A 115,343-nucleotide genomic window follows, 5' to 3' on the forward strand; every position below is an offset into this window, starting at 1 on the left:
AGGACGGAACAACCAACAGCGCCTACGTGGAGCAGTCTGAAGGAACAGAGAACAGTTCAGATGTTTCTCAGGATGGAGACGCAAACATCGCCACTGTTTACCAGACGCTTGGCATGTATAACGACGCTGACATCGACCAGGACGGAACCGCCAACGATGCTTACATCGATCAGCAGGGAGGCGAGAGCAACGACGCTGACATCGACCAGGACGGCGACCTGAACATTGCCACCATTTTCCAGGCCGGAGGCATTGACAACGACGCTGACATCGACCAGGACGGAACTGAGAACGATGCTTACGTTGAGCAGACCGGCGGCGAAGACAATGACGCCGACATTGACCAGGACGGCGACCTGAACGTTGCCACTGCCATTCAGACTGGCGGCATGGACAATGACGCCGACATCGATCAGGACGGCAGCTCAAACGACGCTGTTACTTATCAGTTTGAAGGCGAAGACAACGATGCTGATATTGATCAGGACGGCGTAGGCAACATGGGTTATGTAGACCAGTTGGCTGGCGAAGACAATGACGCTGACATAGAGCAGGATGGCGATGGCAACTATGCCTCAATTTTGCAGGATGGCGGCTGGGAGAACGATGCTGACGTGTACCAGCACGGCGACGGCAATGAGGCCCTAGTTGGCCAGATAGGCGGCGGCGACAACGATGCTTACGTGCACCAGGATGGCGACGCCCACTTCGCGTATGTAGATCAGGTTGGCGGCGAAGATAACACTGCTACTGTTAACCAGGATGGCGTTGCGAATGCTGCCGGTGTTTACCAGCAGGATGGCATGGACAATGTGGCCGATATTGCCCAAAACGGTGATTTGAACGGTGCCTATGTTGAGCAGATCGGTGGCCTTGCCAACAGCGCGGTCGTATCGCAGGTAGGTTTAGGAAACGGTGCTGCCGTTTACCAGTATGGTGGCGACAACAACACTGCTTCTGTATCTCAGGATGGTCTTGGTAACGGAGCCATGGTGGTACAGGACATGGCCTCAGCTAACGATGCGACTGTAACACAGACCGGCTGGTTTAACAGTGCTTCTGTAGCCCAGACAGGATTGCTGAACTCTGCTTCTGTAACGCAGAGCGGCGTGCTTAACGGTGCTTCTGTGATGCAGAGCGGCGACAACAACACTGCTACTGTAACCCAGACAGGCTTTGGTAACAGTGCGCCTGTAATGCAGAGTGGCTCTGGCAACGTTTCTGTGGTTAACCAGCACTAATAGCTGTATAATGCAGATAAAGCATGTAAGGCACCGGAGGAAATCCGGTGCCTTATTTTTTGCCTTGCAATAGCTAAAGGCCGCTTAAAGTACTTTAGGCGGTGATTCTTAACCTTAACCGACGATCATGAATACGCAATATTTTCAGGCTGCCACAGCCGCACTTATACTTGTGGCGGGTGCAGTCCAGGCCCAGAGCGACTCCAACTACGCCGGCACAACGCAGTTAGGCACAGATAACAGTGCCATTGTTACACAGGCCGGAGGCACAGGCAACAGCTTTGTAGGAAGCCAACAAGGAAGTATGAACAGTTTGGAAGCCCTGCAGACAGAGGGCTTCGAAAACCGTTCTGTGGTTGGGCAGGCAGGCCATGCCAACCAAGTATATGTAGAGCAGACAGGGGCGGGGTACGCTGGTGCCACCGTGCAACAGGCCGGCGAGGCCAACAAAGCAACAGTTATACAATACTATGCCTGGGACAACATAGCACAGGTAAACCAGCAGGGGATTGGAAACGAGGCCTATGTGTGGCAGGAGGTTGACATGAACTATGCGCAGGTGCAGCAGACCGAGAGTTCCTACAATACAGCGCATGCTTCCCAGAGAGGTTTTCTCAACATTACCAACATTACCCAGACAGGGGGAGTGGTGAACAGTGCAAGCATTAGCCAGCGAGGTGACTATAATATTGGCCTGATACAGCAAGCCGGCGGGCAGGACCATGAGGGGAAAATAGAGCAGGACGGCATCGATGGCTTTGCCAAGATTACGCAGGAAGGCGGCTGGCAGAACAAAGCTGTGGTCTATCAGCATGGCAGCTGGGACGAGTACGGCGACTGGAACAGCGCCTCGGTGACGCAACTTGGCGGCGGCGACAACGACGTAGAAGTGCACCAGGACGGCAGCTACCACACAGCCACCGTAATGCAAAATGGCGGCGCAGACAACACAGTTAACATCTACCAGCGCGGTACCATGCATACAGCGGATGTCTACCAGGAAGGCGGCATGGACAATTTGGCCGATTTAACGCAGTCGGGTGAGGGCAACAGTGCTTCGGTGCAACAATATGGCGGTGTGTTGAATATGGCCGTTGTAGGTCAGGATGGGGTAGGCAACCTCTCCGAAACGATGCAGCACGGCTCTGGGAACACTTCAGTTGTATCGCAGCACTAATGCGGCAAGCGTAACGCGAAAAGCAGCGTGCAGTTTGTTCGGGATAAAATTAATATTTAAATGGTTATAATTATTGCAACAATAGTGCTTTGTTGTAGTATATTTATACTATAAATAATTCTGATTATCCTCACGCGTTGTACCTGTGAAGCGTACATTTTCTTGAACTTAGGGTTTCGCGTGCTGTTGTGTTGGCCACATACTATAACCGCTAACAAACAGATGCAGGGAACGCAAGTGCATTAGCATTAAAGAATAAAGCTCATGCTGCGGTATGTTTAGCACTGCAGCATGAGCAATTACAGTATAAATTTATAAGTATGAAAAAGGTTGTACTTGTTCTATTTGTCAGCGCTTTTATGCTGATGCAGAAGGTGGTAGCGCAGTCGGCGCAGAGCGAAGCGGCGTTGTTGAAAGCCATGCAAACAGAGCGTGCCGCGGGCAAAGTAGGCAGCGCTAACGAGGCCGCAACGCAGCAGGAGGGAAGCGCCAACGTTTCTTTTGTGCAGCAGGTGCAAACCGGCGGGGCAGGCAACCAGGCAAGCGTGCTGCAGGTGGGCAGCTATAATCAGGCGGCGCTGCAGCAGAACGGCTCCGGCATACGCGCCACTATCAGCCAGCAAGGCCTCGAGAACCTGTACGAAGGCGATCTGTATGGCACGAACTTAAGCACCGAAGTGGTGCAGCAGGGAAACGGAAATGCCATAAAGCAGCAGCTAAGCGGCAGCAACCTTCACTACAGCTTATCGCAGTATGGCAACAACAACACCATCAACCAGATAGAGACAAGCCCTTCTTCCAGACCGTACCAGGTAGTGCAGGAGGGAAACGGCATGAACATCACCATTGAGCAAAGCAGCGGCTTTGTGCCTGTTACGGTTCAGAAACAGTAGCGCAGCCATGGCTTAGGCCTGCAAATAAGCCGAGGCATACCCGCTTGTTTATCCGTGGGGCAGCTTGTGCGGCTAGCCTTAAATAAACTTTGATTTTAAGCAGTCTGTTTAAAACATTTTTGCTATATAGAAGTATACAAGAATTAAAGATTTGTGCCTCGCGAAGTTTTCTTAAAAACACCAAACTAATCCCACACATGCTAAAAGCTTCTTTCACCCTTAAGCTTGCTTGTTTCTTTCTGCTTTCCATAAGTTTACTTTCCTGTAACGAAGACACCGTAGAGCCTGAAGGCGGCGGCAAGATTATGGGTGTGGTGATAGATGCAGAAACAGAAGCGCCGATACAGGCCGTGAGCATCACGACCAAACCCGCTACCGCTGCCGTCATTACCGACCAGGAAGGCAATTTTGCCATACCTGACGTAGATGCAGGAGAGTATAACGTTACAGCCCAGAAATTAGGGTATAAAGTGAAATCGGTTACCGTGGCGGTTAAAAGCTTTAAGAACAGCATGGTAACCATCGTGATGGAGGAGGCCGCCGGAGGCGGATTGGCCCCAGGCAAGGCCACAGAACCTTCGCCAGCCTCAGGCACGACCAACCAGCCGGTAAACCTTACCCTCAAATGGAAAGCACCCAAGGCCAACAGCAACGACACCATCACCTACGATGTATACCTGTACGAGTCGGGCAACACGGATAAAAAGCTGATTGCTGAGTCTGTGTCGGATACGAGTGTGGTGGCCCAAAACCTGATGTACAGCACCACCTACTTTTGGCAGGTGGTGGTGAAAGACCAGAGCGGCAGAACCGCCAACAGCGATGTATGGAGCTTTACCACACTTAGTATCCCCAATGCCCGCTACCTGTTCGCCCGCTCCGAGAACGGCGACTACAACATCTTTAGGTCCGACGGCACCGAGGCAAATACGTTCAGGCTTACATCGGATGTGAGCCGCGAGTGGTGGCCGCTCCTGAACCCGAAACGCGATATCATCGCCTACTCTTCAAACGCCGCTATTGAGCCGCAGATTTATACCATGAACCTGGATGGCAGTGACCAGAAACAGATCACGACGGTACCCGTGGCTGGCTACCACAACCAAGGCATCGGGTTTGTGTGGGCCCCGGACGGCGGGCAACTGATCTACCCGCACTACCAGGATCTTTACCGGGTGGAGCGCGATGGCTCAGGCCTGACGGTGCTGGCCAAGGCACCTGCAGACCGCCACTTCAGAATGTTGGACTGGACTGCCAGCGGCAACAAGATTGTGGCGCAGACCATCGGCAACGACATTAACGATTCCGAGTTATACCTTATGGATGCTGACGGGGCAAATATGACGCTGCTGGTAGAGAACGAGCCTGGCCGCACCGAAAGCCCAGCCTTCTCCATCGACGGAAAAAGTATACTTTTTACCCAGGATGCCTCTGGTTTTGAGATTACCGAGGGAAGGCAGCTGGACGCCCGCATCTACCGGATAAACATTGATGGCTCCGGAAAGGTAGACCTGTCGAAGAACAAGCCTGCCGGCACCAACGACCTGTATCCACGTTACTCACCTACAGGAGACAAGGTTATTTTTGTGAATACCCCGAACGATGGCTTGGGCCCTTATGATGTGTATGTGATGGATGCCGACGGTAAGAACCGAACCAAGCTTTTCTCCAACGCCACCATGCCCGACTGGAAATAAGAAATCATCTTAAACCAACTATAATGTAAGAGCCGTGGCTATGCCATGGCTTTTATCGTTTATTTGAAACAGGATGTATAGAATGCGCCAGAAAACTATAGCTTGCCCAAAGCTGTTAAATGGATGAAGCGCAAACCGATACGATGGCTAAAAACAACGGCGAACAAGTATGCGAACTGTGTGGCAGAGAAGTGCAGCACCTGTCGCGGCACCACCTGGTGCCCCGCGAGGAGGGAGGTCGCTACGGAGCCACCGCCGACCTGTGCCAGCCATGCCACAGCACGCTGCACTTAACGTTTAGCAACCGCGAACTGGCGCAACTTTACAACTCCATCCCTGCCCTGCAGGAGGCCGAGCCGCTGCAAAAGTACCTGAAATGGGTACGCAACAAGCGCGTCGAGAAAATATCGAACAGGCGCGGCAAGCGCAGGTAGAAGTTGTTTATGCCTCGCTGCCAGTGCCCTTCAAATGCATAATCAGGTTGAGCTTATAGTGGTGCAGGTTGCTTTCGAGGCCAGCCGGGTAGCTGTGCGGGTTTACATAGCGGCGTATACTTTCGTGCAACTGGCTTAGCTCATGCGCCGTGGTGGCTTTTATGCTTTTTAGCGTGGGCAAAGTATAAACCAGTTGCCCTTGCTGAAAAACAGGCACCAGCAACTCCTTGTGCAGCGCATCCTTGTCCATGGTTTTGCGCCGCGTCACGTCCACAGGGTCCACAATTTGCGGTTGCGCCGGCAGCGGTTCCAGCTCGTTGTAGATCATATCAGCCAGGTAACGTTCCTGGTTGTAGTAGCGCCGCACTTGCAAAGCGCCCGGGTTAGAGGTTTTGGCCAACTGCTCCGACAGCTTTATCTTATACTCCCACTCCCCGTTTTTAAGCGCCGCCAGCTTATAAACACCGCCCAGCGCTGGCTGGTCGTAAGCGGTGATCATTTTAGTGCCCACGCCCCAAACGTTTATCTTGGCTCCTTCCTGCTTCAGGTGCGTGATCAGGTGCTCGTCCAAGTCGTTGCTGGCCACAATGCTGGTGCCCGTAAAGCCGGCTTCATCCAGCAGTTTGCGGGCTTCTATGCTCAGGTAGGTCAGGTCGCCGGAGTCCAGGCGGATGCCGCCAAGTATAAAGCCCTGAGGCTGTAGTTCCCGGGCCACGGCAATGGCTTTTTTCACCCCCTCCACCGTGTTATAAGTATCTACCAGAAACACAGAGTCTTTCGGAAAGGCTTCGCCATACGCTTTAAAAGCCTCTTCTTCCGTGTCAAAAGCCTGCACCCAACTGTGGGCGTGGGTGCCTTTCACGGGGATGTCGTAAAGCTTGCCGGCCAACAGGTTAGAGGTGGCGTCGGCGCCGCCTACATAAGCCGCCCGTGCCGCAGCCAGCGCCCCGTCTATGCCCTGCGCCCGGCGCATGCCGAACTCTATCACGGTATCGCCTTTGGCGGCCTCTTTTATGCGGGCTGCCTTGGTGGCAATCAGCGTTTCAAAATTGATGATGGTGAGCAGCGGCGTCTCTATGAGCTGCGCCTGCAGCAGCGGCCCGCGTACCCGTACCAGCGGCTCGTTCGGGAAAACCACGGTGCCCTCCGGCACAGCGTCCACATCGCAGCTAAACTCCATTTGGCGCAGGTACTCCAAAAACTCCTGTTCAAAAAGCGGCTGCCCCTGCGCCCCTTTTAAACTGCCCAGGTAGGCCAGGTCATCTTCGGTAAACTTGAGCGCCTGCAGGTACTCTACCGCATGCTCCAGCCCGGCCGCTACCGTGTAGCCTCCCTCAAACGGGTTTTTCCGGAAGTATAGGTGAAACACCGCCTCCCGCTCGGCCATGCCCTGCTTCCAGTACCCGTACGCCATCGTTATCTGGTATAAATCGGTGAGGAGGGAGAGGGAGGTGCGGTAAATCTGTTGTAGCGCCATGGCTGTTGCGGTTGTTGTTTGAGCCGAAATTTAACAAGTATGGATGAGAAATACCCGAGTGGGTTTGTACCTTGTTTAGCATCAGGAAGTTAAAAATTATACTTGCAGGTTGAGGCGCGTATGTGCAACTTTAAGGCATGCAGAAACGACAGTTTATTTCTTTCTCGGAGGTTAAAGATAAAAAGGCCATTGTAGTGGACAGCACGCACGCCAACGGCTTCATGCTCTCGCACTGGAAAGGCGGCCCCACCCCGGAAACGGTGAAAGATGACACCAGCGCCGCCATTGTGCTGAACGCCATGCGCCAGCGCCTGCCTGAACTGGAGTTGCCCTATGTTACCGCCAACCATTTTGACATAGATGGGTTTGTGGGCGTGTGGGCGCTGTTGAATCCGGAGCTGGCGCTGGAGAACGAGGAGCTGCTGCGGCAAATGGCCCTGATCGGGGATTTCCGGGAGCTGGACCTGAACCACCCACTGGCGGGAGAGGCCCTGAAGCTGGTGTGCTGGATTAACGCCAAAGAGCGGGAGCTGTTCTACAAGCCTTTTGAGGCCGATGAGATGGAGGAGAAGGAGGCGGCGCAGTGCGTGCAGAAATTCAAGTATTTTCTGCGCGAGTTCGGCCGTGTGCTGCAGGACCCGGACTGGGAAAAAGGCGCCTGGGAAGACGAAGTGGGCAGTGTTTTGCTCGGCTACCGCGACATGTATAAGCCGGAGACAAAGATCACCCGCCACCCTGATATCAGTCTGATTATCATCGAAACGCCGCACCCGCTGCACTACTACGCCCTTTTCAGCCGCACGCAGGGCTTCGATATGGTGCTGGCCTGCTACGAGGGCAACAAGTATGAGCTGGAGTATAAGTATACCACTTGGGTGGACATTGCCTCGCGCCCTACGCTGCCGCGCCTAAGTATGGCCCCGCTGGCTGCACGCCTGAATGAGCTCGAAACTTCCGGCCGCCGCTGGACCTACGACACCGTGACCGAAACCGGCCCGCTCCTGCGCCTGGACGGCGACAAGCTCACCCGCTCCGAAACCTACGCCAACCCCACCGAACGCGAGATCTATACTTCGTCCATACCTGTAGATCAGCTGAAGCAGGAGGTGGTTTCTTATTACAAAAAAGCCTACCAAGACATCCACCCAAAGTATAACTGGACCTGGAAAGAAGTGAAGGAACTTAACCGGTGATTGATACAGATTATACTTGGTTAATATGATTTTTACTGATGTAGAGCCGCAATACTTTGCGGCTTTATACTTCGAAGATAAAGCTCGCGGCAGGTGAGTTACATAGGCTGCGGGTAATAGAAGACTCCCCTCCTTGGACAAGGAGGGGCAGGGGTGGTTGGACTCGGCATTGCGGCCAGACGCTCGCGGGACCTCCAGACACCGCGAGGTCTTTAGGTGAGGCGAGCAAGAGCGCCAGTGCGAAGCTTGTAAGTATAGCGCTGAGTAGTAGGAATGCTTGGATCAGTTCAAATTAGCTTAAAACAAACTACCGTTTGCAGCCTTGCCTTCCTGCGGTTTGGCAGGAGCAGGTGTTTCGCAGTTTTCCTCATTAAACACTTGGTCAATCGCTTTCTCAGCCTTGCGCAGTTTCTCCTTGCACAGCTTTATGAGCTGCGACGAGCGCTGCACCTTCTGCGTCAGTTCATCCACATCCACGGCGTCATTCTCGATGGCGCGTAAAATCTCCTCCAGCTCCTGCGTCGCTTCGCGGTAGGTCATGTCCTTTAAGTCCTTATTCATCTGTGTCAATATTTACAACCATGCTGTGGAGGGTGCCGTCCTGCATTCTTGTCTCTACCACATCGTTGGTTTTTACCTCTTTTATACTTTTAATGATCTTGCCATTGATGAGCGTGAGCGTGTAGCCGCGCAGCAGCAGCTTCTCCGGGTTATTCGCTTCGATGCTCATTTCCAGCAGCTTCAGGCGGTGATTTTCTGCCTGAAGCTTGCCTTTGGCTGTATACTCTAGCTTGTCATTATACTTTGAAAAAGCTAATTGGTCCTTTTTCAGCTTGTCTTTCGCCTCCGTCTCCACGCAGTGCACCAGGTGGTTGAGTTCGTGCTCCTTTAGGTGCAGGTAGCGCTGGCTCTTGCCCTCCACGCACACCGACAGCTCTTGCAGGTACCGCTGCCGCTCATGCAGCAGGTCCTTGGTACCGGCATTCACATCCTTCTCCAGGTCACTCACCAGATGCCGCTGCGCCTCCAGGTAAGCCTTCGGCTTTAGCAGCAGCCCCCGCGATAGCGTTTCCAGTTTATCTTTGCTGCCCTGCAACAGCTGCCTGGTGGTGTTCTGGAAACGCAGGCTAATGCGCTCCAGCTTATCGTCAGTCAGCTTGAGTTGCTGTGCTGCAAACATCCGGATGCTGTCGAACAGGTCCTCTGCGTGCTCTTCCGCCTCCCGGAACCTGTCTATCAGAAAACCGGCCACGGCCGTAGGTGTTTTCAGGCGTGTGTGTGCTACCAGGTCGGCTATACTTTCATCGCGCTCGTGGCCGATGCCCGTGAGCACAGGCAGCGGTGCATTACCAATGGCAGCGGCAATTTTATAATCATCAAAGCAGCTCAGGTCTGTCTGGGAGCCTCCGCCGCGAATCAGCACGATCGCATCAAATTGATCGCTGTACCTGGCTACTTGGGCAAAAGCCTGCGCCACCGAAGCCGGGGCTTCATTGCCCTGCACTGTTGCCGGGAAAAGCGTAGTTTTGAAAGTATAGCCGTAGCTGTTATTTTCCAACTGATGCATAAAATCCTGGAAACCGGCCGCCGTAGCTGATGATATCACCGCCAGCCGTTGTGGCACCAGCGGCAGTTCCAGCTCTTTGTTCGCCTCCAGCAGCCCTTCTGCTTCCAGCCGTTTCAGCGTTTCGAGGCGCTGGCGGGCCAGGTCGCCAATCGTATAGTTCGGATCAATGTTTGTGATGTCGAGGCTGAGGCCGTAGAGTTCGTGGAAGCGCACCGTTGCCTGCAGCAGCACCTTCAGCCCGGCCTTTAGCGGCTGCCCGGTTTTCTCCTCAAAGTAGCGGCCCAGCATTTGGTAGCGCGAGCCCCAAATCGTGGCCCGTGCCTGCGCCAGCATCTGCCGGGCGTCGTCGCCTTTGTCTACCAGCGTGAGGTAGCAGTGGCCTTTGCGCCGGTCCACGTTCACCTGCGCCACCTCTGCCACCACCCAATAGCTGTCCGGGAACGCCACTTCCAGTTCCTCGCGTATCTGCTGGTGCAGCTCATACAGCGAGAGCGGGGACTGCTCCTCGTACACAACCGTCTGGCGAATAAAGATCTGGGACATGGGCTACAACGTTTCTATCTCCTGCACAACCGGCAGAGCGCCGGCTCCTGTGCCCCGAAGATAGGATTTTTTGGCTAAAATTATTAGTACAGTGGCGGAGAAAATGTTTTAAATGCTGGAATCAGGCCTATTGACCGGTGATTAAGTGGATTGGGATTGATTTATAGGATTGTCAGCATTACCGAGTCTAATCACCTCTGCCCCTCAGAGCTACGCTTGCTACCTTCGAACTCGCGTTCTCGGTAGTCCAAGGAGGGGTGTCTGGAAAAACCACAGCCAAAGTATAAGTTTCATCGCAATAGGTGTAGCGCCGACAGGTCGCGACCTGTCCCTACAAGTATAAACCCACCCCTAACCCCTCCGAGGAGGGGAATTGAACCTCACCCCAGCCCTCTCCTAAAAACAGGAGAGGGAGTCCTATTCTTACTTCTCGTCCTGTAATCCCGACAAGAGGAGGGATCTATCTGGAATTCTAAAGAGATCTCTCACAGCTAAGCTGGCTTTCCTCGGCTGTCGCCTCAAGAGTGGTCGAGATGAAAAAAAGCGGATGCTATTGAATCTACCCCCAGGACGAGCCCTCGCGGGCTTGGAGCTATCCAAAGTATGAGATGCAACGATAGGTATGTAAGGCTGAGGATGAACAGTAGTAAATGAGGATAGCTTGCCACAGGTTGCAGGAAGCAGCGGCTAATAGCGGCACAAGCGGACGCCCCGTGATACTCCGGGATTTTCAACTTGCGCCAGTGTAGGGAAAGCTCAGGTAAAACAACTATTTTCAAAAAACATCAGAAATAGTTGGCTTTTTAAAATATCGCCCCGTATACTTGCAACATCAAGTCAATACGCCCTTAGCGCATTGATTTATAAAGAAGCGTGGAGAGACAGGCTCTGTGAAACGCTAGCAACCTAACCTTCGGTGTTAAGGTGCTAATTCCTGAGTTCGGCAGGGTGCCGGACGAATATAAATTGATACGGTCATGAACAAGGGAACCAAGCCAACACAGCACGTATTAGTAACCTCGCCGACAGAAACACTGTCGCGCACCTGCATTTTAGCTCTTGCTAAAGCCCCTGTCAGGCGCATGCCCATGTGCGTCATGCACAGCTGTTATTGCTGTTAATCAAGGTATAAAAATCCTGTTTTCATACATGGCTTAGTGGCAGATTCCGCATCTGCTGCTACAGCCAACTTATACCGCTACGGCATCCCAATCTTTGTTTAAATCAAAATTATCCTTCTTAAACATACTTAAATCATCATACCTATGTCTAAGCCTTTGCACTTCGAAACACTCCAGCTGCACGCTGGTCAGGAAATAGATCCCACCACACAGTCGCGCGCTGTGCCTATTTACCAAACAACTTCCTATGCTTTTAAGAACGCGGAGCACGGGGCTAACCTGTTTGCCCTGAAGGAGTTTGGTAACATCTATACCCGCATTATGAACCCAACTACCGATGTGTTTGAGAAGCGGGTGGCAGCTTTGGAAGGCGGTGTAGCGGCAGTGGCGGTAGCCTCTGGGCAGGCAGCGCAGTTCCTGGCACTCACCAACATCCTGCAGGCCGGCGAAAACTTTGTGACGTCCAGCTTCCTGTATGGCGGTACTTTTAACCAGTTCAAGGTGTCGTTTAAGCGCCTGGGTATTGAGGCACGCTTTGCCGACAGCGATGACGTCGCCAGCTTCGAGAAACTGATTGACGAGAAGACAAAGGCGATCTATACGGAATCCATCGGCAACCCGCGCTTCAATATTCCCGATTTCGAGGCCCTTTCTGCGCTTGCCCGCAAGTATGATATTCCGTTGGTGGTGGACAACACGTTTGCGGCCGGCGGTTACCTGTTCCGCCCGCTGGAGCATGGCGCCAATGTGGTGGTAGAGTCGGCTACGAAGTGGATCGGAGGCCACGGCACCAGCATTGGCGGCGTGATTGTGGATGGCGGCAACTTTAACTGGGGCAACGGCAAGTTCCCGCAGTTCTCGGAACCGTCGGAAGGCTACCATGGCCTGAACTTCTGGGAGGTTTTTGGAGAGGGCGGGCCGTTCGGTAACATCGCTTTCGCCATTCGCGCCCGTGTGGAAGGCCTTCGTGACTTCGGCCCGGCGCTGAGCCCGTTCAACTCGTTCCTGCTGCTGCAGGGGCTGGAAACGCTGTCGCTGCGGGTAGACAGGACGGTGCAGAACGCGCTGGCGCTGGCCGAGTGGCTGGAGCAGCACGAGCTGGTGGAGAGCGTGAACTACCCTGGCCTTGAGAGCAGCCCCTACCACGAGCGGGCCAAGAAATACCTCAAGCGTGGCTTCGGCGGCGTGTTCTCTTTCAAGCTGAAAGGCGACAAGCAGCAGGCGGAGGCGTTTGTTAACAGCCTGCAGCTGGTGAGCCACCTGGCCAACGTAGGCGACGCCAAAACCCTCATCATCCATCCGGCATCTACCACCCACCAGCAGCTAAGCGACGCTGAGCAGCTAAGCGCCGGCGTAGATCCTACCTTGTTGCGCGTATCTGCGGGTATCGAGCACCTGGACGATATAAAAGCAGATTTTGAACAGGCGTTCGCCAAAGTATTAGAGGCCGAGCCCGCCTTATCCTAAGTATAAAAATGTCAGAGCAGCACACTTTCCATTATCAACAAGAGTTTAAGCTGGAGCTAGGGGCAACTTTGCCGGGCTTCCAGCTGGCTTATACTACGTATGGCACGCTAAACGCGCAGCGCAGCAATGTGGTGTGGGTGTGCCATGCCCTTACCGGCAGCTCCGACTTTACTGATTGGTGGTGCGAGCTCTTCGGGGAGGGTAAGCTTTATGATCCGCGGGAGTGGTTTATTGTTTGCGCCAACACGCTGGGCGGTTGTTACGGCTCCACAGGGCCGCTATCGGTAAACCCTGCAACGCTGCAGCCATACTTCCATACATTTCCGCAGCTCACCAACCGTGATATTGTGCATGCTTTTGACCTGCTGCGGCAGGAGCTGGGCCTGGAGCGGGTGCATACGCTTATTGGGGGCTCGTTAGGCGGACAGCAGGCGCTGGAATGGGCCTTGCAAAAGCCGGATGTTTTTGAGCGGCTGGTGCACGTGGCCAGCAATGCCCGTCACTCGGCCTGGGGCATTGCCTTTAACGAGAGCCAGCGTATGGCCATCCGGCAGGACCCTAGCTGGTCCACCAGCACCGAAGGCGCCGGCAGGGAAGGGCTGAAGACGGCCCGCTCCATTGCCATGCTTTCCTACCGCCACTACAACACCTACCAGCAGGCGCAGCAGGAGCCGGGCCATAGCATTATCGACGAGTTCCGGGCGGCCAGTTACCAGGTGTACCAGGGAGAAAAACTGGCGCAGCGCTTCAATGCCTATACTTACTGGCTGCTTTCCAAAGCCATGGACTCGCATAACGTGGGCCGCGATAGAGGGGGAGTAGAGCGGGCGCTGGCGCATGTAAAAGCCCGAAGCCTGTTTGTGGGCGTGGACACTGACCTGCTTTTCCCGGTGGAGGAGCAGTATTTTCTGCACGCCCACGTACCCGACTCCACTTTCCACCTCATCCGCTCCAACTATGGCCACGATGGCTTTTTGGTGGAGGTAGACCAGCTGACAGATGCCATTCGGCAGTTTTATCAAAATGAAAAAGAAACAATAGAAGAACTTACCTATGAAAAGCAATAGCGGTAAACGCATTGGTATATTTGGCTTCGGCTGCGTGGGCCAGGGGCTGCACGATGTGCTGCAGGACAACCCGCACCTGCATGTGGCGAAGATTTGCGTACGCGACAAAGAGAAACTGCGCACTCTGCCTAAGCACAGCTTCACCTACGACCCGCAGGAGCTGCTGCAGGACGAAAGCATAGACCTGTTTGCTGAGCTGATCAGCGACCCGAAGGAGGCGCTGCAGATAGTACGGCAGGCGCTGGAGGCAGGCAAAACCATCGTGTCGGCTAACAAAAAGATGATCTCGGAGAACCTGACGGAGCTGGTGGCGCTGCAGCAGGAGTTTGGCGGCACGCTCTTGTATGAGGCGGCTGTTTGCGGCAGCATCCCGATTTTACGTACGCTGGAGGCATACTATGGCAATGAGCCGCTGCAGGAGGTAAGTGGCATCCTGAACGGTTCTTCTAACTATATCCTCACCAAGCTGGATGCCGAAGGCCTGTCTTATGATGAGGCGCTGGCGCAGGCGCAGGCACTGGGCTTTGCCGAGGCAGACCCGACGCTGGATGTGGGCGGCTATGATGCACTGCACAAGATCAGCCTGATTGCGGCTCATGCCTTCGGAGCAGTGGTAAAGCCGGAGCAGGTGCTGCGGTCTGGCATACAGCATATTTCTAAAGGAGACATACACCTGGCGCAGGCACTGGGCGCGCGCATCCGGCTGGTGGCTTCGGCCCGGCTCAACAAAAACAACAACCTGGAGCTGCAGGTGCTGCCAACGCTGGTGTTCCCCGACTCGGAGCTATACTATGTAGAGGCGGAGTTTAACGGCGTGCAGTTGCAGGCGCGCTATGCCGGCGATCAGTTTCTGAAAGGCCGCGGCGCCGGAAGCCACCCGACAGGCTCTGCGGTTTGGGCCGATGTGTCGGCGGCGCTGGCTGGCTACAAGTACAGCTACCCCAAGTTTAGGTATAACGACGAGGAGCAGCTGAAGCCGGTGCCGTTGGAAGAGGACGATGAGCTGAAAGTATACGTGCGCAGCACCATGCCCGAGCTGTTGCCGCAGCTGCCCTGGAAAGAACTGACCACGTTTGGCTATTCTGCCAAGTCTACACAGCTGGTCGGCACCATCAACCGCAAGGACCTGTTGCAGCACCTGCCAGCGCTGAAGCAGACGATTGCGTTTGTTGCACTGTTGCCAGCACAAGTGTCGGGGGAGCAGGTAGTGCAGGCATCCGGAGCAGTGCTGGAAGAGGCAGCCTAAGTATGGTGTAAATTGTACTTAATTTGCTGGCTCCAGCGCAGGTGCCTAGTTTAATAGGCATATCTAAATATTAATATGATTTAATGTATATTTTTAATTTAATTAAAACGTAGCTATAATCAAAATCTTACCGTACAAATAATCAACCTATTAGCGTTATAATTTGTACCAAGATGAGAAACATAGCTATACCCTTTTTTACCTTCCTGATGGCGGTTTTTGCCTTGTCATCCTGCAGGCAGGATGGTGCGGCGCCCATCCGAAACATTAAAGCAGGCCCTTCTCTGCTAAGGGCGCAAGCGGGCGGCGCTTGTCAAAATTGTACTTACCGCTTCGGCACCGAACAGAAGAACCTCGGCAATGTATACACCAAGCAGCTGGTGGTGGCATTTGCAGAGGGCCTCAGCGCTGCCGATGAAGATGCGGTAATGGCACAGTATAAATTTATTTCTGGCAAAAACGGCCAACTGAGTTCCAACTCAGCCATACTGCACAACATTGCACTGGTAGATGGCCTGAACTGCAAGCAGGTAGAACTGGCCATGGAGCTGTTAGCCGAAGACCCCGGCATTGCCTACGTAGCGCCATACTTCCTGAATGAGAGCGGCTTGCTCGGGATCAGCAATGAGGCCATTGTGACGATAGAGGAGGGGGCTGCAGAAGCGCTGGGCGCTTTGGCGGAAGGCTATGGAGCAGAGGTGCTGATGCCGCTGAGCGGGCAGACATACCTGGTGCGGGTGGACAAGAGTTCTGCAGGCAATGCGCTGGAACTGGCAAATTACCTCAACGGAGAAAAGGGTATTGTGCACGCGGAGCCGGATTTTCTGGTGTCGGTTGATATGCCGGCCGCCAGGGTGGCGGTAAAAAAGCTGATCCGATAAACATAAGATGCGGCAAATAAAAAGCCCTGCCTTCGTAAAAGAGGCAGGGCTTTTTATTTGGATTTATACTTTTAGCTATACATACACGGCGGCGGCTTTGTCGCGCAGATTGTAGGCCGAAGCCATCACCTCGCCGTAGGCTCCTGCCGTTCTGATGGCTATCAAGTCGCCGCGGTTGGTTTCGGGCAGCATCACTGCTTTGCCAAAGCAGTCGCTCGACTCACAAATTGGGCCCACCACATCATAGCGCACCTCTTTTTTTTTGCTCGTCAGGTTCTCGATCTTGTGGTAAGATTGGTACAGCGCCGGGCGGATCAGCTCGGTCATGCCGGCATCTAGTATGGCAAAGTTAGTGCTAACGCCGTTTTTGATGTACAGCACCCTGGAGATGAGCGTGCCGCACTGCGCCACCAGTGCGCGGCCCAGCTCAAAATGCACCTGCTGCCCCGGCTGTAGCGTCAGAAACTGGTCGAATAGCCCAAAGTATGCGGCAAAGTCAGGGATCAGGTTCTCATCCGGATGGTAATAATCCACGCCAAGGCCACCCCCCACATTAATGTGCTGCAGGGTTACGTTATGCGCTAGAAACCACTCCTGGAACTCGTTTACGCGCGTGCACAGGTTCTTAAACACTGTCAGGTCTGTTATTTGCGAGCCGATGTGGAAGTGAACGCCTATCAGCTCTATGTGCTTTAGCTCCTGTAGCAGCTCCAGCACACTCTCCAGTTCCCAGGCATTAATGCCGAACTTGTTCTCCTCCAGGCCTGTGGTTATGTATTTATGCGTGTTGGCATTCACGTTCGGGTTGATGCGCAGCGCCACGCGCGCAATTTTGTCCTTCTTTTCGGCCAGTTCGTTTATCACCTGCAGCTCGTGCTTCGACTCGCAGTTAAAGCAGAAGATTTCCTGATCCAGCGCAAAGTTAATCTCGGCATCGGATTTGCCCACGCCGGCAAACACCACCTCCTTCGGCGCAAAACCGTTCTCTATGGCGGCCTTCACCTCATTGCCGCTCACGCAGTCGGCCCCGAAACCGTGCTGGCGCACCAGGTTTAGCACCGGGGTATTGGCATTGGCCTTTAGGGCGTAGTGAACGTGAAAGTTATACTTTTGGGCTTCCTGCTGTGCCGTTTCCAGCGTTTGGTGCAGCAGGTTCAGGTCGTAGATATAAAACGGAGTGGTATGTTGCTGCAGCTGCTCTGTGTTAAAGTTAAGCATGGGCTTCGTTTCTGTTAAAGATGCCATCATTCAGTTTTGTAAGGGCTTCTACTTTGTCTGTTGTGCTGATCAGGAAGCTGATGTTGTTTTTGCTGCCCCCGTAGGAAATCATGCGCAAGGGAATGTGCTGCAGCGACTGGAAAACAGTGAGCACGGACCCGCTGCGCTCTGCTATAAAGTCGCCTACCACGCATACGATGGACTGTTCCGTGTCCACTTCCACCTGGCCAAACTCCTTCAGCTCGGTCAGTATCTCATTCAGGTGCTTGTCATTATCTATCGTCAGCGACACGGCCACTTCGGATGTGGTGATCATATCAATCGGCGTTTTATACCTTTCGAACACCTCAAACACGCTGCGCAGGAAGCCGTAGGCCAGCAGCATCCGCCCGGATTTGATCTTAATGGCCGTGATACCGTCTTTAGCTGCCACAGCCTTTATCTTGCCGCTTTCCGTATTGGCGCTGATGACGGTGCCTCTTGCCGCCGGCTCCAGGGTGTTGAGCAGCTTTACGGGTATGTTTTTCTGCTTGGCCGGCTGCACGCTGCTGGGGTGCAGGATTTTGGCGCCAAAGTATGCCAGCTCCGCCGCCTCATCAAACGACAGCTCCGCGATAGGGTAGGTGTTTTTTACAATACGCGGGTCGTTGTTGTGCATGCCGTCTATGTCGGTCCAGATCTGAATCTCCTCTGCGTCGGCGGCAGCGCCAATCAATGAGGCGGAGTAGTCGGAGCCACCGCGCTTCAGGTTGTCGATCTCCCCGAAGGCATTGCGGCAGATATAGCCTTGCGTTATAAACAGCTCTACGCCCGGGTACTTTTCCAGCTCAATTTTCAGTTGCTGGGCTATGTACTCGTTGTCCGGCTCCTCATTTTCATCGATCTTCATAAAGCTTAGGGCCGGCAGCAGTACCGACTTCTCGCCCTGCTCCTCCAGGTAAAACTGAAAAAGGGCAGTGCTCAGCAGCTCGCCCTGCGCCAGCACCGCGCGCTCCTCGTGTATGGTAAAAAGGTCGAGGGTGAAGGCGGTGATGTACTCGAAATGTTGCTTCAGCAGCTCGTTTGCCTGGTGCTTTTTATCTGCGGAGGTGTAGAGTTCCTCTACCACCTGTTTATACTTATCGTGCAGCGCCGTAATCAGCGCCTTAGCTTCGTTGTGTTTGTTCTGGTACAGCGTTTCTGCAATCTGCACCAATGCGTTGGTAGTGCCCGACATAGCCGAAAGCACTACAATTTTAGGCTCACCATTACGTATGAGCGAGGCTACTGCCTTCATTCTCTCAGCTGACCCCACCGAGGTGCCGCCGAACTTAAGTATCTTCATTCAGGTGAAAAAATGAGTGATGTTATGCCACAAAAGTAGCAAAAAATCAGCGGAATAAGTTCGTTTTGGCTGTAGGAAGAGTTTTAAATAACAACGGCCGCTTCAGGGAAGCGGCCGTTGTCAGAGTGTTATCTTGTGCTGTACTTATTAGCGTTTTATCACTTTCGTTGATTCCTGCACGTTTTTGCCATGTATGCGCAGGATGTACATGCCGTTTGGCAGTTCCTGAAGAGGCAGGGTGATTTTGTTAAAGCCCGGTTTCAACAGAATGTTTACCTTGTATACTTGCCGACCATTTATATCGAAAAGGGCTGCTTCTGCATCAGCGGAGGTTGGGGCAAACACTTCCAGCCTCAGTTCCCGCACAAATGGGTTTGGCCATACCTTAAGCTGCTTTTCATGGCTGGTGTAGTTTCTATGGTTTACGGCTGCTGTACTGCTGTACTCGAACCCTCCGTCGAAGTCTACCTGCTTCAGACGGTAGTAAACAGTCCCTTGTGTCCACTCAGCGTCTGTGAAAGTATAGAATTGTGGAACAACGGTTGTTCCTGCACCGGCTACAGTGCCGATGGCACTGAAGTGCTTTCCGTCAGCACTTCGCTCCACTACAAACTCTTTGTTATTCTCCTCGGATGCTGTTTTCCATTGAAGCTGTACCTGCCGCTGATCTATGAATGCTCTGAAGTACAGTAACTCTACGGGTAGGGGTACTATCACCGGTGCATCTCCATAGATCCGAAGCGTAACAGTTGTAAAGGTTACTCCTGACAGCTGATCTCTCAGGTTTACGATTAGCCTATACGTTCCTTCTTCCAGGTCTCCAGGGGTTGCGATCGTAAACGCACCGGTCGTTGTGTTGAAAGCTACGCCCGGTGGTAAAACCCCTTGTGTTACACTTGCCGACACAATAGGCGCATCTGGGTCTGAGGCTGAGGCTAAAATGTCTCCTTGCCTGTACTCGTTTCTGTACTTCGGAACCGCTAGAGTATAGACCGCATCGCAGTTTACATTTATAGTTACCTGGTCGGTTGAAGTTGCTAACCCGCCGCCACAGGTGCTTTCTACTCTCCACTCCAGCACGTAGGTACCAGAGGTTAGCCCCTGAACCGTTGCGTTCTGGTTGTTTGGAGAGCTGAAGGTGACGTCAGTAGGGCCGCTAATCTTTACCCAGGTGCCAATTCCCGGCGACACATCGTTTGCCCGCAGGGCGTAGGAGCTGCCACAGGTGGTGACGTCAGGCCCTGCGTCGGCTTTTATAGGGTTATTGGTTACCTCCACCGTGGCTTGGTTCACCAGCGTCAGGGTGCCGCAGGCGTTGTTCGTAACCCTCGTGACAGTAGCGTAAAATACTTCGGAGCCTGCGAAGTTCAGTGCTCCCGTCTGCACGGAGCGAATACCTCCGTTACCTCTGAAAGTGCCTAGTAAAAGATCCGCTGAAAGATTATTTGTGGTGGTTGCCCTGCGGTACACCTTGTATTCATAGTCATCGTTTGGTTCGGTTGAGACGTAGATGCTGGTTGCTCCGCCAACGCATACTTTGCCAGTTTCCGGGGTTACAGCGCGGGTGGTAGAGGGACTCGTTACTGTAACGGTTACCTGAGAAGGCAATGTGGTGCTGCAGGCATCTGCAGTTCTTACCGTTATGAGTAGGGCGAAGGTTGTGTTCGTTGTAACTGATCCGGTAGCTAACAGGATAGCGCCTGTTGCCCCTTGTACTGGCGAGCCCACTGCCTGGCCTGTTGCCTCATTTACCAACTGGTAGTTATAGTTGGTGTTTGTGCCGCTCAGGGAGAAGGTAAGGCTCTGGTTGGCACAAGTGGTCTGGCTGACACTGGCAAAGCTTAAGCCCGTCGTTACAGGTTGTGGGCGCACGGTTATACTTACACTGTTAGCAGAAGTGGCGTCGCAGGCGGTGCCACTGATTTTTCTGGCCCTGTACGTGAGGGCAGCGGTTGTGTTGGCGTTTGTCAGGTTCGTTAAAGGCCCGGAGGTTAAAGTGATGGCGCCTCCGGTTCCTAATACGGAACTGCCGGACTCCGTTCCGTTCACTAGGAGCATATAAGAAACCCCGTACTCTGAGCCAGACAGCGTAACGCTGGTGGTGCTGCCACCGCAAATGGTAGTGGGGACAGCTGTAAGTGTGTAAGTGGCAATGGGAGCCCGGCAACTAACAATCACCGGGCTTGCCTTAGGACTTTCGCAGCCATCGGCCGGGGTGTATGTTGCCGAAACTGTGGCACCGGCAAATAGCTCTTGCGAAGAGATTCCGGTAACCGACCAGGTTCCGTCACTGCCTATCAAAGTAGTAGTGGGGAATGGAGTGCCTTCTATGTAAAGGGTTATTTTAGCATTTGCAGCGCCGGAAGGCCCGGTGCCGGATACGCTTGTTGCCCCTTCAGTAATTGGGCTGTTTATGGTTAACGTTGCTGTAGGTCCAGCCGCAGAGCTGACTGCATTGGAGTTAACGCTTCTGACCTTCCCGGTTGCCTTGGCTCTTGCCGTAATGGCGGTACCCGGAGCAATGCCGCCACCTGCCGCCTTTGTAAGGTCTGCAGACCAGGCACCTAAGCTGGTAACTGTGGCCGTGATCGGGGTACTTGTACCATTCTGTGTTATCAGCGTGCCGTCTCTTTGGCCTGCCGTTCCGCCTGTGTAAAATTGCAGTACTGTTCCGATAGCCTCAGTGGAGGTACCTGACAGTGTCGTAACCAGCCCGCATTTTAGTGGGTTAATGGTCGGGGCCGCAGTGGTTTCCTGCACCGTCAAAAAATTAGACCGGCTCGAGGGAACACTGCAGGTAGTCTGCCCGCCACCTGTAAGTGTCCACACCGTTCTCACGTTCAGCATATCGCCTGCCTTAAGTGCGGGTGAGAGGTCAGCCGGTATGGCAATAGACCAGGTAGTAGAAGTAGTATTGATGGTGGCTCTGATGCTTTGCTCCACCGCATTAATGTAAAGGGTTACATACCCTGTTGTTCCGGATGCTATTCCAGAAGGAGCATTACCAAGGGTACCTGAAAGTGACGTAAGGGAGGTTGGCACCTCAGCCCAGGTAGAGGAAGTGGAGCTGTTCTATGTTATGCCATTGTAGGCCACGTTGGTGATGGTTACTTGTTGATTATTGAGATGAGGGGTACCATTTCTAAAGCATACATGGTTAGACTCTAAAGACTCGCAACCGATCACATTTCCGGAGGCATCCAGAGGGGTTACTGTGGCATAATGGTTAAATTCCCCTACACTATACAAGGGGCTCGTCCAGGTGCTGCCAGTTGAGGAAGTTACAGAATTATAGGTAAAAGCCCCTAATGGCTGGTTTGTAGCATTATAAACTGTTATTCTCTGGTTGCCGGAGTAAGATGTCGTGCCGATGAAACTTCTGTTCTGGTTTCCGCTCCCTCCCATACCGGTGATAACGGGTGGAGGCGTAGTAGTGCAAACACCACTCGTTACAGTAACCGTGTTGGATGATGGAGATACAGATTTTCCTGAGGCTGTTACCGTGGCTGTTATGGTATTACCGGCCGCCAGGAGAGTGCTTGATATTCCTGTTAGTTTCCAAGTGCCATTAGCGGCCACGGTAGGGCAGGCCGGTTGCCCTGCGTCGCCACAGATGGATATTCCGTTTCTATAGACAGCAACAACTGATCCCGCAGCCTCTGTGGAAGTACCGGAAATGGATGTGCTATTAGCAGGCACAGGTTCGTTCACAACAGGTGCGGTGGCTGCTATCATTGGGAATCCGGATGTCTGCAACGTGCTTAGGCTGGTAGCCGGAAAGGCACCGAGCAGGGCACGCCATGCTGCGGGGGCATCATAGTTGTAAGCCTGAAAATTGACGCCGCCCACATCTGAAACAGTTCCTGTAAGCCCACTCTGCGCGCTCGTAATGGTAATGCCACTCATGCGCAGGGGAGTTGCTGCCGTGATGCCGCCGTTGAATGCCGACAGCGGCACGTAAAAGTCATAGAAGTAGTCTGTGTTGCCCCCGCTGGTGGAGGCGGCCACCGCCCGTTGGGAATACTGGTCTGTGGAACCCGTAAAAATGGTGCTGCTTCCTGTGGGGCTGTGCTTCAATACCTGTACGGCAAAGTTAGCAGCCAGCAGTACTTCGTACTCGAATCCGGGATTATTGCCGGTCCCGTCAAACTTCTGATCAGAATCTATCAGCACGCTATACCCCTTTGGTGCTGTTGAGGAGCTTCCCAGCCTAATCCTGAACAGCAGGTTGGTGCCGTCGAAGTAAGAGGAGACAGGAGATCCGGTAGACGGAGAGGTAAGTGGAGTGGAAGGGGGAGCCAGGTCCGTATGCCCTCCGGCTGTCCCGGTGTTCAGGTCCCCCAGCGGTTCGGTGGTAAGTGCAGGAAAAGGCCGGTAGGGTACTTCACTACTTGAAGCCCCTTCATCGGCCTTTGTAGTGAACCCAGTGGCTTTTACGGATACATACCCATCCCCGTTAGGATCCAGTACTTTGGCTCCGCTTGTGCTGGCAGGCCTGTAAATTAATCCAGGTGTCTGGGCAGCGGATGGTAAGGAAAATGCCGTGATAAATTAAAGCAGAAGTGTTACACTAAGGTAAAAGTTTACTCTCATAAAGTTAATCGGTTGCCAGCCCCTGATCGTGTTTTTTTAGAGATGGTTGTTAGGACGCGAAGGTGCTGATGTTAGTATTATAATACAAATAGAAAAATTATGCGTTATCATAGTTAAAACCTATAATAGTAAGTAGGTATAAATGTGGTGACGGCGCGGCACCTTTTAGATGCTATTTGAACTGTGAAGAGTAAGCTTGTAGCACTGTAATAGAATGGTTCTATTAAGTACTGGTGTGTCTATAGTATAGCATAAAGAAGTTCTTAAAAGAGCATAAAATATTGTTTTCTACTCTTTTAAGAACGACTGGTTAAGCTTTTTTAGCTGGCTATATTGTACTGAAATGAAGGAATAAGAGTTACTAAAATTGCACCAATTTCCTGAGGCAAGCTGCATGGACAAATAACAGGGCAGCAGAAGAAAGAGGGAGCTTTACTTTCCGGTGATGCCCACCACCACACTTGCCGCATTGCCGCCAAAGCCCGCCGCATTCACCATGATCCTTTTTATACTTTGCGGCATCTGCTGCTCGAGCAGGTTAGGGTAGGGAGTGAAGGTATACTGCTGTTGCTGCAGCACATGCAGTGCGTACTCCAGGCTAAGTGCCCCGGAGGCTCCCAGTGTATGGCCGATGAGCCATTTATTGGTAGTGATTGCCGGAATACCATCTTTAAAAACAGCCTCAATGGCAGTCAGCTCCGCCTTGTCGCCGGCGCGGGTGCCGGGGGTGTGGGTGATGATTAGGTCTACCTGGCGGTCGTGCTCTGGCAACTGCGCCAGGGCCTGGCGCATGGACTTCTGGAAGTTGATACCTTCTGCCGAGATGCCTGTTTTGCTTACGAGTTTCTCAAAGCCCAGCCCAACGGCTTCTATAACCGGAGTGCCTTTTTTAGGATTTTGTACCTGCTCCAGGGCAAACACGGCGGCTCCCTCGCCTAAGGTAAAGGTGTTCTGCTTTTCAGCCGCGTACGGCTGGCAAGGGTAAGGGTGATCGGAAAGTTTAGAGTAAATGCCCACGGCTTTCATCTGGGCAATGGTGAAATCAGTTAAAGGCGCCTCGGTGCCTCCGGCCAGAAAACGCTTGGCCATACCTGCCTTGAGCCAGGCCACGCCGTTGGCAACCGCCATCAAAGCTGTGCTGCAGGTAATGGAGTGACTAATCTGTCCGCCTCCGGCATTTACAGCGTGTGCTACCCAACTCGAAAGATTACCCAGAGTGGTGGTAGGGGAGGCGCTGGAAGAGAGCGTCTCTTGCTGGAACGCCTCAAAATGCTGCTCAAAAAGCCCCGTGGCCCCGCGCGAGGAGCCAATGTTCACTGCCAGGGCATCATCCACAGAAACACCTTCTTTTAACCATCCCGCCTGCTCCGCTGCCTGCTTTGCTGCGTAAACGGCCATCAGGACAGAACGGTCTAGCTGCTTGTAGTTTGGGTTAGCTTGCAGAAGTTGCTGCAATTTTTGCTCGGCCTCTGCCGGTAAGGCAGCAACAGGAGTAGGTTGCCCCTGATGAAGTATGGATGCAAAGGCTGGCTTGCCTGCAGCGTAGGCGCGGGCTATACTTTCAGCATCAAATCCTAAAGGCGAAATAGTGCCGTAGCCACGGATAACAATATGTTTCTTCTCCTCTCTCAAACCGGCTGCAAAGGTAGGTACGAAGTATGAAATCTGGAACGGTGGCGGGACAATAGTTTGCCGCTGCCCTGTAGCCAGCAAGACGCTCACAGGTCTTCAAGACACTGTGAGGTCTGGTAAAGCTGGTTAATCGTGCAGCATATCCCGGTCGGGGCGCGGGTGGTGGCGCTTGCCCGACACGATTTCCTGCATGCCAATGATGGTTTGGTACACTTGGTCTAACTGCTTGTCTGTGATGCAGTAAGGCGGTATGACATAGATAATGTTGCCGAGCGGACGAAGTATAACACCGTTGTCTATCCCATAACTGTACAATGTATCCCGCAGATCGCTGAAGTAGGAGGTGCCACCGTCTTCGAACTCTACCGCAAGAATGGTTCCCTGCTGACGAACCTCCAGCACCTGCGGCAGGTCTTTTATACGTTGGGCAAATTCCGCGTGCCGCTGCGCGATGCGGTTTATACTTTCCTGTGTTTCCGTCTGCAGCAACAGGTCCATACTGGCCAGGCCGGCGGCGCAGGCAACAGGGTTGCCTGTGTAGCTATGGCCATGGAAAAGCGTCTTGCTCTTATCGTCGTGCAGGAAGGCCTCATAGATTTTCTCGTTACAGGAGGTGGCGCCCAAAGCCATCGTGCCGCCCGTAAGTCCTTTAGACAAACAAACCATGTCTGGCTTTTGCTGCAGGTAATCGGTGGCGAAGTGGCGGCCGGTGCGGCCAAAACCCGTCATCACCTCATCAGCAATGGTAAGGATGTCATGCTGCTGGCAAATCAGCATCAGCCTATCCAGCACTTCGGGAGTATACATCACCATGCCGGCAGTGCCCAGCACCAGCGGCTCATAGATAAAGGCAGCCACATCACCGGCAGCGGCAAAAGCCTCCAGTTGTTTTATACTTTCCTCCTTGTTGCCTGGCGTGGGCACATCTATAAAAGCCACCTCGAACAAGTATGACCAGAACGGCGCGGTAAAGGCACTGCGCGCGCTCACCGACATCGCCCCGAAGGTATCGCCGTGGTAGCTGTCGCGGAAGGCGATGATCTTCTTTTTAGTCGTGCCATGGTTGTTCCAGTACTGAATGGCCATTTTAAGGGCCACTTCCACGGCGGTAGAGCCGTTATCTGAATAGAAAATGCGGCTCTGGCCCTGCGGCAGGATCTGCAGGAGGCGCTCGGCAAAGGTAACGGCGGCCGGATGCGTGAAGCCGGCGAAAATGACGTGCTCCAGCGTCTGCAGCTGCTCCGCCACCTTTTGGGCGATGTAAGGGTGCGCGTGCCCGTGCAGGTTTACCCACCAGGAGGCCACAGCATCTATATAGGTCTGACCATCCTCCGAAAACAAAAGCGCCCCCTCGCCCCGAACAATCGGAATAGGAAGCGCCGCGGTTTTCATTTGGGTATAAGGATGCCAGATAACGTTTTGGTCACGTTCGGCTAAATTCATACTTAAATGTGTGCGTTGGAGCACGTTTAGTTTCGTAGAGTTTCTGCTATAGGCGACAACTATAAGTATCCTTCAAATGTTTTCGCGTACTCGGCCACCGTATCCTTGCAGAAATCGGCTTCCTGGCGGATGGACGGCAGGCGGCGCAGCCCGGTATACTTCACAATGAAATCTTCTGAGGTAGCATTCTCCTCCCCGTTAAAGATAATGCCAGCCACAGGGATTTTGCGGTAGCGCAGCACTTCGGCGGTAAGCAAGGTATGGTTTATACTTCCGAGGTAATTTCGGGACACAAGTATAACCTCCAGGCCCAGTTGCTGCACCAGGTCCAGCACCAGGTAACGCTTGTTCAGGGGCACCATCAAACCGCCGGCTCCCTCCACAATCAGGTTGTTTTGGGTATCGGGCAGCTTCATGCCTTTCACATCGATCTCCACGCCCTCGGCAGCGGCAGCCTTGTGCGGCGACGCAGCCATTTTGAGGCGGTAGGCCTCCGGGTGGAAAACCGAGCGCTCATTAGAAACCAGACTCTTTACAGTGTCTGTGTCGGTGAAGTCCAGGCCGCCTGCTTGCACAGGTTTCCAGTAGTCGGCCTGCAGGGCTTCGGTAAGTATGGCAGCGGCAACTGTCTTGCCCACGTCCGTACCGATTCCTGTTACAAAATATTGTTTCATGTACCTTTGGCTATGGCCTGCACGAGGCCCTCAATTTCTTCTTCTGTATTAAAAGCATGCACGATCACACGGAGCCGTTCCGTACCCTGGGGCACAGTGGGCGGCAGCACGGGGCGCACGTCAAAACCATCTTTTTGCAGCGCAACCGCCAGCGCCTTGAGCTGCTGTGGCTGTTGCAGGAAAACAGAAAGTATAACACTGCCTTCCGGGGTGCAGCTGATGCCGCTTATGTTGTTTAGTTTCCGGTACAATAGCTGCGCCAGCCGCTTTACTTTTTCCCGTTCCTGATTAAGCTCGGGCAGTAAAGTATAGGCGCACTTCAGGGCCACCAGCGCATGCGTCGGCAACCCGGTTGTATAGATAAAGGCGCGACTGTAGTTGATGAGGAACTCGCGGAGCACCTGCGGGCCCACCACGGCAGCCCCGTGCAAACCCATGGCCTTGCCATAGGTCAGTACGCGGGCAAACACCTCCTGCTCCAGCCCCAGGGCCGAGACAAGTCCTTCGCCTTTCTCACCATAGAGGCCCACGGCATGTGCCTCATCCACAATAAGCGCCGCTTGGTGCGCGTTACAAACGTGTGCCAGTTCCCGCAAGGGAGCCTGGTCACCATCCATCGAGTATACCGACTCCACCAGTACGTATACCTGGCCGGTAGTTTTTTCCAGCTTCTGCCGCAGATCCTCCACGCTGTTATGGCGGAAGGCGTAGCTTTTGGCAAAGCTCAGGCGCAGGCCGTCTTTCATGGAGGCATGGCTGGCCTCGTCGTACAACACGGTGTCGCCGCGCTGGGGCAGAGCCGACAATAAACCCATGTTGGCCGAGTAGCCGGAGTTGAAAAGCAACGCCGCCTCCGCGTGGTGGTAGCGCGTAATCATTCCCTCCAACTCCTCAAACAGCGGGTGGTTTCCTGATAAAAGTCGGGAGCCGGTCGCGCCCAATGGCAAATGCTTATACTTTTCCTCCTCCTTGTGGATAAGCGCCCGCAGTTTCTCTGAGCGAGCAAGGCCGAGGTAATCGTTGGAGCAAAAGTCTGTAAGGCCGGAGGTGGTTTTCAGTGCCCGCAAGTTGCCCTGCGCCGCCCGCTCCGCCAGCTTCTGCTGTAGTTTATTTAAGATATTAGACATTAGATTTTAGACTAAATCAATCAGGAGTACAGATGTTAAAGAAAAAGTCTAACATCTAATATCTAGCATCTAGTGTCGTCTAGCCAACCACTGGTTGTCCTTCTTCTTTAAATGATTTTCTAGGGTTCAGGCCCAGTAGCTCGAACATGGCTTTGTCCGCGTCGAAATCTGGGTTAGGCGTTGTGAGCAGTTTCTCACCTGTAAAGATGGAGTTGGCGCCGGCCAAAAAGCATAGTGCCTGCTCCGTCACGCTCATGCGCTCGCGGCCGGCCGACAAACGTACCATCGACTTCGGCATCAGGATTCGGGCCGTGGCGATCATGCGCACCATCTCCCACACCGACACCAGCGGCTGGTGCTCCAGCGGCGTGCCTTTTACCGGCACCAGCGCGTTTACCGGCACCGACTCCGGGTGCTGCACCATGGTAGACAAAGTATGCAGCATCTTGATGCGGTCCTCGTCTGTCTCCCCTAAACCGATGATGCCACCTGAACATACCGAAATACCTGCCTTGCGCACGTTGTCGATCGTGTCCAGACGGTCATCATAAGTACGAGTGGTGATGATGCTGGCGTAATTATCTTCTGAGGTATCCAGGTTGTGGTTGTAAGCATACAGTCCGGCCTCTTTCAGCTTCTCGGCCTGGTACTCGTTCACCATGCCCAGGGTGCAGCATACTTCCAGGCCCATCTCGTTCACGCCTTTCACCATGTCCAGCACCTTGTCGAAGTCGCGGTTGTCGCGCACCTCGCGCCATGCCGCGCCCATGCAGAAACGGGTAGAGCCGCCTTCTTTGGCACGCTGCGCCGCCGTCAGTACCTGCTCCTGGCTCAGCAGTTTGTGCACATCCACATCGGTGTGGTAACGTGCCGCCTGCGGGCAATACGAGCAATCCTCCGGACAACCGCCTGTTTTTACAGATAATAGCGTACACACCTGCACCTCGCCGGTGGCCTGGTACTGCTTGTGCACATTGGCCGCCTCTACAATCAGTTCCAGTACTGGCTTGTTGTAAATCGCCTCTATTTCCTCCAGACTCCAGTCGTTGCGGAGAGCTGTGTTTTGTCCGTTCTGCGTCATGGTCTTCGTGTTTAGGGTTACGAAGGTAATTTGAAGATTTAGGAATTAAAAATCAAAAGTATGGGCAGTTTTGGTGGATAAATAGTTAAGTTGTTCAGCTAGTGCGGGTTTTCTGTGGATAAATTACTTTGTTGATTTGTTGAGAAAATTTGTTTAGCGGGCCGGCTGTGGAAAACAAAAAGCCCCTGCCGGTGGGCAGGGGCGGAGGGAGGTATAAAACTGAGTTGGGAAAGTTGTCGCCTTAACTTTTCAGCCTCCTTCTTCTATAAACCCTGAATGCGATTAGAAGTGCAACGCCAATAAGTATAAACGGCCAGACATTGACAATCGCGACAAAGAACCAGACCAGGTTATTCCATCCGTTTCTAAAACCATTCGAGAAGTTGTAGTTGAATTCAGTCTGATAGGGTACACTCTTGTAAAAAGTTATGGTCAGGGTAGAGTATGAAACCTGGTTCTGAAGGTAATTCAGGCGCCCTTCCATAGATTCAATGTCTGAACGCAACTCTCCGAGCTGTTTTTCAATTTCAAGCATCTCGGTTACATTTTTGGCCTGTTTCAATAAGTCCAAGAATCTGTTTTCAAGTTCTTTTTTGGTTTTTAGCCGCGCCTGAACGTCTAGGAACTCGGTAGTGACGTCAATAACTTTGATCTCTTTGCTGTCGAACCGCTTTACTCCTTTAGTCGCGTCTTGCAGGAAACTATCAAAGCTGTCTGCCGGCACCCGGGCAATAACAGTATTACTCTCCCGCTCCGGAGAGTTGAATTCCTGGTCAGAGGAGATGTAGCCTTTATACTTCTCAACAGCCTTTATTATAGTTTGCCGTGTAGCGTTCAGGTCATCTGTTTCGAATTCAATACTGCCCTCCTTGATTAGCTTTCTTTCAGTTGTTTCGCCACCTCTTTCAGTACTTCTTTCGGGTGGGGGTGGAGCAAGCTGCATTTCCATCCTTTCTACACCTGCAGTATCTATTTGCTCTTTGCAGCCGCACGCTGTAATCAGAAGTATAAACCATGCATACTTTACCAGATCTTTCATTTTGTATAAGTTAGGGCTGCAGCGGGTGAGCCAAGTGTTACAACTATATTTTTACCTGATTCACAGTTTAGTTAATATATTATACTATAAATATAGAAAAACCTATCAAAACAAAAAGAGCACCCATGTCCAGGTGCTCTTCCAATGCGGATTCATACCTTATACTTTACTCCTCCTCAGCCTCCTCCAGGTGCACCAGGTAGCGGGTCAGCTTGTCCCACTGCAGCTCCTGAAAGATGGCCCAGCCGCCTTCGGCCACAAAGGTGTTCAGCACGGCACGGTCGCCGGCCTCTTCGCCCTGGTTGTTAATGCCCTCGTTTTTGCCGATCTCATACCCGTGGAGGGTGTTGCCCTCGCGCGTAACCCGAAACGTACTGCTGGCCTCTTTTATGAAGAAATGCTTGACCGCTGCCTCGCCCTCTCCTAACGCTTTCGGTTTCTCGCTGGGGTGCACCACAAACTCTGCCAGGTTCTCTTCCTCGCGCAGGTCGGTAATCTGCACCCAGTTCTCGATGGTAGAGGCTGGCAGCACTATTTTGAGGTAATACCCGATTTCGGGCCTAAGGGCCGTGGTGCGGTGGCCGCGGTTGTCGTAAAGCTCAAACGTGGAGTTAACGCCGGAAAGCTTCGTCCAGGCGTTCACGTTAAAAAGCTTTTCCTTAGAGCGGCCAAAGGCGGCAATGGCTTCCTGATCAGTGGGGTAGCTGTTTTCGTTCTGATAAACCTTATCCTTCAGTTCTTCCCCCTGCAGCACCTTGGCCTCTTTCTTTATCTCTTCCTTCGCCTTATTAAATATATCCTTTATCGACATAGCTTCTTCCTCCTTAGTTTAGTAACGTTGTCCTGAAGGCGTACGCTGCTAGCCTTCGGATGTTAGTGGTATACGTGCTATTCTGCCTGTTTTGTCATAATTTATCTTTTAAGGTACGTGCTATATGAAAAATTGCCAAAGGTGGCGCAACTAGCTGATGAATAAAGAAATGAACAGTCTGGTAACAACGGGTAAATGCATGTGTAGAGTCTAAGGCAAAAGTGAGAGGTAAGATAGAACTATCTTTATTTATACTTTGTGCCGATGCGTTGGTGGCACCTACAAACAAAAACTGCTGGATTTTTGAACAGATTTTAGCATATTGGAGCATCTTGACTGCAAAAGGATCCGCAATGGAGTTTTCAATACCGAGGCAAATGAGCCAGCGCTGGTGCTTGCTTTTGTTGCCGCTGCTTTGGGTTTTTGGGGCTCAGGCCGAAACTGCCCCAAAACTTGGCTTCCCTTACATCCAGAACTACACCAAACAACAGTACCAGGCCGGAAACCAGAACTGGTCTATAGCCCGTGGCGCAGACGGCGTGATGTACTACGGCAACTCCAGTGGCCTGCTGGCCTACGACGGCAGCAGCTGGCAGCTGCACCGTTTGCCGAATAAGCAGATCGTAAGGGCGGTGGCCACCGATGGCAAAGGGCGCGTGTATGTGGGCGGCTTCGAGGAAATGGGCTACTGGCGTTATGATGACGAAGGCCGTTTCCGGTATACCTCCCTGATAGGGCTGGTGCCGGAGGAGCAGCGGCCTAAAGAAGAAATATGGAAAATCTATACTGACAAGGACCAGGTATACTTTCAGTCGTTTGGCAGCATCTACCGCCTGCAAAATGGGAAAGTGGATGTGATAAAGGCCAAGCAGCCTTACCTGTTTCTGCACAAAGCCGGCAAGCGCTTTTTTGCAGAGGTGCTGTCAGAGGGGCTATATGAGCTGAAAGCCGACAGTTTATACTTTATAAAAGGCAGCAAAGCGCTGGGGAGCTCCGGCGTACTGGCCATGCTGCCGTTTGGGCAGGAGAGCTATCTGATTGGCACGGCTAAAGACGGGCTGTTCCTCTACGACGGCCATACTTTTAGCCCCTGGCAAAACGAAGCTAACGGCTTTCTTAGAAAATACCAGCTGAACAACGGGGTGAGTTTGCCTGGCGGTAACTATGCTTTTGGCACTATATTAAATGGAGTGGTGGTGCTGAACCGGCAGGGAGAGTTGGTGCACCAGTTAAACAAAAGCAGCGGCCTCCAGAACAACACCGTGCTAAACTTATACCCCGACGCGGCCCATAACCTGTGGGTGGGGCTGGATAACGGCATCGACCGGGTAGAGCTAAACTCTCCGCTATACTTCTACTTCGACAAAACTGGCAGCTTCGGCACGGTGTACAGCAGTATCATACATGGCGGCAAAATTTACCTGGGTACCAACCAGGGGTTATACTATAGTAATTGGGAGGCGGATAACACGAATGCCGCTCAGCGACTGGACTTCCGTATGATCCCAAACTCTCAGGGGCAGGTGTGGGAGCTGTCGCTGCAGGACGGCGAGCTGCTTTGCGGGCACAACGAGGGCACCTTTCGGGTAGAGGGGAGCGAGCTTGTGAAAATATCTGATGTGAAAGGCGGCTGGATGATCAAAAAGCTGTCCTCCCACCCGACAGCGCTGATGCAGGGCACCTACAACGGCCTGGTGATCTACCGCAAAGATAAGCAGGGGCATTGGGCCTACTCTCATACCGTGCAAGGCTTTGGGGAGGCTAGCAAAAACGTGGAGCAGGACCAGGCCGGCTATATTTGGGTAAGTCACCCGTACAAAGGGCTGTATCGCCTGCGCCTAAGCCCAGACCTGCAAAAAGTGGAGGCCATGAAAAGCTTTAACGCCAGCAACGGCCTCTCAAGTATGTATAAAGTAAGCATCTCCAGGCTGTTCAACCGCTTGCTTTTTTCCACGGGTACGGGGTTTTACAGGTACAGCGAGCTCAGCGACAGGTTTATGCCCTACAAGGAGCTGAACAGCAGAATTGGGTCACTGGCTACGGCCAATCGTATTCTGCCTGCCTCGGGCAGTACCTATTGGTTTGTTAACAGTGGCAAAATATCGCTGGTGGACCTGGAAAACCCGAAACAGCCGCAGGTGTATGCCAACCAGTTCAGCATATTGGATGGGCGCATGGTGCAGGGGTATGAGTGCATCAGCCGGATCAGCGACACAAACTACCTGATCAGCATAGACGATGGCTTTGTGATTTACAACACCGGCAACGTGCCCGAGCAGCGAACGCCGCTCCCGAAGGTGCTGGTCAGGAGAGTAGAGAATGCAGAAACGCCGCAGCAGCTGCAGGAGGTCGCCCACCGCAACAAACGTTTACAGGTACCATTTGCACAGAACAGTATGCGCTTCTCGTTTGCGTTGCCATATTTCAGGCATGCGCAGGTGGAGTATCAGTATAAATTAGAAGGATATACCGGAGATTGGTCGGCCTGGAGTGCCGCCACCCAAAAAGAGTTTACCAACCTGGGCCCCGGAACATACAGCTTTAAGGTGCGGGCGCGGCTAAACGGCAAAGACCAAACAGACGTGTCGGAATACATGTTTGAGGTGCTGCCGCCGTGGTATGCCACCTGGTGGGCTTATACTATGTATGCTTTGCTGGCGATGGCGTTGCTGTGGCTGGCCCGTAACCTATACTTCCGGAAACTGCAACGCGACCAGCTGCGCATCCAGCGGAAGCTGGAGCAGGAAAAGCAGGAGCATTTGCGGCAGGAGGCGCTGCAGCACGAGCAAAAGCTGGTGAAGCTGCGCAACGAGCAACTGAAGGCAGAGCTGTCGAGCAAGAGCAGAGAGCTGGCCAGCACAGCGCTCAACATCGTCAACAAAAACGAAATGCTCCAGAGCATCGGCCATGAGCTGAACAAGCTGCAGGATGCCGATGGTAACAGGCTGCCGGAGAAACAGCTTCGGAAAATACAAAACATTATCAGCGATGGCATGACCTCCCGAAACGACTGGGAGCTGTTTGAGAAGAGCTTTAACGAGACCAACGCCAACTACTTTAAGAAGCTGAAGGAGGGCTACCCGGAGCTAACACCAAACGACCTGAAGCTTTGCGCCTACCTGCGCATGAATATGTCGAGCAAAGAGATCGCCTCGCTGCTGAACATAACGGTACGCGGGGTGGAGTTGCGCCGTTACCGGCTGCGCAAAAAGCTGAACATGGACCCTGAAAAGAGCCTGGTGGAGTTCGTTATGGAGATGTAACACTACATCATTACCACATCATTACCACTCATGCCGCCTGAAATAAGCTTCAGGCGGCATTTTTTATGGCCTCAACCCATCGTTAACACATGCTCACCGTATACAAAGAGGTACATCCGTAGCTGGCTATATGTGTGCTTTTTACAAGGTAAGTACTCACTATGGCTTGCTTGGGTGAGGTTTTGTAGTAGTGCCGTTTTTGGTAAGCGATCATGTAATCCAGAATTTTATAATCACAACCTATCCTAAACATTTAACCTTACGACAGATCGTATGAATAAAATCTTTTTACTCTTCATCATGTGCCTGCTGACAGTACACGGTGCCCTGGCTCAGAATACAATTTCTGTGCAAGGCAAAGTGACGGACGCTTCCACCGGACAACCGCTGATTGGCGCGGGTGTGGTGGTGCAGGGAACCAGCACCGGCACCCAAACCGACGTGAATGGTAGTTATACTATCAACGCACCGGCAGATGGCACTCTGGTTGTTAGCTACCTGGGCTACACAGACAAGCAGGTGCCGGTAAACAATCAGACAACAGTAGATGTACAGCTGGAGTCGGATGCGGAAGCACTGCAGGAAGTGGTAGTAACCGGCTACGGCACCCAGGAAAAGCGTGACGTGACCGGCTCCATTGCTTCCGTTAAGAGCGAGGAACTGGTAAAACAGGCTTCCCAAAACCCGGTAAGCTCCCTGCAAGGCAAAGTGGCCGGCGTAACAATCACTAACTCGGGCGCACCCGGTGCCTCCCCGCAAATACGAATCCGTGGTGCAGGTTCTGCCGTTGGAGGCACTGACCCGCTTTATGTGGTAGATGGTACCTTTGTTGATGATCTCAGCTTCCTGAACCCGGCAGACATTGAGTCCATAGAGATTCTGAAAGACGCTTCGAGTGCGGCTATCTACGGTATTCGTGCGGCAAACGGCGTGGTGTTGGTAACAACCAAAAGAGGCCGTTCTGGAGAGGCAACAGTAAATTACAACGGCTTTGTGGGCGTGCAGCGGGTAACTAACCAGCTTGAAATGGCCAATGCACAGGAGTATACCACACTTGTAAATGAGAAGCTGCTGCTGGAGAACCCGGACGCAACCCTTATCCCAACTGGCTTGCCAAGCACTGATTGGTATGACCAGGTGCTGCGCACGGCCATGATCCACAACCACCAGATATCGGCCACCGGTGGCACAGATAACATTACCTACAGCCTAAGCGCAGGCTACCTGAACCAGGAAGGCATTGTGGAGGGCAACGAGTATGAGCGTATCACGGCACGTCTGCAAACGGATGTAAAGGTGAGTGAGCACGTAAAAGTGGGCTACAACGGTATTTTCTATAATTACAAGTCGGAAGATGTTCCGGGCGATATTTTTTACCAGGCTTATGTGGCACCGCCTATCATTCCGGTGTTCAAGGCCAATGGCAACTACGGCGACCCGGTAGACTACCCGGTAGGAAACTTCGCCAACCCACAAGCCTCGCTGGACTGGTTTAACCAAAAGTCTAACGGGCAGCGCCTGACAGGCAACGTGTTTGGCGAGGTGAATTTCCTCAATGACTTCACGTTCCGTACCAGCCTGGGCCTTGATTACGGCATCAACGAATACCGCAACTATGTATCGCAGGACTCGCTGACCACGGTGCAGCGATCGCCAGTAAGCCGACTGACCAAGCAGCGCTCTAAATCAACCCTGTGGCTTTGGGAGAACACCGTAACGTATGATAAAACCTTCGGCGACCATGACCTGACGGTGCTGTTGGGTACTTCTGCACAGGAGAAAAAAAGGAATTCCCTTGCCGGGTCCGTAAACGATGTGGATTATAACTCTGAAGCAGATTTATACTTAGATCTGGGTGACCTGGAGACATACAACATTTCCGAAGACGGTGATAGGGGTACTGTTGCTTCCTATTTCGGAAGAGTAAACTATGACTACCTGGACCGTTACCTGCTAACAGCCACCCTTCGTTACGATGCCTCTTCTAACTTCCCGCGCGGCGAAAGATGGGAATACTTCCCGTCCGTGGGTCTTGGCTGGCGTGTAACCGAGGAAAGCTTTATGCAGAACCAGAGCATCTTCGATAACCTGAAGCTGCGTGCCAGCTGGGGCAGGTTAGGCAACGATCAGATTCCAAGGAACATTTATAGATCGCAGGTGAACAGACCAGATAGGTTTGCTGCATTTTATGGTGGTGTGCCATATTCTGGAGCAAGCTATACTGCAACACCAGCTTATACCTTGTTTTGGGAAATAGTGGAAGAGGTTGACCTTGGAGCAGAAATGGGTTTCCTGAATAACAGGCTTACTGTAGAGGCCGACTGGTATAATAAGCAGACGAAAGACGCTATTTTTAGCCTTACACCACTAGGGTTTTTAGGTTTATCAGGTTCATTACAAGGTAACTATGCCTCTTTCCGCAACAGAGGCCTGGAATTTATCGCCAACTGGACTGATGACGTGTCGGACAATTTTAGCTACAATATTGGCTTTAACCTGTCCAGAAACACGAACGAAGTAACTGATATTGAATCCGAGAATGCAGCCTTGTATAACGGTAACCTGCCGTTAGGCGGTTATCAGATCAGTATTACTCGTGTGGGTGACCCGATCGGATCGTTCTATGGATACGAAGTGGCAGGGATTTTCCAGACCGAGCAGGAGATTGAGGGTTCTCCGCAGCCGGCTGCCAAGCCAGGCGACTTCCGCTACAGAGACCTGAACGGCGACGGTGTAATCACCGATCTTGACAAGACCATCATCGGCAATCCAAACCCGGGCTTTATCTATGGTATCAACACCGGCTTTACTTTCGGTAACTTCGACTTTAAGCTTGATATTCAGGGCGTGGCGGATGTGGACATCTATAATGGCAACCGCAACGTGCGCTACGGCAACGAGAACTACGACAAAGACTTCTTCGACAACCGCTGGAACGGGCCGGGCACATCCAACTCATACCCGTCCGCTAAGCTAACAGGCAGAAACCTGGACCCAAGCGACTATTACGTAGAGAGCGGCGCCTATGTCAGAATCAGAAACCTGCAGTTAGGCTACAACTTGCCTGAAAGCGTAGTAAACACGCTGAAGATGCGCAACCTGCGTGTGTATGTAAACGCACAGAACCCGGTTACCTGGTTCAATTATAACGGCTTCTCGCCAGAGGTAGGCGGTCCTCCAGTCAGCCAGGGCATCGATAGAAACGTGTACCCGCTGTCGGCTACCTATAACTTTGGTGTTAACGCTACTTTCTAAAAACAGGAACAGAACCCATGAAAAATATACTTTATAACGTTAAGCGAAACTCGTTTATACTTATCAGCGCGCTGGCCATAGGGGGCTTGGCTTCCTGCTCAGAAGACTTTTTGGATGTAGAGCCGGAAGGAGTGGGCGTTGGAGAGGATTTCTTTAGGACGCCGGCGCATGCCAGGCTGGCCATCAATGCCGTTTACGGCAACATGCGGGAGTGGAATGTCATTGCTTTTGCACACTTGGCTATTACTACCATCACTTCTGATAACGCCGCCAAAGGAAGCGTGCCTGGCGACGCGGGCTTTCTGGATGAGTATGACAACATTACCTATACGGCCACAGAAGGAACTCTGAATGGCTACTGGAACGGCCAGTATCAGGGCATTAACCTCACCAACCAAGTGCTGAGCAACGTGCCTGACATTGACATGGACGCGAACGAGAAAGCGCGCATACTGGCAGAGGCCAAGTTCTTCCGGGCCTATTACTACTTCAACCTGGTGCGCACGTTTGGTGGCGTTCCGATACGCTTGTCTGTGCCGGCTCCCGGAGAGCAAGAAGACCCGGCTACCCTGAACGTGCCGCGTGCCAGCAAAGAGGAAGTATACGCCCAGATTGTGGAGGACCTGTCAGAGTCGGCTGAAGTATTGCCTGCCACGTATGATGCTGCCAACCAAGGGCGGGTAACGAAAGGTGCCGCGCTAGGCATGCTGGCCAAAGTACAGCTGTACCAGAAAAACTGGCAGCAGGTAATAGACCTGGCAAACCAGGTGCAGGGCCTGGGCTATGACCTGGTAGAAGATTACCGTAGCAACTTCCGTATTGCCGGAGAGCATAACGTTGAGTCTATCTTTGAGATTGAAGCGTTGACCGTTCCGGGCACTTGTGGCGCCTCAAACATACAGTGGGCGGAAGTGCAGGGCGTTCGCGGCCAGTTTGGCTGGGGCTTTGTAGAGCCGACCCAGGACCTGGTAGATGCTTTTGAGGAAGGGGATGAGCGCTTGGAGGCTACTATCCTTTTCCGGGGAGAGACAACGCCGGAAGGCGATGTGATAAACGCAGATGCCCCTAACCCAAGGTATAACGAAAAAGCCTATGTACCGAGCTACGTTACCCAGGACTGTGGCTATGGCCGCGACCAGAACGTGCGCATACTGCGTTTTGCCGAGGTGCTGCTCATGCGCGCCGAGGCTGAGAACGAACTGGGCATGACCGACCAGGCGCTGGAAGACCTGAACCGCGTGCGCACCCGTGCCGGATTGGATCCGATTGAGTCGGCTACCCAGGAGGAACTGCGCCAGATTATCTGGCATGAGCGCCGCGTAGAGCTGGCCCTGGAGAACGGTGACCGTTTCTTCGACCTGGTGCGCCAGGGCAGAGCCGCCGAGGTGCTGCAGGCGCAGGGCAAGCAGTTTAAGGAAGGTGTGAATGAGGTATTCCCTATTCCGCAGCAGCAGATTATTCTGAGCGGCGGCACGCTTACCCAAAACCCCGGCTATTAATCATTAAACAGTAAGTATGGAGCCGCAATAACCTGCGGTTCCATACTTTTTTCTTTTCAATAAAACCCCACCCTTGCCACAAAGGATGATAAACAAACCACTTTGGCATGGTTGCCTGCTACTGCTTTGCCTGCTGCTCGCGTGCACCGACGACAAAGTGGAGCGGCCTGACCCGGCACCAGAACCTGAGGAAGAACCAGCCTACACGGCAGCCGATAACAAGGCCCTGCTCGACAAAGTGCAGCAGGAAACCTTTCGCTACTTCTGGGACTTTGCCCATCCGGCCAGCGCCATGGTCCGGGAGCGCAGCAGCTCCGGCGACGTGGTAACCACAGGCGGCACCGGCTTCGGTGTGCAGGCCATACTTGTAGGCGTGCACCGCGGCTGGATTACCCGCGACCAAGCTGTAGAACGACTAAACAAACTTACAGACTTTCTTGCCACGGCAGACCGCTATCATGGAGTGTGGCCGCACTGGCTAAACGGCAACACCGGCGCCACCATCCCCTTTAGCCCGAAAGACAACGGCGGCGACCTGGTAGAGACTTCTTTTCTGATGAACGGCCTGCTGACGGCACGGGCATACTTTAACGGCGCCGGCCCGGAAGCAGAACTGAGAGACAAAATAACGCAGCTTTGGGAAACCGTGGAGTGGGACTGGTATGCCTCGCGCGGCGACGGCAAACTGTACTGGCACTGGAGCCCCGATTACGGTTGGGAGATGAACATGCCTATCCGCGGCTGGAACGAAGCTTTGATCACCTACGTGATGGCAGCCGCCTCGCCAACGCACCCTATCGCATCGGAAGTATACCAGAACACCTGGGTGAGCGCCAACTTTGGGCAGGCGCAGAACTACGGCGGCTACACATTAAAGATGGGCCCCGCTTACGGTGGTCCGCTGTTCTTTGCGCATTACTCCTTCCTGAGCCTCGACCCACGGCAGCTGGAGGACAGCTACACCAACTATTGGCAGCAAAACCTGAACCACACGATGGTAAACCGCTCCTACAGCCTGAGTACCGCACCCCAAAACTATGGCTACTCCGAAAGCTACTGGGGCCTTACCGCCTCCGACGACCCGGATGGCTACGCAGCGCACTCTCCTGCCAACGACAACGGCACGGTAGCGCCCACGGCGGCGCTGGGCTCATTCCCCTACACGCCGTACTACAGCATGCAGGTGCTGCGCAACATGTACAAAGGCCTTGGCGGAAGTATGGTAGGGGAGTATGGCCTGAAGGATGCGCATAACAAAGCCCGTAACTGGACCGCTACAGATCACCTGGCCATTGATCAGGGACCGATTGTTGCCATGATCGAGAATTACCGCAGCGGCCTGTTGTGGGGACTGTTTACCAATTTGCCGGAGGTGCAGGCTGGGCTGGCAAAGCTGGGCTTCCGGGAGCCGGTGTATGAGACAGGTTTCCCGTTTGTGCTGCCCGACATCAGAACCAGCCAGGCAGACCTGCTGCGCCACCCGGACCAGGACAACTACTTGATAGAGGTAGCCACCAAAGAAGCAGGAACTTATACTTTAAAACTGCTGCAGGACGACGGTACGGAAGTAAAAACCATCTGGAACAACGAAAGCAAGAGTGCAGGTCTGGAGCAGGTGGCGCTGGGGCAGGAACTGGAGCCGGGCAAGTATAAACTCATGCTTGGTTCGGGCACTACAACCAAAGAGCTCATACTTTTCCTGCACTAGGCGCAAGTATAAATTACAAGATAAAGTATAAACAGAAAGTATAAACATGAAAAGAACCTTGCTTGCCATACCCTTACTGGCTGCCCAGCTTTTTTACGGCTGCCAGAGTGCCTCAGAAACCACTACAGCCACTGCCGAAACTGCCGCTACGGACTCCACGGCAACGGCAGAGCTGTCTGATGAGGAGCTGCTGACGCTGGTGCAGGAGCGTACTTTCCAGTATTTCTGGGATGGTGCCGAGCCTACCTCCGGCCTGGCCCGCGAGCGCATCCACATGGATGGCGTATATCCGCAGAACGACCAGAATGTAGTGACTACCGGTGCCACCGGCTTCGGGCTGATGGCGATTGTTGTGGGCATGGAGCGTGGCTTTATCACGAGGGAAGAAGGCGTGCAGCACCTGCAGAAGATGGTGAATTTCCTGGAGAAGGCTGACCGCTTCCATGGGGCGTGGCCGCATTGGATACAGGGCGAGACAGGCCGAGTAAAGCCTTTCGGCAAGAAGGATAACGGCGGAGATCTGGTAGAAACAGCTTTCCTGGTGCAGGGGCTGCTGACGGTGCGCCAGTACCTGCAGGATGGCAACGAACAGGAAAAGGCGCTGGCTACACAGATAGACAAGCTCTGGAAAGAAGTAGATTGGAACTGGTACCGCAAAGGAGGTCAAAATGTGCTGTATTGGCACTGGAGCCCGGAGTATAACTGGGAGATGAACTTCCCGGTGAGCGGCTACAACGAATGTCTGGTGATGTATGTACTGGCCGCTTCCTCGCCCACACATGGCGTGCCTGCCGAAGTGTACCACGAGGGCTGGGCGCAGAACGGGGACATCAAATCCGATGCAAAGGCTTACGGCCGTGAGGTGGTGCTGAACCACAACGGGCACAAAGGCAGCGTAGGGCCCATGTTCTGGGCGCATTATTCCTACTTAGGCTTAGATCCGCGCGGGCTCACAGACAAGTATGCCGACTACTGGAAGCTTAACCAGAACCACACCATGATCCAACACGACTACTGCGTGGACAACCCGAAAGGCTACAAAGGCTACGGAGAGGATGCCTGGGGCCTGACCTCCAGCTACTCCATGAACGGCTACGCCGGCCACAGCCCGGAAAACGACCTGGGCGTGATCTCTCCAACGGCTGCGCTTTCGTCTTACCCGTACGCCAAGGAAGAATCCCTGAAAGTGATGCGCCATTTGTATGAGGACCTGGGTGACAAGGTGTGGGGTAAGTATGGTTTCTACGATGCCTACTCCGAGGAGCATAACTGGTATACGCCGCGCTACCTGGGCATAGACCAGGGCCCGATTCCGGTGATGATAGAGAACGGCCGCACCGGCTTGCTGTGGGACCTGTTCATGAGCGCCCCGGAAGTGCAAACTGGTTTGAAGAAGCTGGGCTTCCAGAGTCCGCAGTTGAAGTAAGTATAAAGTATAAAATTTATAGCGCGAGCGTCCCCGCTCATAATTAACTATAGTTTGGGCGGTCCAGTCGAGTTGCAAAATCGACACTATTGAAAGTCACCCCGAAAGCTTTCGGGGCGCCAGCAAATAATAGTATGGAACGCCTCTACCTTTGAAGTCGCAGATCCCGGACTTGTTTCGGGAGGGGCAGGGGGATGGCAATCGCTCTGCAGAAATCAACACAGCAGTAAACTATACCGCAAATGAAAAAAGTCTCACAAGCTATACTTGCACTAGCCATACTTTTAGGCAGCAGTATTACGGCGCTGGCGCAGAGCACGCAGATGAGCACCTACTGCAACCCGATCAACATAGACTATACTTATGCCGTGTACGATGCCTACAAAGACATTTCGTACCGCTCCGGTGCCGACCCGGCCGTGGTGGAGTTCCGCAACGAGTACTACATGTTCGTGACCCGCTCCATGGGCTACTGGCACTCCACCGACCTGCAGAACTGGAATTTTATCAAACCGGAGAAGTGGTACTTTCAGGGCTCCAACGCGCCGGCAGCCTTCAACTACAAAGATTCGGTGCTGTACGTAACCGGCGACCCTTCCGGCTCTATGAGCATACTGTATACCGATGACCCTCAGCGCGGCGACTGGAAAGCCACCCCCGGCATCCTGACCAACCTGCAGGACCCGGCGCTGTTTATTGATGATGACGGCAAAGCCTATGTCTACTGGGGCTCCTCCAATACCTATCCCATTAAAGTGCAGGAACTGGACCGGGAAGATCGCTTTAAACCAGTAGGGGAAGTAAAAGAGCTGTTTACGCTGCACGGCGACAAGCATGGCTGGGAGCGCTTCGGCGAGAACCACTCCGACACCACCCTGGCCGGCTATATGGAAGGCGCCTGGATGACGAAGCACAACGGCAAATATTACCTGCAGTATGCCGCACCGGGCACTGAGTTCAACGTGTATGGCGATGGCGTGTACATCGGCGACAGCCCGCTTGGGCCGTTCACTTACGCTCCCAACAACCCGGTGTCGTATAAGCCGGGCGGCTACATGAACGGCGCGGGCCACGGCAGCACCTTGGTTGGCCCGGCAGGCGAGTACTGGCACTTTGGCTCGGCCTCGGTATCGGTAAACATGAACTGGGAGCGCCGCATCAACATGTTCCATACATCTTTTGATAAAGACGGGCTGATGCACGCGGACACTTACTTTGGCGATTACCCACACTATGGTCCGGCTGTGCCGGGCAAGGCCGGAGAGTTTGCCGGCTGGATGCTGCTATCTTACAAGAAACCGGCGAAAGCCTCGTCTGTGCTGGAAAACTTTAAGCCAGAGAACATGCTGGACGAAAGCACCAAAACATTTTGGGTGGCAGAGCAGAACAACGACCAGCAGTGGGTGCAGGTAGACCTGCAGAAGCCCGGCAAAGTATACGCCGTGCAGGTGAATTACCACGACTATAAATCCGACCTCTATGGCAAGGAACCGGGGCTGTACCACCGTTATGTGGTGGAAGGCTCTACGGACGGAAAGAGCTGGCAGACGCTGGTAGACAGAAGCGATAACTACAGAGATGTACCCAACGATTACGTGGAGCTGGGCACCCCGAAAACGGTTCGTTACGTCCGCTTTCGCAATATTCATGCGCCCACGCCTAACCTGGCTATTTCGGGCCTGCGCGTGTTTGGCGTAGGGCAGGGCAAAGCACCGGTCCGTGTCAAGAACTTCAAGGTAAACCGCCAGCAGGACCGCCGCGACGCCATGATCACCTGGGACAGACAAGCCAATGCCCAAGGCTACAACGTGCTGTGGGGCATCGCGCCGGATAAGCTCTACAATTCTTGGATGGTGTACGACGATAACAAGCTGAACCTGAAGAGCCTGGGTGTAGACCAAGGGTATTACTTCACCATCGAAGCCTTCAACGAGAACGGCGTGTCGCAGCGGACGAAGGTGATGAAGGTGGATTGAGAAGCACTAAAAGGTGTTATACTAAACTTAAATTATACTCTAACTGAAGAATAAAACTCTTTCCGGTTTTTCCAGGAGGCGCCTCGAGAGGTTCCGGTGACGAGCCAGAGGCGAGGCGGCCGCAGCGCAGCGAAGGCAGCGCCGAGTGGGAGTTAGTTTACCCCGAAGCATTTCGGGGAGCCCTCGCGGACTTGGAGCGCAGAAAGTATGCGATGAAAAAACCGCTCGTAAATCTTGAGGATGAACGGGAGCTAGCAAGGATAGCTGTGTTGAAGTTGCGGGTAGTAGAGGCTATAGAGAGGCACCCCGAAAGTCTTCGGGGCGCCAGGTGAAGTATAAAGTATGGCGCTGCGGGCCGGTCAGGTGCAAACCTAACATTATAGGCACGGGTTGCAAACTCGCGTGAGCGAGAAGATTTAGGTATCTTGCAAGTATAAAAGTATAGACAAAGTATAAACTAGAAAGTATAGACCGAATGAAAAAATGCTTACTCCTGATCGTGGCGCTGGTATGGCAACTACAAGCGCAGGCCCAACAAAGCAACCCACCCTTCTGGAACGAGATCCAGACCTTTAAGCAGCAGGACAGCGTGGAGATGCCGCCCCAGAACGCCATCCTTTTTGTAGGCAGCTCCTCTATCAGAAAATGGACAAACGTGCAGGAAATGTTCCCGAAGTATACTTTGATTAACCGCGGCTTCGGCGGCTCCACCCTCCTCGACCTCAAACGCTACCTGAACGACATTGTGATCCCGTACCAGCCAAAGCAGATCGTGATCTACTCCGGAGAGAACGATATTGCCGCTGGCAATGTGGAGGCGCCGGAGGTGCTGCAGCGCTTTCAGGATGTGTTCCAAAGTATAAGGCAGGAGCTGCCGCAGGTACCGGTGATGTTTGTGTCCATCAAACCCAGCCCGTCGCGTATCAAGTATAAGCCTATTATAGAAGAATCCAACCGACTGATAAAGGACTACCTGAAAACGCAGCCGAAGACAGCCTATGTGAATGTGTACAAGCCGATGCTGCAGCGTAACGGCAAACCGAAGCCCGAGATATTTATACAGGACAGCCTGCACATGAACCAGCAGGGCTACCAGATCTGGAAGAAAAAGATTAAACCAAGTTTGATAAAATAACCTAATCAAAGAATACATGAAACGAATCATACGTACCGCCCTGGTCATGTCGATCGGATTGGCCAGCACGCAATGCAACACGGCGCAGCAAGGCTCCACCGCCCCGCAAACCGAAACAGCGGAACAAACGCAGACCACAGCCGCTATGGGCAGAAGTACGGCAGACCCGCGCATGCGCCAGTTCGTGGATAGCCTCCTGAGCCAGATGACGCTGGAGGAGAAGATCGGGCAGCTGAACCTGGTATCGGTGGGCTTCGACGTGACCGGGCCGGTGGTGAGCGAGAACGTGGACGAGAACATCCGCAAGGGCAACGTGGGCGGTGTGTTTAACACCTATACCCCGGTGGCGGCCAGAAAGCTGCAGGAGTTTGCCGTAAATAACACGCGCCTGAAGATTCCGCTCTTGTTTGGCTACGACGTGATCCACGGGCACCGCACCATTTTCCCGATTCCGCTGGGCCTCTCCACCAGCTGGGACATGGACGCCATTGAGCGCAGCGCCCGCATCGCCGCTGAAGAGGCCTCTGCCGATGGCCTGAACTGGGTGTTCTCTCCGATGGTGGACATTGCCCGCGATGCCCGATGGGGCCGCATCGCTGAGGGGGCCGGCGAAGACCCGTACCTGGGCTCGCAGGTGGCCAGGGCCATGGTGGAAGGCTATCAGGGCAACGACCTGACCCAGTACAACACCGTGATGGCCTGCGTGAAGCACTTTGCCCTGTACGGTGCCGCCGAGGCCGGCCGCGACTACAACACTGTGGATATGAGTATGAACCGCATGTTCAACGAGTACCTGCCGCCTTACAAGGCAGCCATAGACGCCGGTGCGGGTAGTGTGATGACCTCTTTTAATGAAATTAACGGGGTGCCGGCTACTGGCAACAGGTGGTTGTTCACAGAACTCCTGCGCGACCAATGGGGCTTCGATGGCATGGTGGTGACCGACTACACCGCCATCAACGAGATGATAGCACACGGCGTGGGCGACGAGGCGCACGTAGGGGCACTGGCCCTGAAAGCCGGCGTGGACATGGACATGGTAGGCGAGGTGTTCCTGAAGCACCTGAAGCAGGCAGTGGCGGAAGGCAAGGTAACCGAAGAGGAGATTACCACCGCTGCCCGCCGCATCCTGGAGGCAAAGTATAAACTGGGCCTTTTTGAGGATCCGTACAAGTACGCCGATGAGCAGCGCGCCAAGACAACTATCATGAAGCCGGAGTACCGCCAGGCGGCCCGCGAGATTGCCCGTAAAAGCATGGTACTCCTGAAAAATGAGAAGCAGGTGCTGCCGTTGAAGAAGACCGGCACCATTGCCCTGGTTGGCCCGCTGGCCAAAAATCAGCGCGACCTGATAGGTAACTGGAGCGGCGCCGGCGACTGGAAGCAGGCTGTGTCGCTGGAGCAGGGAATCCGCAATGTGGCGGACAGCAGCATCAAGATCAACTATGCCAAAGGAGCCAATATTACTGACGATGAGCAGATGATCCAGCGCCTGAACGCGCATGGCGGCGAGCTGCAGATAGACAAGCGTTCTTCGGAGCAGATGATTGCCGAGGCTGTGAAGGTTGCCAAATCCTCTGATGTGATCGTGGCTGTGGTAGGCGAGGCACAGGGCATGACAGGGGAGGCCGCCAGCCGCGCCGACATTACCCTGCCGGGCAAGCAGCGTGAACTGTTGATGGCCCTGAAGAAAACCGGTAAGCCGCTGGTGGTGGTACTGATGAACGGTCGTCCGCTGGCCCTGGCCTGGGAGGATGAGAATGCCGATGCCATCCTGGAAACCTGGTTTGCCGGTACCGAGGCAGGCAATGCCATTGCCGATGTGCTGTTCGGGGAATATAACCCGTCCGGTAAACTTACCGCCACTTTCCCGCAGGTGGTGGGTCAGATCCCGCTGTACTACAACCACAAAAACACCGGCCGTCCGTACAACGGGCAGCTATTGGACAAGTATAAATCGCGCTACATGGACGTGACGAACGATCCGCTGTACCCGTTCGGTTATGGCCTGAGCTATACCACCTTCAACTACTCGCAGCCAAAGCTCAGCAAGAGCACCATCAGCCCTAGTGAGAGTGTGGAAGTAACGGTAAACGTGCAGAACACCGGCAACTTCGATGGTGAGGAAGTAGTGCAGCTGTACGTGCAGGATGTGGTGGGAACGATCACCCGCCCGGTGAAGGAGCTGAAAGGATTCGAGAAGATCAGCCTTAAAAAAGGCGAGAGCAAAACGGTGACCTTTACCATCGAGCCGGAAGACCTGAAGTTCTACAACAACGACCTGGACTTTGTACTGGAGCCGGGTGAGTTTAAGGTATATGTTGGCACCAACTCCCGCGACGTGAAGGAGGCCAGCTTCACCGTGACAGAGTAAAAGACAATTAGGTTGAGTAGCCGTCGCTAGCCCTGAAAAGCCGGCGGCGGCACAACCTTTTATCAGCAAAGGTTGAAGCACGACCAACCCTTAGTACATCAAGATGCACATCTATCGGATTACACCATATAGGAAGAAAGCCGCCCACACGATTCGAGCAATCGGGATGGCGGCCTTCTTTTTGTTTATCTGCACCTATTGTAGCCCCAAAAAAGATGCCCGGGAAGAGACTTTTGAGCGGGAGGTGGTAGACAAAGATCCGCCTGTTGCCCCTCTCTCTCCGGAAGAAAGCATCAGCAAAATGGTGCTCCCGCCTGGGTACCGGGTAGAGCTGGTGGCCAGCGAGCCGATGGTGCAGGAGCCCGTCGCGCTTGCCTGGGACGGAAACGGCAGAATGTATGTGGCGGAGATGAACACCTACATGATCGATTCGGAGGGCTCGAACCAGTTTGCACCTACCAGCCGCATCAAGTTGCTGGAGGACACGAACGGCGACGGCAAGATGGATAAGTATACCATTTTTGTCGATAGCCTGGTGCTGCCGCGCGTGGTACTGCCCCTCGGCGACCAGGTGCTGGTGCAGGAAACCAACCTGAAGCACATCTGGAGCTATCGCGACACCAACGGAGACGACAAAGCCGACGAGAAGAAAATGGTGTTCCGCAACGAAGAGATCGACCTGAGAAACCTGGAGCACCAGAACGGTGGCCTGATGTGGAACCGCGACAACTGGATTTACCCTACCCGCGATAACCTGCGCTACAAGTATAAAAACGGTGTGCTGGAGGCAGACACCATGATCGACAACATGACAGGGCAGTGGGGCATCACCAACGACGACTATGGCCGTCTATACTTTTCAGAAGCCGGCCCGGGCTTGCCTGCCGTGCAGATACAACAGATGCCCGCCTACGGTGCCCTGAATTTCAAGGATCAGTTTACGCCGGAGTTTGCTGTGCCGTGGCCCATCATCGGGACGACGGATGCGCAGGGTGGGGAAAAGGCGCTGCGCCCGGAAGACAACACTTTAAACCATTTCACCTCGGGCTGCGGCCAGTCCATCTACCGCGGCGATCGGATGCCAAAAGATATGGTTGGAGATTATTTTATAGCGGAGCCGGTGGGGCGTATTATCAAGCGGGGTAAGATTAAAAATAAAGAAGGCAAAATTGTGATTGACAATGTGTACGAAGGGAAGGACTGGCTGGCGTCAGCGGACTTTAACTTCCGTCCCATCAACACTTATACCGGTCCGGACGGAGCGTTATACATCGTGGACATGTACCATGGCATTATACAGGAAAGCGAGTGGTCGGGGCCAGGCACGTACCTGGGCAGCATCATTGAGCAAAAAGAGCTGTACAAGAACAGGGGCATGGGGCGCATCTACCGTGTGGTGCACGAAGACCATGAACTGGACAAGCAACGCCCGAACATGCTGGATGAACCTGCCAGCAAACTGGTAACGTACCTGCAGCACCCCAACGGCTGGTGGCGCGACAATGCACAGACCTTGCTGGTGCTCAGAAACGATAAATCGGTTATCCCAACCCTGCAGAAGATCGCCTTGGGTAAGAAGGCCACGCTGAAGAAGAAGCCGAACGATGTGACACGGGTTCATGCACTGTGGACGCTGGAGGGCCTGGGTGCCATGAACAAAGAGGTGCTGTTCAAAGCCCTTGCTGATGCTGATCCTCAAATCAGAAAAACGGCGGTTTGGATAAGCGAAATGTATACTAAGCAAAATGACCAGGAGGTGATCGAGAAGCTCAGCGACCTGAAAAACGACCCCAGCCCTGATGTGCGCCTCCAGCTTTCCCTGTCGCTGCGCTCAAATGATACGGAGCAGGCGAAGCAGGTGGTAAAAGACCTTCTGGCCGCCTACCCCAACGACGAAGTCATGCAATCGTCTTACAAATCATTTGTGGAAACGCACAGGAGAATTGCGGAAGAGCGGGAAAGAGTGAAAAACATCAGCCCCGAAGACAGGGCTTTGATCGCGAAGGGAGCAGTAATTTATAACCAGCTGTGCACCAATTGCCACGGGCCCCAGGGCAAAGGGATACAGGTGGGCGGACGCATGCCGGCACCACCGCTGGCTGGGTCTCCCCGCCTGAGAGGCACTGATAAAATACTGCCCATCGAGATTATGATGCACGGCTTGCAAGGGCCCATAGACGGCAAAGAGTATGCGGATATGATGCCCTCCATGGCAGGCCAGAGCGACGAGTGGATCGCAGCGGTGCTTAGCTATGTGCGCAACAGCAGCGACCTTGGCAACAAAGCCTCCGTGATTAGACCCGAAGAGGTGAAAGAAGTACGCGATCGTATTGAACTGATACCTGGTGGCGCAACGCTGCAGTACCTGGAAGTACACAAAGGCTACCGCACCACGCAACGCAACTGGGCTGATGAAAAGTAAGCGGAAGAAACCATGCACCTGAAAAACAAGATCATACTTTTACTGGCACTTTATGCGCTGCCCGTGATGCCGTTGCTGGCACAGGAGGCGACCTTTACCAACAGCATCGGGATGGAGTTTGTGCTGATAAAGCCAGGAAAAATGGTGGTTGGCAAATTTCAGCCGACGGTAAGCCCGTACGTGGGGCCTCAGCCTGGTCAGGACAGGGAGTTTCTTCCGCCGGCGGCTTACAAAGAGGCGAAGGAAATGGCGGCAGCGGCTGCCATGCCCGGCTTTACGGTATCCCTGGACTGCCCTTATTATATAGGCAAGTATGAGGTAACGCAGGAGCAATGGGAGAAGGTAATGGGAAGCAACCCTTCTTTTTTCAAGGGCGATAAAGTGGCCGGAGACGCCGGGAAGCACCCTGTCGGGAATGTTACCTGGAAAGATGCTCGGAAGTTTATCAAAAAGCTGAACAAGCTGGACAAGCAATATACTTACCGGCTGCCCACGGAGTTCGAGTGGGAGTATGCCGCGCGCGCAGGAACTGAGGATGATATTGCGTGGGGAGAGGCGCGGGCAATGGGGGTGATCAGCGACACAACCACCCGTGCGGTAGGTTCCAAACAGCCGAACGCCTGGGGCCTGCACGATATGATCGGTAATGTATGGGAGTGGGTGGACGATTATTACAACGAGCAAATATTTGCCGATCCGGTTCCTCCCCGAAAGGGCACCCAGCACGTGCTGAAAGGCGCCTCTTTTACCGGCGATGCCAAAAATGCCACCTACATGACGCATGCCGCCGGTCCGGGCAATGGCTTCGACGTCGGTTTTCGGGTGGTCGTGGAGGCCAGGCCCTAATTCTTATCAACCTTTCTAAAAGAGATCTATGCGGCTGATACATACTTTAACGGTCCTTTTATTCATTTTTATTTGCCATGTCGCCTTTATTTGCCATGCCGCCAATGCGCAGGTACCGGAAGGGTTCAAGCCGATCTTTAACGGAAAGAACCTGAACGGGTGGCACATCTCCCGCACTACCCACCAGGGCACCACTCCGGATGTTCGGGTAGAGAAGGGGACGATCGTGCTGCGGCAAAATCCCTATGGGCAGGGGGGCGTGCTGTTGTCTGATAAGAAGTATAAGAATTTTGACCTTTACCTGGAGGCCAAGATTGATTCGTTTACGAATGGCGGCATCTTTATCCGGTCCTCCGAAAGCGGTATGGCATACCAAATAGAGCTGGACGATGCTGCCGGCAGTACCGGCCATCTGTTAGGGGAGCGGATGCAGGTGAGTGTGCCCGCCAAGGCAACAGACCGCCCTAAGGTATGGAAGCCAAACGACTGGAACTCGTTCCGGATACGGATGGTAGGCGAGGAGCCGCGCATCACGCTTTGGATAAATGGCGTGAAAATGTGGGAAGTAAAACAGCCCAGGAATGATTTTGTAGCCGGGGCTACCGAAGGTATGATCGGCTTCCAATCCCACTGGACCGCCTTATACTCCCCTGTAGCCGGCGATTGCTGTGGCTTGAACTTATGGGCCCCGGGTGCAGAACACCGTTTCCGGAACATTGCCATCAAGGAACTGGGTGAGGATTTGGAAGAATAACGGATTCAGAAGGCAAGTGCCATTAGTATACAGACGGTAATTAAACTTAAGTAAAAGTATAAACAGATCGATATGACAAAGTATAAACTCCCTTTACTGGCGCTGCTGTTGCTGCTGCTGGCAAATATGAAGGTACAGGCGCAGAAAGGGCTGGAGGCTTACGAGCACAAAGTATACGTGCAGGGCAACGATACGCTGCCTTACCGCATCCTGTACCCGAAGAACTTTAACCCCGACGAAAAATACCCGCTGGTGTTGGTGCTGCACGGGGCCGGTGAGCGCGGTGATGACAACAAAGCGCAGTTGGCCTACGGACCGGAGCTTTTCTGGGTGAACCAGGAGAAGTACCCGGCCATCGTTGTGTTCCCGCAGTGCCCGAAAGACAGCTACTGGTCCAACGTCAACATCGTGACGTCGGAGAACGGCAAGCGCACCTTCAACTTTCAAAAGGGTGGGAAGCCAACCAAAGCCATGAGCGCGCTGCTGGGCCTGCTGAAGGAGCTGGAGAAAAGCGGCCAGGTAGACAAGGAGCGCATGTATGTGGGAGGCCTGTCGATGGGCGGCATGGGCACCTTTGAGCTGCTGTGGCGCAAGCCCAGAACCTTTGCCGCCGCCTTCCCTATCTGCGGGGGCGGCGCACCGGAAACAGCCAGGAAGTATGCGAAGAAGATCGGCGGCATCTGGATCTTCCATGGGGAGGAGGACAGCGTGGTGCCGGTGGAGCACTCCAGAATCATGGCCGGGGCCATAGAGACCGCCGGCGGCGACGTGAAGCTAACCGTTTACCCGGGCGTGGACCACAACAGCTGGGACTATGCCTTCTATGAACTCGAGCTGTTGCCGTGGCTGTTCTCGCACGAGAAATAAAGTATGGTATTATTTGGAGGCAGAGGCTTGATAGTCATAGTCTTAGCTACGGAGCAAGGACCAAGTCTCCCTTCGAAGGGGGCAGGGGAATGATAATCGTCCACGCGTATACCCCCCTTTTCTGCAAGGTCGTTTCATTCCAATAAATCTGGTTAAAATGATTTGTCATTCTGTTAAGAAACTTGATGGATGGGAGGTTAAGCTTTTGCTACTTGCTACCAAGATCCTTTCAGGATGACAGGAAAAAAGAGAATGAAACGACCCTGCACCGAGCGTAGCTCTATAGGGGTGGGTTTGGCTGAAGTCGAATTAAGCAAAGCGAACTTCGAAATGATGCTCCTCGCCGCTGTAGCGATACCGAAGCTGCCACCCATGAGCCTCGCAGATGCCTTTGGCAATGGCTAGGCCCAAACCGGTAGACTGCCCGCTGTTAGCCCGGCCCTTCTTAAAACGCGCATACAGCTGGTCTTCCGTCAGGGTTAGGGGTGCCCCGGAATTTGCCACCTCCAGCCGCTCCGGCGACAGCCGAATACTTACTTTACCGTTTTCCGGCGTATAGCGCAAGGCGTTGGCCAGCAGGTTAGAGAGCAGGATGTCTATCAGGTAACGGTTGGCTTGCAGGGCTGTGGCAGAAATTTCGGTCTGCAGCGCGATGTGCTTCATCTCAAACAAGTCCTCCATCTGGTCCAGTTGCGCCTGCAGGAGTGGGCGAAGGTCAAGCTGTTCTTTTTCTTCGAAAGCACGGTTTTCCAGTTTGGTAAGGAGCAGCAGGTTTTTGTTGATGCGTGAGAGGCGGCTAACGCTGTCGCGGGCCAGGGCCAGGTGGTGCATCATTTCCCCGGAGATGGGGTACTGGCTCAGCCTGTCCAGCTTGGCCTGGATAATGGCCAGCGGGGTCTGAATCTCATGCGAGGCATTTTCGGTAAACTCGCGCAGGGCCAGGTACTCCTGCCTGCTCCGCTGCGTCTGTTCCTGCAGGGCCAGCTGCATTTCCCGGAACTCCTGCACATTCGACGGCTGCAGCTGCAAGGGGCTGCCGGAGCTGACGGAGTGGCTGCGGTATACTTTCAGGTTCTGGAAAAAAGGCTGCCAGATGCTGCGGGCCGCAAAGTAGTTCACCAGCAGGCCCGTACAACCCAGCAGCAGCGCCATCACCAGAAAAACGGCAAAGATAGTGAGGTAATAATCCGCCCAGCCCACATGGGCGTCCATCACCATAATGCTGTAGGTCTTCCCGTTTATACTTTTAACAGAGCGTAGGTAGCGATAATCCTCATGCTCCAGCTGCAACCGGTCGAACACAACGGAGTCGCCATACATTGTAGAGGGGCGGGCGGTGGAATTTAGTTGCCGCACGTCCGTCAGCGGGAAGCTGGGCATCTGGCCCTGCGCAATCTGGGCGGAAATGAGCTCCTCTTGTAAGGCAAGCTCCTCGTCTATCTCAAGCTGCGCCTGCCGCTGAAGTATAAAGTATAAAAGCGTGCTGCACACGGCCAGCACCACCGCAGAAGAAACCAGGTAAGCCTTGTTTATCTTTTGCAGCAGCCTCATGCCGACTCCCATTTGTAGCCCATGCCATACATGGTTTTGATATGGTCGTTGCCGGTGCTGGCGCGTAGCTTCTTGCGCAGGTTACGGATGTGCAGGTAGATAAAATTGAAATTGTCGGCCATGTCGTAGCTGTTGCCCCACAGGTGCTCGGCAATGGCCTGCTGGCTTACCACACGGTTCTGGTTCAGGATGAGGTAGAGCAGCAGCTCATACTCTTTGCGGGTAAGCGTCAGCGCTTCGTCTCTTACGTGCACCGTTTTGGCGGCCGTGTCAATCAGCACTTCTCCGGCTTTTATCTCGGGTGTTCCGCTTAGGCTCTTCCTCCGGATCAGGGCGTTAATGCGGGCATTCAGTTCCTCCAGGTGAAAAGGTTTGGTAATGTAGTCATCGGCGCCCAGGTTCAGGCCCTCCAGCTTATCAGGCAGCGAGTCTTTGGCAGACAGGATGAGAACGCCAGCATCCGGGCGGTGTTTCTTCAGGTGGCGCAGCAGCTGCAGGCCATCGCCGTCAGGCAGGGAAATATCCAGCACAATGGTGTCGTACTCATAGAGCAGCATCTTGTCCTCGGCTTCGGCATAATTTCCAGCTAACTCACACAGGTATCCCCGCTCCGTCAGGTAGCTGGCCGTTTCTTCCCGTAGCGCCTGCTCGTCCTCTACAATCAGTAGCTTCATACTGGTTATCTGCGGTATTGTAGTACATTTTTACTTAGCTGTAAGTATACTATAAATTGCCTCAATAATGGTTCTAAATAAACATTCGCAGGCTTTTCTATAGATTTTCTACAGAATTATTTGCGCTATTAGCACTACAAATTATGCTCTTTTAAAAAGAAGATGTGAAAACTGCACGCTTTTTGAATGTATGGATAGTAGCATTTGCTGCAGAACCTAAATTAGAGAGAAGATGATGATAAAGAGAGCCTTTTTTGCCTTGTTTTTTGGACTGACCCTGACCCTTAGCAACGCTTTTGCCGGCACCCCGGTGTCGCCGAAAGGATGGAACATAACCTATGCCGAAGCCGCCGCCGAGGCTAAAGCCGAGCACAAGCCTATTATGATGGTATTTGCCGGCTCAGACTGGTGCAAGCCCTGCATCATGCTGCGCAAGGAAGTATGGGAGTCGGAGGCGTTTAAAGAGTATGCAGCCGATAACCTGGTGCTGCTGGAGCTGGATTTCCCGAGAATGAAAAAGAACCAGCTGCCTGCCGACCAGACAAAGCGCAACGAGGAACTGGCTGCCAAGTATAACCCGGAGGGTATTTTCCCGCTGGTGGTGCTTACCGACGAGAACGGTAACGTAATCGCCAAGACGGGCTATAAAGCCGGCGGCCCTGAAAAATACATTGAGCACCTGAAACAGCTCCAGAAGAACTAATTTTAAGATGCCCACTTTAACAAAAGTGGGCATCTTTTTCGTATATGCTTTTATGCTTAAACGCCTTTTTATACTTTGGATGATCTGCTGTGCGGGCCTGATGCAGGTGCAGGCGCAGCGCCTGCCTACCAAAGAGCCTGAGGCTCAGAAGAAAGTGCTGAAACTGATGGGCACCCGCTTTGAGCTGGTTGCCGTCAGCCATGATCCGCAGAAAGCCTGGGAAGCCATAGACGCCGGCATAAAAGAGATCCAACGCATCGAGGCGCTTATTTCAGAGTGGCAAACTACCTCCCAAACCAGCGAGATAAACCGCAATGCCGGCATCAAACCCGTAGTGGTAGACGAGGAGCTCTATGACCTGATCAGCCGCAGCAACCGAATCTCCCAGATGACGGGCGGCGCATTTGATATTTCGTTTGCCTCTATCTACAACGTCTGGAAGTATGACGGCAGCATGAAAACTGTTCCCTCGCCCGAGGAAGTGGCCGCCTCTGTCTCCAAAATCAATTATAAAAACATCATCCTGAACCCTAAAGACCACAGCGTGTACCTGAAAGAACCGGGCATGAAGATTGGCTTCGGGGCTATTGGCAAAGGCTATGCCGCCAACCGCGCCCGCGATGTAATGCGCGAGATGGGAATAGCCGGGGGGGTGGTAAACGCTGCCGGCGACATGGTGACCTGGGGCAAGCAGGCCAATGGCGAGCCGTGGTACGTGGGCATTGCCGACCCGGCTGAGAAAGACAAGGTATTCTCGTGGCTCACTGCCGATAACACTGCCGTTGTTACCTCCGGCAATTACGAAAAGTATGTGGACCTGGGTGGCAAGCGCTACTCGCACATCATTGACCCCAGAACAGGCTATCCTGCCGAAGGCTTGAAAAGCGTGACGGTGGTGTGCCCAAACGGGGAACTGGCCGATGCGCTGGCTACTGCCGTGTCGGTGCTGGGGCCGGAGGAGGGGCTGTACCTGATAAACCAGCTAAAAGGCGTGGAATGCCTTCTGGTGACCGATGACGATAAGATCGTGACCTCCGAGAAACTAAACCTGCATTTTTACCAAAATAAAAAGAAACCTGCCGATGCCACTGCCGCAAGTGGTAAAGAGCAGATGAAATAACTATGAAAAAGCGAAAAATGGTACTGATGGTATTCCCGCTGCTGGCTATGCTTAGCAGCTGCGAAGCCGTGAAGCCTTACCAGAAAACTTACCTGAATGAGGAGGAGATGAAGCTGAGCGCCAGAAAACTGGAGAGCTTTGAAACGAATTTCGAGTCGTACCGGGAAGGTGCCTCCGGAGCAAACGGCGGTAAAGTGGGAGGAGGTTGCGGATGCAATTAAGATACAAGACTACAGCCCTTGCGGCAGCCTTTGCGATGGTTGCCAGTGGCGCCTTTGCCCAAAACACTGCTGCTGAGGCCTCCAAGCGTGTACAGGAGCTGCCTCCCGCCGATGTGAATATCCTGGCCAGCTACTACAGCCAGGACGGCAACCATTCGCCTGTGACGGGCGGCATCGGCACCGAGGAGCTGACGGACGTAACGCCCACCGTGATCGTAAACGTGCCGCTCGACACCGTTACGAACCTGCTGGTAAACTTCGGGATGGACTTTTACTCATCGGCCTCTACCGACAAGATTGACTATAACGTGTCTTCGGCCTCCAGCTCGGATATGCGTACGCACATTAATGTGGGCCTGAGCCGGCGCAACAGCCTGAGCCGGGTTACCAAGAGCGTTACGGTGGGCGGCTCTAACGAGTATGACTATAACTCGTTCTCGCTGGCGGGCAGCTGGGCCCAGGAGTCGCAGGACGGGAACCGGGAGGTGAGCTTTGCAGGGCAGATTTTTATAGATAAATGGAAGATCATTTACCCGATAGAGCTTCGCGGCCGCGGCGACCTGGTGGACACCGACAAGCGCCAGTCTTTCAATTTTACTGCTACTGTGTCGCAGGTGATTACCAAGAGGTTCCAGGCCTCGCTTACGGCTGACGTGGTATACCAAACAGGGCTGCTATCCACACCGTTCCATAGGGTATATGTGCAGGAGCAGGAGGAGGCACTGGTAGAGCAGCTGCCCGACAGCCGCCTGAAGTTTCCGATTGGTCTGCGCGCCAACTACTATATCAGCGATCTGCTGACGGCGCGCATGTTCTACCGCTTTTACACCGACGACTGGGGCATAACAGGCAACACGATAGAGCTGGAGACGCCGTTTAAAATGGGACCGTTCTTCTCTATCTATCCGTTCTACCGCTTCCACACCCAAACCGCCGCCGACTACTTTGCACCCTACAAGGAACACTCGCTCAGCGAGGAATTTTATACTTCTGATTACGACCTGTCAGAGCTGAGCAGCCATAAGGTAGGCCTGGGTGTGCGCTACTCCCCGCTGTTTGGCGTGGCCAAGTTCGGCTTGCCTTTCACCAGCAACGACACCAAGCTCAAAAGTATAGAACTACGTGCCTCCCAGTACTGGCGCAGCGACGGCCTCAAGGCCTTCCTGATCAGCACGGACCTGGGTTTTACCATTCCATCAGAGTAAAAGTATAGTATAGAAAGAGAGAGGCCACTGCAACAGTGGCCTCTCTCTTTTTATCCGTCTATCGTAGTTGCCTGTTTCAGAAGTATAAGTTTTGTCATCTTTTGTCATCAGCAGAAGTATAAACCCAGCGCTAAGAGCTACGCTCGTTAGTTCAAAACTCCCGTTTTGGCTAGTCCAGAAGAGGGGAATTCACCCGAGCCCGACACTCCCCTAAGAACTGGGGAGGGAGTTTCTGCAGCACCGGGCCCGACCACCCCTAGCCCCTCCTTGGATAAGGAGGGGGATTATACTTCCTTCTCTCCCTGTCATCTCGAATACTCTTGAGGCGAGAGCCGAAAAGAGCCAGCGTAGCTGTGAGAGATCTATTTAAAATTCTGCAGGTGATTTTCATCCCCCTGCCCCCTTCGAAGGGGGACTGTTCGGAAAGCAGTGGCTATTTAACCTGAACCCAATCTTTCCGTTGAGCGCCTTGTGAGATTCCGGTGCCCTGCAAGGGCATTGAGCAAAGGAAGGGAACACAGCGCGATGCGGGAAGATGAGGCCTCCCGGCCTGGAAGGTCACCAAAGTATGAAATGCAACTTTAGGTATGTAAGGCTGAGGGTGAACGGCAGCTAGAAAGGATAGCTTGCCTCCAATTGCAGGAAGCGGCGGCTAAAGCAGGAGAAGGCACAAGCGGACGCTTGCGCCAGGGAAAGCCAGTGTAAGTATAAAGTATAGCCAAAGCAAATACGGCTTTCGCGGCCTTGAAAATCCGCAGCAGCTCAGGTTCCGGACAAGGATGTCCGGAACAGCGGAAGAAGAGCAGTGGCTATAGCGAGGCACCCCGAACGCCTTCGGGGCGCCATGGAAGTATAAATGCACAAGTTCAGGTGAGGGATAACAGCTGCGGCAGGTTTAAAAACAAAACGCCCGCTGCACAATTTCGGCAGCGGGCGTTTTAATATAATTCATTTCCTGATCAAGCCTCCGCGATAAACACCGGCTCCGGCTTGGGTACCTGCAGGTGCTCCAGCATCAGGTTAAACACATCCACAGCCTGTATCTCCTGGGGCAGGTCCGTTTTATACTTTGTAAGCAGCAGCGGCCACTCTTGCTTATCTTCCGGTATGCGCCCGTGCGAGCCTTTGATCAGGCTAGCGTCCAGCGGAATGATGTCCAGCACTGTCCGGAACCCGAGCTTTTTCCTCAGTAGCTTCGCGGCAATCAGCGGCATCGGGAATTTAATCTTAGGGTCGATGAACATCTCAACCGGGTCGAAGCCAGGCTTTTTGTGGATGTCGACCATGCGGGCATAGTCCGGGGCTTTTTTATCATCGAGCCAGAAATAATAGGTAAACCAGGCATTGGCCTTGGCTACAACCACAATCTCGCCACAACGCTCATGCGCCAGCCTATACTTGTAGCGCTCTTCTCCCGCCAGCACCTCCTCAATGCCATCAACCTGCTGGAGCAGCTGTTTTACCTCGGCAATCTTCGCCGGATCCTTCACGTACACATGCGCCACCTGGTGGTCGGCCACGGCAAAGGCGTCGCTCATGGCCATGTCCAGGAGCTCTGTGCCTCGTTCCACCCGCACGTTCAGGTAGCCTTTCTCCCGCAGCACCCGGTTTAGGTGCACCGGCTGGTTCACATCCGAAATGCCATACTCCGATAAAACCATCACCTGAGCCCCCTTACCTTCATAAAAGGAAATCAGGTCGCCGGCCACCGCGTCTATCTCCTGCAGGTCTTTGGCTATGCGCGGGTCCGACGGGCCGAGGCGCTGCAGGTTGTAGTCGAGGTGGGGGAGGTAGATGAGCGTGAGCGTCGGGTTGTAGAGGTCATCCGTCATTTTGCTGGCATCAGCAATCCACTTGCTCGATTTGATGGAAGTGTTTGGCCCCCAGTAATTAAACAGCGGGAAAGTACCCAGTTGCGCCTGCAGCTTGTCGCGGAGGTCAGCAGGTTGGGTGTAGCAGTCGGGTAACTTTCGGCCATCGGCCAGGTACTGCGGGCGCGGCGTTAAGGTATAGTCGGCGGTGGTATTCATGTTGTACCACCAGCCCATGTTGGCCACGGTAAAAGTGGGGTCGGCGGCTTTAGCCACTTCCCATACTTTGGGGGCCTGCACCAGCTTGTTCGACTGCCGCCAAAGCTTAATCTCGTCCTCCTCTCTAAAGTACCAACCATTGGCTACAATCCCGTGTTCTTCGGGCCATTTGCCTGTAAAGTAGGTGGCCTGTGCCGTGCAGGTAACAGCCGGCAGCACAGGTTTTATACTTGCCTGCTTTGCCCCGGCGGCCCATTTGGCTATGTTAGGAGTATTGGTGACGCTAATCAGTGATTTCGTGAGCCCGACGATGTTCAGGACTACCGTTTTCTGCATTTTTCGTGTTGCTTATGTTTTGCTGAACCCACTCCAGCTCCCGCCGGATAGATTCGGATAGGTCTTTCTTCAGTTCTTTTGGAAGCACGTCCCAGGTATAGGTTTCTACCTCCAGGTGTTTGGTCACGTTGTTTTGCGCCAGCAGCCGCAGCACCTCCGCCACATCCTCCTGGGTAGACTGCAAGCCGTTATACTCCTGCGTGAACAGCGGCACATGGAAATGCGTGCGCCACTCCACCGCGTTTGGTTTTCGGATGTGCTGCAGGGCAAAAGTGAGGTCGGGGTACTGGGTTAAATGCCCTTCCTTGTCTTTCTCCACCACTTGGTGCAGGTAAGTGTCTTCGGCAAAAACGGCCATTGTCTCGGCTAGTTCTCCGCGCGTTTCCACATCCTCGGGCAAGGTGGTTTTGAGGGCGGCGCTCAGCTGTATCTTGCCGATCCGGATGCTGGCATGCTGCAGTTTGGCAAATGCCTCGGCGGGTTTTTCATAAGCCAGCGCAAAGTGGCACACGTCGTAGCAAAGCTGCAGGTGCGTATAGATCGCTTCCCGTGCCGCCTCTTTCTCCAGTCCCAACTCCTCCTGCAGGTAGGGCAGCCCCACGGGCAGCAGCCACTCCTGGTAATAGTTAATCACCTCGCGTGAGTTTTCCAGCAGTCCGTCTGGCTCAGGCTCTATATCGATGTGGATGGTTTTGCCGGTTTGCTCTTTCAGTTTAACCAGCGCTGCCACCAGCTTTGCCAGGTGCTGGGTAGATTGCGCGTATACCGATTTTACTTTCTGCTCATCGGCCTCCAGCAGCCAGGGCTTGTAGGAGAGGGGCGAGGTGGAAATGCCGCCTTCCATACCTTCCGGCAGGAGCTCTGCCAGAATGTTGGCCAGTCGCACCGTGTAGTCCAGTCGGTCAGGGGTGGTCCAGTCGGGGCGGTGCACCTTGTCTTTTACCGACTGGTGATGAAAGCCTCCGTACGGAAAGCCGTTCATGGTGAACACATATAGCCCCTGGCTCTGCAGCCATCCCTTAAATTCCTGCAGCCGTTCTGCCTCCAGCAAATCCTCGCTGGCCTGGTTCGAAAGGCGCAGGCCAATGCCAAAAGGCTTTTCGGGGGAAAGCTGTTTCTTGAGAGGGGGCAAGTATGTTTTCAGGCTTTGGAAAACCTCACTCCAGCCTTCGCCGGGGTGTATGTTGGTGCAATAGGTTAAATGGTGACCTTCATCCAGAATCATGGTCTTTGGGTTTGGTGAGACATCAGGACATACTATTTGTCCATTCTATCTATGTTTTATACTTGAGAGAGCGGCTGGGGTTGGTATTTTTTCTGCAGATAGTTTACCGCCTGCCGCACCAGTTCCTCGTCCATCTCGTGCACCTCCCGGCCTTCGCCCAGCTTTTGCAGCAGCATGATGGTCAGTTGCCCGCCCAGGTGCTCCCGAAACTCGTTCAGGCCTTTTATCACGGCCAGTTGCCCGTCGGGCTCCTTTTGCGCCAGCTCCGGCACAAACAAGCTAAAGCCCAGCTCCTGCAGCAGCTCCAGCACGTCATCCCGCTCGGCAGCGGTAATCATACCTTTTAGCTGCGAGTACACCACATCCAGGGCAATGCCAATGGCTACCGCCTCGCCGTGGCGTACGTTATACCTGCTCAGCTGCTCCAGCTTGTGCGCCGCCCAGTGGCCAAAGTCCAACGGACGGGATGAGCCCATCTCAAAGGGATCCAGGCCGCCGATGTGCTCCACATGCAGCTCGGCGCAACGGTGAATAAGGGCTTGCATGGCAGCCATATTGCGGTGGGCCAGCTGCCGCGCCTGTTGTTTTATACTTTGGTAAAAGCTGATGTCTTTGATCAGGGCCACCTTCACTGCTTCTGAGATGCCGGAGCGCCAGTCGCGGTCTTCCAGGGTCAGTAAAAAGCTGCTGTCGTTGATCACGGCAAAGGGTGGCGCAAAGGTGCCCAGGAAGTTCTTCTTGCCAAAGGCGTTCACGCTGTTCTTTACCCCCACGCCTGAGTCGTTCTGCGAGAGCACGGTGGTAGGGATGCGGATGTGGCGGATGCCGCGGTGCGCGATGGCTGCCGCAAAGCCTGCCAAATCAAGTATGGCCCCGCCGCCAATGGCGATCAGGTATGAATGGCGGCACACGCCGAACGCGTTAATGGCGGCAAGTATGGCCTGCAGGTGCTTTGGGTCGTTTTTAGCTTCCTCGCCGCCAGGCAAAACCAGCGGATCGGATGCCAGCTGCAACGCACCGGCATGCGCCAGAGTAAACGCCTGCAGCTGCTCCAGCAGCCTTGGGTGCGCCTCGGCCACGCCACTGTCTACCAAAAACAAAGCTTTACGCGGCGCAGTGGCTTTGTCCTGGGCCAGCACCTGCGGTAGCAGCGGGTTTTGCGGGCTAAAAAGGTCTTCTGTAAAGTATACCCCATACCTGAACGGTACTGCAAAATTCTGTTCTATCGTCTTCATATCCGGGGGCAAATAATTTTGAATGGGTGAATGCGTGATCTTATGAATGAAATGCTATTTGAGAAAAGTTCGTTCACTGCACTCAGGTAACGGCAAAGCTCTTGGCGATGTAGATGGACACAGGCAGCAGCAGTAGCACCACCAGGCCATACTGCCATCCGGCAAAACCAGCAGCCATACTTGCATTCATCACGATCAGGGCCAGAATCCCTGCCTTCACGGCTTTGATGATCAGCTTAGGCTCTTTGGCCGGCATAGCCTTGAGAAGCGGCGGGAAGATGAGGAAAGCAAACAGCAACAGGAAAGGCAGGCTATAAAGCAGGTTAAACTGGGGCAGCAGCGCCAGGCTCATGATACCGGCAAAAACCAGCACATACATCAGCACGGCGGCTTTCAGGGCGGCTGTGTTGCCCCCGTGTACCTCTCCGCGGCTCACCATGGTAATAGCCGAAATATATACAATGGGAATAAGGGCGATGAACCAAAGCTCCTGCACAGCGGCGGGAATAGCGCTGACGCCCAGCAGCAGGTTGCCGCCACGGCAGGCGCCCATGTTTACCGGGCCCAGCACCGGGTGGTGCTTGCCTTTCCAGTCGTAGAGCAGGGCGAGCAGTGCCACCGTAATGGCCAGGCCAGCGCTGGTGGCGGACACCTGCCAGGCCGCCAGCACGCCGCCCAGTAGTAAGGCAGCGCCAAGTATACTGGCACCCGCTACACTTGCCTTGCCGCTCGGGATAGGGCGCTCAGGGCGCTCCACGCGGTCCAGGTCGGCGTCAAACACATCGTTAAAAACCACGCCGCCGCCGTACAACCCAATTGTGGCGAGCGCCAGCCAGCCCAGCATGTATAAATTGCCTGCCTCAAGGCCGTTTTGCCACCGCTGCCACGCGAGCAGCGCGCCAGAGGCGGCATAGCCCATCATCACATCCGCAATGGCCGTAACGATGTTGGCCGGGCGCATGAGGCGCAGGTAAGCTCCAATCTTGTTCATGCCTTAGCGTACAATATTAGAGTCCAGCTCGCCGGTAGCGTTTAGGTTGCCCACCACAGGGGCTTGGCCGCCGCGCAGTACCGAGTTGTCCGAGAATTTCTCCCGCTGGTCTACCTCTGTTCCCTGCAGCCAGTCCGACTCATGCATCTGGCCGCTTTTGCCGAAGGAGTCCAGGGCGTTCTGGTAGCAGGTCTTTTTCACGTCTTCCAGGCTAATGCCGCGCTCCAGCATCAGGGAGGCCGTCTTTGGAACGGATAGCGGGTCGCTAACGCCCCAGTCAGCAGAGCTGTTCACGATAATGCGCTCAGAGCCATACTTCTTCACGACCTCCACCATGCGCTCGTTGCCCATTTTAGAGTTCGGGTAGATGGTAAAGGCAGCCCAGAAACCGCGGTCCAGCACGTCTTTTACCGTTTCCTCGTTGTTGTGGTCGATCACCACCATGTCCGGGGCGATGCCGTGCTCCAGGCATACTTCCATACTTTTAATGGTGCCGGCTTTCTTGTCGCGGTGCGGCGTGTGCACCTGCACCGGCATGTTTACCTCTTTGGCCAGTTCCAGCTGCGCCCTGAAGTATTTATCCTCTATGGCTGTCTGGTCGTCATACCCGATTTCTCCAACGCCTACCACGCCTTCCTTGCAGACAAAAAGCGGCAGCAGCTCCATCACCTGCTCGGCCAGGGCCTCGTTGTTCGCCTCTTTCGAGTTCAGGCCGATGGTGCAGTAGTGCTTGATGCCGAACTGGCTCGCCCGGAAGCGCTCCCAGCCCACCAGGCTGCTGAAGTAATCTTTAAAAGAGCCCGCCTCGGTGCGGGGCTGGCCCAGCCAGAAAGCCGGTTCAATAATGGCCACAATACCGGCCTGCCGCATACGCTCGTAATCGTCGGTGGTGCGGGAGGTCATGTGGATGTGTGGATCTATGAGCATGAGGTTCTGCGTGTTCATACAGTAGCGTAGTTGAAGTTGGTAGTAGTTCTTATTTCAATAAAAGAAACGCATATAAGTTAGCGTTCTTATGGGAAAGATCAAAGTTTAAACGGAAAGGAGCGTCAGGAGCTGCGCTACTCCCGGGCAAGGGCTTTATCCCCAATTTGCCTCCAGGTCAGCTCCCCCTTGTCGACGCGCGCCTTTAACTGCGGGTGAGAGTTCAGCAGCTCGCGGGCGGCGCTGTTATCGCTCTGGGCGCAGGCAAGCGCGGCCGCTTCCTGCTCCAGCTCATCGGGCTGGTCGAACAGCTTGCGAATATCGGCCAAAAGCACCTCGTCTATAAACGGGCCCACGGGGCGCCAAAGCTCCGGCGAAACAGGCCGGCCTGCTGCCCAGCGCTCATGGGCGTAGTCGGAGAGGATACGGGCCAGCTTGGCATTGCGGCGCTTCTCGATGCCGTAGATACGGAAAATCGGCTTGCCCACAAAGAGCGTCTTGAGCACCATGTTGTTCCAGGCGTCTTCCTCCATGTAATCGGCAGGGTAGGGGTTATCCAGCGCCACGGCCTCAAACACATCGCCCATATTGGTGCGGAAGCCCTCGGCGGCACGCAGGCGGAACAGCTCTGGGTGCGGCAGCAGGGGCAGCGCAGCGTACAAAGCCACCAATTCGCCCATATCAGCCGTGTCAAACAGCGTTTCTACCTGCCGGAAAAATGCCTGGCCATCCTGGTGCGGCAGCGAAAGCAGGAGTAGGGTGCGGGCAGCCTGTGCAGCGTTCCAATGGCTGGGGTTAAACCCGGGCCGGATGGCATCGGCTGTGGACAGGTCCTGCGGCGAAAGTTGCAGGGGTGCTTTGCCTACAAAGCGCGGCGCGGCACTAAAGGCAAGGTAAAACTGACTGGTTTTGGCGTTTCCGGAGTTGATCTGCTCCATTTTCTGGTTAAGCCACTGCAGGCCCTGCGGAGTGGTGCTGTTTTCCAGTAGCTCTTTTAGAAAGGTAATGGTTTGCTGGATATCGGCTTGGTACACGGATGTATAAGGGTTAAAGGTTAGAAGCTTACGAGTTACCTGCTCTGCTGCCTCCTCTGCGTAAATAGTGCGTTGCTGGCCTTGCCAGAAAGCATATTGAGCAGGAAACCTATATAGTTATGTAGCTATCACTAGATAGGTTTTTACGGAGCAACTTCAAGAAGGTTCATAAGGTTAAGCATCTTCCTGAATCTGTGCAACAATTTTGCTGTTTTTTAGAAGTATCCGTAATGTCAGAAAAAACACTTGCTACTACTCCTGTAAAATTTTGCTGCAATTTTTAAGCAACACTTTTAGCTGTGGATGCGTATGGCACGTGCGGCATGTAACGATCTGTAAAGTGGTAGATGTTTAAACACTGGTGTTGATACAGCTCCTTCATTCGCTTTTAAATAAAGAATATTTCTATTGGCAATAATTATAATGCTATTCACCCATTTTATGAATTTCGTTGTGATATTTTACTCTAGATTTGAACTTTAATAGGCGTGTAAACTGTATATTCTGTAGAAGCATTTAAAATTATGAAAGAATTAAAGCGAATCGAAGACGGACTAAAGAAAAGCAACACATTACTGTACAAGACTGATGACAAAGGACTTGCCTGCTCTTTTGTTAATGGAGGCCTAGTGGTAGACTCCTTTGTGGTAGAAGATAACGTAATTGCCGACGCCCTGGCGAAAAAAGGCATGAACGGAGTGGTAGAGGGCAGTAACTTTAGCATGCTGCGCAACAACTATGACTGGTTCTCGCTGCACGTAAAGACAAAGAAGCTCTACGAAACCCTGAAGTAAGCAAAAAGGCAGCGATCAGCTGCCTTTCTTTTTATACATTCACCTCCTCCGGCCGTTCCTCGGTCAGCGTATCCCGCAGCTTGGCAAATACGTTCAGGGCCACCTGAAATACGGGGCTCAGAATAAGGGTATACAAAAACGTAACTACGTGGATCGGGCCTCCCAGCAGAAAACCTATCACTAAAACGGTGCTCTCCACAACGATCCTGGACTTGCTCACAGATAGGCCGGTGCGATCCGCCATGGTCAGCATAAAGCCGTCGCGGGGGCCGGCGCCGATGCCACCGGCCACATACAGGCCGCCTGCCATACCGATGATAAGTATAGCCAGCAGCAGCCACAGGTAGTCGAGCCAGGTATGGGTGGCGTCCGGCAGAAAATCCAGCCACAGAAAGAAGTCCATGAAAGGGCCGATGAGCAAGGCATTGAGGAAGGTGCCGATGTTGATGTACTTGCGGCTGACCAGCAGCGAGGAAAAGATTACGACCATGCCCACGATCACGCTCCAGGTGCCGATGCTCCAGCCAAACTTATCCGACAGGGCCACGTTCAGCACATCCCAGGGGTGCAGGCCCAGGTGCCGTACCTTTACCGCAATCGCGATGCCGAGGCCAAAAAGGATGAGCCCCAGGAAAAAGAAAGTATAGCGAATGACCCAGTTGCGCGGGGTATCCGATTTTATCGACAAAGCCATGCTGCAAGTTTAGCAATTCTGCCTGTATCGCCACGCGCTTTCGTAAAAAAGAAATCCCCGCCATAGGTTGGCAGGGATTTCGGTAGACAGGAAAATAGGTAGTAGTTAAACTTGTGTGGCTTACATGCCGCCGGCTCCGCCGTTGCCGTCGCCTTGCTTGGTGTCGTCGTTGCGGATGCTGCGCTTGCGGCGCATTTTCTGCTTCTCCATCTTACCGAAGCGGTAGTCGAAGGTAACACGGGCACCGCGGTTGTAGTTGTTGATGTGGATGCGCTGCGTGTACTCTATGGCCTCCACGTCGTTATCCATCTTCATGCTCTTGCGGAAGGGGTTATCCAGACCTACGCTGATGCCGCCCTTACCTTTAAACAGCTCTTTCTTAAAGGCCAGGGTATGGTAGGAGAAGGAGGCGAACCTGCCTTGCAGCTGAATTCTGCGTGAGTTGAAGCCGCCGTTAAACTGGGCGCTGAAGCCTTTGCCGAAATCATAGGAGGTGTTACCGTTGATATTATACATCCAGCCGCTATTCTCATACAAGGAACTCTTCAGGTCCACGTAGTAGATGTTGGAGCTACCGCTGATGCTCCAGGCTTTGACCGGTTTCACAGAGCCGAACAAGCTGATACCGTAGGTCTGGTTCTTGGCCACGTTCGCAAAGGTCAGCACGGTGGTGTTGTCTTCTTTGCCCGGCACCGTCTCAATGGCGTTGTCGGTTTGGCGCATGTAAAGGCTCGCGCTGATGGAAGAGGTTTTAAAGTAGGTGCTGTAGCCAAGCTCATACAGGTCAGTTAGCTCGGCATCCAGGTTCGGGTTACCGCGCACCACTGTGCCCGGCGCCTGCTCCTGGTCAAACGGATTCAGGTAGAACAGCGACGGGCGCTGGATACGCTGAGTGAAGTTGGCCTTTAAGGTATGCTTTTCCTTTAAAGTATAGGATAGGGCCACGCTCGGGATAAAATTATCGTAGCTGTCGGAGAATTCCTGGTCCGCCGTGATTAGGTCTGCCCCGATCTCGGTGTGCTCGTAGCGGCTACCTAACTTCACGTTCAGTTTCTTCCTGATGGCAAAACCGTAAGTCAGGTAAGAGGCATACACATCCTGGCCATACTCAAACTTTTCCAGTCTTTTAGTTTCTTCACCTTTCTCAATATCACGATAGATTCCGTCGCTGCTCACATCCCGGAAGATGCTTTTTGCGCCAACCTCCAGGGTGGTTTTATTCTCAAACGGGTGCACATAATCCACTTGGAAGGTCAGCTCGTCATTACCGCCGTCGTTTTGGTTGCGCTGGAAGTAGTAAGGGGCTTCGCCGTCGTTAAAGCGGTCTTGGTAATTGCGTGTATCTGTATCGGTGGTGGAGTACTGAGAGAGTATGGCAAGTTCCTGGCCCGGCTTCTCAAAGCTATGCACAAAGTCGAGGTTAAAGTCGGTGCCCTGGCGCTTGTTGCGGTTTTCTATATCAGTGTTGAATACTTCTTCGGGTATCAATACACCTCCTTCTGTGAAAGTCTGGCTCTGGTCATTCTGCATTTTAAATTCGCCACCGTTGCGGCGAACGCTGCCCGAGAGGCTGTTTTTGGCAGAAATCTCGTAATCAAAGCCTAGCTGCCCGTTCATAAAGGCCCCCTGGATGTCAGTGTCCCCGAACTGAGAGCGGATGGTGCGGGTAGCCTCCGGCTCGTTGAACATGGTAATGTTGGACATATTGCCATGGTTGTAGAACATAAATGTGCTGGCGCTGGCGTTGATGCCCAGTTTGCCGCGGCGCACGTTCAGGCTGGCGTTGCCGTTGCTCGAGCGGGTACCCGCCGTGGCGCTCACCGAGCCGCTCACCCCCTCCAGGCCGCTGTCCTTCTTGGTGATGATGTTGATGATACCGGCCGTTCCCTCGGCGTCATACTTGGCAGAGGGGCTGGTGATCACCTCCACCGACTTGATCATATCCGCAGGAATCTGCTTCAGGGCATCGGCCACGCTGCCCGCCATGATAGACGAAGGCTTGTTGTTGATGAGCACGCGCACGTTAGAGCTGCCGCGCAGCTGCACGTTACCGTCGGTGTCTACGCTCAGGGATGGTACCTTCTGCAGCACATCGGCGGCATTGCCGCCGGCGTTCGTAATGTCTTTCTCGGCGTTGTACACGGTGCGGTCAATCTTCTCCTCCACCAGCGGCTTCTCGCCGGTAATCACCACCTCGCCCAGCTTTTTGGCATCTGAAGCCAGGGAAATAGTGCCCACGTTCACCTCGGCGTTATCGGAGGCCACGGTTACGTTCTCCACCGCCTGCTGCTGGTATCCTAGAAAAGACACCTGGATTTTATACTTGCCTGCCGCCACTTTCTGTAGGGTAAACTGGCCTTTTCCGTCGGCCATAGTGCCGTCGATGGGCTTTCCGGTATTGAGGCTGATGAGCGCCACGGTGGCAAACTCGATGGGCTGCTTGGTGTCAGCGTCCAGCACGGTACCGCTGATTTTAGCGTTGCCTTTTGGAGTAGGGGTGGCAGCCTGTTGTTGCGCCGCCGCCTGCTGCGGCGCCTGTGCTAACACTGCCGTGGTACTCAGACCCAGCAATATCAGGAGTAAATGCTTCTTCATAGTTTATGTCTTTTAGTGTGGCTATACCTTTTATAAGTGCGGTTTTTTATACTTGCTAATGATTTAGGGTACAAAGTAAAGCTGCAGAACGGTAGCACTGAAATGGAATATACCAAAGTATAGCATTTCTATATAAACAGGCAGTGGCGGCCGATGAGCAGTTGGTAGGCATAATGTGCTGCTTGGTCGATAGGGACGTTTCCAGAGGTAGGTGTGCTGTAACGGGACAGGTCTAAATTACGGCGTAAAGGGCATACAGGGCATATTTACCAGGTCGGTGCAGGTCTGGCCGGGCGGTACAGGAGAGTCTGTGTTAGCAGCTGAGGTAAAAATAATCGGGGTAAGTACAGGCCGTTTGGGCTAGGCTTAATATATTTGCAACGAATAGTACTGCTAACCGCAAGAAATTTATAGAAGAAGAGGCGAGAGAACAGGCTCTGTGAACCTCTGGCAACCATCCTCCTCGGAAAGGTGCCACATCCTGCCCAAAAACGGGAAAATATAAATTGTAACACCATGAACACAACACCAAACTTTCTTATTGCCGGGAGTAATAATTCCCACTTCAGCTTTGCCGCCACTGCTGATATGTGTTGCTGTTGCTGTTGTATCTAATACATTTCCCCGGATTTACGGCCTCGGCAATGCGCCAAGTTAGAGTGGGGTATCCTGCTTTATAGGCTTGACAAGAGAGGAGGAAGATTGCCTTCCAGCCCAAAGCTATACTGTAGGCATTGCAGCTGATAGCTTTGTAAGTATAACAACGAAGAATTTTAAGTAAATGGATAACCTCCAGGACGAACATACGCTAGCCTATACTATACCCGACAAGGCCGCAGAAACGGCAAACCCGCTGTTCCCGGTGTTTCTAAAGCTGGACGAACTGCAAACGCTGGTAATAGGCGGTGGAACTGCAGGGATGGAAAAGCTCTCCGCCATACTTGCCAACAGTCCAAACGCGAAAGTCAGGTTGGTAACGCCGCAGGTGCAGGCAAGCATCCGGGCGCTGGCGGCAGCCTATCCGCAGGTGGAGGTGCTGGCGCGAGAGTTTCAGGAGGAAGACCTGACAGGGCAGGACCTGGTGCTGGTTGCCACTGATGACGATATCCTGAACAAAGCCATCGGCGATCTGGCCAGATCCCGGAAAATCCTCACGAATGTGGCCAATATGCCGCAGCAGAGCGATTTTTACCTGGGCTCGGTGGTGCAGAAGGGCAGCTTAAAAATAGGCATCTCTACCAACGGCAAGTCGCCGGCGGTGGCCAAGCGGGTAAAAGAGGTGCTGCACGAGGCCTTTCCGGAGGAGATAGACCAGGTGCTGGGAAAGATGGGCAAGATACGGACGCAGCTGAACGGCGACTTTACTGAGAAGGTAAGGCGGCTGAACGAGCTGACGGAAGGGCTGGTAAACCCCATCCCCAAAAAGCGCTACAAGTATGGCCTTACCTATGTGCTGGCCGTTTTCTCTGCTGTTATCGCCCTAATGGTGACCGGGCACCTGCTGTTTACCTACATCCCGCTGCAAACCATAGGCCACCTGGCCCTGGAGGCTGCCGCCCAGGTAGACTCTGAGATTCTGATCTTTATACTTGCCGGCTTTGTGGCGCAGCTGATAGACGGTGCCCTGGGTATGGCCTATGGCGTAAGCGCGACAACATTTCTACTCAGTTTTGGGGTGAGCCCTGTGGCGGCCAGCGCCAGCGTGCATGCCTCTGAGATCTTCACCTCCGGCGTATCCGGCTGGATGCACCTCAAGTTCCGGAACGTCAACAACAAGCTGTTCAAGAACATTGTGCTGCCGGGGGTGCTGGGCGCTATACTGGGGGCTTATCTGCTGTTTACGTTCGAGGAATACCTGTATATCATTAAGCCCGTTGTGGCGGCTTATACGTTGGTGCTGGGAATCCTCATCCTGCGGAAGGTGCTGCGCAAGAAAGTGAAGAAGCAACCGGTGAAAAAGCTGGGCTTTCTGGCTACGGCAGGCGGTTTCCTGGATGCCATCGGCGGCGGTGGCTGGGGCCCGATCGTATCGTCCACACTCATTGCAAAAGGCCGCAACCCCATGTATACCATTGGCTCCGTAAACCTGGCCGAGTTCTTTGTGTCCATCGCCAGCTCTGCCACGTTTGTCGCTTTTGCAGGCATCTCGCACTGGCAGATCATTGTGGGGCTTATACTTGGCGGCTGTATCTCAGCTCCGATCGGGGCCATGCTGGCGCGCCGGCTGCCGGTAAAAACGATGATGATCATTGTGGGTATCGTGGTGATCGTGGTCAGTTTGAGGCTGATCGTGATGGCGCTGCCGTTTTAAAAGTATAACAGGTGAAGCAAGTATAAAATCAGTTTGAATTTACATAGCGTGGGTGCGGAACTGCAAAGTCCTGTAACCGGCTACTAACATCTACAGAATTTATGGAAAATATGGAAAACGAAACCGGAGCCATACGTTTGCAGGCGCAGCGCTCGCAGTACCGGGAGCACTCGGTGCCTTTATACCTTACCTCCAGCTTTATGTTTGAGGATGCCGAGCAGGCGCGCGCCGTGTTTGCCGAAGAGGAGCAAGGGCAGGTATACTCCCGCTATGGCAACCCAAACGTAGACGAGCTGCTGCAGAAGATGTGCTTCCTGGAGAAGGCGGAGGATGGCTTCGCGTTTGCGTCGGGGATGGGCGCTATCTTTGGCACCCTGGGGGCCTTGCTGCAGTCCGGCGACCACGTACTGGCCTGCCGGTCTGTTTTTGGCTCTACGCACCAGCTGCTCACGAACGTTTTCCCGAAATGGGGCATTACTCATACGTATGCCGATGCGTCAAAGCCGGAGGAGTGGGAGAGCCTGATCACGCCGGCCACCAAACTTATACTGATCGAAACGCCCTCTAACCCGGGGCTGGAGCTGATAGACCTGGAGTGGCTGGGCGAGTTGAAGCGCAAGTATAACCTGCTGCTGGTGGTGGATAACTGCTTCGCCACGCCTGTATTGCAAACGCCAACCGACTTTGGCGCAGACCTGGTGCTGCACTCTGCCACTAAGTATATCGATGGGCAGGGACGTGTGCTGGGAGGGGTAACCGTAGGCCCTAAGGAGCTGATCGCGAAGATTCGTTTCTTTGCCCGCCACACCGGGCCGGCCATGTCGCCGTTCAACGCCTGGGTGCTTTCTAAAAGCCTGGAGACGCTGCAGCTGCGGGTGGAGAAGCATTGCGAGAATGCCCTGAAACTGGCTGAGGCACTGGAGGGAAACCCGGCGCTGGAGAAGGTGAATTACCCGTTTCTGCCATCGTTCCCGCAGTATGATTTGGCCAGGAAGCAGATGCGCCAGGGCGGGGGCATCGTGACGTTGGAGGTAAAAGGCGGCTACGACGCAGCTAAGCGCTTTATTGATAACCTGCAGATGGCCAGCATCACGTCCAACCTCGGCGATACCCGCACCATCGTCACGCATCCGGCCTCCACCACGCACTCCAAACTGAAAGAGGAAGAACGCGCTGCCACGGGCATTACGCCTGGTTTAGTGCGCGTATCGGTTGGCCTGGAAAGTATAAACGACATCATTGCTGACGTGAAGCAGGCGCTGGAGCGGGTGTCGTAGCTAGGTGGTTAGCAGGCTGTTTATATCTAAGTTTGGTCGATTTCCCTGCCGCAAGATTGCATCGTGTGGCTTTATTGGGGCAAGCTTTCAGCTTGTGAACGTATAAACCTTGCGTCATAAACAACCACGAGTGGAAAACTCGTGGGAGGTTTACAGAATAGTGAATATAGGCTCTAATCTTGGCCTTTCTCAGTGGCAGTGTCTTTTCATTCTCCATACTTTTAACAGGCTGTAGGAGGATGATCTGTAAACAAACCGCATCCGTTTGCGCTTTAACATAAACAAAGTATAAACTTGCTTTGCACCGCCTGCAGCCGTAGTTTGCAAGTATAGCTAATCAAAAACAAGTATGGAAGTTAACCTTACACGCGTAGACGAGGATTACCACTTCGTGGCGACAGGAGCGTCTGGAGTGGAGATAAACATAGACGGATCGCCGGCAATAGGTGGCCACAACGCCGGTGCCCGGCCAATGGAGCTGCTGCTGATGGGCCTCGGCGGCTGCAGTGCCATCGATGTGATCCAAATCCTGAAAAAGAAGCGGCAGCAGATCGACTCCTTCAACATCAATGTTAAAGCAGAGCGTGTAGAGGGAGAGGCGCCTTCGCTTTTTAAGCAGATACACGTGCACTTTGTACTGGGCGGACCGCTGGAGGAGCTGAAGGTGCAGCAGGCCATTCAACTGTCGATGGACAAGTACTGCTCCGTGGCAGCCATACTTTACAAAACAGCCACCATCACCTATAGCTTTGAGGTGGCGGTGATGTAGCCGGATTGGCACAAGTATAATTATGTCAAACTCATAGCGCAAGCGTCCGCTTGTGCTGCGTTAATAAAGTAAAAGCCGCTGCAGTTTATACTTGCAGCGGCTTTTGCTATAGCTCGTAAGACGCTCACAGGTCTGAAAGACGCTGTGAGGTCATCTCATTAATATTCAATCTCAGCCACCATACCGGCGCCCACTGTGGCAAACGAAGTCTCGTCTACCAATATAAAGCCACCGTTGGAGCGGTTGTCGGCATACTTGTCGAGCAGGAGCGGAGCGGCCGTTTTGATCTGCACGCGGCAGATGTCGTTCAACTGCACCTGGTCCACGTCCTCCAGATGGTCGAGCGTGTTGATGTCGATCTTATAGTTGATGTGGCGCACCACGCAGCGGGTCTCGGTGGAGTTGTGGCGGAGCAGCAGCTTGGCTCCCGGCTTCAGGGCCTTGTTGTGCATCCAGCATACCTCGGCCTCAAACTCTTGCGCCACCTCCAGTCCGTCGGCTGCTTTTACGATCACGTCGCCGCGGCTGATATCCACTTCATCCTGCAGTTGCAGTACTACCGACATCGACGCAAACGCCTCCTCCAGCACTTTACCACCCAACTCCACAGATTTCACCGTCGTTGTTTGGCCGGATGGCTGCACGGTTACCTTGTCACCGGCTTTGTAGGTGCCGCTGATCACTTTGCCGGCATAGCCACGGTAGTCGTGGTGCTCGGCGGTGAGCGGACGGATGACATACTGCACCGGGAAGCGGGAATTCTCCAGGTTGAAGTCCTGCGACACGGGCACCTGCTCCAGGTGCTCCAGCAGGCTCGGTCCCTGGTACCACGGCATGGTCAGTTCAGAGCCCTCCACAATATTATCGCCTTTCAGCGCGCTGACAGGTATAAAGGTGATATCCTTCGCGTTTAGCTTTTGGGCGAACTGCTTGTAGTCTTCCACAATCTGGTTGTACACCTGCTCATCATAGCCCACGAGGTCCATTTTGTTGATACAGATCACCAGGTGCGGGATGCCCAGCAGCGAGGAGATGATGGAATGGCGGCGCGTCTGCTCCTGCACACCCTTGCGGGCATCAACAAGGATAATAGACAGGTTAGAGTTGGACGCACCCGTTACCATGTTGCGGGTATACTGGATGTGGCCTGGCGCATCGGCGATGATGAACTTGCGCTTCTCCGTGGAGAAATACTTGTAAGCCACATCAATCGTGATACCCTGCTCACGCTCCGCCTTCAGGCCATCCGTCAGCAGCGACAGGTCCACCTGCCCGTCCTCGTTCACGCGACCGGAGCTTTCGATGGCTTCCAGCTGGTCGGCAAAGATCTGCTTCGTGTCGTAGAGCAGCCTGCCGATGAGGGTGCTTTTGCCGTCGTCGACGTTGCCGGCGGTAATAAATCGTAGTATGTCCATTAAAAATATCCTCCTTTCTTACGGTCTTCCATCGCTGTCTCCGACAACTTGTCGTCGATGCGGGTAGCGCCGCGCTCACTAATTTTTGACTCCAGAATCTCGGCAATCACACCGTCAATGTCATGGGCTATACTTTCCACGGCGGCGGTGCAGGTCATGTCGCCTACGGTGCGGAAACGCACCTGCTTTCGCACCACCACATCGTCCGGCTCCTGGTAAATAAAGTCCGACCAGGCCATCAGTTTGCCGTCACGCACCAGGCACTCACGCTCGTGGGTATAGTAGATGTTGGGCAGCGCGATTTCCTCCCGCTTGATGTAGTTCCACACGTCCAGCTCCGTCCAGTTGGAGATCGGGAACACGCGCACGTTTTCGCCTTTGCTGATGCGGCCGTTGTAGATGTTCCACAGCTCCGGGCGCTGCCGCTTCGGGTCCCACTGCCCAAACTCATCACGCACCGAGAAGATACGCTCCTTGGCGCGGGCTTTCTCTTCGTCGCGGCGGGCCCCGCCGATGCAGGCGTCAAAGCCAAACTCTTCGATGGTCTCCAGCAAAGTATGGGTCTGCAGCGCGTTGCGGCTGGCGTAGCGGCCCTTCGGCTCCGATAGGTTCTTGCGCTTGATGGTTTCCTCTACGTTGCGCACAATCAGCTTCTCGCCCAGGCGCTCGGCCAGTTCATCGCGGTAGCGGATGGCCTCTGGAAAGTTATGGCCCGTATCGATGTGCACAAGCGGGAACGGAAACTTGCCCGGTCTGAACGCCTTCTCAGCCAATCGTACCAGCGTAATCGAATCTTTTCCGCCGGAAAAAAGCAGGGCCGGCTTCTCGAATTGCCCCGCCACCTCGCGCATAATATGGATCGCCTCCGCCTCCAGTTGGTCCAGGTAATCCAGGTATCTCTTTGTCATATAATTTTGAATGAGCAGTTGAGTGAATGAGTGAATGTGACTTACCAAACCTTCACTTTCTAACTCTCTAACTTTTTTAACTTTCTAACTTATCTAGCATGCAGGCCGCACTCTTTCTTGGAGTTGTCTTCCCACCACCAGCGGCCGGCCCGGAAGTCCTCGCCTTCGGCAATGGCGCGGGTGCAGGGGGCGCAGCCGATGCTTACAAAACCCTTGTCGTGCAGTGGGTTATACGGAATGTGCAGCGTTTTCACCTCGGCTTTCACCTGCTCCAAAGTATAATCCAGCAGCGGGTTATACTTGATGAGCTGGTGCGCCTCGTCCCACTCCAGCAGTTGCAGCTCCTGGCGTGCCCCCGACTGTTCGGCGCGGATGCCGGTTACCCACACCTGCACCCCCTGCAGGGCACGGTTCAGCGGCTCCACCTTCCGGATGTAGCAGCACTGTTTGCGGTCGTCGATGGAGTTGTAAAAGCTCATCGGTCCTTTTTCGTTCACCAGCTGCTCCACCGCCTCGTGCTTCGGGAAGTATACTTCTATCTTTTTGCCGTAGTGGTTGTTGGTCTTGTGCAGCAAAGTATAACTCTCGTTAAAAAGGCGGCCGGTGTCCAGTGTGAACACGCGTATCGGCAGGTCCTGCTCAAAAATGTGGTGCGTAAGGAGCTGGTCTTCTATGCCGAGACTGGACGAGAAGGCAATGCTGCCCTCAAAGGCCTGCGACAGGCGGCGCAAACCCTCGGCAGCCGACAAGCCAGCCAACTCTTTGCGCAGCGAATCCAGCCTGGAAAGTAGTTCCTGAGATAAATCCATATTCATAAAAGGTTGAAATTGTAATAATCCGGAAATCCAGCTATAATCCCGGGAAAAAACACTGCCGCCGCTCCACCTCTTGCAGGTATAGTGGCAGATTAACTCCCTGGCTGCTCTGCTAAAGTACAGCCACGCCTAACCAAAGGCCAGAAGCAAATGAGAAAGTGCTGGTTATTAGCACATGCAACAGCAACAACAACAGAACCCTTTGGTGCTGGGGGCAATGTTGGCAAAGGCAGTCTGGGCTGTGGCGGTGCTACGGCCGGCTGTACATGGTGCTGGTATGTGTGTGTAGGTGTGCATGGCATCGTATATTTATATGTCCCGGACAACTGGCCGGGTTAGGATTTGGCACCTTACTTTTCAGGAGGTTGCCAGAGGGTCAGGGAGCCTACTCTCTCGCCTCTTCTCTATAAATCTTTAATTTAAGGCGTTACCGCCTCGGTTAAGATGCCCAAAATTAATGCTTTTTCCGGAATGTGTAAATTTTGAGTAAGTTTTATTCTGTAGCCGCCCTTCCCGCGCCTTAGGCCGCCAACTGGGAAACATACTTCACCAGCGAGCGCTTGGCGATGGGCAAAAGCGAGTGCTCCAGCGGTACGGGCAGGCTGGCTACGGCGGCAAAAGTGGCCGGGTTAGGCATTTCCTTGCGCTCTTTTATGAGTTGCGCTTTCAGGTGCTCATGCGTTAGCGCCAGCCCGCGGCGCACGGTTTGCAGCAGTTGGGTATGGATGCCCCTGTACTTCTCGTAGGTATTCTCAAAAACGGTGATGTTGTACAGGTATACCTGCGTTTCCTTCACAGGGGAGTACTCCAGAAACAGGTATCCCTCGTTGTGGTACATGGGCGTGATGCCGACGGGGCTGATCTCGAGGTGGCGCTCCACAAAGTCGTAGAGTTCCTTTCCCTCTTCCAGCGCCTGCCCAAACAGCGGCGTGGCATACTGGATGATCTCCTCTATCTGCTCCATCGTCTCGTCGTCCTGCACGATCTTCTCATACACCAGCTCCAGTTTCTCAAAGTCGGCGCGGCTGATGCGCTGCGGAAACTGCTCGTACACCAGGCGCTTGTGCTCCTTTACCTGCTGCAGGTTTCGGTAGTGCATAATCAAATCAGAAAAGACAGGGTAGAGGCGGTGCCGGCTAAACTCACCTTTAGCGGCCTGCAGGTAAGCCAGCAGCAGGTACTTCTTATACTCAAAGTCTAAGAGCCCTTCGGTAAGCCAGTTGACAGGTAGGGTGTTCATAAGCCATCAACTCTAGAGGTTTGTACTTGTGCTATTAAACGAAAAAGTTAAGCGCAAAGGTTGTGCAAACACAGATATCTATAAACTAAAGCCAATGTTGCTTGCTTTTTACGTATAAATTATATTTTTTTCAGGTAGCGTTTCGTGTTCGGCTCTTCCTGTTGTTGCTTTTCTGTTGTTTTAGGGGCCATTGCAGAAACCATGAAATACTTAAACTAACCTCACACACCTAACGATGTTCAAATCACCCTTCCCGAAGGCATGTTACCTGCTTATGGTAAGCCTTCTCACCTTGTTTTCCTGTAACGATAAACGGCCGGGAGAACCCAAAGTGCTGGTGTTCAGTAAGACCAGCGGCTTTCACCACAACTCGATTGCAGCAGGCAACGCTGCCCTGATGAAGCTGGGGAAGGAGAACGGCTTTCAGGTGGACACCACCACCAACGCCGCCATGTTCCAGGAGGACTCCCTGAAGCAGTACTCTGCCGTGGTGTTTCTGAACACAACCGGCGATGTGCTCAACAATTACCAGGAGGCCGACTTTGAGCGCTACATCCAGGCGGGCGGTGGGTTTGTGGGCATACATGCCGCCACAGACACCGAGTATGACTGGGGCTGGTACGGCAGGCTGGTGGGCGGTTACTTTAACGGCCACCCGGAGCCGCAGGAGGCCGTGCTGCATGTACAAGACAAAGAAAACGAAGCTACCAAACACCTGCCAGCCGAGTGGAAGCGCAAAGACGAGTGGTACAGCTTTAAGAAGCTAAACCCGGACACCAAAGTGCTCCTTACCATTGATGAAAACAGCTACAAAGGAGGCACCAACGGCGACAACCACCCCATGTCCTGGTACCACGACTACGACGGTGGCCGGGCCTTTTATACGGCCCTGGGGCATACGATGGAGTCTTACGAGGAGCCAAACTTTCTGAAGCATGTGCTGGGCGGCATCAAGTATGCCATCGGCGAGAACAAGGAGCTGGATTACGAGAAGGCAACGGCGCAGCGGGTGCCGGAGGCCGACCGCTTCGTGAAAGTGCAGCTGAACAGCGGGGCATTTTTTGAGCCAACCGAGATGACCATCCTGCCAAACCTGGATATACTGGTGGCGCAGCGCCGCGGCGAACTGATGCTCTATAACCATGATACGGGCAAGGTAACGCAGGTGGGGGAGTTGGATGTATACCATAAAACCACCGTGCCGGATGTGAACGCCGAAGAAGGACTGATGGGCCTGGCGGCAGACCCTGATTTCGACAAGAATAACTTTGTTTACCTTTTCTACAGCCCGGCCGATACTTCCGTAAACCGCCTCTCCCGGTTTGTGTTCCGCAACGGAAAGCTGGATAATGCCTCCGAGCAGGTTATCCTGCAGTTTTATTCGCAGCGTAATATCTGCTGCCACACGGGAGGCTCCATAGCTTTCGGACCAAACAAGACGCTATACTTGTCTACAGGCGATAACTCAACACCGTTTAACGAGAAAGGGCAGCCCTATGTAAACAATGGCTACGCGCCGCTGGACGACCGCCCGGGGCACGAGCAGTATGACGCACGCCGCACCTCTGCCAATACCAACGACCTGAGAGGCAAGATTATCCGCATACAAGTAAACGATGACGGCACCTACACGATTCCGGAGGGCAACCTGTTTGAGGACCAAGACCCGAAGACGCGCCCTGAAATCTATACGATGGGACACCGCAACCCGTACCGCATCTCCGTGGACCAGAAAAAAGGCGTGCTGTATTGGGGCGAAGTGGGGCCGGATGCGGCCGGCGACAGCCTGGAAGTGCGTGGCCCAAGGGGGTATGACGAGGTGAACCAGGCGCGCAAGTCGGGTAATTACGGCTGGCCATTGCTTATTGCCGATAACTATGCCTACCATCGCTACGGCTATGCCAAAGGCGAGAGCGGGGCTGCCTTTGATCCGGCAAAACCCGTGAATGACTCCCGCAACAACACGGGCCTGAAGGAGCTGCCACAGGCGCAGCCGGCCTTTATCTGGTATCCTTACGCAGAGTCTCCGGATTTTCCGCAGGTGGGCTCCGGAGGGCGCAACGCCATGGCCGGTCCGGTATACTATACCGATATGTTCCCGAAGGAAACCCGCTATGCCTCTTACTACGACGGCAAGCTGTTTATCTACGACTGGATGCGCAACTGGATAAAAGTGGTGACCATGACGAAAGAGGGTGACTTCGACAAAATGGAGCCCTTTATGCCGGACATCAAGCTTACCGGCGCGATAGACATGGAGGTGGGGCCTGATGGCAGGCTGTACGTACTGGAGTATGGCTCCGGCTGGTTCGCCAAAAACGATGACTCCGGCCTTGCCCGCATCGACTACCTGGCCGGTAACCGCCCTCCCAAAGTAACAGACCTGACAGTGGATAAAATGAGCGGCAAAACACCGCTGACTGTTACGGCCAAAGTAGAGGCAACAGACCCGGAAAACGATAAATTGCGCTACCAATGGCAAGTGGATGGTGCCACAATCGCGACAGACGAGCCTGTGCTGAAACATACTTTTGCCGATAACGGCGACAAAACCATCAGCGTAACCGTGCTCGACGATAAAAAGGCCTCGGCAAATAGCAGCACCCTTACGCTGTATGCGGGCAACGAGCAGCCGCAGGTAAATATAGCCTTGCAGGGCAACCGCAGTTTCTGGTTCGAGGGCCAGCCGGTGAAGTATGACGTGAAGGTGCAGGACCCCGACGGAGAAGTGGACATGAATAACTTGTTTGTATCGGCAGACTATGTGGAAGGAACCGATATGGCAGGCGCCTCCAGAGGGCACCAGATTGTGTCGGAGGAAATGCTGGGCAAGAACCTGATGCTAAGCTCCGACTGCAAAGCCTGCCACGCCATTGACAAGAAATCCATTGGGCCAACCTATAAGCAGGTGGCAGCGCGCTACCAGAACGACCGGGAGGCCCTTAACCGATTGTCTGCCAAGATCAGAAAAGGCGGCAGCGGCGTGTGGGGCGAAACGGCCATGCCGGCTCACCCGAATATGTCGGAAGCTGATGTCAAGCAGATTGTGAAGTGGGTGCTCTCGTTAAACAACAGCGGGAATGCGCGTAAATCGTTGCCTGCCAGCGGCGAGGTAATGCCTAAGGTAGGCGAGAAGCAGCAAAGCAATACGGTGCTGAAACTTACGGCCACCTACACAGACCAGGGTGGGCAGAACATTAAGCCACTTGCCGGCACAGGCGTGATATACTTGCGCCACAACACCCTGGATGCTGCCGATTTTAAGGCAATGAAAGGCTTCAATGCAGTAGAGTTCGGCGGTGCCTCCTTCCTGATCTTTCCGGCGGCAGAAGGCTGGGTAAAGGCAGAGCAGCTAGACCTGACAAGCATCGGCAGCATAGAACTGATGGGATTTGCCAACGGCGAGAAAACAACCTTTCATGTAGAGGTGCGCCTGGATAGCCCTGAGGGCAGGAAAATAGGGGAGGGCGAGCTGGTGCTGAGTGGCGAGCGCAAACCCGGCTCCGGCTCCGTTCAGCTACAGCAGGTGCCCGGCAATAAACTGCACGATGTATACCTGGTGGTAAACATTGCCAACGGTGCCTCCGGCCAAAACCATGTGCTGAAAACGGTGAAGTTCTTGCCAGCATCGGGTGCAGGCAAAGCGTTGAGTAGGAAGTAACGTTTCTGCAAATATTGGATAGAAGAGGCTGCCCCGAATAAGGCAGCCTCTTTGGGTTAAAGGCGCTGCTTCGGTAGCGCCCTTTTTTACTTACGGCCCTTACTCAAGTTTCTTCAACTCCTCCTGCACCCGCCAATCGCTGTAATTCCAGGACTGCCAATCTCTGGCTGATACCTCATCCAAGAACCAATTCTGCCGGGAGATTAGGCTTTGCTCTTGTATCTCACTGAAAGCATCATTTTCAATTCTGGAGGCTTGTATCAGCTCAGGCAGATTCACGTCTGACAAGCGGGTGAGGTAGTGATAGTCTGTGTTACTGGCGATGTGGATGTTAAAATGGGTGATGGCCCTATCCCAGTTAAACATGGCAAGCAGGAGCAGGACCGTGTAGAGCGCCCAGGCATTTTTGCGGAAAAGGAACCAGTTATTTTTCAGGTGTGCAACTTTCAAGAAGCTGAAAAAAAGGCCGATGGTGGTTAACGTAAGGTAAGTATAAACGCCGATGCGTTTGTAGGTTAGTCCGTAGTTGAAAACATAAATGCTGTTCTTCGTGAGTGTAAGCAGCACAAGTATCGCATTGAGCGCTAACCAGGTATATGCCAACTGCTTTAGCCTGTAGTTGTGCGTCATGAAGTTTAAGTTACCACGAAATACACATACCAGCACTCCTATGGCAAGCATTATCGAAAGGATAAGTCCGTAAACCCCCTGGTGCAGATAGTCAGACCAAACAACAGAGGGAGGTAAGGTGCCAATAGTCAGGTAGTAAGCATCTGAAAGTATAAAGAACAGGAGCAGCAGGTTCAGCATTACCAGCAACAAGACGCTGGTGCGGTATTCATACTTTAGGGCCGGCAGCTTAAACGGCTTAAGCTTTCGTTTTCTCAACCGGATGAGCGTGTTGCCGGTAGCAAGGTCTTTTTCTGTGATGAACGCAATCGTCTTTTGATGGAAAAGTCCGAACAGCAGTACAAATCCCAGCACCGTAAACCCAATCCAGCCCCACGAAACAAAATCCACCTGAATCTGGCTGAGTACGTAGCGAAAGGCGCTGCTGGCACTGGCATAGATCATCAGAAAAACGACTGAAACAGCTATCGGTATGCCTACCATTTGCAGATGTTGCCGCTGCACTCCGGCAAGTATAGCCACGCCCCCTGTTTGCTCTTTGTTATTGGCTGCCTGTACACAACTGTCCATCAGGGAGTAGACCAGGGAGTAAACAGCGTTTGCAGCCGCCACGAATACAGAAGACTTGGGCGATACGCTAAAGCCGGCCAACAGCACCAGCGATACCACGTTCATGAACACTGCCAATTCAGAGCCACTCATTAATATGCTGAAGCCCGTAAGCATACTGGCTCCGGCAGTGGCATACCAACTACTTTGTTTTCGGGTATGCTTATTAGTTTGCCGGTACAGGAGCCAGGTTACCACCGTGGTGAACAACAGAAAGTTTACTCCCGGGCTTTGCCGGTAAAACAGGTAACTATAAGCAACCACAGCGGCTAGGAGATACAAGTCGTTCTTTTTTAGAAATGATTTCATAAGTATGAATAGAAGTGTTTAAAGTACTTTGTCTTTCAAAGTAAGCGTTTAAAAAAATATCTCGAACCCTGATTAACTACCAGCAAAAGGTGTCCCGAAGAGGCCGACTGCCAGCTCCGCCCAAACGAGGAAAAGTATGAGCAGAATGGCTGCAATAAAAGCAATCCGGTACTCTGGTTTCCGTACTTTTCTTAGCACAAACTCAACCATCAGGCCGGTGCCAAGCAGCAGGATACCTGCGACAATAAAATCGAATATACCCCAGTTCACTTCGGTCGAAACCAGCGTTCCGATGAATGGGATGAGCAAAAGAGTGGCTACTGCCAGTAAAATGCCGGTAAGTCTTTTGTTTTGCGTAATCATAATGGTATCTCCTTATTTATAAAGTTTATGATAGTGATTATTTAAAGTTGAAAATCAGTGGAAAGAGGAACACCACCACAGCTGCCCAGACAAAGTAGACCGGGATGTAAAGCGCAATGGCTTTCCCGACTTCCGAAATAGCCGCCTTCCGGGTAACGGTTCTAAAAAGCATCACCGCCACGAGCAGCAAGTGAACGAGCATCAGCACATTAGCCCCAAGTACCGCCACCCGGTTAGGGGTGATGCCCCAGGCCGAGATCCGGAATGAGATGGCTGACAGCGCAACGCCATTTACCACTACCGTGACAATAGCCAGCAGCAGAAGCACCCACACGCCCGAGGCTGACCTTCTGAAGGCAGCGCCTTCCGCGACGGAGAAGAAGATAAGGGCCATCACCCCGATCAGCAGCACGTTGAACAGCATCAGAAACTCGCGGTCGTTGTAAGGGTCTTTGCCCGAGTAAACAATGGCGCCCAGGTACACCACCAGCATGACCAGAACCAGCGGGCTGAACAGCTTTGCAATAACAGGCGATACTTTGTTAACCAGCTGCGGATTAGTTTGGGTGAGGTAAGTGGCCACAATAGGCACCGCGGGCAGCCCGAATACCACCACATACTCAAAGTAGAAGTTCTCAATCCTGAAACCGATCAGGGCAAACAGTCCGATGGTGATGGCCGTCATCAGCACCCCGGCAATTACCAGCAGCGCGCACATCACCGCCAGGTCGCCGTTGAAGCGCAGGTAGCTAAGGCGCTTTCTGTAATCGCTCAGTTCATCGCCCGCAAAGGACAGCCCAAGTATAACCCACAGCAGCAGCGGCAGGTGGATACAAGCGAGCAGCAGGGTATCGCTCTGCGGGTTGTTTGGCAGGAAGTTGATGTACAGTGCGCAAACAACTGTCGCAAAGCTGATGAAAGAAATGGTGCTGTCGGCTGGTTTGTTTTTCCAGGCGAAGAAGGCTGTTAGAAACGGGAACACCAAAAAGCTCACATTGCGGGGATAATAGAAATCTTCGCTGATGGGGAAGATGGCCGGCAACTTGGCCAGTATACCCGCCACCAGCGTTGCCAGCACCACGAACAAAAACTCATTTCTGGAGCCCCAGGAGATCTCCTCGGGTTCATAGTTGAGGCGCTCGTTCCAGATATCAGCCAGCAAATTGCCGCTAAGCTGTGGATAAATACCATTGAACTCCTGCCTGAAGCCTGCCTTATTGGCTCGGTACAGCTTTTCCAGTTGCCTCGGGCTGTTGAGGTGGGAGAGGATCTCGTTTCTCATAGGTTTATACTTTAAGCCTTCTTAATTCCACATGGTGCCGGCCAAGCCCAGCACTGTACCTAGCCACAGCCCAACAAAGTATACCACGATGCTCAGGAGTATGGCAATAGTTCTGTTAAAACCGCGCGACGCCTGGTACTCCATGAAAGCGTAAAAGGCGCCACCCAGTGCACCGGCCAGCGGGGTAATAATCAAAGGCCTGATCATCCAGTATTTTCCCCATTCCGGATGAGGGTTATCCACTCCGAATACAAAAAAGGAGATAGCGAGCAAGGCAATGCCTGCACCTACTAAAATGGGTTTTACCACTGATGAGGATCGCATTGATTTGTTTTGAGAATGATTTGGCTGTGACATGGCAGTGAAGTTTACAAGATTTCTACATGGTTATTAAAGTACTTTGAGTTGCAAAGTATAAGTATAAAAAAAATTACTCGTTTTGCCGGTTATCTAAAATTAGCCGCTCCAGTGCATCCAAATGCGCTTTAAAAGCTTCGCGTCCGGCGTCCGTTGCCTGGTAGGTTGTATTGGGCTTGCGGCCGACAAACTGTTTCTCTACCTGCAAATAACCCGCTTCCTCCAGCGCACGCAGGTGGCTGGCCAGGTTGCCGTCCGTCAGTTGCAGGGTTTCTTTCAGGTTGTTAAAGTCCGTTTTGTCCTCCACCATCAGCACCGACATAATGCCCAACCGCGCCCTGCTCTCGAAGGCCTTGTTTATATTTTCAAGGTATGCTCTCACAGGGCTGCTAGCGTTCGTATTTTAAGTACATCAACGTGCCGTAAACAATGTGCAGCACGCCAAACCCGATCGTCCACGACAGCAAACCATACCCTATAAAGAAGCTGGATAGCAAACCAAGCACAATTTCGCTCATGCCCAGGTACCTGATATCGCCCAGCGTATACTTGCTGCCGTTTACCAAGGCCAAACCATAGAAGATAAGCATGGCAGGGGCAACCAGGTACACAATGCCGTGGTAGAGAAGCAATGCGCAGAAAACGCCGCCCACCGCCAAAGGGATGGCCAGGTTCAGCAACAGCCGCTGCGATTTGCTGTCCCAGACGCGGTGGTTGTTGAGGCGCGCCTTCCGGGCCGTAAAGTATACCGCCAGGACAAGCGCAACTACCATCACCGCCGCAGCCACACCAAGCATAAACAGGATCGTGCCCCAGTTTAAGCTGACGGTATAATCGTTGCGGTACACAATATTGTGCTGGCTAAGGTGCCACTTTACCACAGCCGCGCCGGCAAGTGCCGAAAGGCCCGCAAACACACCGGACAGACCGCTGAGCGAAATAAAGCGGGAGGAGCGATCCATGATGTTGCGGATCTCGTGCAGGGCTTCTAACTGGTCTTGCTGCTGATTCATGTTAAAGTACTTTGAGTTTCAAAGTTAATAGGTGTTTACGCAATTCCAAGAAAGAAGTATAAAAATATTTATGAAGGATGATGAAGAGCATGGAATTGGCCGGTAGGAGGTGCTGCGGATAAAGAACAGCCTCAGAAGCCGAAAACTAAACAGGGTGGCTCTGAAAGCGCTGCCAGGGCCAGAGCGCCGCTAACCAAAGCCATTGCCTTACGTTTAAGTGGCAATACCCTCAGGCGGGAAGTATGAAGTATACATCCTGCCTGAACCATACTTGAAAAACAAGACAAACTATGAATTACACTGAGCATTTTGAAGGCATAAAACTGGACGTACAGGCCGTAGACATTGAAATCTCTGACGCGATCCAACAGAGCGTGCGCGACGCCATCACCAAAATTAAGCGCCACGCCAAGAAAATAGATTCTGTGGATGTATACTTTAAGGAGGAGGCCAGCCAGTCCACCAACCAGAAAAGCGTGCACATGCGCGTGGGCATTCCCGGCAACGATGTGTTTGCGCAGGACTCGGGCGACAACTGGTACGAGCTCCTCAAAAACGTGGAGGAAAAGCTGAAGCGACAACTGGAGAAACGATAAAGCACGAAGCAAAAAATTGGTAACCTGGCTGTACTGATCACAAAGTATAGCCAGGTTACTTTTTTATTTCTCAGCTTTCCCAGAACCGGTTATTTTAGCTGGGGCAGGTTAATCTATACTTGCGGCCAAAGCGTTCGGATATTTTTAGCAAATCAGATTATGAGCAACTCCTACTATCAAAACAAAAACATACTGATTACAGGCGGTGCGCAGGGGATAGGCTTGGGTATGGCGCAGGCGTTTGCCAGGGCTGGGGCACGGGTTATCGTGACGGATGCCGATGCCGAAGCCGGGCAGGAGGCGCTGCAATGGCTGCAGGAGCAAAAACTAGCGGCCGACTTTATACGCTGCGATGTAAGCTCGGAGCCGGAGGTGAAGGACCTGATGCGGCAGGTAGGGGAGAAGCACGGGCAGCTGGATGCGCTCCTCAACAACGCCGGCATCGCCGACCCTTTTCAGGGGGCGCTGCAGCAGCTGGACATGGCCGCCTTCGACAAGGTGATGGCTGTGAACCTGCGCGGGCCCATGCTATGCGCCAAGTATGCTTTGCCGCTCCTCAAAAAGGCGCAGCAACCGGCTATCCTGAATATTTCCAGCACGCGCGCGTTTATGTCGGAGCCTGATACGTTTGCCTACTCCGCCTCGAAAGGCGGCCTGGAGGCCTTAACGCACTCGTTGGCTGTTAGCCTGTCAGAAGAACGGGTACGGGTGAACGCCATCGCGCCCGGCTGGATTGAGGTGCGGGACTGGAAAAAGGAAAGCGAGAAACAAGTGCCGCACCACCGCCAGCAGGATAAAGAGCAGCACCCAGTGGGGCGGGTGGGCGAGCCGCAGGACATAGCCGAGGCCGCCTTGTTCCTCTGTTCCGATAAAGCTGGGTTCATTACCGGCCAAAGCCTTACCATCGACGGCGGCATGACCGTAAAAATGATCTACGCTTGAAGGTAAAAAAGTAGAAAGGTAGAAAGTTAAGTTACACATCAACCAACAACTAACAATCAACAATCAGCAATTAACAACCAACAACTAACAATCAGCAATCAATAATTAACAACCAACACCCTTCCGCTCGTAGAAGTATAGGATAGCCTGCAACCATGATAACAGACCTGCCTGAAAACCTTTCCCTACTATACGTAACCAACCCCATGTGCGCGTGGTGCTACGGGTTCACGCCGGTGGTGCGCCGCCTGAAGGCCTTGTGGCAGGGGCAGCTGGACGTGCAGGTGCTTTTCGGTGACTTGCAGGCCCATGAAACAGCGCCTTTGGAGCACCGGCAAAAGGAACAGCTGGCCCTAAGCTGGCACCGGGTGCAGGAGCGGACGTGCCTGCCTTTTGAGTACCGCTTTTTTATACAGCGCAGCTATGTTTTTAACACCGAACCTGCCTGCCGCGCCATGCTTTGCGTGCGGTTGCTGCGCCCGGTACTTACCCTGGAGGTGCTGCGCGCCATGCACTCCGCTTTTTTTGTAGATAACATCGACCTGAAAGACACCAAAGAGTTGGTGCGCCTGGTGGGGCTGTTCGGCATTCCCGAAAACCTGTTCCTGACTTTGTTTGAGTCGGAGGAGATTGTGCAGCAGCTGGAGGATGAGTTTGCTTACGTGCACCGCCTGGGCGCTACTACCTTCCCAAGTATGTATCTGCTGACGCCTGAGGGGCCGCAGCGTCTTTCCGCGGGTTACGTTAGCCTGCAGGAGCTGGAGCAGCGCATGCTGCAGCTTTATTAGTCTGACTTGGTAAAATTTTAATATAAAATTCTCTATATAGCGGATTAATAGCATCTATGACAACCTATGGGCTGCTTCTGCGTATATTAAAATCTCATTATATTTAATTGTTCTTGATTCCAATCCAGAAAAGAACCTGACTCTATGAGAAGCAAAACAACTACAAACCAAGTTGATGAGTACGTAGATAAACTGTCGCCTGAAAAGCAGCTGCTGGCCCAGGAAATACGCCGCATCATAAACTCCTCGGTGGCCCATTTAGAGGAATGCGTGCGTTGGGACTGTGCCTGTTATTTCTTTTACGGCCCGGTTTGCTATTTTTCCTCTTCGCGCAGCGGCCTGCACTTTGGTTTTTTCCGGGGCAAGGAGCTCTCCGACCCGCACCGCCGCCTGGTGAGCCGCAACGGGCAATACCCGCACATCAAAATCCGCACCCTGGCCGATATTGACGAAGCATATTTTGCTGACCTGGTGCGCGATGCCGTGCTCCTGAACCAGAACTAAATAGAAAGCCTACAGGCTTTCTTCGTGGGTGCATTCCTCTCCCGGTTTCTCCAGCTCAATGGTTACATGCTGTACATTCATGTCTGCCATGGCGGCGCGTATTTTCTTTTTAAGCTCCTCTTCCTGGCGTGCTGGTAACGATGTGTCCGTTACGGCGTGCATGGTCAGCACGTTGTAGGTGCCGTCCAGCGTCCATACATGCAGGTCGTGCACAGAGCTGACTTCGGATATCTGCTGCAGCCGGCCAATCACTTCCTCCGGGCGGATGTTATCGGGGGCAGCCTGTAACAGGATGTGCATGGTATCGCGCAGGTTACGCACCACATTGTAGAGCACGTACACCGTGATCAGCACAGAGAGCAGCGGGTCTATCCACGGCACATCAAAAAAGTAGAGGATGATGCCGCCAACCAATACCGCTACCCAGCCCAATACATCCTCCATCAGGTGCAGCCGAACAACGCGCTCATTTAGCGAGTCGCCTTTCTTTAGGCGCAGCACGGCCGCCCCGTTCACGATAATTCCCAGCACGGCAAAGCCCACCATGCCCGGCGCGTTTACCTCCTCGGGGTTAAAAATGCGCGGGATGGCCTCCGAAAGTATAAAGAAGGAGCCGACCAGCAGCACCACCGAGTTGATAACTGCGCCCAGCAGCGAAAAACGTTTATAGCCAAAGGTATACTTCTGGTTGCGGCCCCGCTTGGCTACATTCTCGAAGTACCAGGCCAGGCCCAGCGAGAGCGAGTCGCCCAGGTCGTGCAGGGCATCGGATAGGATAGCGATACTGTTGATCCACAGGCCGCCAAAGATCTCCAACAGCGTGAACGTAAGGTTAAGGAAGAAGGCAACTTTAATGTTGCTTCCGGCCCCATGGTGATGGTGATGCCCAGGGCCTCCGTGGTGGTGATGTGCGTGTGCCATAGTTCTGAAAACGGCTTTGGGCCAATTAAGATGCCTTTGGGCCGCGTAGTTGCGCTTTTGCGTATTGGTTGTACATTTGTATAAGAAGGTATTCCAGATTTCCACCCCCATACAAACACATGAAGATACTACTAATAGAGGACGAACAAAAGGTGGCCTCCTTTATTAAAAGGGGGTTGGAAGAGCAGAGCTACGAGGTTGACCAGGCCTATGACGGCAGCATGGGCATCAAGCTGGCGCTGCGGCATGAGTATGACCTGATCATTCTGGACATTATACTTCCGAACATGAACGGGCTGGAAGTATGCCGTGAAATACGCAGCCACAACACGGGGGTGGCCATTCTGATGCTAACAGCGCTGGGCACCACAGACGACAAGATCATTGGGCTGGATGCCGGCGCAGACGATTACCTGGCCAAGCCGTTCGAGTTTAAGGAGCTGCTGGCACGCATCCGGGCGCTTACCCGGCGGGGCACCGAGACCAGCTCAGGCGAAAAGCTGAAAGTGGCCGACCTGGAGATGGACGTGAACCGCAAAACCGTGACGCGCGCCGGCAAGCCCATCAACCTGACGGCACGGGAATTCTCGCTGCTCCAGTACCTCCTGCGCCACCAGGGCAGGGTCGTGTCCAGGGTGGATATTACGGAGCAGGTATGGGAAACCTCCTTCGACACAGGCAGCAACGTGATTGACGTGTACATCAACTTCCTCAGGAAAAAGATAGATAAAGAACATAGCGTGAAACTGATCCATACGTTGGTGGGGATGGGGTACGTACTGAAAGAATAGCCGCTAGCATGAAGATCCGGACCAAACTTACGCTGCAGTTCGCGGGCATTTTTGCCTTCATACTCATCCTGTTCTCGCTGGTGGTATACTATTTTACGTCGCTTTACCGCCAGGACGACTTCTACAAGCGCATCCTGCGCCGGGCAGAGGTAGCGGCGCGCTATGTGTTTGAGGCCGATGAGGTGGGCGAGGACTTGCAGCGCCAGAACATGATCGACTTTTATCATGAGCTGCCCTACGAAGCGGTGCGGATATTCAACAGCAACGGCGACCTTATTTTTTCTCATGGCGAGGGCAACCTGGGGGCAACCAAGCAAGTGCTGGAGCAGGTGCGGCAACAGGGCGCAGTGGAGTACGACAATGCCGAGCGGCAGGTGGTGGGCATCCGTTACCAGGATAACCAGGGCGATTACGTAGTGCTGGCCTCCAGTATAGATGCCTATAGCCTCCGGAAGCTGCAAAACCTGAAAATCATACTTGTGGTTGGCTTTCTGGGGTCGGTGGTGGTGGTGGTGCTGGCTGGTTGGGCCTTTGCCAAGCAGGCGCTGCGGCCCATCACCAAAGTGGTGAGCGAGGTAGAGAAGATCAGCGCCAACGACCTGCACCTGCGGCTCAGCAACGCAGAGGGAAAGGACGAACTGTCTTACCTGGCGCAGGTCTTTAACAAGATGCTCGACCGCCTGGAGCTGGCGTTTGAGATGCAGAGCACCTTTGTATCGAATGCCTCCCATGAGCTGCGCACGCCCCTGACGGCCATGATCGGCGAACTGGAGGTAGCTCTGATGAAGCAGCGCGAGCCGGAGGAGTATAAACGGGTGCTGCAAAGCACGCTGGAAGATGCTCGCCTGCTCACAGAGCTGTCGAACGGGCTGCTGCAAATTGCCCAGGCAAGTATAGATCCTTCCAAAATCAGGCTGAACCTGGTGCGTTTCGACGAGCTGGTTTGGATGGCCCGCGACCAGGCCCTGAAGCGGCACCCGCAGGCCCGCATCGACATCGATTTTGCCAACTTTCCGGATGATGAGAACCGCCTGACCGTGCGCGGAAACGAGGCCCTGCTATTGATAGCCGTGGTAAACGTGCTGGAGAATGCCCTGAAATTTTCCCCGAACGGGCGCGTGGCGGTGGGGCAGATAGAAGTGCAGCGGCACGATGTGGTGCTGCGCGTGCAGGACCGCGGCCTCGGCATTTCGGAGGAAGACCTGAAGCACGTGTTCGTGCCGTTTTTCCGGGCAGAGAACGTGCGCAACATCACGGGGCATGGCATCGGGCTGCCGCTAACAGAGCGTATACTGAAGCTGCACAAAGGCAGTATAGAAGTGCGCTCCCAGATCAACAAAGGCACCGAAGTGACCATCAAACTGCCGCAGGCTTATACTATAATCGGGTAGCGCGGCGCATTTTAATCTCTTTTTAATGTCGTTTTAATTCCACCTTAATCTGGCCACAGTAGGTTTGTGTCAGTTAGGTGTACAGGGTCTGCTGCGCTTGTATGGGCTTTGGCTCATGCAGGTGCGGCAACTTTTTTTGAATTATTTACGCGACTTATGACAGAAAGAGGAACTAAAGTAAATTATTTAGCCCATTTGGGAAAAGACATTCCAGCCGGATTGGTGGTGTTTTTCGTGGCCCTGCCACTGTGCCTGGGTATATCATTGGCTTCGGGAGCGCCGCTGCTTTCAGGCCTGGTAACCGGCATTGTGGCCGGTATTGTGGTGTCGTGGCTGAGCGGCTCAGAGCTGGCCGTAAGCGGTCCTGCGGCCGGACTCACGGTGATCGTACTGAACGGAATCGAGACGCTAGGGTCGTTTGAGGCGTTTTTGCTGGCAGTAGTCATCGCGGGCTTTCTGCAGTTGGTGCTGGGTTTCCTCAAGGCCGGTGTCATCGGTTTATACTTCCCCTCTTCGGTTATCAAAGGCATGCTGGCCGCCATTGGTCTTATCCTGATCCTGAAGCAAATTCCGCATTTTTTGGGGGCAGATGATGACTTCTTCGGCGCCATGAACTTCTTTCAGTCCAATGGCCGCAACACGTTTTCTGAGCTCGGGCATGCTTTTTCGAGCATAGAGGTAGGCGCCCTGATTATTGGCGTGATCTCGCTGGCTATTGTGCTGCTGTGGGATAACCCTAAGATTAAAAGCAACAAGGTTTTAAGTATGGTACCGGGGGCGCTGGTGGCGGTGTTGCTATCGATCGGCCTGAACCTGCTGTTCGTCAACTTTATGCCGGAACTGGCGGTGGCATCCACGCACCTGGTAAACATTCCGATCATCAGCGGCTTCAGCGACCTGGGTACCGAACTGCAGTTCCTGGACCTGAACGCCCTTACCAACCCCTCGCTATACATCGTGGCCGTTACCATTGCCATTGTGGCCAGCCTGGAGACACTGCTAAGTATAGAAGCCATCGACAAACTGGACCCGCACAAGCGCCGCAGCAACACCAACCGCGAACTGAAGGCACAGGGCGTGGGCAATATGGTGGCCGGCCTGTTGGGCGGCTTGCCGATGACAGCCGTGATCGTGCGTGGCTCTACCAACGTGGCGGCCGGTGCCCAAACCAGGGTGTCCAGCTTTGTGCACGGCTCATTTCTGGCGCTGTCGGTATTTCTGCTGGCCAGCCTCATGAACCAGATTCCGCTATCGGCTCTGGCCGCCGTGCTGTTGGTGGTGGGCTTTAAGCTAACAAAGCCTGCCCTCTATAAAGCGCAGCTGAAACTTGGAGGCGAGCAGTTCATACCCTTTATCGTTACCATTCTGGCCATCCTGTTCACAGACCTGCTGATCGGTATCTGTGTGGGCCTCGCCGTGGGCATCTTCTATATCCTAAAGGCAAACTATAAGTCGCCCTACTTCTTCCACAAAGAAGAGCACCGCGACCGCGAGCTGATCCGGATAAAGCTAAGCGAGCATGTTTCTTTCCTGAACAAAGCCAGCATTGTGCTGACGCTAGACCACCTGCCCAACGACAGCCACGTGGTGATTGACGGCGAAAGCTCCGAGTACATCGATTACGACGTGCTGGAGGCTATTCAGGAGTTTAAGAAAACGGCCCACGAGCGCAACATCCATGTAGAACTCATCAACATTGGCGATGTGGCCGTGATGGACATGCACTAGGGCAATCAATAAGTATAAAACCAAGATTAACCATGGAGAAGATTTTTGAAAATAACCGCAAGTGGGTAGCCAATAAACTGGCTGAAGACCCGGAGTACTTTAAGAAGATGGCCAACGGGCAGGAGCCGCGCTACCTGTTTATCGGGTGCGCCGACAGCCGCGTGCCGGCCGGCGAGATCACCGGTCATGGCCCGGGAGAGATGTTTGTGCACCGGAACATAGCCAATATGGTGGTACACAGCGATATTAACATGCTGTCGGTGCTGCAGTATGCGGTAGAGGTGCTAAAAGTACGGGATGTTATCGTGTGCGGGCACTATGGCTGCGGTGGTGTGGCAGCGGCTGCCAGCAACAAGCAGTTTGGCCTGATCGACAACTGGCTGCGAAACATTAAAGACGTTATCCGCCTGCACGATGAGGAAATTACGAGCATAGACGGGGAGCACGAGCGCCTGCGCCGCCTTGTAGAGCTGAATGTGGTAGAGCAGGTGCGCAACCTGTACAAGACCTCTATCATTCAGAATGCGCTGCAAACGGATAACCCGCCAAGGCTCCACGGCTTGGTGTACGACATCAGCGAAGGCCTGCTGCACGACCTGGAGGTAGACATGGATACCATACAGCGGTACGACAGCATATACAGGCTGGCAGCTGTAGAGCAATAGTGTATTACAAGTTAGAGCAATACTGTTTTCCTATTTCTGTTCAATTAAAAATAGCCTCCTGCCCTGCAGGAGGCTATTTTATTGCCTTAAAAGCCCGGAACGTAGCTCAGCGTAAGTTGGAAAGATGCGTTTCGCCGCTCTTTGCCCTCAAAAGCACCCTCGTCATCAATGTCTTTCAGCCCGCCGTTGTAGCGCACTCCTAGCCCAAACCCGCTCGGTGCCCGAAAACCCAGGCCAGCTGCATAGCCAAAATCAATAGGGTATGGGTTATCGGTAATAACCGTTTTAGTGATGTTGGTTGTGTTGGACCGGCTAACTTCCGCTATTTGCTTGCCTTTGAGTAGGAAGGAGGCCTGGGGGCCCATCTCGAAGTATAAGCCGCTTATCTGCAGGTGCAGCAAAACCGGCACATCCAGGTAGTTAAGGCGCAGTTTCTCGGTAGTTTCCACGCCGCTGGCGCTAAATTCCCTTTTAGCGCCCTTCGAAGTAAACAGAAGCTCCGTCTGCACGCCGATAAGGCTGTTAAAACCGTGCCGTGCCGTAAGACCTACCGTGTAGCCCGGGCGATAGTCATAGTTTTCGGCATCGTTGCCGGTAAGGGTGGCATAGTTAAGGCCTGCTTTTACGCCCATGGTCTGGGCGCTTGCCGTGCCTGCCAGTAAGGCAAGCCCAAGGCCAAGTATAAATTTTTTCATGTATAGGTATAAGATTGATGCAATAATACAGCGCGTGGCAGCTTAAAACTATGCTGCCTGCCCGCAAAAGTATAAAAAGGTGCGGATATAGCTATTGCCAAATGCAAAAAGCCCTACTACACCGGTAGCAGGGCTTTTGTCATATTAATCTTATAGGATAGGCTCGTTGCCTATGGTGTTACCTAAAAAGGTTACCAGTTGGCGTGCCTACCATTCATAATCTCTGCGTGAAGACGATCCGTAAGAGTAGGGAGGTCCGCTATAGGTGTTTCGGTAGCTGGAGCTGCTCCCATACCGGTCACTGTCACGGTCTCTCATTTCGTCCATTCTTCTACGGCGCTCAGCTTCTTCGTCTCCAAACCAAGACTTTACCTCGTCGCCGGCACGGTCAAAAAAGCCGCGCTCATGGTCTCTGTCTCTGTCGTGCTCCCGGTCATAGCCAGATGAGTAGCGGTTACGGTCGCTGTAGCCGGATGTTCTGTAGTTGGAGCTGTCTCTGTCTGAAGATCCGTAGGAAGAGCCATAGCTAGGCGTGTTGTAGTTGCTGGTGGTATAGCCAGTGCCGTAGGTACCGGAACCGTAGCTGCTGCCATAGTTGGAGCCGCTGCCATATCCGCTTCCGTAGCTAGAGCCACTACCGTAGTTACTAGAGCCACTGCCGTAGTTACTAGAGCCACTGCCGTAGTTACTAGAGCCACTGCCGTAATTGGATGACCCATAGCTTCTGCCGTAACGGTCGCTGTCGCGCATCTCGTCTCTTCTTCTGCGGCGCTCGGCATCATCATCCCCGAACCAGGATTTTACCTCGTCCTTCGAGCGGTCCCAGGTGTCGCGCTGGTTTCTGTCGCGGTCGCTGTAGTTGGAGCTTGAGCTTGAGCCATAGCCAGACGAGCCGTAGCCGTAATTAGAGCCGGCTGAGCGGCCATAGGTGGAAGTATTACCATATCCTGATCCTGAATAGGCGTCAGTGCCTGAGCCAAGGTCGGATCTGTTGCTGCCGTAGCCTGTTGAGGAGGAATCGTAGCCAGTACGGCGGCTGCGATTGCCTAAATCGTAATCGTTAGAATAATAGTTTCTGGAAGAGCCTCTTGTCTGAGACCTGTCATTGTCGTTGTACGGGTTATAGCCCGCGTTTTCATAGCTTCTCATAGGTTCTAATTGTTTTAAAGGTTATCTCAAAAGAATATTGGCAATACCTGATATTGTGGTTGCCAACGTTGTTTTTTTACGGGGCTTAGGTCTGTTATGTTCCGTTTGTCCATTTCTTTCGCTTTCTGCTAAGCCCCAACTCCCTCTACTACGCCTTTATTTAGGACGAAGTGCAATTTGCCCGCTTTTAAAGTTTAGGTGCGGTACAATATACTTTGTACAAGTATGGCATAGGGATGCAAGCTGCAGTTGTGCTTTTTATTGTGTTTTACTGATTGTGTACTATTGGTTTAATTTGGCTTTTGTTGAATAAGTAGTTGATGTGCAGTGCTTTGTTGAGGCTTTATAAGCGGCTTTCGGGTTGAGGATTATTGAAAATATTTGTGTTGTTTGTGGCTGAAATGCTTGGTGTATTGCGTGTGGTTTTATAAATTTGCGCCATACAGCAATAAAAGAAGACGGCAACCTGTTATTATAAAGTGCAATAAGTTGCAGTATTTTTCTAGAGCTTAAGACAATTTTTAGCCAAATATTAAAATGAACTTAAAAACCATGCTGGCCTCTATGGCGGCTGTCCTTATGCTGACGGCCTGTGAGGATATCTTTGAAGGGGGAAGCCTGCAGCCTGACGGTTCTGTGCCAAGCCTGACTGTCAACAACCCCGGTAAAAACCAGAAGATCACGGCCTCGGGCGGCCTGCGCGTTAACATTACTGCGGTAGATAAGGATGATGTGGACTACATCGACTTTACACTAAGGGGCGAAACGGCAGAAAAGCCTGTGGTTAGTTTCAGGACAAGCCCTGAAGAGCGGATTGTGGAGTTTGACACGACCCTGAACGTGAGCGGCATTGCCCCTGGCGTGTATAAGCTAAAAGTGGCGGCTACCGACAAGCGTACCAACCTGAGCGTGCAGGAAGTAACCGTAAACGTCACTACTCAAGAATAACCTGTTCCGAAACATACTTTACCTCATTAAAAGTCAGCTGTGGTTTCATAGCTGACTTTTTTCATATCATACCGCTATCAGTTAGTTCATGCGCGGTACCTTTTATTAATCTGCGGGCAGATTCCCCTCTCGGCAGGGGCCAGGGGTGGGCTTTGGGCTGTTGGTAAACTATGGAACTGGTCCATACGCATTATTCAATCGCTATGGGTATCAAGCCAGTATGCTGCAGGGTTCTGAGCAAGCGTGCTTTACTCACAAGAGGTGGACTCAGGCGGCGTGGCTGGCGCAGGAATCCATTTTAAAGTATAAACACGCTGCTCTTTGTCTGCACTGAGCTTGGCTTCTAAAACTGATACACCACCTGCCACTGCTCGTTCAGGACTAAACTGGCTTCAAAGGGCTCCCCGGTTTTCTGGGAGATAAAGCCTTTGATCTTTGGGGTCTTTCCTTTCAGAAGCAGCGAGGAGATCTGCTTTTCTGTGAGCTGCTTGCCGCCCATCTCAAATGGCACTACAAACTTACAGCCCTCTCTAAACCTGCTGCAGCCATAAGCGGCCTTTCCCTTCAATAATTTGCCTTGCTTGCAGCGCGGGCACTGTTCAAACGGATCTTTGGCAGCGGTTTTCTCCACCTGCTCCACCACCAGTTGGTTATTGTTATCGAGTTTCAGGATGGCATCGAAGCTATCGCCCTGCTCGTTTTTAAAACCTTTGATGGTGGGTGTTTTGCCTTTGCTCAATAGCGCCGTCACCTGTTTCTCGGTCAGTTCCTTGCCGTGCTGCTCAATAGGTATCAAGAAGCGGCAACCCTCTTTAAAGCGGATGCAGCCATAGGCTTTCGAGCCTTTCAGGATGTGGCCTTCTTTACAGGCAGGGCAGGAGCCGAGCCCTTTGGTTGGAGTGGCTTCTTTCTTCTCAGCGGATTTTATACTTGCCGGCTTCTTCTTGCCCTTGGCGGCTGGCTTCTCTTCCTGCTGCGGCTCCAGGGTTACGGTGGCGCGGTCATACTTTACTTCCTGCACCAGGTTTGTCACGAATTCCTGCAGCTCTTTTAAGAAAGCCTCCGCCTGAAACTCGCCGCCCTCTATCTGCCGCAGCTTGCGCTCCCACTGCCCCGTCATCTCCGCCGACTTCAGCGTCTCGTTCTTGATCACCCCGATCAGGTCGATGCCCATCTGCGTCGGCACGATCTTCTTTTTCTCCTTGCGGATGTATTGGCGCTTGAACAGCGTTTCGATGATGGCGGCGCGGGTAGAGGGGCGGCCGATGCCGTTCTCCTTCAGCGCCTCTTTCAGTTCCTCGTCATCCATCTGCTTACCTGCCGTTTCCATGGCGCGCAACAGCGTGGCCTCGGTATACTCCTTGGGCGGGTTGGTCATCTTCTTCTCCAGCATCGGTTCGTGCGGCCCGTGCTCACCTTTCTCAAAGTTCGGCAGCACGCCAGCGGCTTCCTCTTCCTCTTTGCCGTCTTTACCTGCAGGCGCATCCGACGATTTTACGTCATCGGCACCATATAGCACACGCCAGCCCGGCTCCAGGATCTGCTTGCCACGCACCCTGAACGTATAACCCGCCGACTCGGCCATCACCGTGGTGTTGCTCACGATACAGTCCGGGTAAAAGGCGGCAATGAAGCGGCGCGTGATGATGTCGTACACATCGGCCTCCCGGCCATATAGATTGCCGGCCGAGGCACCTGTCGGGATGATGGCGTGGTGATCAGTAACCTTGTTGTTGTTGAAGACTTTCTTTGTCTTGCGGATCTTGCTTTGCAGCAGCAGCGTGACTTCTTGCTTATAGTTGGTCAAACCGCCCAGGATGCTTGGAATTTTCGGGTAAATATCGTCCGGGAGGAAGGTGGTGTCTACGCGCGGGTAGGAGACAACCTTCTTCTCGTACAGGCTCTGCACCGTCTTCAGCGTCTCGTCGGCCGAGAGGCTGAGCTTGTTGTTGCACTCGATCTGCAGCGAGGTCAGGTCGAAAAGCTTGGGCGGCGATTCGGTGCCTTTCTTCGTTTCCACGTCCGTGATCGTCAGCTCATCCTGTTTGATGGCCTCCATAATCTTCTGCGCCTCCTCTTCCTTCTGAAAACGCCCGTTGGTGCTGGAGAAAGTGGTGTCGCGGTATACGGTTTTGAGCTCCCAGAAGGGCTGCGGCACAAAGTTGGCGATCTCGTGGTGGCGGTTCACCAGCATGGCCAGCGTGGGTGTCTGCACCCGGCCGATGGAAAGCGTCTGGCGGCTGCCGTTGGCATACTTTAAGGTGAACAGGCGCGTGGCGTTCAGGCCCAGCAGCCAGTCGCCGATGGCGCGGCTCTTGCCCGCCTGGTACAGCGAGTCGAACTCCGAACCCTCCTTTAGCTGCGCAAAGCCCTGGCGTATGGCATCCTCGGTAAGCGAGGAGATCCAGAGGCGTTTGAACGGCCTTCTATACTTTGCCTCCGTTAAAACCCAGCGCTGTATCACTTCCCCTTCCTGGCCGGCGTCCCCGCAGTTTATTACCTCTTCAGCATTATCGAGCAGCTTTTTAATGATCCCGAACTGCTTCTGTACGCCGCTGTCCTTCATCAGCTTGATGCCATACTTCTCGGGCAGCATGGGCAAGTCGTAGAGGCTCCAGCGCTTCCACTCGGGGCGGTAGTCGTCGGGCTCGCGCAGGGTGCAGAAGTGGCCGAAGGTCCAGGTTACCTGGTAGCCGTTGCCCTCAAAGTAGCCATCTTTCTTGGTTTTGGCACCAATCACCATGGCAATCTCGCGGGCTACACTCGGTTTCTCAGCAATACAGACTTTCAAGCTTTTATGGGTTTAGTATGGCGTGATACAGATGTCAAATTTAACGCTTTTGCGCCTCATCTGCGAATAAAATCTATACTTATACCTGCCGCCAAAAAGGCTGGAAGAATAAACCTTAGCCAAAGTGGCCGGTTAAATTATCACCATCGTACATTAAGTATAGTGGCTGCTGCCAAAAAGTATACTTGTAAAGTTATATTTCGATGATTTAAGGTATAGTGCTAAAGCTGTGGAGATTAATGCTAAACTTTGATGAACTAGATGCTGTAAAAGCGAAGATAGAAGAACGACGATAAAGAAAATGCTTACTATAAAAAAATGGTATAGCCGCGGCTTTTTGGCGGCGGCTATCCTTCTGCTGGGCCTGCTAAGCCAAGCCTGCGAGGAGTTTGAGTACAGCCCCTACGAGATCAGGCTGGACGAGGACGAGAAGAACATCAACGGCCGGAACATCGCCAAAATTGAGGCGCTCCCCATTTCCGCTTCCGATACCCTCCGCTTTATACTTACTGCCGATACCCAAGGCTTTTATGAAGAGAACGAGAAAGTGGTGCAGCACATCAACCAACACCAGAATGTCGCCTTTGTGCTAATTGGCGGCGACTTGTCGGACTTTGGGCTGGCGAAGGAGTTTAAGCTGGTGCACGAGGACTTTAAAACCCTAAATGTGCCTTATGTGGCTGTGGTTGGCAACCACGATGCCATCAACAACGGCAAACAGGTCTTCTCGGCTATGTACGGCGACTACGACGTGAGTTTTACGGTGGGCAACTCCCGGTTTATACTTCTCAACACCAACTACCTGGAGTTTGACAAAAAGGTGCCCGACCTGGAGTGGCTGGAGAAAGAGCTGCAGGCGGCGCAAGGGTACGAGAACATCTTTGTTGTGTCGCACATCCCGCCGACCAACATGGAGTTCGGAGAGGAAAACACGCAGGCTTACGGCGAGCTGATGAGGAAGTATCATGTCACGTTTTCGCTGCACGGGCACAACCACAACTACAAGTACCACTTCCCGTTCGGAGAGGAGGTGCCGGTGCTGGAGGCGGATGCCACAGAGCATCTGGAGTACATCGTGTTCACGGTGGTGGGGGATGAGGTGAGTTTTGAGCGCGTTCAACTTTAAAAGGGCCGAACAGATGAAAAAGAAGATACTCTTGCCTTTGCTTTTGCTCGCGCTTTGCCTGCCTTTTTTGAGCTATGCGCAGAACACAACCGAGAACAACCGTAAATGGTACGCCCCGGACGCCCTGACGCTGCAGTTTGCAGGCAACGTGGGGATGCTGGCCTTTGGGCCTAACTACAGCTTTGCGCATGATAAAGTAAATGCCGAGCTCCTGTATGGCTTTGTGCCTAAATTCGACGCCGAAGAAGTGCTGCACCTGCTCACGGTGCGGGGCATCTATAAACCCCTGAAGCGGGTGGACCTGCGCGAGAAGTATAAACTGACGCCACTGCGCATGAACCTGGGGCTGAGCTATTACTTCCGCGATCAGTTTTCCTCCTCCTGGGATAGCTCATACCCTAAAAACTATTACTGGTGGACGAGCAGCCTGCGCGTAACGGGCGGCCTGGGCGCGGAGCTGCACCGGCCTCTTGCGGGCAGCAAACGCTTTAAAGAACTGACGCTGTACGGAGAGGTAGGCACCTATGACCTGATCGTGACCTCTGCCGTAAAGGACCCGACCCTGAATGCCTGGGATATCATTAGTTTCGCGGTGGGCGTGCGGGCAGGATTCTAGGGAAAACTGTATATTTGATCTGTAGCGAACCAAAAACAGGATGCAGCCAATCGGGAAAACCATCGTTGTCTTAGGGGTTATACTTGTGGCGGTGGGGTTGATGGTATGGCTGGCCGGCGACAAGTTCAGCTGGTTTGGCCACTTGCCCGGCGACATCAGAATAGAGAAGAAGAACCTGCGTTTTTACGCGCCCATCACCAGCATGCTTCTGCTCAGCATTTTCTTCTCGCTGGTGCTGTGGCTGCTGCGTAAGTTTTTTTAGGCCGATACGGCTGCTTTATACTTTGGCCATACTTTCCTAACTTGCCGCCGCCAAAGTATAAACCTGCATGAGACTACAATTCCACAAAGACCTATACGCTTTGCTGGCGATGGCGCTGGTTTTTCTGCTGCTTTGGCTGATCTTCTGAGCCATGTTCTTTATACTTTCCAAAACCCTGGACTTCCTTCTGCTGCCCATTGTGTGGGTGCTGCTGCTATTGTTTCTGGCTGTGTTCCTGAAGTCGGCAATCTGGAGGCGCAGGTGCCTGCTTGGTGCCTTGGCAATGCTGCTGTTGCTGAGCAACCCTTTTCTGGCAAACCTGGCCTGGCGCGCATGGGAGGCAAGGCCGGTGCCGGTGCGCGAGGTAGGCACGTATGATGTGGCCGTGCTGCTGACTGGCGTTACGGAATATCACCCGGAGGCGACAGACAGGGTGCACACTAAAAAGGGGGCCGACCGGTTTCTGCACACGCTGCAGCTGTACCGGCTGGGCAAAGTAAATAAGATTCTGATTACCGGCGGAAAAGGCTTCCTGATGGACGAGATGGTGCCGGAAGCAGAGCAGCTAAAGCGCATTATGCTGCAGGCGGGCGTGCCGGAGGAGGATCTGATCGTAGAGACAGGCGCTGTAAACACCCGCGAAAATGCCCTGAACACGGCTAAAATCCTGCAGCAGCACCCGGAGTGGCAGAAGGTGCTGCTGGTAACGTCTGCTTTCCACATGCGCCGTGCGGCAGGCTGTTTTACTAAAGCAGGGGTCACTTTTGATAGCTATCCCACCGATTTTTACTCTTCCGCCCCCATTTACACCCCAGACTATATGATCATCCCCAATGCCGTAGCCTTCGAGGGGTGGCAGCACCTCGTTCATGAAATAGCGGGGTATGTGGTGTATAAGGTTTTAGGGTATTGTTAAAGATACTCTGGCGCAAGCGTCCGCCTGTGCCTTTATACTTTTGCCACCGCTTCCTGTAACTGGAGCCAAGCCATTCTTTCTATCTGCCGTTCATCCTCAGTCTTACAAAGTATAGTTTTACCTCTGGCTTTGGAGCCCTCAAGGCCGGGAGGCCTCACCTTCCCGCATCGCGCTGTCTACACTTCCTTTGCTCCTGCGTCGCAATGCCCTTATGGGCACCGGAAATCTAGAAGGCGCTCTTGGGGGATACCCCCACGGAAAGAATGGGAACAGATTCGATAGCCACCGCTGACAGAGCTTGAACGGAGTTCCCCTCCTTAGCTAAGGAGGGGCAGGGGTGGTTGGACCCGGTAATGTAGAGCTCCCTCTCCTGTTCTTAGGAGAGGGTGAGGTATAATTCCCCTCCTCTGGACTAGCCAAAACGTGAGTTTTGAGCTAGCGAGCGTAGCTCTCTAGGGGTGGGTTTTAGGCTGTTGTTAAACTGTGGAACCAATCCATGCGAATTGTTCAGTCGATATTAGTATAAACACGCAAGTTCAAAGGCAGCCACCTGGCTCTGAAAAAACAACCAACAATTAACAACCACCAACCAACAATCAAAACCTACTCCACCCAAATGCTTTTCTGGTTCACAAACTCCCGGATGCCCAGGTAGGAGAGCTCGCGGCCGTAGCCGGATTTTTTGATGCCGCCGAAAGGCATTTCGGGGGAGGAGGCAACGAGCGCGTTTACGAACATAGCGCCGGTTTCAACTTGGCGCGCCACGCGCAGGCCGCGCGCTTTGTCCTGCGTCCAGACGGCGCCACCGAGGCCGAAGCGGGAATCGTTTGCTACTTTTATGGCCTCTTCCTCATCTTGCACTATCATTACGGCAGCCACGGGACCAAACATTTCCTCCTCGTAGGCAGGCATGCCGGGCTTCACGTTTTTCAGGATCATCGGCTTAAAGTAGGCGCTGTCTTTTCCTTCGCGGCCGCCGTCCAGCACCACTTCAGCTCCTTTTTTTATCGACTCCTGAACCTGTTTCTCCAGGTCCTCGGCCAGGTCCACGCGTGCCAGCGGACCATAGTCGATGTCGTCCTGCAGCGGGTCGCCGGTCTTTAGGCTTTGCATCTTCTCCTTAAACTTCTGCAGAAACTGGTCGGCTATACTTTCTACCACAATAAAGCGCTTGGCCGCGATGCAGCTCTGGCCCACGTTCACCATCCGCGATTTGGCGGCTAACTCAGCGACTTTCTCCAGGTCGGCATCCTCCAGCACAATAAAAGGGTCGCTGCCGCCCAGTTCCAGCACCGTTTTCTTTATCTCCTGTCCGGCTTTTTCGGCCACTTTCGACCCTGCGCCCTCGCTGCCTGTTAAGGTAACCGCCTTCACGTAGGGGTGCTCTATTACCGCGTTCACCTCGCCGGAGCCGATCAGCAGCGTCTGGAAAACATCCTCCGGAAAACCAGCCTTGCGCACGATCTCTTCAATCGCCAGGCCGCACTGCGGCACGTTGGAGGCATGCTTCAGCAGGCCCACGTTGCCGGCCATCAGGGCCGGGGCCAGAAAACGGTAAGCTTGCCAAAACGGGAAGTTCCAGGGCATGATAGCCAGCACCACGCCCAGCGGCTCAAAGGCAATGAGGCTGCGCTCTGCCTTGGTGTCTACTTCCTCGTCGGCCAGGAAATCAGCGGCATTCTCGGCATAGTAGCGGCAGGCCAGGGCGCACTTCTTTACCTCGGCAATGGCATCTTTCAGGGGCTTGCCCATCTCCAGGGAAATAATGCGGCCATACTTCTCCGCCTCGTTTTCCAGAATATCGGCCTGCCGGTTCATGTGCCTGGCGCGCTCCTCAAAACTCACGTCGCGCCAACGCTGGAAAGCTTTCTCGGCTGCCTCTATTTTTTGTTTAACTTCTTCGGATGTATGTGGAGTAAAGGTTTTTACCACCTCGCCAGTGGCTGGGTTCACGGTTTCTATGGCCATAGTTTTGTAGTTTAGGTTCTGAGCTGTAAATATACGCAAGTCGGCTGGGGCAGGCTTACAGGTGCCGGCAGCCCGATGCCGATTTATTGCTTATATTTGGCTACGGATTTGCTCCAATAATTGATAAAAGCCTTAGCGGCTGTATGTATAACCTGTGTAGTGGATACTTGTTCATCGTGAAGAAACTCCTGCTTCTAAGCGCTTCCTGCTGGCTTCTGGTGCTGCAGGCCTGCCATCAGCCCACAGACAAAGCTTACGCACTGATGCTGAAAGGACTATACAAAGGCACGGTGCGGGTGCTGCAGCCCCGCGAGCTGGAAGCTATACTTGCTGCCGGAGAAGAAAAGCCGCTGCTGCTGGATACGCGGCAGCCGGAAGAGTACCGGGTAAGTCACCTGACCGGAGCCCGCTTTATAGATTTTGAGAAGTTTGAGGTGGCGCAGCTGCAGGAGGTGCCCAAAGATACGCCTATTATACTTTACTGCGCCGTGGGCTACCGCAGCGAGCGGGTGGGGGAGCAGCTGCAGGAGGCAGGCTATACCAATGTGCGGCACCTCTACGGCGGCATTTTTGAATGGGTGAATCAAAGCAAGCCGATATATGATGATCAGGGAGCCACAGACCGGGTGCATGCCTACTCCAAAGCCTGGGGTGTGTGGTTGCAGAAAGGAAACAAAGTATATGGAAAAGAATAAGCTGCTTCTGCTGTTTGTGCGCAACCCCGAGCTGGGCAAGGTAAAAACCAGGCTGGCTGCGGCTGTTGGTCCCGAAAAGGCGCTGGAGGTATACGTGCACCTGTTGCAGCACACCCGCCAGGTTACGCAGCAACTGCCTGTTGATAAACGGGTATACTATACCGGAACTGTTAACCAGGAGGACCTGTGGCCAAACCAGGTATACCAAAAGCGGGTGCAAACGGAGGGCGACCTGGGCAAAAAAATGCAGGCAGCCTTTGCAGAGGCCTTTCTGGAAGGCTATACTTCTGTGGTCATCATCGGGAGCGACTGCCTGCAACTGACGCCGGAGATTATTGCACGGGCTTACCAGGAGCTGGAAACGCATGAGGTGGTGATCGGACCGGCGCTGGACGGCGGCTATTACCTGCTGGGCATGAATTGCCTGTACCCGCGGCTGTTCCAAAACAAGCAGTGGAGCACAGAGCACGTTTTTCAGGAAACCATGCAGGATGTGCAGCAACTGCAACTGCCTTACGCGCTGCTGCCCCGCCTCTCGGATATAGACGAACTCAGCGACCTGGACGAAGAGACGCAGCAGGATTTTGGGCTGTAGTTTATACTTTCTGGCTTTAATCTCCCAATCCACCTTCATTAATTGAGGGTGTTGGGGAAGTATAATGACGAAAAGTATAGCGTCTCTACAAGTATAACCTTCTAACTGTCTACCTCTTTAACTCTCTACCTCTCTAACTCCTTACAGCCCCATCAAGGCATCATAGCCATACACATCGTCCCGGAAGTGGACCTGCATTTGCTCATCTACCCAAGCCGTTAAGTATACGATGTGCAGCGGCACCGGCTTTTTTACCCGCACGTAGTGGTTGGCACGGCCCTGCGCCCAAAGTTTGTCTATCTGCTTGGTGGTGTAGCCGGAGCCGCGCTTCAGGAGGTAATATGCCAGCTCTACAGGCTTTTCCAGGCGGATGCAGCCGTGGCTAAAGGCGCGGTTCGGGTACTGGAACAGCTGCTTGCCGGGCGTGTCGTGGAGGTACTGCGGCAGGCGGTTCGGGAACGGAAACTTTACCTGTCCCAGCTCGTTTTGCGGACCGCTTAGCTGCACAATGCGATAGTTATAGTTGGCGTGGGTTATACTATGCCAGTTCACCCTCCAGGGGCTAACGCGGTGCCAGCTTATGCCGTCAGACCGTTCCAGGATCATGTTCTTTTTTGCCAGATAGCCGGGGTTTCTGCGCAAGATGGGCACGATCTCGTTTACGGCAATAGAGGTGGGCACCTGCCAGTATGGGTTTAGCACTACCATGTCGAGCCTGGAATGTGTAGGGTAGGTTTTTAAATTGGGCTTGCCGACGATGACGCGCATTTGCAGAAACGTTCTGCCGCTGTCCACCACCTGCAGCACATACTCCGGCAGGTTGATAACAACGTACGGCTCCTGCTGGTTTGTAAAAGTGGAGTCGAGGCGGGAGAGGTTGATGCGGAGCTGCTCCAGGCGCTTGCCGGGCTTTTGGTTCAGGGCCGCTACGGTGTTGGGTCCTAAAATGCCGTCGGCGGCGAGGCCGTGGCGCCATTGGAAGTGCTGCACGGCAGTACTCAGCTTAGACGTGTAGCTGGCTTCTTCTAAGGCATGGTCTGCGGGCAGATCGCCGGTGAGCATCAGGTTTTCCTGCAGCTGCGGCACAAACTTGCTGCTGTCGCCGGGGCGCAGTAGCAAATCCCCCGGAAAAGTATGCCAGTCAGCAGCGTGCGCGATGGACTCGTACTGCAATATGGCCTGCTCCAGGCGCTCTTTGCTGTAAGGGCGATAGGGGTGCTCCCGTTCCTGGGCAAACACTCCTGTTACCGATAACATCAAAACAAAAAATATGTGCGGTAAGCGAAGCATAAGGAACGGAACAGCGTGTATTAAAGTATACGTTGCAAAGCAACCGAGCGCCGTTGGCTTGGAGTTTTTCATGTCCGGCTAAGGTAGTAGCTTTGTTCCCTGTAAATAATGACATTTGTCGCATCCGAAAGAAAACCGAAGTATGGCATCCGAAATTGATAAAAGTACCCTTGCCTTTTTAGCAGAACTGACCCAGAACAACACCCGCGAGTGGTTTAACGAGAACAAGCCGCGCTACGAGAAAGCGCGCAAAAACTACATCGGTTTTCTGAACGAGCTGTTGCTGGAGATGCAGCATTTCGAGCCCGCCGCCCGCGGCCAGCAGGGCAAGGACCTGGTGTTCCGGATCTACCGCGATGTGCGTTTCTCAAAGGACAAGCGGCCTTACAAAGATCATTTCGGGGCGTATGTGGCCGAGGGAGGGCGCAAATCCATACTTCCGGGCTATTACCTGCACCTGGCCGGCGACAATAAGTCTTTCCTGGCGGGAGGGCTGTGGTACCCACCGGCACCGGAGCTGAAGGCGGTGCGGCAGGAAATTGACTACAACCTGGATGCGTTTAAGGCGCTGGTGGAGTCGGAGGAGTTTAAGCAGAAGTTTGGAGAAGTTGAGGGCGAGCAGCTGAAAACCACACCCAAAGGCTACGACAAAGACAACCCGGCCATCCATTACCTGCGCTTCAAGAGCTGGAACGCCGTGATGCCGCTCCCGGATGAAACGGTGCTGCGCCCGGACTTCCTGCAGGTGGTGCTGGAGGGGTTTCAGGCCCTGAAGCCGCTCAACGATTTCCTGACGCACCCGCTGAAGGACATGGGGGAGGAGTAAGTATAAACTGCCCGGTTATTCCTGCGGCAAGTATAGTTTCATACTTCCTGCCCCGAACTTTACTTTATCCAGGTGCCCCATTTTCGACTTATCCGAGGTGATGAGGTGGAGGTGCATGTTAGAGTCGTGGTGGGTGAAGATGGCCTTGTGCTCTGTGGAGTAGAAACCAATAATTTCCGCCTCAGCATCCTGAAAGGTATAGGTTGCCTGCCCCTGATGCGCCTCCTGCGGGGAACTTACTTTTGTGTCCTCCGGCAGGTTTACGATGTGTACGTGCGCCGCCTGCACCGTGCCTTTCAGCCTGAAAGCGAAAGGACGTGTGGCTGTTTTGGTCGCCTCATCCAGGTATACTTCCAGCTGCGGCATGGTCTGCACTGAGTCGGGTAAAGTATGCTCTTGCCAGTTAGCAACATTGGCGTACACAAAGAAGGGCGCCTTGGCTGCGAATGTTTCCTCCACCTGCATGGTAGAGTCAGAAAGCACAGTGGATTTGTAGGCTTTTCCGTCCACGATCAGCAGTTCGCCACGGAGGTATTCCAGCGGCCCCAGTCCGTACAGGTGGGTTTTGTTGGAGATGGTATCGAGATCAATCGTGCCGAAGAGCTCGCCTTTGCGCATCACATTTTTCATGGCGCCGGTTACCTGCACTTCTGCGTTGGAGGTATTTTCTGTCCGAGATGTGGCGGCATCACAACCAGCCAGAAGTATGGAAGCAAGTACCGCGGCGGTGGAGGCTAAACTTTTTATCATCGTTTTGGTCATTTATACTTTGAAGCGGTGTTTTACCTGCGTTTATACTTGACCTGCGACAAAGGCAAACCCTTGTGCCGGCCAAACAGCAAATGCTTGGGGCTACCCACGATCTGGGAGGAGTAGATGCCGGTGTGGCCGGAGAAAAGATAGGCCGTGACGCAGGCAATGGCAATAAACACGCCGCCCTCTATCCCGAAGAGCTCAATGCCCATTACCGTGCAGGCGATAGGCGTGTTGGTTGCCCCGGAGAACACCGCCACAAAGCCCATACCCGCCAGCAGCGCCACCGGCAGCGGCATGAACCAGGCCAGGGCGTTGCCCAGCGTGGCTCCCACAAAAAAGAGCGGCGTTACCTCGCCTCCCTTAAAGCCAGCGCCCAAGGTAAAGGTGGTGAACAGTATCTTCAGCAGAAAATCGTAGCTGGGCAGGTTCTGGTTAAAGGCAGCCACAATGGTAGGGATGCCCAGGCCGATATACTTGGTGGTGCCCATGGCAAACACCAGCGCCGCCAGCACCACACCGCCCAGCACCGGGCGCAGCGGCGGATAGCCAATCTTGGCCTTAAACAGGTCGGTCCAGAAGTGGACGAGTTTGGAGAAGGTTAGCGCCGCCAGCCCGAAAAGTATACCGGCTAACAGCGCCCAAAGTAGGTTTACAGCCGTTAGCTCCGGCACCAGATCGATACTGTAAATAGTATGCGGCACCTCCCACAGGTGCCCGACATAGTTGGCCAATATGGCTGCTAGAAAGCTCGGGATAAGAGCATCCAGCTGAATACGTCCCAATACCAAAACCTCCAACGCAAAGATAGCCCCGGCCAGTGGCGTACCGAACACAGAGGCAAAGCCGGCGCTGATACCGGCTATCAATAGTACCTTGCGGTCGCGGGGTTTTAGGCGCAGTATTTTGGTAAGCCTGTCGGCGATGGCGCCGCCCACCTGTACCGCCGTACCCTCGCGGCCTGCCGAGCCGCCAAACAAGTGGGTAAGGATGGTGCCGAACAGCACGAGCGGGGCCATCCGGAACGGGATGATGTCTTTAGGTTGGTGCAGTTCCTCCAGCAGCAGGTTGTTGCCCTTCACCACCGAGCTGCCCCACAGATGGTAGCTCAGGCCGATGATAAAGCCTCCCAGCGGCAGCAGGGCTATGATCCAGACGTGGCTTTCGCGGAAGTTAGTAGCCCATTCCAGCGCATACAGGAAAAAGGCAGAGGCCGAGCCTACCAATATGCCCAAACCACTGCAGATCAGCAGCCACTTGAGCAGGTAAACAAGCGCGGGGATTTGTTCGATGGAGGCGAGATGTCTTTTAATTTCCCTGAAGTTCATATAACAAGTATAAAATGAGTCTACATCAGCCTGTTTTCAGGCTATTTAAGCAGACGTCATCAGCTCTGCGGCAGAGCGGTTCCAGGCAGACATCATTGCCGGTTGTAGCTGCGAATTTAGTTATTTTTCTGAAAGTGGGGAGAGGCGTAGTTGGTAGCGAACATCAATTTTCATGTATTACCCCAAACTTCGTTAATTGCTCTTGCCTAAAAAGTTCGTTTATTGTGTTTATCGCCTCATTCGCTTTCTCTTCACAAATATTTATTGAGGTACTGTACAGATAGAAGGGGATACCATTTTCATCTTCCGCGACAAATCCAATCCGCCCATAGTTCTGTTTGTTGATTTCCTGTGTCTTATTAAAAATTACAAAAATGTTGTCGAATTTTTCGGCTTTCCATGGCGCATTGAAAAAACCAAAGTGGTGCTGATAGTTAACAGCCTTTGTGCTGACAATTAACCTTTCCTCGCCTAACAGGTTCCACAAAGTATACTTGCCTAACATCAGGTATATTACACCGTAGAAGACCAAGGCTCCTAAGAAGATCAGTCCTTGCTCCCTTTCTTTGGAATAAGCAAGCAATACCATGGGCAGGACTATGGCCAGCATGCATAACGTTATCAACACTAACTTTAACGCTAAAGGAGGGCGAGGGACAAATGTCAAATGAACATTTAGTGCGTTCGCTTCGATAACAAGACGATTATTTTCCATGCTCTAGCCCCTCCATTGTGTTTGAATAGCATCCTGACGGCGAATCAGTTTGAAGTTACTGCCAAAATAAAAATATTCCTCTACACCCTCCTAAAATACCACACTCAGCAACAGCACCATTCCAAAGCCGGTGAGGGCGATGAGGGTGGTCATCACGGTCCAGGAGCGGAGGGTCTGGCGCTCGGTGAGGCCGAAGTATTTGCTTACCAGCCAAAAGCCGCTATCGTTTACGTGCGAAAGTATACTTGCCCCGGAGGCGATGGCGATCACCACTAGGGCGCGGTGCATGTCGGTGAAGGCGGCACCCTCGAGGAAAGCGGCCGTCATGCCGGCTGCCGTGATCATGGCCACCGTGGAAGAGCCCTGCAAGATGCGGATAGCCGCTGCCGTGAGGAAGGCGAAGAAGAAGGCGGAGAGGCCGTAACTCGTCATCACCTCGGCCAGCATTTGGCCAGCCCCGGTTTCGGTGAGGATCTGCTTGAACACCCCGCCCGCACCGGTTATAAGTATGATCAAGCCGGCCGGAGCCAGGGAACTGGAGGTGATGGAGAGCAGGTCGTTGCGGCTGAAGCCTCTCCTCAGGCCCAGCAGGTACCAGGCCAGCAGGTTCGCCAGGATAAGGGCCACAAAGGGGTGCCCCAGCATTTTGATCCAGCTTACAGCTCTCTCTGAAAGGGGGATGCCGGCACCCAAGGGACTGTCGAGGTACGTGTTCATCAGGATGAGCACCAGCGGGAGACCCACCAGGCCCAGAATCATACCTGGAGATGGCAGTTTCTGCGGTGTAGCCTCAGCCTCTACAAAAGAAGCGGGCGTCTCGACATGGATTCTTTTGGTGATGAAGCTGGCAAACATGGGACCGCCCACGATGGTAGCAGGTATGCCGGCCAGCAAGCCCGCCGCGATCACCAGCCCCAGGTCGGCGCCCAAAATATCGGCTACGGCCACAGGGCCGGGCGTAGGTGGGATAAACGCATGTGTTACGGCCAGGCCGGTAAGCAGCGGAATGCCGTAAAACAGCAGAGAGCGACCGGTTTTCTTCTGCAAGGCATACACCACCGGCACCAGTATCACAAAGGCCACATCAAAGAATACGGGAATGCTGACCAGGAAACCTGTAGCCGCCAAGGCCCAGGAAGCACGTTTCTCGCCGGTCTTCTGAAGTATAAAAGCCGCCAGCGACTGCACTCCGCCCGAGCTCTCCAGGATGGCGCCGAACATGGCCCCCAAACCGATGACAACGGCAATGAACCCAAGCGTGCTGCCCATCCCTTTCTGGATGTTAAGGACTATGTCGGAGGCCGGCATACCCGCCAGCAAGCCCACAGCAATACTGGAAATGAGCAGCGAAAGGAAAGCCTGCAGCTTAAAGTATAAAATCAGGATCAGCAACAGGGCTATACCTGCGACAACGGCAAGCAGGAGGGAGTAGTCGATCATGCAAACTTTGTTTTCGGGGTGTAGGGCAGGCTTTTAAACCTTGTTCAGTTTTCTATTGCACACTGACGCTAAACGTCTCCTGTGTGCCATACTTCTGGGGTTTGCCCAGAGAAACCATCCACCTGTCATACGTTGCCTTGGCTAACCACTGCACCAGGTAATCATCCTTTAGCTCTTTTACAGCGGCAGCCTCGCTGGCCAACTCATGGGCGGTTTTGAAGAGCGAGCTCTTTTTGCCATGATGGAAGATAAAAGCAGCATGAAACTTGTCTTTAGGCGCTGCGATCTTTTGTTTCTTGCAGAGCCTTTGCACCTGGTTAAGCCGTATGCTGTCCCGCCTAACTAATTCACTCCGGATAATATAGGACTTAAGCGTTTTCCTGTCTGCCTGATCGGTTTTGTAGGCATAGGCCAACACCTCGTTCACGCTTCCAGAATGAAGTATGGCAGGTTCCAGGGGGCGCAGCAAGCCAAACAGTATCCCGACAAGGCAGATGACGCCAACCATGACAGGCACTTTTACCCAGTTGTTGCTCATGTTCCTGCGAAAAACTCTGACAATGCTTGTAATCAATAGGATGATGAGGCTTAAAGCAATGACGATAAGCAAGAGAAAGCTTAAAGGAGGGTAATTGTACGACAATATACCCACAGCAAGCACTGCGAGTAAGGGGATCAAGAATTTTTTCATGAGCTTATTTTGTGCTTTGGCTATAGTTTAACAGGTAGTAGTGTGCGGTGCAGGCCACTGCCGACGGCTTAACCTACTCACTCCTTTAAATATAACAAATTATATTTATACTTTACCCATACAGGTTCGCGGGGTGGCGGTAGTTGTGGTCAAATAAAGTTAAGTTTATGGGCAGTTTTAAGCCTCAGAAAGTTGCCTGCATGTTCACGAAATAAGTGGCCAGAAAAATGAAGCTTAAATATGACCACAGGAAAGCGAAAAGTACATGCACCGTTGTTTCAAACCGCTTGCCTTTCCAGAGGTCTGGAGAGTAACCAAAAAACTGAAAGTAAAGCCGAACTGCCCAAAACAAGCCCAGGCCCAAACATACTTTTTGGCCAAGGCCGGATGAAACCAGCTCGTGGGCGGATGTCAGGCAAAGTATACCCATAAGAAAGACGACCAGGGCAATAAAAAAAGTATGAACCGTCATCATTTGCCTGTTTATCAGACTCAATGATTTCAGTTCTTCGTCCCAATTAAAATACCTTGGAAATACAGCGTGGGCAAGTGCCAACAAAATCAGTAAAATGCCGATGATCTTAAAGTGTATTTCCATTTTTACTAAGTATAAAGGTTGAGATGAAGGGCGTGAGTTTTATTTCTTGCCGGACGTTAAGGCTTGCGTTTCTGAAAGCCTTTAGCCAGGAGCGCCTGGCGTAGAAGTGAAAGAAGCCAATGTTATAGGCTATGAAATTGGGTAAATCTCTCAGGTGTTCAGTGATGTAGATTTGCCCTTGTGGCTTTAGAATCCTTGCCAACTCTTGAAAAAATAAAGCTCTCTCTTTTTCATCCCTTATCTCATGAGCCGAAAAAATCACAAATATTCTGTCAGCAGACCCAGTAATTAGCTGCAAATCAGTGGTTTTTACTTGCTTGGTTTTCGGGAAAGGAGGGTAGGATCTTCGTGCCCGCTTAATAGAGATCTCGGTATGCTTTACCGGATCGTAGAAATCAAGCACTTTCAGTTCGGCATGCCTGAACTTGTCCTGCAGCAGGGTACTTGTCTCGTCAAAGCCTGCGTGGATGTTTATGATATGGCCTATTGTGTTTTGTGGATCAACCCAACTCAGGCTGTAAAGCCCCGACAGGTCGTACACGTACAGCGACACCAACAAGGAAATAGCCGTTGACCCTGAAACCAGTATGCAAAAAGTATAAATGAGTGGCTGTAGTGAATTGTCGGTGTGGTAGGCAATAAGCAACAAAAGTATAACCAGCAACAGTGCAAGGGCATAAAAATGCCAGTTAAACCTGATGATGTTGGTTACTCCCTGAAAAGGCTTCCTCATCTCACCCATTGCTCAATTCTGCCTTTTTTCCAGTAATAGGGGATATTTTCAATCATAAAAGCATTGGCCAGCACGGGGCTTTTGAGGTTAAGAGACTCCAAGAATGGAAAAGTATGTTCC

Annotated in this window: 95 protein-coding genes and 4 riboswitches (2 of these 99 only partly in view); of the genes, 47 read left to right on the forward strand and 48 right to left on the reverse strand. The window is 53.4% G+C overall.

Translation table 11 applies throughout. The annotated features are described in order from the left end of the window. The 5 genes from FJM65_RS09605 to FJM65_RS09625 all read left to right on the forward strand — a co-directional run. On the forward strand, nucleotides 1-1,241 hold the 3' portion of the coding sequence (locus FJM65_RS09605) for a hypothetical protein (RefSeq protein ID WP_140621288.1). The gene continues 373 nt to the left of window position 1, outside the view; only the last 1,241 of its 1,614 coding nucleotides appear in the window; the start codon falls outside the window, past its left edge; its stop codon occupies nucleotides 1,239-1,241. A 127-nt stretch (nucleotides 1,242-1,368) separates the two neighbouring features. Then, nucleotides 1,369-2,418: a hypothetical protein gene (locus FJM65_RS09610; protein WP_140621289.1), complete on the forward strand. Its 1,050-nt coding sequence runs from the start codon at nucleotides 1,369-1,371 to the stop codon at nucleotides 2,416-2,418. A gap of 320 nt (nucleotides 2,419-2,738) precedes the next feature. After that, on the forward strand, nucleotides 2,739-3,311 hold the full coding sequence (locus FJM65_RS09615) for a hypothetical protein (RefSeq protein ID WP_140621290.1): 573 nt from the start codon (nucleotides 2,739-2,741) through the stop codon (nucleotides 3,309-3,311). 197 nt (nucleotides 3,312-3,508) lie between these two features. After that, nucleotides 3,509-5,008, forward strand: coding sequence for a carboxypeptidase-like regulatory domain-containing protein (locus tag FJM65_RS09620; protein ID WP_140621291.1), 1,500 nt, complete (start codon nucleotides 3,509-3,511; stop codon nucleotides 5,006-5,008). Nucleotides 5,009-5,127: 119 nt separating this feature from the next. Then, on the forward strand, nucleotides 5,128-5,442 hold the full coding sequence (locus FJM65_RS09625; RefSeq protein WP_239022900.1) for an HNH endonuclease: 315 nt from the start codon (nucleotides 5,128-5,130) through the stop codon (nucleotides 5,440-5,442). Between the two features lie 7 nt (nucleotides 5,443-5,449). Here the strand turns inward: FJM65_RS09625 and FJM65_RS09630 are convergent, their stop codons facing one another. Further along, the gene (locus tag FJM65_RS09630; RefSeq protein WP_140621292.1) at nucleotides 5,450-6,919 is read right to left on the reverse strand and encodes a nicotinate phosphoribosyltransferase; all 1,470 of its coding nucleotides are present in this window, start codon (nucleotides 6,917-6,919) and stop codon (nucleotides 5,450-5,452) included. 137 nt (nucleotides 6,920-7,056) lie between these two features. On the opposite strand from FJM65_RS09630, the gene FJM65_RS09635 reads away from it, so the two are divergent. Further along, nucleotides 7,057-8,112, forward strand: a complete 1,056-nt coding sequence (locus FJM65_RS09635; protein ID WP_140621293.1) for a DUF6687 family protein — start codon at nucleotides 7,057-7,059, stop codon at nucleotides 8,110-8,112. A gap of 297 nt (nucleotides 8,113-8,409) precedes the next feature. Here FJM65_RS09635 and xseB read toward each other — a convergent pair whose 3' ends face one another. Both xseB and xseA read right to left on the reverse strand, forming a co-directional pair. Further along, nucleotides 8,410-8,673 (reverse strand): exodeoxyribonuclease VII small subunit, encoded by a 264-nt coding sequence (gene xseB / locus FJM65_RS09640; RefSeq protein ID WP_140621294.1) that lies wholly within the window; start codon nucleotides 8,671-8,673, stop codon nucleotides 8,410-8,412. Further along, entirely contained in the window at nucleotides 8,666-10,222 is a 1,557-nt protein-coding gene (xseA, locus tag FJM65_RS09645; protein WP_140621295.1) for an exodeoxyribonuclease VII large subunit, read from the reverse strand. The genes xseB and xseA overlap by 8 nt, the downstream gene beginning before the upstream one ends. Before the next feature lie 858 nt (nucleotides 10,223-11,080). Continuing rightward, nucleotides 11,081-11,190, forward strand: a riboswitch (SAM riboswitch). Between the two features lie 297 nt (nucleotides 11,191-11,487). Here xseA and FJM65_RS09650 point away from each other — a divergent pair. From FJM65_RS09650 to FJM65_RS09665, 4 genes are all read left to right on the forward strand, one after another. Next, nucleotides 11,488-12,810, forward strand: a complete 1,323-nt coding sequence (locus tag FJM65_RS09650) for an O-acetylhomoserine aminocarboxypropyltransferase/cysteine synthase family protein (protein WP_140621296.1) — start codon at nucleotides 11,488-11,490, stop codon at nucleotides 12,808-12,810. A gap of 8 nt (nucleotides 12,811-12,818) precedes the next feature. After that, complete coding sequence (gene metX / locus FJM65_RS09655; RefSeq protein WP_140621297.1) at nucleotides 12,819-13,877, forward strand: homoserine O-acetyltransferase MetX; 1,059 nt, start codon at nucleotides 12,819-12,821, stop codon at nucleotides 13,875-13,877. Then, complete coding sequence (locus tag FJM65_RS09660; RefSeq protein ID WP_140621298.1) at nucleotides 13,864-15,123, forward strand: homoserine dehydrogenase; 1,260 nt, start codon at nucleotides 13,864-13,866, stop codon at nucleotides 15,121-15,123. The genes metX and FJM65_RS09660 overlap by 14 nt, the downstream gene beginning before the upstream one ends. A 173-nt stretch (nucleotides 15,124-15,296) precedes the next feature. Next, nucleotides 15,297-16,004, forward strand: a complete 708-nt coding sequence (locus FJM65_RS09665; RefSeq protein WP_140621299.1) for a hypothetical protein — start codon at nucleotides 15,297-15,299, stop codon at nucleotides 16,002-16,004. 75 nt (nucleotides 16,005-16,079) lie between these two features. Here FJM65_RS09665 and lysA read toward each other — a convergent pair whose 3' ends face one another. The 11 genes from lysA to FJM65_RS09720 all read right to left on the reverse strand — a co-directional run bounded on the left by lysA (nucleotide 16,080) and on the right by FJM65_RS09720 (nucleotide 30,946). Next, a complete protein-coding gene (lysA, locus tag FJM65_RS09670; protein WP_239022901.1) occupies nucleotides 16,080-17,252 on the reverse strand; it encodes a diaminopimelate decarboxylase in 1,173 nt (390 codons plus the stop codon). Continuing rightward, entirely contained in the window at nucleotides 17,215-18,546 is a 1,332-nt protein-coding gene (locus tag FJM65_RS09675; protein ID WP_140621300.1) for an aspartate kinase, read from the reverse strand. The genes lysA and FJM65_RS09675 overlap by 38 nt, the downstream gene beginning before the upstream one ends. A 147-nt stretch (nucleotides 18,547-18,693) precedes the next feature. After that, the gene (locus FJM65_RS09680) at nucleotides 18,694-21,489 is read right to left on the reverse strand and encodes a T9SS type A sorting domain-containing protein (protein ID WP_140621301.1); all 2,796 of its coding nucleotides are present in this window, start codon (nucleotides 21,487-21,489) and stop codon (nucleotides 18,694-18,696) included. 129 nt (nucleotides 21,490-21,618) lie between these two features. Further along, nucleotides 21,619-22,719 carry a hypothetical protein gene (locus tag FJM65_RS09685; RefSeq protein WP_140621302.1) on the reverse strand — a complete coding sequence of 367 codons (1,101 nt, stop codon included), beginning with the start codon at nucleotides 22,717-22,719 and terminating at the stop codon, nucleotides 21,619-21,621. Between the two features lie 852 nt (nucleotides 22,720-23,571). Next, entirely contained in the window at nucleotides 23,572-24,861 is a 1,290-nt protein-coding gene (locus FJM65_RS09690; RefSeq protein ID WP_239022902.1) for a beta-ketoacyl synthase N-terminal-like domain-containing protein, read from the reverse strand. Between the two features lie 36 nt (nucleotides 24,862-24,897). Next, the gene (bioA, locus tag FJM65_RS09695; RefSeq protein ID WP_140621303.1) at nucleotides 24,898-26,214 is read right to left on the reverse strand and encodes an adenosylmethionine--8-amino-7-oxononanoate transaminase; all 1,317 of its coding nucleotides are present in this window, start codon (nucleotides 26,212-26,214) and stop codon (nucleotides 24,898-24,900) included. Between the two features lie 59 nt (nucleotides 26,215-26,273). Beyond that, nucleotides 26,274-26,888 (reverse strand): dethiobiotin synthase, encoded by a 615-nt coding sequence (gene bioD, locus FJM65_RS09700; RefSeq protein ID WP_140621304.1) that lies wholly within the window; start codon nucleotides 26,886-26,888, stop codon nucleotides 26,274-26,276. Beyond that, complete coding sequence (locus tag FJM65_RS09705) at nucleotides 26,885-28,015, reverse strand: aminotransferase class I/II-fold pyridoxal phosphate-dependent enzyme (RefSeq protein ID WP_140621305.1); 1,131 nt, start codon at nucleotides 28,013-28,015, stop codon at nucleotides 26,885-26,887. Before FJM65_RS09705 ends, bioD begins: the two co-directional genes overlap by 4 nt. 79 nt (nucleotides 28,016-28,094) lie before the next feature. After that, nucleotides 28,095-29,096, reverse strand: a complete 1,002-nt coding sequence (gene bioB / locus FJM65_RS09710) for a biotin synthase BioB (RefSeq protein ID WP_140621306.1) — start codon at nucleotides 29,094-29,096, stop codon at nucleotides 28,095-28,097. A 241-nt stretch (nucleotides 29,097-29,337) separates the two neighbouring features. Then, on the reverse strand, nucleotides 29,338-30,135 hold the full coding sequence (locus tag FJM65_RS09715) for a DUF4349 domain-containing protein (protein ID WP_140621307.1): 798 nt from the start codon (nucleotides 30,133-30,135) through the stop codon (nucleotides 29,338-29,340). Nucleotides 30,136-30,301: 166 nt separating this feature from the next. Next, nucleotides 30,302-30,946 carry a hypothetical protein gene (locus tag FJM65_RS09720; RefSeq protein ID WP_140621308.1) on the reverse strand — a complete coding sequence of 215 codons (645 nt, stop codon included), beginning with the start codon at nucleotides 30,944-30,946 and terminating at the stop codon, nucleotides 30,302-30,304. A gap of 353 nt (nucleotides 30,947-31,299) precedes the next feature. Between FJM65_RS09720 and FJM65_RS09725 the strand changes: the two genes are divergently transcribed. The 12 genes from FJM65_RS09725 to FJM65_RS09780 all read left to right on the forward strand — a co-directional run bounded on the left by FJM65_RS09725 (nucleotide 31,300) and on the right by FJM65_RS09780 (nucleotide 52,471). Further along, nucleotides 31,300-34,209: a ligand-binding sensor domain-containing protein gene (locus tag FJM65_RS09725; RefSeq protein WP_219855966.1), complete on the forward strand. Its 2,910-nt coding sequence runs from the start codon at nucleotides 31,300-31,302 to the stop codon at nucleotides 34,207-34,209. Nucleotides 34,210-34,482: 273 nt separating this feature from the next. Beyond that, a complete protein-coding gene (locus tag FJM65_RS09730) occupies nucleotides 34,483-37,464 on the forward strand; it encodes a SusC/RagA family TonB-linked outer membrane protein (protein ID WP_140621309.1) in 2,982 nt (993 codons plus the stop codon). Between the two features lie 17 nt (nucleotides 37,465-37,481). Beyond that, entirely contained in the window at nucleotides 37,482-38,963 is a 1,482-nt protein-coding gene (locus FJM65_RS09735) for a RagB/SusD family nutrient uptake outer membrane protein (RefSeq protein ID WP_140621310.1), read from the forward strand. A gap of 85 nt (nucleotides 38,964-39,048) precedes the next feature. After that, a complete protein-coding gene (locus FJM65_RS09740; RefSeq protein WP_140621311.1) occupies nucleotides 39,049-40,671 on the forward strand; it encodes a glucoamylase family protein in 1,623 nt (540 codons plus the stop codon). Between the two features lie 46 nt (nucleotides 40,672-40,717). Next, the gene (locus FJM65_RS09745; protein ID WP_140621312.1) at nucleotides 40,718-42,097 is read left to right on the forward strand and encodes a glucoamylase family protein; all 1,380 of its coding nucleotides are present in this window, start codon (nucleotides 40,718-40,720) and stop codon (nucleotides 42,095-42,097) included. A gap of 242 nt (nucleotides 42,098-42,339) precedes the next feature. Next, nucleotides 42,340-44,073 carry a family 43 glycosylhydrolase gene (locus tag FJM65_RS09750; RefSeq protein ID WP_140621313.1) on the forward strand — a complete coding sequence of 578 codons (1,734 nt, stop codon included), beginning with the start codon at nucleotides 42,340-42,342 and terminating at the stop codon, nucleotides 44,071-44,073. Nucleotides 44,074-44,548: 475 nt separating this feature from the next. Next, nucleotides 44,549-45,208: an SGNH/GDSL hydrolase family protein gene (locus FJM65_RS09755; RefSeq protein WP_140621314.1), complete on the forward strand. Its 660-nt coding sequence runs from the start codon at nucleotides 44,549-44,551 to the stop codon at nucleotides 45,206-45,208. Nucleotides 45,209-45,224: 16 nt separating this feature from the next. Then, entirely contained in the window at nucleotides 45,225-47,582 is a 2,358-nt protein-coding gene (gene bglX, locus FJM65_RS09760; protein ID WP_239022903.1) for a beta-glucosidase BglX, read from the forward strand. Nucleotides 47,583-47,685: 103 nt separating this feature from the next. Next, a complete protein-coding gene (locus tag FJM65_RS09765) occupies nucleotides 47,686-50,004 on the forward strand; it encodes a DUF7133 domain-containing protein (protein WP_239022904.1) in 2,319 nt (772 codons plus the stop codon). 12 nt (nucleotides 50,005-50,016) lie between these two features. Further along, on the forward strand, nucleotides 50,017-50,850 hold the full coding sequence (locus FJM65_RS09770) for a formylglycine-generating enzyme family protein (protein ID WP_239022905.1): 834 nt from the start codon (nucleotides 50,017-50,019) through the stop codon (nucleotides 50,848-50,850). 28 nt (nucleotides 50,851-50,878) lie between these two features. Continuing rightward, nucleotides 50,879-51,604 carry a 3-keto-disaccharide hydrolase gene (locus tag FJM65_RS09775; protein ID WP_140621316.1) on the forward strand — a complete coding sequence of 242 codons (726 nt, stop codon included), beginning with the start codon at nucleotides 50,879-50,881 and terminating at the stop codon, nucleotides 51,602-51,604. 72 nt (nucleotides 51,605-51,676) lie between these two features. After that, a complete protein-coding gene (locus tag FJM65_RS09780; protein ID WP_140621317.1) occupies nucleotides 51,677-52,471 on the forward strand; it encodes a carboxylesterase family protein in 795 nt (264 codons plus the stop codon). A gap of 309 nt (nucleotides 52,472-52,780) precedes the next feature. Here the strand turns inward: FJM65_RS09780 and FJM65_RS09785 are convergent, their stop codons facing one another. Both FJM65_RS09785 and FJM65_RS09790 read right to left on the reverse strand, forming a co-directional pair. After that, nucleotides 52,781-54,022, reverse strand: a complete 1,242-nt coding sequence (locus FJM65_RS09785) for a sensor histidine kinase (RefSeq protein WP_181163685.1) — start codon at nucleotides 54,020-54,022, stop codon at nucleotides 52,781-52,783. Next, nucleotides 54,019-54,696, reverse strand: coding sequence for a response regulator transcription factor (locus tag FJM65_RS09790; protein ID WP_140621319.1), 678 nt, complete (start codon nucleotides 54,694-54,696; stop codon nucleotides 54,019-54,021). The genes FJM65_RS09785 and FJM65_RS09790 overlap by 4 nt, the downstream gene beginning before the upstream one ends. Before the next feature lie 232 nt (nucleotides 54,697-54,928). Here FJM65_RS09790 and FJM65_RS09795 point away from each other — a divergent pair, with 232 nt between their 5' ends. The 4 genes from FJM65_RS09795 to FJM65_RS09810 are packed head-to-tail and all read left to right on the forward strand — an operon-like array spanning nucleotide 54,929 to nucleotide 57,945. After that, nucleotides 54,929-55,399, forward strand: a complete 471-nt coding sequence (locus FJM65_RS09795; protein ID WP_239022906.1) for a thioredoxin family protein — start codon at nucleotides 54,929-54,931, stop codon at nucleotides 55,397-55,399. 52 nt (nucleotides 55,400-55,451) lie between these two features. Beyond that, nucleotides 55,452-56,519, forward strand: coding sequence for an FAD:protein FMN transferase (locus FJM65_RS09800; RefSeq protein ID WP_140621320.1), 1,068 nt, complete (start codon nucleotides 55,452-55,454; stop codon nucleotides 56,517-56,519). 2 nt (nucleotides 56,520-56,521) lie between these two features. Continuing rightward, a complete protein-coding gene (locus FJM65_RS09805; protein ID WP_140621321.1) occupies nucleotides 56,522-56,740 on the forward strand; it encodes a DUF4266 domain-containing protein in 219 nt (72 codons plus the stop codon). Then, nucleotides 56,731-57,945: a DUF3570 domain-containing protein gene (locus FJM65_RS09810; RefSeq protein WP_140621322.1), complete on the forward strand. Its 1,215-nt coding sequence runs from the start codon at nucleotides 56,731-56,733 to the stop codon at nucleotides 57,943-57,945. Before FJM65_RS09805 ends, FJM65_RS09810 begins: the two co-directional genes overlap by 10 nt. Nucleotides 57,946-58,904: 959 nt before the next feature. On the opposite strand, the gene FJM65_RS09815 is transcribed toward FJM65_RS09810, so the two are convergent. The 6 genes from FJM65_RS09815 to FJM65_RS09840 form a co-directional block, all read right to left on the reverse strand. Further along, the gene (locus FJM65_RS09815; protein WP_140621323.1) at nucleotides 58,905-60,311 is read right to left on the reverse strand and encodes an alkaline phosphatase family protein; all 1,407 of its coding nucleotides are present in this window, start codon (nucleotides 60,309-60,311) and stop codon (nucleotides 58,905-58,907) included. After that, complete coding sequence (gene eboE / locus FJM65_RS09820; protein WP_140621324.1) at nucleotides 60,259-61,536, reverse strand: metabolite traffic protein EboE; 1,278 nt, start codon at nucleotides 61,534-61,536, stop codon at nucleotides 60,259-60,261. Before eboE ends, FJM65_RS09815 begins: the two co-directional genes overlap by 53 nt. Before the next feature lie 56 nt (nucleotides 61,537-61,592). After that, nucleotides 61,593-62,771: a 3-dehydroquinate synthase gene (locus FJM65_RS09825; RefSeq protein WP_140621325.1), complete on the reverse strand. Its 1,179-nt coding sequence runs from the start codon at nucleotides 62,769-62,771 to the stop codon at nucleotides 61,593-61,595. An 82-nt stretch (nucleotides 62,772-62,853) separates the two neighbouring features. Further along, the gene (gene eboC, locus FJM65_RS09830) at nucleotides 62,854-63,762 is read right to left on the reverse strand and encodes a UbiA-like protein EboC (RefSeq protein ID WP_140621326.1); all 909 of its coding nucleotides are present in this window, start codon (nucleotides 63,760-63,762) and stop codon (nucleotides 62,854-62,856) included. Nucleotides 63,763-63,765: 3 nt separating this feature from the next. Continuing rightward, nucleotides 63,766-64,707 (reverse strand): TatD family hydrolase, encoded by a 942-nt coding sequence (locus FJM65_RS09835; RefSeq protein ID WP_140621327.1) that lies wholly within the window; start codon nucleotides 64,705-64,707, stop codon nucleotides 63,766-63,768. A 116-nt stretch (nucleotides 64,708-64,823) separates the two neighbouring features. After that, entirely contained in the window at nucleotides 64,824-65,720 is an 897-nt protein-coding gene (locus FJM65_RS09840; RefSeq protein ID WP_140621328.1) for an EboA domain-containing protein, read from the reverse strand. Nucleotides 65,721-66,244: 524 nt separating this feature from the next. On the opposite strand from FJM65_RS09840, the gene FJM65_RS09845 reads away from it, so the two are divergent. Continuing rightward, nucleotides 66,245-66,514: a hypothetical protein gene (locus FJM65_RS09845; protein ID WP_140621329.1), complete on the forward strand. Its 270-nt coding sequence runs from the start codon at nucleotides 66,245-66,247 to the stop codon at nucleotides 66,512-66,514. Between the two features lie 31 nt (nucleotides 66,515-66,545). Here FJM65_RS09845 and FJM65_RS09850 read toward each other — a convergent pair whose 3' ends face one another. Both FJM65_RS09850 and FJM65_RS09855 read right to left on the reverse strand, forming a co-directional pair. Beyond that, nucleotides 66,546-67,208 (reverse strand): YczE/YyaS/YitT family protein, encoded by a 663-nt coding sequence (locus FJM65_RS09850; protein ID WP_140621330.1) that lies wholly within the window; start codon nucleotides 67,206-67,208, stop codon nucleotides 66,546-66,548. A gap of 120 nt (nucleotides 67,209-67,328) precedes the next feature. Next, on the reverse strand, nucleotides 67,329-69,803 hold the full coding sequence (locus FJM65_RS09855; RefSeq protein WP_140621331.1) for an outer membrane beta-barrel family protein: 2,475 nt from the start codon (nucleotides 69,801-69,803) through the stop codon (nucleotides 67,329-67,331). Between the two features lie 405 nt (nucleotides 69,804-70,208). Beyond that, a riboswitch (SAM riboswitch) is annotated at nucleotides 70,209-70,311 on the forward strand. Between the two features lie 273 nt (nucleotides 70,312-70,584). On the opposite strand from FJM65_RS09855, the gene FJM65_RS21685 reads away from it, so the two are divergent. From FJM65_RS21685 to FJM65_RS09870, 3 genes are all read left to right on the forward strand, one after another. After that, entirely contained in the window at nucleotides 70,585-72,114 is a 1,530-nt protein-coding gene (locus FJM65_RS21685) for a TSUP family transporter (RefSeq protein ID WP_140621332.1), read from the forward strand. A 101-nt stretch (nucleotides 72,115-72,215) separates the two neighbouring features. Continuing rightward, nucleotides 72,216-73,391 (forward strand): trans-sulfuration enzyme family protein, encoded by a 1,176-nt coding sequence (locus FJM65_RS09865; protein WP_219855967.1) that lies wholly within the window; start codon nucleotides 72,216-72,218, stop codon nucleotides 73,389-73,391. Nucleotides 73,392-73,740: 349 nt separating this feature from the next. Next, entirely contained in the window at nucleotides 73,741-74,160 is a 420-nt protein-coding gene (locus FJM65_RS09870; protein WP_140621333.1) for an OsmC family protein, read from the forward strand. A 158-nt stretch (nucleotides 74,161-74,318) separates the two neighbouring features. Here FJM65_RS09870 and FJM65_RS09875 read toward each other — a convergent pair whose 3' ends face one another. The 4 genes from FJM65_RS09875 to FJM65_RS09890 form a co-directional block, all read right to left on the reverse strand. Further along, nucleotides 74,319-75,575, reverse strand: a complete 1,257-nt coding sequence (locus FJM65_RS09875) for a sulfate adenylyltransferase subunit 1 (RefSeq protein ID WP_140621334.1) — start codon at nucleotides 75,573-75,575, stop codon at nucleotides 74,319-74,321. Then, on the reverse strand, nucleotides 75,575-76,483 hold the full coding sequence (gene cysD, locus FJM65_RS09880; protein WP_140621335.1) for a sulfate adenylyltransferase subunit CysD: 909 nt from the start codon (nucleotides 76,481-76,483) through the stop codon (nucleotides 75,575-75,577). The genes FJM65_RS09875 and cysD overlap by 1 nt, the downstream gene beginning before the upstream one ends. Nucleotides 76,484-76,572: 89 nt before the next feature. Then, complete coding sequence (locus FJM65_RS09885; RefSeq protein ID WP_219855968.1) at nucleotides 76,573-77,298, reverse strand: phosphoadenylyl-sulfate reductase; 726 nt, start codon at nucleotides 77,296-77,298, stop codon at nucleotides 76,573-76,575. A gap of 306 nt (nucleotides 77,299-77,604) precedes the next feature. Beyond that, nucleotides 77,605-77,711: riboswitch (SAM riboswitch) on the reverse strand. Between the two features lie 107 nt (nucleotides 77,712-77,818). Then, nucleotides 77,819-78,538 carry a hypothetical protein gene (locus FJM65_RS09890; protein WP_140621337.1) on the reverse strand — a complete coding sequence of 240 codons (720 nt, stop codon included), beginning with the start codon at nucleotides 78,536-78,538 and terminating at the stop codon, nucleotides 77,819-77,821. Nucleotides 78,539-78,812: 274 nt separating this feature from the next. Here FJM65_RS09890 and FJM65_RS09895 point away from each other — a divergent pair, with 274 nt between their 5' ends. Then, complete coding sequence (locus FJM65_RS09895; protein WP_239022907.1) at nucleotides 78,813-82,199, forward strand: ThuA domain-containing protein; 3,387 nt, start codon at nucleotides 78,813-78,815, stop codon at nucleotides 82,197-82,199. A gap of 99 nt (nucleotides 82,200-82,298) precedes the next feature. Here the strand turns inward: FJM65_RS09895 and FJM65_RS09900 are convergent, their stop codons facing one another. The 6 genes from FJM65_RS09900 to FJM65_RS09925 form a co-directional block, all read right to left on the reverse strand. Further along, nucleotides 82,299-83,747, reverse strand: a complete 1,449-nt coding sequence (locus tag FJM65_RS09900) for a DUF4153 domain-containing protein (RefSeq protein WP_140621339.1) — start codon at nucleotides 83,745-83,747, stop codon at nucleotides 82,299-82,301. Nucleotides 83,748-83,819: 72 nt separating this feature from the next. After that, nucleotides 83,820-84,110, reverse strand: a complete 291-nt coding sequence (locus tag FJM65_RS09905) for a hypothetical protein (RefSeq protein ID WP_140621340.1) — start codon at nucleotides 84,108-84,110, stop codon at nucleotides 83,820-83,822. Nucleotides 84,111-84,147: 37 nt separating this feature from the next. After that, on the reverse strand, nucleotides 84,148-85,392 hold the full coding sequence (locus FJM65_RS09910) for a DUF4153 domain-containing protein (protein ID WP_140621341.1): 1,245 nt from the start codon (nucleotides 85,390-85,392) through the stop codon (nucleotides 84,148-84,150). Nucleotides 85,393-85,413: 21 nt separating this feature from the next. Then, complete coding sequence (locus FJM65_RS09915) at nucleotides 85,414-85,716, reverse strand: potassium transporter KefB (RefSeq protein ID WP_239022908.1); 303 nt, start codon at nucleotides 85,714-85,716, stop codon at nucleotides 85,414-85,416. A gap of 106 nt (nucleotides 85,717-85,822) precedes the next feature. Next, nucleotides 85,823-86,071, reverse strand: coding sequence for a winged helix-turn-helix domain-containing protein (locus FJM65_RS09920; RefSeq protein ID WP_394348136.1), 249 nt, complete (start codon nucleotides 86,069-86,071; stop codon nucleotides 85,823-85,825). Between the two features lie 67 nt (nucleotides 86,072-86,138). After that, nucleotides 86,139-86,762: a hypothetical protein gene (locus tag FJM65_RS09925; RefSeq protein ID WP_140621344.1), complete on the reverse strand. Its 624-nt coding sequence runs from the start codon at nucleotides 86,760-86,762 to the stop codon at nucleotides 86,139-86,141. A 290-nt stretch (nucleotides 86,763-87,052) separates the two neighbouring features. Between FJM65_RS09925 and hpf the strand changes: the two genes are divergently transcribed. The 4 genes from hpf to FJM65_RS09945 all read left to right on the forward strand — a co-directional run bounded on the left by hpf (nucleotide 87,053) and on the right by FJM65_RS09945 (nucleotide 89,592). After that, nucleotides 87,053-87,358 carry a ribosome hibernation-promoting factor, HPF/YfiA family gene (gene hpf / locus FJM65_RS09930; protein WP_140621345.1) on the forward strand — a complete coding sequence of 102 codons (306 nt, stop codon included), beginning with the start codon at nucleotides 87,053-87,055 and terminating at the stop codon, nucleotides 87,356-87,358. A gap of 159 nt (nucleotides 87,359-87,517) precedes the next feature. Beyond that, nucleotides 87,518-88,300, forward strand: a complete 783-nt coding sequence (locus tag FJM65_RS09935; RefSeq protein ID WP_140621346.1) for an SDR family NAD(P)-dependent oxidoreductase — start codon at nucleotides 87,518-87,520, stop codon at nucleotides 88,298-88,300. Between the two features lie 155 nt (nucleotides 88,301-88,455). After that, entirely contained in the window at nucleotides 88,456-89,088 is a 633-nt protein-coding gene (locus FJM65_RS09940) for a DsbA family protein (RefSeq protein WP_140621347.1), read from the forward strand. 144 nt (nucleotides 89,089-89,232) lie between these two features. Further along, nucleotides 89,233-89,592, forward strand: a complete 360-nt coding sequence (locus FJM65_RS09945) for a DUF1801 domain-containing protein (protein WP_140621348.1) — start codon at nucleotides 89,233-89,235, stop codon at nucleotides 89,590-89,592. Between the two features lie 9 nt (nucleotides 89,593-89,601). Here the strand turns inward: FJM65_RS09945 and FJM65_RS09950 are convergent, their stop codons facing one another. Further along, complete coding sequence (locus FJM65_RS09950) at nucleotides 89,602-90,513, reverse strand: cation diffusion facilitator family transporter (protein ID WP_140621349.1); 912 nt, start codon at nucleotides 90,511-90,513, stop codon at nucleotides 89,602-89,604. 119 nt (nucleotides 90,514-90,632) lie between these two features. Between FJM65_RS09950 and FJM65_RS09955 the strand changes: the two genes are divergently transcribed. From FJM65_RS09955 to FJM65_RS09970, 4 genes are all read left to right on the forward strand, one after another. Next, complete coding sequence (locus FJM65_RS09955; RefSeq protein WP_140621350.1) at nucleotides 90,633-91,304, forward strand: response regulator transcription factor; 672 nt, start codon at nucleotides 90,633-90,635, stop codon at nucleotides 91,302-91,304. Between the two features lie 8 nt (nucleotides 91,305-91,312). Beyond that, the gene (locus tag FJM65_RS09960; protein WP_140621351.1) at nucleotides 91,313-92,695 is read left to right on the forward strand and encodes a HAMP domain-containing sensor histidine kinase; all 1,383 of its coding nucleotides are present in this window, start codon (nucleotides 91,313-91,315) and stop codon (nucleotides 92,693-92,695) included. Between the two features lie 156 nt (nucleotides 92,696-92,851). Next, complete coding sequence (locus tag FJM65_RS09965) at nucleotides 92,852-94,423, forward strand: SulP family inorganic anion transporter (protein ID WP_140621352.1); 1,572 nt, start codon at nucleotides 92,852-92,854, stop codon at nucleotides 94,421-94,423. A gap of 32 nt (nucleotides 94,424-94,455) precedes the next feature. Next, on the forward strand, nucleotides 94,456-95,088 hold the full coding sequence (locus FJM65_RS09970) for a carbonic anhydrase (protein ID WP_140621353.1): 633 nt from the start codon (nucleotides 94,456-94,458) through the stop codon (nucleotides 95,086-95,088). A gap of 86 nt (nucleotides 95,089-95,174) precedes the next feature. Here FJM65_RS09970 and FJM65_RS09975 read toward each other — a convergent pair whose 3' ends face one another. Further along, a complete protein-coding gene (locus tag FJM65_RS09975) occupies nucleotides 95,175-95,783 on the reverse strand; it encodes a porin family protein (RefSeq protein WP_140621354.1) in 609 nt (202 codons plus the stop codon). A 207-nt stretch (nucleotides 95,784-95,990) separates the two neighbouring features. After that, nucleotides 95,991-96,932: an SWFGD domain-containing protein gene (locus FJM65_RS09980; protein WP_140621355.1), complete on the reverse strand. Its 942-nt coding sequence runs from the start codon at nucleotides 96,930-96,932 to the stop codon at nucleotides 95,991-95,993. 537 nt (nucleotides 96,933-97,469) lie between these two features. Between FJM65_RS09980 and FJM65_RS09985 the strand changes: the two genes are divergently transcribed. Then, a complete protein-coding gene (locus FJM65_RS09985; RefSeq protein WP_239022909.1) occupies nucleotides 97,470-97,880 on the forward strand; it encodes a hypothetical protein in 411 nt (136 codons plus the stop codon). A 343-nt stretch (nucleotides 97,881-98,223) separates the two neighbouring features. Here FJM65_RS09985 and FJM65_RS09990 read toward each other — a convergent pair whose 3' ends face one another. Beyond that, on the reverse strand, nucleotides 98,224-100,671 hold the full coding sequence (locus tag FJM65_RS09990) for a type IA DNA topoisomerase (RefSeq protein WP_140621356.1): 2,448 nt from the start codon (nucleotides 100,669-100,671) through the stop codon (nucleotides 98,224-98,226). Nucleotides 100,672-100,972: 301 nt separating this feature from the next. Here FJM65_RS09990 and FJM65_RS09995 point away from each other — a divergent pair, with 301 nt between their 5' ends. From FJM65_RS09995 to FJM65_RS10010, 4 genes are all read left to right on the forward strand, one after another. After that, entirely contained in the window at nucleotides 100,973-101,797 is an 825-nt protein-coding gene (locus tag FJM65_RS09995) for a metallophosphoesterase family protein (protein ID WP_140621357.1), read from the forward strand. Between the two features lie 13 nt (nucleotides 101,798-101,810). Continuing rightward, nucleotides 101,811-102,413, forward strand: a complete 603-nt coding sequence (locus tag FJM65_RS10000) for a hypothetical protein (RefSeq protein ID WP_140621358.1) — start codon at nucleotides 101,811-101,813, stop codon at nucleotides 102,411-102,413. A gap of 40 nt (nucleotides 102,414-102,453) precedes the next feature. Further along, on the forward strand, nucleotides 102,454-102,675 hold the full coding sequence (locus FJM65_RS10005; RefSeq protein ID WP_140621359.1) for a DUF2905 domain-containing protein: 222 nt from the start codon (nucleotides 102,454-102,456) through the stop codon (nucleotides 102,673-102,675). Nucleotides 102,676-102,826: 151 nt separating this feature from the next. Next, the gene (locus tag FJM65_RS10010; protein WP_140621360.1) at nucleotides 102,827-103,591 is read left to right on the forward strand and encodes a YdcF family protein; all 765 of its coding nucleotides are present in this window, start codon (nucleotides 102,827-102,829) and stop codon (nucleotides 103,589-103,591) included. A gap of 603 nt (nucleotides 103,592-104,194) precedes the next feature. On the opposite strand, the gene FJM65_RS10015 is transcribed toward FJM65_RS10010, so the two are convergent. Then, nucleotides 104,195-105,559 carry an NAD-dependent succinate-semialdehyde dehydrogenase gene (locus FJM65_RS10015; protein WP_140621361.1) on the reverse strand — a complete coding sequence of 455 codons (1,365 nt, stop codon included), beginning with the start codon at nucleotides 105,557-105,559 and terminating at the stop codon, nucleotides 104,195-104,197. Nucleotides 105,560-105,735: 176 nt separating this feature from the next. Here FJM65_RS10015 and FJM65_RS10020 point away from each other — a divergent pair, with 176 nt between their 5' ends. Then, a complete protein-coding gene (locus FJM65_RS10020) occupies nucleotides 105,736-106,254 on the forward strand; it encodes a rhodanese-like domain-containing protein (RefSeq protein WP_239022910.1) in 519 nt (172 codons plus the stop codon). Then, nucleotides 106,241-106,849, forward strand: a complete 609-nt coding sequence (locus FJM65_RS10025) for a TIGR04282 family arsenosugar biosynthesis glycosyltransferase (RefSeq protein WP_140621363.1) — start codon at nucleotides 106,241-106,243, stop codon at nucleotides 106,847-106,849. The genes FJM65_RS10020 and FJM65_RS10025 overlap by 14 nt, the downstream gene beginning before the upstream one ends. Nucleotides 106,850-106,990: 141 nt before the next feature. Here FJM65_RS10025 and FJM65_RS10030 read toward each other — a convergent pair whose 3' ends face one another. Next, a complete protein-coding gene (locus FJM65_RS10030) occupies nucleotides 106,991-108,106 on the reverse strand; it encodes a L,D-transpeptidase family protein (RefSeq protein WP_181163686.1) in 1,116 nt (371 codons plus the stop codon). 175 nt (nucleotides 108,107-108,281) lie between these two features. Here FJM65_RS10030 and FJM65_RS10035 point away from each other — a divergent pair, with 175 nt between their 5' ends. Then, nucleotides 108,282-108,965 carry a DUF2461 domain-containing protein gene (locus tag FJM65_RS10035; RefSeq protein ID WP_140621365.1) on the forward strand — a complete coding sequence of 228 codons (684 nt, stop codon included), beginning with the start codon at nucleotides 108,282-108,284 and terminating at the stop codon, nucleotides 108,963-108,965. A gap of 15 nt (nucleotides 108,966-108,980) precedes the next feature. Here the strand turns inward: FJM65_RS10035 and FJM65_RS10040 are convergent, their stop codons facing one another. The 8 genes from FJM65_RS10040 to FJM65_RS10075 all read right to left on the reverse strand — a co-directional run. Continuing rightward, a complete protein-coding gene (locus FJM65_RS10040) occupies nucleotides 108,981-109,715 on the reverse strand; it encodes an acetolactate decarboxylase (RefSeq protein ID WP_219855969.1) in 735 nt (244 codons plus the stop codon). A 32-nt stretch (nucleotides 109,716-109,747) separates the two neighbouring features. Beyond that, nucleotides 109,748-111,046 carry a voltage-gated chloride channel family protein gene (locus tag FJM65_RS10045; RefSeq protein WP_140621366.1) on the reverse strand — a complete coding sequence of 433 codons (1,299 nt, stop codon included), beginning with the start codon at nucleotides 111,044-111,046 and terminating at the stop codon, nucleotides 109,748-109,750. 43 nt (nucleotides 111,047-111,089) lie between these two features. After that, nucleotides 111,090-111,155, reverse strand: a riboswitch (Fluoride riboswitch). 54 nt (nucleotides 111,156-111,209) lie between these two features. Beyond that, a complete protein-coding gene (locus FJM65_RS10050; protein WP_140621367.1) occupies nucleotides 111,210-111,761 on the reverse strand; it encodes a hypothetical protein in 552 nt (183 codons plus the stop codon). Between the two features lie 90 nt (nucleotides 111,762-111,851). After that, nucleotides 111,852-113,201 (reverse strand): GntP family permease, encoded by a 1,350-nt coding sequence (locus FJM65_RS10055; protein ID WP_140621368.1) that lies wholly within the window; start codon nucleotides 113,199-113,201, stop codon nucleotides 111,852-111,854. 52 nt (nucleotides 113,202-113,253) lie between these two features. Further along, the gene (locus FJM65_RS10060) at nucleotides 113,254-113,739 is read right to left on the reverse strand and encodes a hypothetical protein (protein ID WP_140621369.1); all 486 of its coding nucleotides are present in this window, start codon (nucleotides 113,737-113,739) and stop codon (nucleotides 113,254-113,256) included. 337 nt (nucleotides 113,740-114,076) lie between these two features. Continuing rightward, nucleotides 114,077-114,490 (reverse strand): hypothetical protein, encoded by a 414-nt coding sequence (locus tag FJM65_RS10065; RefSeq protein WP_140621370.1) that lies wholly within the window; start codon nucleotides 114,488-114,490, stop codon nucleotides 114,077-114,079. Continuing rightward, nucleotides 114,474-115,223 carry a class I SAM-dependent methyltransferase gene (locus tag FJM65_RS10070; protein ID WP_239022911.1) on the reverse strand — a complete coding sequence of 250 codons (750 nt, stop codon included), beginning with the start codon at nucleotides 115,221-115,223 and terminating at the stop codon, nucleotides 114,474-114,476. Before FJM65_RS10070 ends, FJM65_RS10065 begins: the two co-directional genes overlap by 17 nt. Continuing rightward, a protein-coding gene (locus tag FJM65_RS10075) for a DUF2071 domain-containing protein (RefSeq protein WP_140621372.1) crosses the window boundary here: on the reverse strand, nucleotides 115,220-115,343 show its 3' portion. It continues 617 nt past the right edge of the window; only the last 124 of its 741 coding nucleotides appear in the window; the start codon falls outside the window, past its right edge — the gene reads right to left on this strand; its stop codon occupies nucleotides 115,220-115,222. Before FJM65_RS10075 ends, FJM65_RS10070 begins: the two co-directional genes overlap by 4 nt.

It is taken from the genome of Pontibacter mangrovi, from assembly GCF_006385705.1.
GTDB lineage: Bacteria > Bacteroidota > Bacteroidia > Cytophagales > Hymenobacteraceae > Pontibacter > Pontibacter mangrovi.

Coding starts and splice junctions, on each gene's coding strand:
- FJM65_RS09610 (WP_140621289.1), top strand. CDS start 1,369: ATGAATACGCAATATTTTCAGGCTGCCACAGCCGCACTTATACTTGTG.
- FJM65_RS09615 (WP_140621290.1), top strand. CDS start 2,739: ATGAAAAAGGTTGTACTTGTTCTATTTGTCAGCGCTTTTATGCTGATG.
- FJM65_RS09620 (WP_140621291.1), top strand. CDS start 3,509: ATGCTAAAAGCTTCTTTCACCCTTAAGCTTGCTTGTTTCTTTCTGCTT.
- FJM65_RS09625 (WP_239022900.1), top strand. CDS start 5,128: ATGGATGAAGCGCAAACCGATACGATGGCTAAAAACAACGGCGAACAA.
- FJM65_RS09630 (WP_140621292.1), bottom strand. CDS start 6,919: ATGGCGCTACAACAGATTTACCGCACCTCCCTCTCCCTCCTCACCGAT.
- FJM65_RS09635 (WP_140621293.1), top strand. CDS start 7,057: ATGCAGAAACGACAGTTTATTTCTTTCTCGGAGGTTAAAGATAAAAAG.
- xseB (WP_140621294.1), bottom strand. CDS start 8,673: ATGAATAAGGACTTAAAGGACATGACCTACCGCGAAGCGACGCAGGAG.
- xseA (WP_140621295.1), bottom strand. CDS start 10,222: ATGTCCCAGATCTTTATTCGCCAGACGGTTGTGTACGAGGAGCAGTCC.
- FJM65_RS09650 (WP_140621296.1), top strand. CDS start 11,488: ATGTCTAAGCCTTTGCACTTCGAAACACTCCAGCTGCACGCTGGTCAG.
- metX (WP_140621297.1), top strand. CDS start 12,819: ATGTCAGAGCAGCACACTTTCCATTATCAACAAGAGTTTAAGCTGGAG.
- FJM65_RS09660 (WP_140621298.1), top strand. CDS start 13,864: ATGAAAAGCAATAGCGGTAAACGCATTGGTATATTTGGCTTCGGCTGC.
- FJM65_RS09665 (WP_140621299.1), top strand. CDS start 15,297: ATGAGAAACATAGCTATACCCTTTTTTACCTTCCTGATGGCGGTTTTT.
- lysA (WP_239022901.1), bottom strand. CDS start 17,252: ATGATGGCATCTTTAACAGAAACGAAGCCCATGCTTAACTTTAACACA.
- FJM65_RS09675 (WP_140621300.1), bottom strand. CDS start 18,546: ATGAAGATACTTAAGTTCGGCGGCACCTCGGTGGGGTCAGCTGAGAGA.
- bioA (WP_140621303.1), bottom strand. CDS start 26,214: ATGAATTTAGCCGAACGTGACCAAAACGTTATCTGGCATCCTTATACC.
- bioD (WP_140621304.1), bottom strand. CDS start 26,888: ATGAAACAATATTTTGTAACAGGAATCGGTACGGACGTGGGCAAGACA.
- FJM65_RS09705 (WP_140621305.1), bottom strand. CDS start 28,015: ATGTCTAATATCTTAAATAAACTACAGCAGAAGCTGGCGGAGCGGGCG.
- bioB (WP_140621306.1), bottom strand. CDS start 29,096: ATGACGCAGAACGGACAAAACACAGCTCTCCGCAACGACTGGAGTCTG.
- FJM65_RS09715 (WP_140621307.1), bottom strand. CDS start 30,135: ATGAAAGATCTGGTAAAGTATGCATGGTTTATACTTCTGATTACAGCG.
- FJM65_RS09720 (WP_140621308.1), bottom strand. CDS start 30,946: ATGTCGATAAAGGATATATTTAATAAGGCGAAGGAAGAGATAAAGAAA.
- FJM65_RS09725 (WP_219855966.1), top strand. CDS start 31,300: ATGGAGTTTTCAATACCGAGGCAAATGAGCCAGCGCTGGTGCTTGCTT.
- FJM65_RS09730 (WP_140621309.1), top strand. CDS start 34,483: ATGAATAAAATCTTTTTACTCTTCATCATGTGCCTGCTGACAGTACAC.
- FJM65_RS09735 (WP_140621310.1), top strand. CDS start 37,482: ATGAAAAATATACTTTATAACGTTAAGCGAAACTCGTTTATACTTATC.
- FJM65_RS09740 (WP_140621311.1), top strand. CDS start 39,049: ATGATAAACAAACCACTTTGGCATGGTTGCCTGCTACTGCTTTGCCTG.
- FJM65_RS09745 (WP_140621312.1), top strand. CDS start 40,718: ATGAAAAGAACCTTGCTTGCCATACCCTTACTGGCTGCCCAGCTTTTT.
- FJM65_RS09750 (WP_140621313.1), top strand. CDS start 42,340: ATGAAAAAAGTCTCACAAGCTATACTTGCACTAGCCATACTTTTAGGC.
- FJM65_RS09755 (WP_140621314.1), top strand. CDS start 44,549: ATGAAAAAATGCTTACTCCTGATCGTGGCGCTGGTATGGCAACTACAA.
- bglX (WP_239022903.1), top strand. CDS start 45,225: ATGAAACGAATCATACGTACCGCCCTGGTCATGTCGATCGGATTGGCC.
- FJM65_RS09765 (WP_239022904.1), top strand. CDS start 47,686: ATGCACATCTATCGGATTACACCATATAGGAAGAAAGCCGCCCACACG.
- FJM65_RS09770 (WP_239022905.1), top strand. CDS start 50,017: ATGCACCTGAAAAACAAGATCATACTTTTACTGGCACTTTATGCGCTG.
- FJM65_RS09775 (WP_140621316.1), top strand. CDS start 50,879: ATGCGGCTGATACATACTTTAACGGTCCTTTTATTCATTTTTATTTGC.
- FJM65_RS09780 (WP_140621317.1), top strand. CDS start 51,677: ATGACAAAGTATAAACTCCCTTTACTGGCGCTGCTGTTGCTGCTGCTG.
- FJM65_RS09785 (WP_181163685.1), bottom strand. CDS start 54,022: ATGAGGCTGCTGCAAAAGATAAACAAGGCTTACCTGGTTTCTTCTGCG.
- FJM65_RS09790 (WP_140621319.1), bottom strand. CDS start 54,696: ATGAAGCTACTGATTGTAGAGGACGAGCAGGCGCTACGGGAAGAAACG.
- FJM65_RS09795 (WP_239022906.1), top strand. CDS start 54,929: ATGATGATAAAGAGAGCCTTTTTTGCCTTGTTTTTTGGACTGACCCTG.
- FJM65_RS09800 (WP_140621320.1), top strand. CDS start 55,452: ATGCTTAAACGCCTTTTTATACTTTGGATGATCTGCTGTGCGGGCCTG.
- FJM65_RS09805 (WP_140621321.1), top strand. CDS start 56,522: ATGAAAAAGCGAAAAATGGTACTGATGGTATTCCCGCTGCTGGCTATG.
- FJM65_RS09810 (WP_140621322.1), top strand. CDS start 56,731: ATGCAATTAAGATACAAGACTACAGCCCTTGCGGCAGCCTTTGCGATG.
- FJM65_RS09815 (WP_140621323.1), bottom strand. CDS start 60,311: ATGCAGAAAACGGTAGTCCTGAACATCGTCGGGCTCACGAAATCACTG.
- eboE (WP_140621324.1), bottom strand. CDS start 61,536: ATGATTCTGGATGAAGGTCACCATTTAACCTATTGCACCAACATACAC.
- FJM65_RS09825 (WP_140621325.1), bottom strand. CDS start 62,771: ATGAAGACGATAGAACAGAATTTTGCAGTACCGTTCAGGTATGGGGTA.
- eboC (WP_140621326.1), bottom strand. CDS start 63,762: ATGAACAAGATTGGAGCTTACCTGCGCCTCATGCGCCCGGCCAACATC.
- FJM65_RS09835 (WP_140621327.1), bottom strand. CDS start 64,707: ATGAACACGCAGAACCTCATGCTCATAGATCCACACATCCACATGACC.
- FJM65_RS09845 (WP_140621329.1), top strand. CDS start 66,245: ATGAAAGAATTAAAGCGAATCGAAGACGGACTAAAGAAAAGCAACACA.
- FJM65_RS09850 (WP_140621330.1), bottom strand. CDS start 67,208: ATGGCTTTGTCGATAAAATCGGATACCCCGCGCAACTGGGTCATTCGC.
- FJM65_RS09855 (WP_140621331.1), bottom strand. CDS start 69,803: ATGAAGAAGCATTTACTCCTGATATTGCTGGGTCTGAGTACCACGGCA.
- FJM65_RS21685 (WP_140621332.1), top strand. CDS start 70,585: ATGGATAACCTCCAGGACGAACATACGCTAGCCTATACTATACCCGAC.
- FJM65_RS09865 (WP_219855967.1), top strand. CDS start 72,216: ATGGAAAATATGGAAAACGAAACCGGAGCCATACGTTTGCAGGCGCAG.
- FJM65_RS09870 (WP_140621333.1), top strand. CDS start 73,741: ATGGAAGTTAACCTTACACGCGTAGACGAGGATTACCACTTCGTGGCG.
- FJM65_RS09875 (WP_140621334.1), bottom strand. CDS start 75,575: ATGGACATACTACGATTTATTACCGCCGGCAACGTCGACGACGGCAAA.
- cysD (WP_140621335.1), bottom strand. CDS start 76,483: ATGACAAAGAGATACCTGGATTACCTGGACCAACTGGAGGCGGAGGCG.
- FJM65_RS09885 (WP_219855968.1), bottom strand. CDS start 77,298: ATGAATATGGATTTATCTCAGGAACTACTTTCCAGGCTGGATTCGCTG.
- FJM65_RS09890 (WP_140621337.1), bottom strand. CDS start 78,538: ATGAACACCCTACCTGTCAACTGGCTTACCGAAGGGCTCTTAGACTTT.
- FJM65_RS09895 (WP_239022907.1), top strand. CDS start 78,813: ATGGTAAGCCTTCTCACCTTGTTTTCCTGTAACGATAAACGGCCGGGA.
- FJM65_RS09900 (WP_140621339.1), bottom strand. CDS start 83,747: ATGAAATCATTTCTAAAAAAGAACGACTTGTATCTCCTAGCCGCTGTG.
- FJM65_RS09905 (WP_140621340.1), bottom strand. CDS start 84,110: ATGATTACGCAAAACAAAAGACTTACCGGCATTTTACTGGCAGTAGCC.
- FJM65_RS09910 (WP_140621341.1), bottom strand. CDS start 85,392: ATGAGAAACGAGATCCTCTCCCACCTCAACAGCCCGAGGCAACTGGAA.
- FJM65_RS09915 (WP_239022908.1), bottom strand. CDS start 85,716: ATGCGATCCTCATCAGTGGTAAAACCCATTTTAGTAGGTGCAGGCATT.
- FJM65_RS09920 (WP_394348136.1), bottom strand. CDS start 86,071: ATGTCGGTGCTGATGGTGGAGGACAAAACGGACTTTAACAACCTGAAA.
- FJM65_RS09925 (WP_140621344.1), bottom strand. CDS start 86,762: ATGAATCAGCAGCAAGACCAGTTAGAAGCCCTGCACGAGATCCGCAAC.
- hpf (WP_140621345.1), top strand. CDS start 87,053: ATGAATTACACTGAGCATTTTGAAGGCATAAAACTGGACGTACAGGCC.
- FJM65_RS09935 (WP_140621346.1), top strand. CDS start 87,518: ATGAGCAACTCCTACTATCAAAACAAAAACATACTGATTACAGGCGGT.
- FJM65_RS09940 (WP_140621347.1), top strand. CDS start 88,456: ATGATAACAGACCTGCCTGAAAACCTTTCCCTACTATACGTAACCAAC.
- FJM65_RS09945 (WP_140621348.1), top strand. CDS start 89,233: ATGAGAAGCAAAACAACTACAAACCAAGTTGATGAGTACGTAGATAAA.
- FJM65_RS09950 (WP_140621349.1), bottom strand. CDS start 90,513: ATGGCACACGCACATCACCACCACGGAGGCCCTGGGCATCACCATCAC.
- FJM65_RS09955 (WP_140621350.1), top strand. CDS start 90,633: ATGAAGATACTACTAATAGAGGACGAACAAAAGGTGGCCTCCTTTATT.
- FJM65_RS09960 (WP_140621351.1), top strand. CDS start 91,313: ATGAAGATCCGGACCAAACTTACGCTGCAGTTCGCGGGCATTTTTGCC.
- FJM65_RS09965 (WP_140621352.1), top strand. CDS start 92,852: ATGACAGAAAGAGGAACTAAAGTAAATTATTTAGCCCATTTGGGAAAA.
- FJM65_RS09970 (WP_140621353.1), top strand. CDS start 94,456: ATGGAGAAGATTTTTGAAAATAACCGCAAGTGGGTAGCCAATAAACTG.
- FJM65_RS09975 (WP_140621354.1), bottom strand. CDS start 95,783: ATGAAAAAATTTATACTTGGCCTTGGGCTTGCCTTACTGGCAGGCACG.
- FJM65_RS09980 (WP_140621355.1), bottom strand. CDS start 96,932: ATGAGAAGCTATGAAAACGCGGGCTATAACCCGTACAACGACAATGAC.
- FJM65_RS09985 (WP_239022909.1), top strand. CDS start 97,470: ATGAACTTAAAAACCATGCTGGCCTCTATGGCGGCTGTCCTTATGCTG.
- FJM65_RS09995 (WP_140621357.1), top strand. CDS start 100,973: ATGCTTACTATAAAAAAATGGTATAGCCGCGGCTTTTTGGCGGCGGCT.
- FJM65_RS10000 (WP_140621358.1), top strand. CDS start 101,811: ATGAAAAAGAAGATACTCTTGCCTTTGCTTTTGCTCGCGCTTTGCCTG.
- FJM65_RS10005 (WP_140621359.1), top strand. CDS start 102,454: ATGCAGCCAATCGGGAAAACCATCGTTGTCTTAGGGGTTATACTTGTG.
- FJM65_RS10010 (WP_140621360.1), top strand. CDS start 102,827: ATGTTCTTTATACTTTCCAAAACCCTGGACTTCCTTCTGCTGCCCATT.
- FJM65_RS10015 (WP_140621361.1), bottom strand. CDS start 105,559: ATGGCCATAGAAACCGTGAACCCAGCCACTGGCGAGGTGGTAAAAACC.
- FJM65_RS10025 (WP_140621363.1), top strand. CDS start 106,241: ATGGAAAAGAATAAGCTGCTTCTGCTGTTTGTGCGCAACCCCGAGCTG.
- FJM65_RS10030 (WP_181163686.1), bottom strand. CDS start 108,106: ATGTTATCGGTAACAGGAGTGTTTGCCCAGGAACGGGAGCACCCCTAT.
- FJM65_RS10035 (WP_140621365.1), top strand. CDS start 108,282: ATGGCATCCGAAATTGATAAAAGTACCCTTGCCTTTTTAGCAGAACTG.
- FJM65_RS10040 (WP_219855969.1), bottom strand. CDS start 109,715: ATGATAAAAAGTTTAGCCTCCACCGCCGCGGTACTTGCTTCCATACTT.
- FJM65_RS10045 (WP_140621366.1), bottom strand. CDS start 111,046: ATGAACTTCAGGGAAATTAAAAGACATCTCGCCTCCATCGAACAAATC.
- FJM65_RS10050 (WP_140621367.1), bottom strand. CDS start 111,761: ATGGAAAATAATCGTCTTGTTATCGAAGCGAACGCACTAAATGTTCAT.
- FJM65_RS10055 (WP_140621368.1), bottom strand. CDS start 113,201: ATGATCGACTACTCCCTCCTGCTTGCCGTTGTCGCAGGTATAGCCCTG.
- FJM65_RS10060 (WP_140621369.1), bottom strand. CDS start 113,739: ATGAGCAACAACTGGGTAAAAGTGCCTGTCATGGTTGGCGTCATCTGC.
- FJM65_RS10065 (WP_140621370.1), bottom strand. CDS start 114,490: ATGGAAATACACTTTAAGATCATCGGCATTTTACTGATTTTGTTGGCA.
- FJM65_RS10070 (WP_239022911.1), bottom strand. CDS start 115,223: ATGAGGAAGCCTTTTCAGGGAGTAACCAACATCATCAGGTTTAACTGG.